The 115,343-nt window shown below is 59.7% G+C and carries 94 protein-coding genes, 14 pseudogenes and 2 riboswitches (2 of these 110 only partly in view); of the genes and pseudogenes, 68 read left to right on the top strand and 40 right to left on the bottom strand.

Annotated elements, in window-relative coordinates; genetic code table 11:
* From OKW26_RS18535 to OKW26_RS18520, 4 genes are all read right to left on the bottom strand, one after another.
* Positions 1 to 464, bottom strand: partial view of an EscU/YscU/HrcU family type III secretion system export apparatus switch protein gene (locus OKW26_RS18535; protein WP_429354691.1) — the 5' portion only. It extends 607 nt beyond the left edge of the window; only the first 464 of its 1,071 coding nucleotides appear in the window; its start codon is at positions 462 to 464; its stop codon lies off the left edge, out of view.
* Positions 465 to 466: 2 nt separating this feature from the next.
* Positions 467 to 1,219 (bottom strand): flagellar biosynthetic protein FliR, encoded by a 753-nt coding sequence (locus OKW26_RS18530; RefSeq protein ID WP_429354690.1) that lies wholly within the window; start codon positions 1,217 to 1,219, stop codon positions 467 to 469.
* 4 nt (positions 1,220 to 1,223) lie between these two features.
* Positions 1,224 to 1,466, bottom strand: a complete 243-nt coding sequence (locus OKW26_RS18525; RefSeq protein WP_260321071.1) for a flagellar biosynthetic protein FliQ — start codon at positions 1,464 to 1,466, stop codon at positions 1,224 to 1,226.
* Positions 1,467 to 1,737: 271 nt separating this feature from the next.
* Complete coding sequence (locus tag OKW26_RS18520; RefSeq protein ID WP_429354689.1) at positions 1,738 to 2,916, bottom strand: tetratricopeptide repeat protein; 1,179 nt, start codon at positions 2,914 to 2,916, stop codon at positions 1,738 to 1,740.
* A gap of 284 nt (positions 2,917 to 3,200) precedes the next feature.
* Here OKW26_RS18520 and OKW26_RS18515 point away from each other — a divergent pair, with 284 nt between their 5' ends.
* Together OKW26_RS18515 and OKW26_RS18510 are read left to right on the top strand one after the other, a co-directional pair.
* Positions 3,201 to 5,888 carry a hypothetical protein gene (locus tag OKW26_RS18515; RefSeq protein ID WP_429354688.1) on the top strand — a complete coding sequence of 896 codons (2,688 nt, stop codon included), beginning with the start codon at positions 3,201 to 3,203 and terminating at the stop codon, positions 5,886 to 5,888.
* Between the two features lie 19 nt (positions 5,889 to 5,907).
* The gene (locus OKW26_RS18510) at positions 5,908 to 6,639 is read left to right on the top strand and encodes an IS6 family transposase (RefSeq protein WP_429354294.1); all 732 of its coding nucleotides are present in this window, start codon (positions 5,908 to 5,910) and stop codon (positions 6,637 to 6,639) included.
* A gap of 56 nt (positions 6,640 to 6,695) precedes the next feature.
* On the opposite strand, the gene OKW26_RS18505 is transcribed toward OKW26_RS18510, so the two are convergent.
* From OKW26_RS18505 to OKW26_RS18490, 4 genes are all read right to left on the bottom strand, one after another.
* A complete protein-coding gene (locus OKW26_RS18505; RefSeq protein ID WP_429354687.1) occupies positions 6,696 to 8,168 on the bottom strand; it encodes an MmgE/PrpD family protein in 1,473 nt (490 codons plus the stop codon).
* On the bottom strand, positions 8,165 to 9,151 hold the full coding sequence (locus tag OKW26_RS18500; RefSeq protein WP_429354686.1) for an electron transfer flavoprotein subunit alpha/FixB family protein: 987 nt from the start codon (positions 9,149 to 9,151) through the stop codon (positions 8,165 to 8,167). Before OKW26_RS18500 ends, OKW26_RS18505 begins: the two co-directional genes overlap by 4 nt.
* Positions 9,151 to 9,900, bottom strand: a complete 750-nt coding sequence (locus OKW26_RS18495) for an electron transfer flavoprotein subunit beta/FixA family protein (RefSeq protein ID WP_429354685.1) — start codon at positions 9,898 to 9,900, stop codon at positions 9,151 to 9,153. Before OKW26_RS18495 ends, OKW26_RS18500 begins: the two co-directional genes overlap by 1 nt.
* 147 nt (positions 9,901 to 10,047) lie before the next feature.
* A complete protein-coding gene (locus OKW26_RS18490) occupies positions 10,048 to 10,761 on the bottom strand; it encodes a TetR/AcrR family transcriptional regulator (protein WP_429354684.1) in 714 nt (237 codons plus the stop codon).
* 505 nt (positions 10,762 to 11,266) lie between these two features.
* Between OKW26_RS18490 and OKW26_RS18485 the strand changes: the two genes are divergently transcribed.
* The 7 genes and pseudogenes from OKW26_RS18485 to OKW26_RS18455 all read left to right on the top strand — a co-directional run.
* Complete coding sequence (locus OKW26_RS18485) at positions 11,267 to 11,446, top strand: hypothetical protein (RefSeq protein ID WP_429354683.1); 180 nt, start codon at positions 11,267 to 11,269, stop codon at positions 11,444 to 11,446.
* Positions 11,447 to 11,538: 92 nt separating this feature from the next.
* A complete protein-coding gene (locus tag OKW26_RS18480) occupies positions 11,539 to 12,462 on the top strand; it encodes an AraC family transcriptional regulator (protein ID WP_429354682.1) in 924 nt (307 codons plus the stop codon).
* Between the two features lie 364 nt (positions 12,463 to 12,826).
* Complete coding sequence (locus OKW26_RS18475; RefSeq protein WP_429354681.1) at positions 12,827 to 14,044, top strand: porin; 1,218 nt, start codon at positions 12,827 to 12,829, stop codon at positions 14,042 to 14,044.
* A 114-nt stretch (positions 14,045 to 14,158) separates the two neighbouring features.
* Complete coding sequence (locus OKW26_RS18470; protein WP_429354680.1) at positions 14,159 to 15,400, top strand: cytochrome P450; 1,242 nt, start codon at positions 14,159 to 14,161, stop codon at positions 15,398 to 15,400.
* Between the two features lie 308 nt (positions 15,401 to 15,708).
* Complete coding sequence (locus tag OKW26_RS18465; RefSeq protein ID WP_429354679.1) at positions 15,709 to 16,467, top strand: glucose 1-dehydrogenase; 759 nt, start codon at positions 15,709 to 15,711, stop codon at positions 16,465 to 16,467.
* Positions 16,468 to 16,667: 200 nt separating this feature from the next.
* Positions 16,668 to 16,760, top strand: a riboswitch (glycine riboswitch).
* Between the two features lies 1 nt (position 16,761).
* A riboswitch (glycine riboswitch) is annotated at positions 16,762 to 16,866 on the top strand.
* Positions 16,864 to 17,106: pseudogene (locus tag OKW26_RS18460) on the top strand (FAD-dependent oxidoreductase); the annotation flags it as partial. Its footprint overlaps the riboswitch before it by 3 nt.
* 5 nt (positions 17,107 to 17,111) lie before the next feature.
* Positions 17,112 to 17,396, top strand: a pseudogene (locus OKW26_RS18455) (hypothetical protein); the annotation flags it as partial.
* On the opposite strand, the gene OKW26_RS18450 reads toward OKW26_RS18455, so the two are convergent.
* A protein-coding gene (locus OKW26_RS18450; RefSeq protein ID WP_429354678.1) for an IS3 family transposase occupies positions 17,326 to 18,893 on the bottom strand; the annotation gives its coding sequence in 2 pieces (ribosomal slippage) (positions 17,326 to 18,455 and positions 18,455 to 18,893; 1,569 coding nt in all). The pseudogene OKW26_RS18455 and the gene OKW26_RS18450 sit on opposite strands and share 71 nt — an antisense overlap.
* 68 nt (positions 18,894 to 18,961) lie before the next feature.
* Between OKW26_RS18450 and OKW26_RS18445 the strand changes: the two are divergent.
* The 3 genes and pseudogenes from OKW26_RS18445 to OKW26_RS18435 form a co-directional block, all read left to right on the top strand.
* Positions 18,962 to 19,243: pseudogene (locus OKW26_RS18445) on the top strand (DDE-type integrase/transposase/recombinase); the annotation flags it as partial.
* Between the two features lie 1,048 nt (positions 19,244 to 20,291).
* Positions 20,292 to 21,542, top strand: a complete 1,251-nt coding sequence (locus OKW26_RS18440; protein ID WP_429354677.1) for an MFS transporter — start codon at positions 20,292 to 20,294, stop codon at positions 21,540 to 21,542.
* A 76-nt stretch (positions 21,543 to 21,618) separates the two neighbouring features.
* Positions 21,619 to 22,785: a porin gene (locus OKW26_RS18435; RefSeq protein ID WP_429354676.1), complete on the top strand. Its 1,167-nt coding sequence runs from the start codon at positions 21,619 to 21,621 to the stop codon at positions 22,783 to 22,785.
* 226 nt (positions 22,786 to 23,011) lie between these two features.
* Here the strand turns inward: OKW26_RS18435 and OKW26_RS18430 are convergent, their stop codons facing one another.
* Positions 23,012 to 23,668: a TetR/AcrR family transcriptional regulator gene (locus OKW26_RS18430; protein WP_429354675.1), complete on the bottom strand. Its 657-nt coding sequence runs from the start codon at positions 23,666 to 23,668 to the stop codon at positions 23,012 to 23,014.
* Between the two features lie 288 nt (positions 23,669 to 23,956).
* On the opposite strand from OKW26_RS18430, the gene OKW26_RS18425 reads away from it, so the two are divergent.
* The 10 genes and pseudogenes from OKW26_RS18425 to OKW26_RS18380 all read left to right on the top strand — a co-directional run bounded on the left by OKW26_RS18425 (position 23,957) and on the right by OKW26_RS18380 (position 35,702).
* Complete coding sequence (locus OKW26_RS18425; protein ID WP_429354674.1) at positions 23,957 to 25,039, top strand: acyl-CoA dehydrogenase family protein; 1,083 nt, start codon at positions 23,957 to 23,959, stop codon at positions 25,037 to 25,039.
* Positions 25,040 to 25,074: 35 nt separating this feature from the next.
* On the top strand, positions 25,075 to 26,220 hold the full coding sequence (locus tag OKW26_RS18420; RefSeq protein ID WP_429354673.1) for an acyl-CoA dehydrogenase family protein: 1,146 nt from the start codon (positions 25,075 to 25,077) through the stop codon (positions 26,218 to 26,220).
* 74 nt (positions 26,221 to 26,294) lie between these two features.
* On the top strand, positions 26,295 to 27,905 hold the full coding sequence (locus OKW26_RS18415) for a long-chain-fatty-acid--CoA ligase (RefSeq protein WP_429354672.1): 1,611 nt from the start codon (positions 26,295 to 26,297) through the stop codon (positions 27,903 to 27,905).
* Between the two features lie 54 nt (positions 27,906 to 27,959).
* Positions 27,960 to 28,709, top strand: a complete 750-nt coding sequence (locus OKW26_RS18410) for an electron transfer flavoprotein subunit beta/FixA family protein (protein WP_429354671.1) — start codon at positions 27,960 to 27,962, stop codon at positions 28,707 to 28,709.
* Positions 28,710 to 28,722: 13 nt separating this feature from the next.
* The gene (locus OKW26_RS18405; protein WP_429354670.1) at positions 28,723 to 29,664 is read left to right on the top strand and encodes an electron transfer flavoprotein subunit alpha/FixB family protein; all 942 of its coding nucleotides are present in this window, start codon (positions 28,723 to 28,725) and stop codon (positions 29,662 to 29,664) included.
* A gap of 100 nt (positions 29,665 to 29,764) precedes the next feature.
* Positions 29,765 to 30,187, top strand: a complete 423-nt coding sequence (locus OKW26_RS18400; protein ID WP_429354669.1) for an acyl-CoA thioesterase — start codon at positions 29,765 to 29,767, stop codon at positions 30,185 to 30,187.
* An 86-nt stretch (positions 30,188 to 30,273) separates the two neighbouring features.
* On the top strand, positions 30,274 to 31,941 hold the full coding sequence (locus OKW26_RS18395) for an electron transfer flavoprotein-ubiquinone oxidoreductase (RefSeq protein ID WP_429354668.1): 1,668 nt from the start codon (positions 30,274 to 30,276) through the stop codon (positions 31,939 to 31,941).
* A 186-nt stretch (positions 31,942 to 32,127) separates the two neighbouring features.
* On the top strand, positions 32,128 to 33,276 hold the full coding sequence (locus OKW26_RS18390; protein ID WP_429354667.1) for a CaiB/BaiF CoA transferase family protein: 1,149 nt from the start codon (positions 32,128 to 32,130) through the stop codon (positions 33,274 to 33,276).
* Between the two features lie 258 nt (positions 33,277 to 33,534).
* Positions 33,535 to 34,137 (top strand): annotated as a pseudogene (locus tag OKW26_RS18385) (dioxygenase); the annotation flags it as partial.
* Positions 34,138 to 34,496: 359 nt separating this feature from the next.
* Positions 34,497 to 35,702 carry an IS110 family transposase gene (locus OKW26_RS18380; RefSeq protein WP_429353388.1) on the top strand — a complete coding sequence of 402 codons (1,206 nt, stop codon included), beginning with the start codon at positions 34,497 to 34,499 and terminating at the stop codon, positions 35,700 to 35,702.
* Positions 35,703 to 35,732: 30 nt separating this feature from the next.
* Here the strand turns inward: OKW26_RS18380 and OKW26_RS18375 are convergent, their stop codons facing one another.
* The 17 genes and pseudogenes from OKW26_RS18375 to OKW26_RS18295 all read right to left on the bottom strand — a co-directional run bounded on the left by OKW26_RS18375 (position 35,733) and on the right by OKW26_RS18295 (position 51,487).
* Complete coding sequence (locus OKW26_RS18375; RefSeq protein WP_429354666.1) at positions 35,733 to 36,242, bottom strand: hypothetical protein; 510 nt, start codon at positions 36,240 to 36,242, stop codon at positions 35,733 to 35,735.
* Positions 36,212 to 36,337 (bottom strand): annotated as a pseudogene (locus OKW26_RS18370) (transposase); the annotation flags it as partial. The pseudogene OKW26_RS18370 and the gene OKW26_RS18375, both read right to left, overlap by 31 nt.
* 79 nt (positions 36,338 to 36,416) lie before the next feature.
* Entirely contained in the window at positions 36,417 to 37,373 is a 957-nt protein-coding gene (locus OKW26_RS18365) for a PDR/VanB family oxidoreductase (protein ID WP_429354665.1), read from the bottom strand.
* A gap of 20 nt (positions 37,374 to 37,393) precedes the next feature.
* Positions 37,394 to 38,230 carry an ABC transporter ATP-binding protein gene (locus OKW26_RS18360; protein ID WP_429354664.1) on the bottom strand — a complete coding sequence of 279 codons (837 nt, stop codon included), beginning with the start codon at positions 38,228 to 38,230 and terminating at the stop codon, positions 37,394 to 37,396.
* Positions 38,227 to 39,084 carry an ABC transporter permease gene (locus OKW26_RS18355; protein ID WP_429354663.1) on the bottom strand — a complete coding sequence of 286 codons (858 nt, stop codon included), beginning with the start codon at positions 39,082 to 39,084 and terminating at the stop codon, positions 38,227 to 38,229. Before OKW26_RS18355 ends, OKW26_RS18360 begins: the two co-directional genes overlap by 4 nt.
* Before the next feature lie 42 nt (positions 39,085 to 39,126).
* Positions 39,127 to 40,107, bottom strand: coding sequence for an ABC transporter substrate-binding protein (locus tag OKW26_RS18350; RefSeq protein WP_429354662.1), 981 nt, complete (start codon positions 40,105 to 40,107; stop codon positions 39,127 to 39,129).
* 147 nt (positions 40,108 to 40,254) lie between these two features.
* The gene (locus tag OKW26_RS18345; RefSeq protein WP_429355253.1) at positions 40,255 to 41,310 is read right to left on the bottom strand and encodes a porin; all 1,056 of its coding nucleotides are present in this window, start codon (positions 41,308 to 41,310) and stop codon (positions 40,255 to 40,257) included.
* Positions 41,311 to 41,716: 406 nt separating this feature from the next.
* Positions 41,717 to 42,388, bottom strand: a complete 672-nt coding sequence (locus OKW26_RS18340) for a TetR family transcriptional regulator C-terminal domain-containing protein (protein WP_429354661.1) — start codon at positions 42,386 to 42,388, stop codon at positions 41,717 to 41,719.
* An 84-nt stretch (positions 42,389 to 42,472) separates the two neighbouring features.
* Positions 42,473 to 44,112: pseudogene (locus OKW26_RS18335) on the bottom strand (gamma-glutamyltransferase family protein).
* The gene (locus OKW26_RS18330) at positions 44,109 to 45,140 is read right to left on the bottom strand and encodes a Rieske 2Fe-2S domain-containing protein (protein ID WP_429354660.1); all 1,032 of its coding nucleotides are present in this window, start codon (positions 45,138 to 45,140) and stop codon (positions 44,109 to 44,111) included. The pseudogene OKW26_RS18335 and the gene OKW26_RS18330 overlap by 4 nt, the downstream one beginning before the upstream one ends.
* Before the next feature lie 45 nt (positions 45,141 to 45,185).
* On the bottom strand, positions 45,186 to 45,575 hold the full coding sequence (gene hpxZ, locus OKW26_RS18325) for an oxalurate catabolism protein HpxZ (RefSeq protein ID WP_429354659.1): 390 nt from the start codon (positions 45,573 to 45,575) through the stop codon (positions 45,186 to 45,188).
* Complete coding sequence (locus OKW26_RS18320) at positions 45,502 to 47,001, bottom strand: AtzE family amidohydrolase (protein ID WP_429354658.1); 1,500 nt, start codon at positions 46,999 to 47,001, stop codon at positions 45,502 to 45,504. Before OKW26_RS18320 ends, hpxZ begins: the two co-directional genes overlap by 74 nt.
* Positions 46,998 to 47,180, bottom strand: coding sequence for a DUF4089 domain-containing protein (locus OKW26_RS18315; RefSeq protein ID WP_429354657.1), 183 nt, complete (start codon positions 47,178 to 47,180; stop codon positions 46,998 to 47,000). The genes OKW26_RS18320 and OKW26_RS18315 overlap by 4 nt, the downstream gene beginning before the upstream one ends.
* A complete protein-coding gene (locus OKW26_RS18310; protein ID WP_429354656.1) occupies positions 47,177 to 47,608 on the bottom strand; it encodes a cupin domain-containing protein in 432 nt (143 codons plus the stop codon). Before OKW26_RS18310 ends, OKW26_RS18315 begins: the two co-directional genes overlap by 4 nt.
* Positions 47,605 to 48,405, bottom strand: coding sequence for a cysteine hydrolase family protein (locus tag OKW26_RS18305; RefSeq protein ID WP_429354655.1), 801 nt, complete (start codon positions 48,403 to 48,405; stop codon positions 47,605 to 47,607). The genes OKW26_RS18310 and OKW26_RS18305 overlap by 4 nt, the downstream gene beginning before the upstream one ends.
* Entirely contained in the window at positions 48,402 to 50,114 is a 1,713-nt protein-coding gene (locus OKW26_RS18300) for a CocE/NonD family hydrolase (RefSeq protein WP_429354654.1), read from the bottom strand. Before OKW26_RS18300 ends, OKW26_RS18305 begins: the two co-directional genes overlap by 4 nt.
* Positions 50,111 to 51,487 (bottom strand): FAD-binding oxidoreductase, encoded by a 1,377-nt coding sequence (locus OKW26_RS18295; RefSeq protein ID WP_429354653.1) that lies wholly within the window; start codon positions 51,485 to 51,487, stop codon positions 50,111 to 50,113. The genes OKW26_RS18300 and OKW26_RS18295 overlap by 4 nt, the downstream gene beginning before the upstream one ends.
* Positions 51,488 to 51,815: 328 nt before the next feature.
* Here OKW26_RS18295 and OKW26_RS18290 point away from each other — a divergent pair.
* Positions 51,816 to 53,383 (top strand): IS3 family transposase gene (locus OKW26_RS18290; RefSeq protein WP_429353101.1). Its coding sequence is split into 2 segments (ribosomal slippage): positions 51,816 to 52,254 and positions 52,254 to 53,383, totalling 1,569 coding nucleotides; the frame shifts between segments, so codons are not numbered across the junction.
* 52 nt (positions 53,384 to 53,435) lie between these two features.
* Here the strand turns inward: OKW26_RS18290 and OKW26_RS18285 are convergent.
* Positions 53,436 to 53,964 (bottom strand): annotated as a pseudogene (locus tag OKW26_RS18285) (IS630 family transposase); the annotation flags it as partial.
* Positions 53,965 to 54,082: 118 nt separating this feature from the next.
* Here OKW26_RS18285 and OKW26_RS18280 point away from each other — a divergent pair.
* Positions 54,083 to 55,348: an IS256 family transposase gene (locus OKW26_RS18280; protein WP_429352297.1), complete on the top strand. Its 1,266-nt coding sequence runs from the start codon at positions 54,083 to 54,085 to the stop codon at positions 55,346 to 55,348.
* 5 nt (positions 55,349 to 55,353) lie between these two features.
* Here OKW26_RS18280 and OKW26_RS18275 read toward each other — a convergent pair.
* Both OKW26_RS18275 and OKW26_RS18270 read right to left on the bottom strand, forming a co-directional pair.
* A pseudogene (locus tag OKW26_RS18275) lies at positions 55,354 to 55,957 on the bottom strand (IS630 family transposase); the annotation flags it as partial.
* Positions 55,958 to 56,508: 551 nt separating this feature from the next.
* Entirely contained in the window at positions 56,509 to 57,456 is a 948-nt protein-coding gene (locus tag OKW26_RS18270) for a LysR family transcriptional regulator (protein WP_429354652.1), read from the bottom strand.
* Positions 57,457 to 57,552: 96 nt separating this feature from the next.
* Between OKW26_RS18270 and OKW26_RS18265 the strand changes: the two genes are divergently transcribed.
* From OKW26_RS18265 to OKW26_RS18200, 14 genes and pseudogenes are all read left to right on the top strand, one after another.
* Positions 57,553 to 59,172, top strand: coding sequence for an ATP-dependent acyl-CoA ligase (locus tag OKW26_RS18265; RefSeq protein WP_429355252.1), 1,620 nt, complete (start codon positions 57,553 to 57,555; stop codon positions 59,170 to 59,172).
* 99 nt (positions 59,173 to 59,271) lie between these two features.
* Positions 59,272 to 60,627, top strand: coding sequence for an MFS transporter (locus tag OKW26_RS18260; protein WP_429354651.1), 1,356 nt, complete (start codon positions 59,272 to 59,274; stop codon positions 60,625 to 60,627).
* 10 nt (positions 60,628 to 60,637) lie between these two features.
* Positions 60,638 to 61,804: a thiolase family protein gene (locus OKW26_RS18255; RefSeq protein WP_429354650.1), complete on the top strand. Its 1,167-nt coding sequence runs from the start codon at positions 60,638 to 60,640 to the stop codon at positions 61,802 to 61,804.
* On the top strand, positions 61,801 to 62,103 hold the full coding sequence (locus tag OKW26_RS18250) for a zinc ribbon domain-containing protein (protein WP_429354649.1): 303 nt from the start codon (positions 61,801 to 61,803) through the stop codon (positions 62,101 to 62,103). The genes OKW26_RS18255 and OKW26_RS18250 overlap by 4 nt, the downstream gene beginning before the upstream one ends.
* Positions 62,104 to 62,160: 57 nt before the next feature.
* A complete protein-coding gene (locus tag OKW26_RS18245; protein WP_429354648.1) occupies positions 62,161 to 62,874 on the top strand; it encodes an SDR family oxidoreductase in 714 nt (237 codons plus the stop codon).
* A gap of 50 nt (positions 62,875 to 62,924) precedes the next feature.
* Positions 62,925 to 64,163 carry a dienelactone hydrolase family protein gene (locus tag OKW26_RS18240; RefSeq protein ID WP_429354647.1) on the top strand — a complete coding sequence of 413 codons (1,239 nt, stop codon included), beginning with the start codon at positions 62,925 to 62,927 and terminating at the stop codon, positions 64,161 to 64,163.
* A gap of 209 nt (positions 64,164 to 64,372) precedes the next feature.
* Positions 64,373 to 65,494, top strand: coding sequence for a porin (locus OKW26_RS18235; protein ID WP_429354646.1), 1,122 nt, complete (start codon positions 64,373 to 64,375; stop codon positions 65,492 to 65,494).
* 78 nt (positions 65,495 to 65,572) lie between these two features.
* Entirely contained in the window at positions 65,573 to 66,844 is a 1,272-nt protein-coding gene (andAc, locus tag OKW26_RS18230) for an anthranilate 1,2-dioxygenase large subunit AndAc (protein ID WP_429354645.1), read from the top strand.
* 20 nt (positions 66,845 to 66,864) lie between these two features.
* Positions 66,865 to 67,338 carry an anthranilate 1,2-dioxygenase small subunit AndAd gene (gene andAd, locus OKW26_RS18225; protein ID WP_429354644.1) on the top strand — a complete coding sequence of 158 codons (474 nt, stop codon included), beginning with the start codon at positions 66,865 to 66,867 and terminating at the stop codon, positions 67,336 to 67,338.
* A 10-nt stretch (positions 67,339 to 67,348) separates the two neighbouring features.
* A complete protein-coding gene (andAb, locus tag OKW26_RS18220) occupies positions 67,349 to 67,672 on the top strand; it encodes an anthranilate 1,2-dioxygenase ferredoxin subunit AndAb (RefSeq protein ID WP_429354643.1) in 324 nt (107 codons plus the stop codon).
* Positions 67,662 to 68,885 (top strand): anthranilate 1,2-dioxygenase system ferredoxin--NAD(+) reductase, encoded by a 1,224-nt coding sequence (andAa, locus tag OKW26_RS18215; RefSeq protein WP_429354642.1) that lies wholly within the window; start codon positions 67,662 to 67,664, stop codon positions 68,883 to 68,885. The genes andAb and andAa overlap by 11 nt, the downstream gene beginning before the upstream one ends.
* Positions 68,886 to 69,047: 162 nt before the next feature.
* Positions 69,048 to 69,200 (top strand): annotated as a pseudogene (locus OKW26_RS18210) (phospholipase effector Tle1 domain-containing protein); the annotation flags it as partial.
* Positions 69,201 to 69,591: 391 nt separating this feature from the next.
* A pseudogene (locus OKW26_RS18205) lies at positions 69,592 to 70,573 on the top strand (AAA family ATPase).
* Positions 70,539 to 71,123 (top strand): hypothetical protein, encoded by a 585-nt coding sequence (locus OKW26_RS18200; RefSeq protein WP_429354641.1) that lies wholly within the window; start codon positions 70,539 to 70,541, stop codon positions 71,121 to 71,123. The pseudogene OKW26_RS18205 and the gene OKW26_RS18200 overlap by 35 nt, the downstream one beginning before the upstream one ends.
* A gap of 39 nt (positions 71,124 to 71,162) precedes the next feature.
* Here the strand turns inward: OKW26_RS18200 and OKW26_RS18195 are convergent.
* Positions 71,163 to 71,895 (bottom strand): annotated as a pseudogene (locus OKW26_RS18195) (IS6 family transposase).
* A gap of 51 nt (positions 71,896 to 71,946) precedes the next feature.
* Between OKW26_RS18195 and OKW26_RS18190 the strand changes: the two are divergent.
* Positions 71,947 to 72,537, top strand: a pseudogene (locus tag OKW26_RS18190) (TetR/AcrR family transcriptional regulator).
* An 18-nt stretch (positions 72,538 to 72,555) separates the two neighbouring features.
* On the opposite strand, the gene OKW26_RS18185 reads toward OKW26_RS18190, so the two are convergent.
* Genes OKW26_RS18185 through OKW26_RS18175 form a run of 3 tightly spaced genes read right to left on the bottom strand, consistent with a single transcriptional unit; the run spans position 72,556 to position 75,554 of the window.
* Entirely contained in the window at positions 72,556 to 73,335 is a 780-nt protein-coding gene (locus OKW26_RS18185; RefSeq protein ID WP_429354640.1) for a class II aldolase/adducin family protein, read from the bottom strand.
* Between the two features lie 31 nt (positions 73,336 to 73,366).
* Positions 73,367 to 74,236 (bottom strand): amidohydrolase family protein, encoded by an 870-nt coding sequence (locus tag OKW26_RS18180; RefSeq protein ID WP_429354639.1) that lies wholly within the window; start codon positions 74,234 to 74,236, stop codon positions 73,367 to 73,369.
* Between the two features lie 31 nt (positions 74,237 to 74,267).
* Positions 74,268 to 75,554, bottom strand: coding sequence for an MFS transporter (locus OKW26_RS18175; protein WP_429354638.1), 1,287 nt, complete (start codon positions 75,552 to 75,554; stop codon positions 74,268 to 74,270).
* Positions 75,555 to 75,847: 293 nt separating this feature from the next.
* Here OKW26_RS18175 and OKW26_RS18170 point away from each other — a divergent pair, with 293 nt between their 5' ends.
* The 11 genes and pseudogenes from OKW26_RS18170 (at position 75,848) to OKW26_RS18120 (ending at position 86,207) form a co-directional block, all read left to right on the top strand.
* Positions 75,848 to 76,579 carry an IclR family transcriptional regulator gene (locus OKW26_RS18170; RefSeq protein WP_429354637.1) on the top strand — a complete coding sequence of 244 codons (732 nt, stop codon included), beginning with the start codon at positions 75,848 to 75,850 and terminating at the stop codon, positions 76,577 to 76,579.
* A gap of 11 nt (positions 76,580 to 76,590) precedes the next feature.
* On the top strand, positions 76,591 to 77,409 hold the full coding sequence (locus OKW26_RS18165; protein ID WP_429354636.1) for an enoyl-CoA hydratase/isomerase family protein: 819 nt from the start codon (positions 76,591 to 76,593) through the stop codon (positions 77,407 to 77,409).
* 45 nt (positions 77,410 to 77,454) lie between these two features.
* Positions 77,455 to 79,080 (top strand): acyl-CoA mutase large subunit family protein, encoded by a 1,626-nt coding sequence (locus tag OKW26_RS18160; protein ID WP_429354635.1) that lies wholly within the window; start codon positions 77,455 to 77,457, stop codon positions 79,078 to 79,080.
* The gene (locus OKW26_RS18155; RefSeq protein ID WP_429354634.1) at positions 79,077 to 79,541 is read left to right on the top strand and encodes a cobalamin B12-binding domain-containing protein; all 465 of its coding nucleotides are present in this window, start codon (positions 79,077 to 79,079) and stop codon (positions 79,539 to 79,541) included. The genes OKW26_RS18160 and OKW26_RS18155 overlap by 4 nt, the downstream gene beginning before the upstream one ends.
* Positions 79,538 to 80,716: a CaiB/BaiF CoA transferase family protein gene (locus OKW26_RS18150; protein ID WP_429354633.1), complete on the top strand. Its 1,179-nt coding sequence runs from the start codon at positions 79,538 to 79,540 to the stop codon at positions 80,714 to 80,716. The genes OKW26_RS18155 and OKW26_RS18150 overlap by 4 nt, the downstream gene beginning before the upstream one ends.
* A complete protein-coding gene (locus OKW26_RS18145) occupies positions 80,713 to 81,621 on the top strand; it encodes a GTP-binding protein (protein ID WP_429354632.1) in 909 nt (302 codons plus the stop codon). Before OKW26_RS18150 ends, OKW26_RS18145 begins: the two co-directional genes overlap by 4 nt.
* Positions 81,622 to 81,678: 57 nt before the next feature.
* Positions 81,679 to 82,698, top strand: a complete 1,020-nt coding sequence (gene dctP, locus OKW26_RS18140) for a TRAP transporter substrate-binding protein DctP (protein ID WP_429354631.1) — start codon at positions 81,679 to 81,681, stop codon at positions 82,696 to 82,698.
* A gap of 9 nt (positions 82,699 to 82,707) precedes the next feature.
* Positions 82,708 to 83,256: a TRAP transporter small permease gene (locus tag OKW26_RS18135; protein WP_429354630.1), complete on the top strand. Its 549-nt coding sequence runs from the start codon at positions 82,708 to 82,710 to the stop codon at positions 83,254 to 83,256.
* Positions 83,253 to 84,566, top strand: coding sequence for a TRAP transporter large permease (locus OKW26_RS18130; RefSeq protein ID WP_429354629.1), 1,314 nt, complete (start codon positions 83,253 to 83,255; stop codon positions 84,564 to 84,566). Before OKW26_RS18135 ends, OKW26_RS18130 begins: the two co-directional genes overlap by 4 nt.
* Positions 84,567 to 84,660: 94 nt before the next feature.
* Positions 84,661 to 85,086, top strand: coding sequence for a CopG family transcriptional regulator (locus OKW26_RS18125; protein WP_429354628.1), 426 nt, complete (start codon positions 84,661 to 84,663; stop codon positions 85,084 to 85,086).
* A gap of 44 nt (positions 85,087 to 85,130) precedes the next feature.
* A pseudogene (locus tag OKW26_RS18120) lies at positions 85,131 to 86,207 on the top strand (extracellular catalytic domain type 1 short-chain-length polyhydroxyalkanoate depolymerase).
* A 65-nt stretch (positions 86,208 to 86,272) separates the two neighbouring features.
* On the opposite strand, the gene OKW26_RS18115 reads toward OKW26_RS18120, so the two are convergent.
* On the bottom strand, positions 86,273 to 86,527 hold the full coding sequence (locus tag OKW26_RS18115; protein WP_429354627.1) for a hypothetical protein: 255 nt from the start codon (positions 86,525 to 86,527) through the stop codon (positions 86,273 to 86,275).
* Positions 86,528 to 86,708: 181 nt separating this feature from the next.
* Here OKW26_RS18115 and OKW26_RS18110 point away from each other — a divergent pair, with 181 nt between their 5' ends.
* From OKW26_RS18110 to OKW26_RS18100, 3 genes and pseudogenes are all read left to right on the top strand, one after another.
* Positions 86,709 to 87,341 (top strand): TetR/AcrR family transcriptional regulator, encoded by a 633-nt coding sequence (locus tag OKW26_RS18110; RefSeq protein WP_429354626.1) that lies wholly within the window; start codon positions 86,709 to 86,711, stop codon positions 87,339 to 87,341.
* A gap of 83 nt (positions 87,342 to 87,424) precedes the next feature.
* The gene (locus OKW26_RS18105; protein ID WP_429354625.1) at positions 87,425 to 88,336 is read left to right on the top strand and encodes a LysR family transcriptional regulator; all 912 of its coding nucleotides are present in this window, start codon (positions 87,425 to 87,427) and stop codon (positions 88,334 to 88,336) included.
* Positions 88,337 to 88,559: 223 nt separating this feature from the next.
* Positions 88,560 to 89,645: pseudogene (locus OKW26_RS18100) on the top strand (enoyl-CoA hydratase-related protein); the annotation flags it as partial.
* A 577-nt stretch (positions 89,646 to 90,222) separates the two neighbouring features.
* Here the strand turns inward: OKW26_RS18100 and OKW26_RS18095 are convergent.
* The 5 genes from OKW26_RS18095 to OKW26_RS18075 form a co-directional block, all read right to left on the bottom strand.
* The gene (locus OKW26_RS18095) at positions 90,223 to 91,227 is read right to left on the bottom strand and encodes a tyrosine-type recombinase/integrase (protein ID WP_429354624.1); all 1,005 of its coding nucleotides are present in this window, start codon (positions 91,225 to 91,227) and stop codon (positions 90,223 to 90,225) included.
* Entirely contained in the window at positions 91,224 to 92,165 is a 942-nt protein-coding gene (locus OKW26_RS18090; RefSeq protein WP_429354623.1) for a tyrosine-type recombinase/integrase, read from the bottom strand. Before OKW26_RS18090 ends, OKW26_RS18095 begins: the two co-directional genes overlap by 4 nt.
* Positions 92,162 to 93,127 carry a tyrosine-type recombinase/integrase gene (locus tag OKW26_RS18085; RefSeq protein WP_429354622.1) on the bottom strand — a complete coding sequence of 322 codons (966 nt, stop codon included), beginning with the start codon at positions 93,125 to 93,127 and terminating at the stop codon, positions 92,162 to 92,164. Before OKW26_RS18085 ends, OKW26_RS18090 begins: the two co-directional genes overlap by 4 nt.
* Before the next feature lie 500 nt (positions 93,128 to 93,627).
* Positions 93,628 to 94,002 carry an SDR family NAD(P)-dependent oxidoreductase gene (locus tag OKW26_RS18080; protein ID WP_429354621.1) on the bottom strand — a complete coding sequence of 125 codons (375 nt, stop codon included), beginning with the start codon at positions 94,000 to 94,002 and terminating at the stop codon, positions 93,628 to 93,630.
* A gap of 103 nt (positions 94,003 to 94,105) precedes the next feature.
* Positions 94,106 to 94,852, bottom strand: coding sequence for a TetR/AcrR family transcriptional regulator (locus OKW26_RS18075; RefSeq protein ID WP_429354620.1), 747 nt, complete (start codon positions 94,850 to 94,852; stop codon positions 94,106 to 94,108).
* A 1,005-nt stretch (positions 94,853 to 95,857) separates the two neighbouring features.
* Here OKW26_RS18075 and OKW26_RS18070 point away from each other — a divergent pair.
* The 15 genes from OKW26_RS18070 to OKW26_RS18000 all read left to right on the top strand — a co-directional run.
* Positions 95,858 to 97,300: an APC family permease gene (locus OKW26_RS18070; RefSeq protein WP_429354619.1), complete on the top strand. Its 1,443-nt coding sequence runs from the start codon at positions 95,858 to 95,860 to the stop codon at positions 97,298 to 97,300.
* Positions 97,290 to 98,030 (top strand): response regulator transcription factor, encoded by a 741-nt coding sequence (locus OKW26_RS18065; protein WP_429354618.1) that lies wholly within the window; start codon positions 97,290 to 97,292, stop codon positions 98,028 to 98,030. The genes OKW26_RS18070 and OKW26_RS18065 overlap by 11 nt, the downstream gene beginning before the upstream one ends.
* A 453-nt stretch (positions 98,031 to 98,483) precedes the next feature.
* Positions 98,484 to 99,845 carry a DUF1329 domain-containing protein gene (locus tag OKW26_RS18060; RefSeq protein ID WP_187638457.1) on the top strand — a complete coding sequence of 454 codons (1,362 nt, stop codon included), beginning with the start codon at positions 98,484 to 98,486 and terminating at the stop codon, positions 99,843 to 99,845.
* Positions 99,846 to 99,918: 73 nt separating this feature from the next.
* Entirely contained in the window at positions 99,919 to 101,742 is a 1,824-nt protein-coding gene (locus OKW26_RS18055) for a DUF1302 domain-containing protein (RefSeq protein ID WP_429354617.1), read from the top strand.
* Positions 101,743 to 101,804: 62 nt separating this feature from the next.
* On the top strand, positions 101,805 to 104,165 hold the full coding sequence (locus OKW26_RS18050) for an efflux RND transporter permease subunit (protein ID WP_429354616.1): 2,361 nt from the start codon (positions 101,805 to 101,807) through the stop codon (positions 104,163 to 104,165).
* A 29-nt stretch (positions 104,166 to 104,194) separates the two neighbouring features.
* Positions 104,195 to 105,166, top strand: a complete 972-nt coding sequence (locus tag OKW26_RS18045) for a WD40/YVTN/BNR-like repeat-containing protein (protein WP_246530358.1) — start codon at positions 104,195 to 104,197, stop codon at positions 105,164 to 105,166.
* 39 nt (positions 105,167 to 105,205) lie between these two features.
* Positions 105,206 to 105,958, top strand: a complete 753-nt coding sequence (locus OKW26_RS18040) for a PAS domain-containing protein (protein WP_429354615.1) — start codon at positions 105,206 to 105,208, stop codon at positions 105,956 to 105,958.
* An 83-nt stretch (positions 105,959 to 106,041) separates the two neighbouring features.
* Positions 106,042 to 107,481 carry an NAD-dependent succinate-semialdehyde dehydrogenase gene (locus OKW26_RS18035; RefSeq protein WP_429354614.1) on the top strand — a complete coding sequence of 480 codons (1,440 nt, stop codon included), beginning with the start codon at positions 106,042 to 106,044 and terminating at the stop codon, positions 107,479 to 107,481.
* Positions 107,478 to 108,209 (top strand): HAD-IA family hydrolase, encoded by a 732-nt coding sequence (locus tag OKW26_RS18030; protein WP_429354613.1) that lies wholly within the window; start codon positions 107,478 to 107,480, stop codon positions 108,207 to 108,209. The genes OKW26_RS18035 and OKW26_RS18030 overlap by 4 nt, the downstream gene beginning before the upstream one ends.
* Before the next feature lie 5 nt (positions 108,210 to 108,214).
* A complete protein-coding gene (locus OKW26_RS18025; RefSeq protein WP_429355251.1) occupies positions 108,215 to 109,573 on the top strand; it encodes an aminotransferase class III-fold pyridoxal phosphate-dependent enzyme in 1,359 nt (452 codons plus the stop codon).
* Entirely contained in the window at positions 109,570 to 110,973 is a 1,404-nt protein-coding gene (locus tag OKW26_RS18020) for a transaminase (RefSeq protein WP_187638451.1), read from the top strand. The genes OKW26_RS18025 and OKW26_RS18020 overlap by 4 nt, the downstream gene beginning before the upstream one ends.
* Positions 110,970 to 111,791: an SDR family oxidoreductase gene (locus OKW26_RS18015; RefSeq protein WP_429354612.1), complete on the top strand. Its 822-nt coding sequence runs from the start codon at positions 110,970 to 110,972 to the stop codon at positions 111,789 to 111,791. Before OKW26_RS18020 ends, OKW26_RS18015 begins: the two co-directional genes overlap by 4 nt.
* Positions 111,788 to 113,047 carry a Tm-1-like ATP-binding domain-containing protein gene (locus OKW26_RS18010; protein ID WP_429354611.1) on the top strand — a complete coding sequence of 420 codons (1,260 nt, stop codon included), beginning with the start codon at positions 111,788 to 111,790 and terminating at the stop codon, positions 113,045 to 113,047. Before OKW26_RS18015 ends, OKW26_RS18010 begins: the two co-directional genes overlap by 4 nt.
* A 2-nt stretch (positions 113,048 to 113,049) precedes the next feature.
* Complete coding sequence (locus OKW26_RS18005) at positions 113,050 to 113,832, top strand: SDR family NAD(P)-dependent oxidoreductase (protein WP_429354610.1); 783 nt, start codon at positions 113,050 to 113,052, stop codon at positions 113,830 to 113,832.
* Between the two features lie 34 nt (positions 113,833 to 113,866).
* Positions 113,867 to 115,343 carry the 5' portion of a GcvT family protein gene (locus tag OKW26_RS18000; RefSeq protein WP_429354609.1) on the top strand. Its footprint extends 992 nt past the window's final position, so 1,477 of the gene's 2,469 nt are visible here — the first part of the coding sequence; its start codon is at positions 113,867 to 113,869; the stop codon falls past the right edge of the window.

Raw genomic sequence — 115,343 nt, 5'->3', positions numbered from 1 at the left:
TAGACGACCATCTTGAAGCATGCCTTGGCGGCTTCGATCAGCGTCTGTATCGAGAAAACACGCCTGAGACCTTGCACCGGATTCAGCTTGCTGGTGTCCAGCCTGAGTGCGCCGGGGGCGAACAGGAAGCCGGTCTGCATCAGCGCTGACAGTAGCGCGCTACCCATCGCAATCGCAATCAGTGGCGCAACCGCGTGCGCGCCCTGCAGCAGCAGCGCCGCGCACGCGACCGGCAGCGCACGGCCGCTTGCGTCGAGTGACGCGGCTTCGCTCAGCGCATGAGCGCCGAGCGAAGCGAGACGTGCCGCCATTTCTCCGCCCCACACTGACAGGTAGCCGGTACTCGCAAGCAGGCCGAGCACCATGCCGAATTCCTGGCTGCGCGGCACCATACCCTTCTTGCGCGCCTGCTCGAGCTTGTAAGCGGTGGCCTGTTCCGATTTGTTCTGTTCCGTATCCGACATGACTAGTCCAGGGACGGTACGAAAGCCAAGGCGTGCGTCAGCAAACGCAATGTCGCAGGTGCGAGTAGACCCGCTGATAGCGCCATCATGACGGGCGTCGCGATGACTTTGATTTGCAGACCCAACATCAGTGCGTTCATTTGCGGCAACGCGCGGGAGAGAAAGGCGATCGATACATCGATTAGAAACAGTGTGACCATTGCGGCCGCGATGACCGACAGACCCATGCCGAGCGCAATGCCGAAATAGCCGATCAGCGCATCGGGAGTGACGGCAACTCGCGCGTAGCCGACTGGTATGACGCTCGTTAGCGCAATCAAAAGCCGTACCAGCTCGAGATGACCGCCCGAAGCAAAAAACAGCAGGCCCGCGACGAGCGTGAGTATCGTGCCGAACAGCGGCGCCTGTGCACGCGAACCCGGATCGATCACCATCGCGAGACCGTAACCGGCCTGGACGTCGAGCACGCGGCCAGCAAACGTTAGCGCGGCAAACGCGGCCTGGAACGCGAAGCAGATCGCGAGGCCCAGCATCAATTCGGCTGCAGCGGCGATGAGTAGCGCTGCGCCGTCCATGTAGACGTCGGGTGCAGCGCTATGTGCCAGACATGCGGCCAGCGCCAGCACGAAGCACACGCGGACCCGCGCGGGCACCTGCGTTTGTGAGAACGGCGGCGCAAGAACGAACACCGGGCCGATTCGCAACGAAAGAAGAAGAACGCCGAGCGTCCAGCTCGTGCTGGCTTCGATTGTCATTGCGTTAGCCCAGATCAGGAATGCTGCGGAAAAGCGATGCTGCGAAACCGGTCAGACGCGCGAGCATCCACGGGGCGAGCGAAACCGTCACGATGACGGCGACCGCGAGCTTCGGCACATAGCTCAGGCTCATTTCCTGCAGCTGCGTGACGACCTGAAAGACACTGATCAGCAGACCGACCACGAGCGTGGCAATAACAATTGGCCCCGCAATGAGGAAGCTGTTCCAGAACAGCTGCGTCATCATTTGGAGTGCCTGGTCTGCCGACATGGATGAGGTCCCGTGTTTAAGTGGGCCGCATTATGGGGAGTTTTCTTTCGAATTGGAAGTGGTGAAATTGAAAATAGTAAGGCGAACGGATGAAAATAGTGAGGCAAACGAATCAAAAACGAATGCAATCAGATTAATCAGAGAGGTAGGTGCTTATATCAAAATCAAAATAGTCGATCGTCACGTATTTTTAGGACAGGTTCTATTTCGCAGATGATCGACCATTCGCGAAAAATCAGGCGTTTGCCTATTCCAGTTCTTGTGACGATTTGTTAAGGGGAGGGGTCTTATTGCTCCGGGTCACCTTTCTCGCGATCGCTTTTGCAAATGTATTGCCTTGTGGGTCCAAGGGCCGATTCAATGCCGCATCAAGGACTTGACTCGCTGTATTTTGATCGCCTGCGGAGGTGCTGAGCAGACTCTTCGCAAGCGCGGCGGACAGACACTCGGGGTCCAGCCGCAACGCCACCTTCATATGCGCACGCGCCTCGTCGAGTCTGCCTTCCCGCAGCGCCACGATGGCCAGTGCGCCAGGGGCTTCGGCAAAACCGCGATCTAGGTGAGCGCCTTGTTCGAAGCGCGACCGCGCCAGTTGCAGATCGCCATTGAGCAAATGGGCCCAGCCGGCCGCAATCCAGGAGCCCGCATGGGTGCCGAACGATTCGGATGCGGCGTCGATGTGTTGCGCGGCCTGCGCGAACCGGTGTTGTTCGAGTAGCACGAGCCCTGTGCCGAGAAGCGCGCGGCTGTGTGCCGGCTGGCTGCGCAGCGCCTGCTCGAACAGCGCCATAGCGTCGAACTCGCGGCCTTCGCCGAGTGCCAGCAAACCAGCTATGGCGAGACCGTCGGGAGAGCTCTTTGCAAGAGACGCGAACTGTTGCGCGCTGTCGGGATGTCCGGCATCGAACAAAGCAGCGGCGAGGAGTCCGCAGACTTCGATGCCGGTCTCTGGATGATCCGCATACCGCTTGCCAACTTCGATGACCTCGTCGAGGCGGCCTTGATGGTGAAGCGAACGCATTTGGAGCGTGATGGCTTGCGGAATCGTTGTCAGCACGCCTTCATCCAGCAGCGCTAGCGTTTCGTCGAAAGCGCCGAGCATGGCGTGCGCATAAGCTTTGTTATAGCGAATCGCGGGATGGCTTTCACCGTCCGGTAACGCGGCGAATGCCCGGAGCGCGTCCTCGAATCTGCCACGAGCCATGGCACACAGTCCACGCAGATGCATCGACTCCGGCGGCACCGCACCGAGCGCTTGCTGACGTGCGAGCAGTTCATCGCAACGTTCGAATTGCTGTGCGTCGAATGCGCACGCGGTGGCGTCTCCTAGCAGCGACAGGTTGTTGGGGTCGGACTCAAGGAACGCAAGCAGCCGGGTCAGTCGGGCAGATGCCAAAGCAACGGCGTGTTCGGAAGTGGAGTTCATTTGGCGTCGGGTGTTCGCTGCGTCGGTGGACAAAGCCGAAAGTGAGGGATCGGAAGTGAGTAGCCCTTTTCTAGCATAGCAGTCTGGAATTGCTGCGGGATCCTTATTGCGAGATCAGGCCGGCAATCGCCGCCACAATTTATGCTTCATCGCACGCAAGGAGGCACGAGATCCTGAGGGCCTGAGATTTTCGCTAAACAGTTCTGAAAATCTTCGGACAACTTGTTCGGAAGCGGTTCGGGAAACCAATCGCGCAAGGCTTAACGAACAGGTACGGGGCATAGATGGTAGCGATCGTCACGGGCAATGGTTTGGGTTTGCAGTCGTCGTCGGCATTGGGGCTTGGAGCCCATGGCCAGGTCGGCAATGCGGCATTCGGGCAGACCGGAGAGCAGCTCTATGTGAACGCGGCGAACGGCAATCTGGTGATTCAGGATCGTGACCAGTTGCTGCTCGGCCAGGGGGTGAACAGTTCGATCTACCGCGCCTATAACAGCCTCGGACAGTTTGCTGGAGACAACTGGCGCCCAGGCGGATCGCGCACGGTGGATGGCCTCACTGGGACGCTGAATAGCATAGGCAGTACGGTAACCCTGACAGACTGGGATGGTTCGAGTACGGTGTACGAGTACGATGCGTCGCGCCAGTTGTATGTGTCGACCGCGTGGCTTGGCGCCAGCGTTGCCCAAGGCGACTTTGAGCCCGGCTATGCCGATGCTACTGGCACAGGGGCGTACGCGACGCTGTCCTTTGATGAGGCGACCCGCAACTGGCAGTGGAACGACGGAAACAACGGGCTGAGCGAGCTTTACGATGCCACGCGAGGCGGCAGGCTCGTGTCAACCCGCGACAGGGACGGCAATACGGTCGGCTACGCCTACAACGCCGCAGGGCAGCTCGCGCAGGTAACGACTGCAGGGGGCGACGTCACCTATCTCGACTACAACGCAGCCGGTCAACTGACGGATCTGCGCTCGGTCTACCGGGGGATGGGTAACAGTCTGGTCACGTCGACCACGATCCGTTACGCGTACGACACACAGGGTCGACTGTCGCGGGTGACAGTCGACCTGAGTCCGGAAGACAACAGCATCGCCGACGCTCACGTCTATACGACGACCTATACGTACGACGGCACGAGCAACCGGATCGCCTCGATCACCCAGTCGGATGGATCCCAGGTGATGTTCACCTATCTTCAGGTGAACGGCGAGTACCGGGTGGCGACGATTGCCGAAAAGGCCGACGACGGGGTGTTTCGGATCACCACGCTTAGCTATGACACCGCGAACAGGCAGACGACGGTGACCGATCCGCTTGGCTACAGGAAGGTCTTGACGTATGACGATGCCGGCAGGTTGATCAGCATCCGGTCGACTTCGTCTCTGGACGGACAGTGGGTAAACCTGAACTTTACGTATACCGTCAACGGCGACAGCGACCTGCGGATTCTGAATGATGGTAAGGGCAAACCGATCTACTTTATTTACGATGCCGCGGGCAATCTGATCAGCCAATCGGACAGCTCAGCCGACGTTACCCGTACGTACGGGTCGAACAATGAACTGTTGACCGAGACGGTCTTTGACAAGACCAGCAATTTTGCTAATGGTTACGCGAACCAGTACCTGACGACGCGCTATGTCTATGACGCAGCCGGGCATCTGCGATACGTGGTGAGTGCGGCGGGCCGCGTCACGGAGTTCAGGTACAACGCGGCGGGCCAGAAGGTCAGCGAGATCCAGTACACATCGGCGGCATTCGACGTCAGCGCCTTGAGCAACACCGATGCAGTGTCGGAGGCGACGTTGAATGCATGGGCGGCGGGCCTTGTGAATCCCAGCGAGGCGATCCGTATCGATTCGACGTATGACTACCGTGGGAACCTCGCGACGGTCACGCGCTATGAGAAGCTGCTGGCCGACGGCACAGGCGATGTGACGGGAGCAATCATCCAGACACGGTACGTCTATGATGCTGCCGGTCGTCTCCTACAGCGTTTTTCGGGCAGTCCGGGCAACGAGAAGGCTGAATCTTTCACGTACGACGGGCTCGGCCGCTTCCTCTGCGCGATTCAGTTCGACGGCGTCACGACGCTGTATCAGTACGACGATGCGCACCACACGGTTTCAGTCACCTTCAGCAACGGGCTGACGCGTACCTCTACGTATAACGCCGCGGGGGAACTGGTCGCCGTGGTCGATTCGGTGCAGGGCAAAGTGCAGTCGCAGATCAGGAACTACTACGACACCAACGGCCGGTTGCAGATGACGACCGATGCCAATGGACTGAATACGCACTACCTGTACAACGGGCGTGGCCAGTGTGTCGCACAGATCGCCCCTGATGGAACATTGACGGAGTATGTCTACGACACCACATTCGCGAGGCCGCTGCGCACGCTCACCTATGCAACCAGGCTTACGGCCGCGCAACTCGCCTCGTTGACCAACGCCGACGGGACACCCGCCGAAAGGCTGAAATCGGGGGCGTTGCTGACGCTCGACTCCTCGAAGCTGCGCCCGCCTGCATCGGTGGACGACCGGACGGTATGGGCTTTTTATCTCAACAACTTCATCGACCATACCGTTGACGCGGACGGAACCGTCACCCAGGTTCAGTACGACGGCAGCGGACGTCCCGTGGTGAAGACGGTCTTTGCGAACCGGGTCGACACCAGCGTGGCGCCGACACAGGTCTTACCAGATGCCGATCCGGCCAACGATCGCGTCACGCGCTACTTCTACGATCAGGATGGTTTGTTGCGCGGGGAACTTGACCCGGAAGGTTTCCTGACCGAATACCGGTACAACGGCGCAGGGGAGCGTGTTGAGACGGTTCGTTATGCCACGGCAACGGACGCCTCGTTGCGCAGTCAGGGCATGTTTGCGCAGCTGGTTCCCGGTAGCAGCGACGCAGACGCTCACCTGAGCTACTTCTATGGGTTTTGTCGCATTAACGCGGTCAAGTAAAATCCGTGGACCGCAACGCATGATAAGCATCATGGCAAAGACGCAAACGCCGCGCAAGACGCTGCCCGCTGGCATTGGCAAGGTACTGAAGCGGCTGCACTACCCGTTGGACGTGATCCTGCTGTGCGTGCGGTGGTACGTGGCGTACTCACTGAGCCTACGTAACCTCGAGGAAATGATGGCCGAGCGGGGTATCGAGGTGGATCATTCGAGCGTGCACCGGTGGGTTATTAAGCTGCTGCCGGTGCTTGAAAAAGCATTCCGCAAACGCAAACGGCCTGTGGGCAAGAGCTGGCGGGTCGATGAGACCTACGTCAAGGTCAAAGGCCAATGGAAATACTTGTACCGTGCCGTCGACAAGACAGGTAATACGGTGGATTTCCTGCTGCGCGCCCATCGGGACAAGGCCGCGGCGCGCCGCTACTTCGAGAAGGCGATTGAACAGAACGGCGAGCCCGAGACAATCACCGTGGACAGGAGTGGCGCGAATCTGGCTGCGCTTGAAGCGCTCAATGCCGAGCGTTTAACACCGATCAAGGTCCGTCAAAACAAATACCTGAACAACGTCGTCGAGCAGGATCACCGTGCCATCAAACGCATCATCAAACCGATGCTGGGGTTCAAGGATTTCCGCTGTGCGCGCATCATCCTGTCTGGCATAGAAATCGCACACATGATCCGCAAGGGGCAGATGTGTGACGATGGCGTCGCCCCGACTGCAGCCGAACAATTCTACTCGTTGGTAGCGTGAGTAGTACTACCGATATCACGCTTTGCTCAAGCTGTAATCGTTAGCGCGACAGAACCCTAGCGGGCCCCGTCGGACAGCGACTGGGCGAGAGTCGTCAAGCTGTCCGTTAGCCGGCTGACCGGACCTTCATCGAGCGTCATGATGACTTCGATGATTTCCTTCGCCGCCTTGGCGAGCGCCGGTGCTCCGTTGCCGTGCTCGTCCAGTCCGATCATCACGTTGAACTTGCCGTGGATCTGTTCATCGGAGAACAGCGTTGCCGCCGTCCACGGATCGCCCACAGAGTGATCGGCCGTGGCGCTGAAAATCTGCCCGCGCGCATGAATGTCCACGCCACCAGGCACGCCTCGCCATTGGCCACCCGTCATCCATTCCCCAATGTTCGACGATGTCGGCTCCGGCACGACTTCGACGCGCTTGCGGAAAGCGGTAATGTGCTCGTCGCTCATCGTTTTTTCGTCATACCAGCGGGGACCGGCCGGCACGTCGTACGCGACCGCGGCGACTGCATGAGCGTGGCTGAATTCCGCGCTAAGAGGATCGCGCGGCTGCTGCTCGCGGAAGATGGAGGTCAGCGCAAAAGGATTGGCCCGCACGACGACCCGTTCGATTTCGTCTGGCCTGAGTTCGTGCCGCGCGCGCAACTGGGTGAACGCGGTGAGCGGATGATGAATCCAGCGACAGCATGGCCAGGGCTTGTAGGTGGTGTTCAGAATCTGCCAGTCGCTGCCGAGGCCAACCATCAGCGCTTCGTCGTCGTGCGTCGGAGAGCCGTAGAACTTCCAGAAGGCGTTGGGTCCGTCGAGGATGTCCTTGAAGCCCGTGCTGCCCAATCGCGCGAGCAATGCCGCGGACACACCGGTCTCGGCACACCAGCCGGCGTCGGCATACTTGTACATGGGTTGCTCGACGGATTCTGCCCATTTTCGCAGCGTCGGCTGAGGGGAGTTGCTTCCTCCGATGCCAAACGCGTGATTGGCCTCGTTGTCATTCAGGCCGGCAATGCTCGTCGACGCACCGATCGCGGACCACGTGATGGTCGCGGCCGGACCGCCCAGTTCGTTCCAGCCGATCACCTTGCCGTTCTCGATCTGCATCGGGGCGCCCATCCAGCTGCCGATCCGTGCGCCGACATCGAAGCCGACCGTGATGGCTGTCAGCAACTCGCGTCCACTGCGTCTATACAGTTCGGCGAGCGCCAATGCGGAAAAGACCGTGGCATTTCCAAAATGCGTCGAGGTCGGAAAGGTATCGTCCGCATCCAGTACATTGGCCAGCCGTGCATTGGCGTAGGCGGCGGCGGTGACCGAACTGCGCTGTGTTCTGCCGAGTACGGTTGCATCCTGATTGCCCCCGAGAGTATCGACATATTCGAGAGCGATCCGTCCGCTACCGGTGCCAATCGCTCCGAGCGCACAGCCCAACGTGTCGAGAAGAAGGCGCTTGCTCTCGGCGACGACGGGCTGTGGCAGATCGTCAAAACGCGTCTTTACCACGAAGTCGGCAAGTCCCTGGGTGAGGCTCGTCATGTCTCGCTCCTTGCTGTATCAGGTAGTTGTGTGCTGGAACAACGGTTTTTCGTCTGGATGGCGCTGTTCAGTTCGGGCAGGACCTCAAAGAGGTCTGCAACAAGACCATAGTCCGCCACCTGAAAGATCGGGGCGTCCGCGTCTTTATTGATTGCAACAATGATCCGGGAGTCTTTCATGCCCGCCAGATGCTGAATGGCCCCTGAAATGCCGACGGCAATATAAAGCTGCGGTGCGACGATCTTTCCGGTTTGGCCGACTTGCATATCGTTGGGTGCGAAGCCCGCGTCGACCGCCGCTCGCGATGCACCGACCGCCGCGCCTAGTGTGTCCGCGAGCGGGTAGAGCAAACCGAAGTTCTCGCCACTTTGCATACCGCGACCGCCGGACACGACGATCTTCGCGGCGGTCAGATCAGGACGATCGCTGGCAGCCAGTTGTTCGTCGACCAGGGCCGACAGGCCCGAGTCTCCCGGACCCGAAAGTTGCTCGACAGGGGCAGGTTCCTGGGTGGTGTCCGATGCGTCGAAAGCCGTGCCGCGAACGGTAATCAGTTTGATTGCGGCAGAGGACTGAACCGTCGCGATCGCATTGCCGGCGTAGATGGGACGCCTGAACGTGTCCGCACTGATCACCTCGATGATCTCGGAGATCTGATCGGTATCGAGCAACGCTGCAACGCGTGGCAAGACGTTCTTGCCATGCGTTGTGGCGGCCGCGAGCACATGGGTGTACGCGGATGCGATTCCCGCAATCAAAGGCGCGATGTTCTCCGGCAATTGATGCGCGTAGGCGTCCTCATCGGCGGCTAGTATTTTGGATACGCCTTCGATTTTCGCCGCGGTCTGCGCAAGCGCTGCGACGTTCCGACCCGCCACCAGCATCGCGATATCGCCGCCGATCCTTTGCGCGGCGGAAACTGCGCTCAGGGTGGCGGTGGCCAGAATGCCGTGGTTGTGTTCGGCAATCACGAGAATGGCCATCAGATCACCCTCGCTTCGTGTTTGAGCTTTTCGACCAGCGCGGTGACGGAGGCGACTGTGACGCCAGCGCTGCGCACGGCCGGTGCTTCCACTTTGAGCGTCTTCACGCTCGACGCGGTGGATACGCCAAGCGAGCTTGCGCTGCGCACGTCGAGTGGCTTCTTTTTAGCCTTCATGATGCTGGGTAAGGTCGTGTAGCGAGGTTCATTCAGCCGCAGATCGGCGGTGACGATGGCCGGGAGATTGAGCGCAACCGTCTGCAGTCCGCCGTCGATCTCACGAGTGACCTGGATCTTTTCGCCCACAATCTCGACTTGCGATGCGAACGTGCCCTGCGCGTAGCCGGTGAGTGCGGCCAGCATCTGGCCGGTCTGGTTGTTGTCGCTGTCGATAGCCTGCTTTCCAAGCAGTGTGATGCGTGGCTGTTCCTTGTCGACCAGGGCCTTGAGAAGCTTCGCGACCGCAAGTGAACCCAGCGCCTCATCGCTTTCAATCAGAATGGCGCGATCGGCGCCAAGTGCGAGTGCCGTGCGTAATTGCTCCTGCGCTTCGCTCGGGCCCACGCAGACCACGACAACTTCGGTGGCGATTCCTTTTTCCTTGAGTCGTACGGCCTCTTCTACCGCGATCTCGCAGAAGGGGTTCATCGACATCTTGACGTTCGCGAGGTCTACGCCGCTCTTGTCCGCCTTGACGCGAACCTTGACGTTATAGTCGACCACCCGCTTGATAGCGACCAGAACTTTCATGCCTTCAGCCTCATCTCTATTACTCCGTTTTCAACCTGGGATCTAGCCGAAGTTGACCACTTTTTTTCGAGGCGCGCCAATAGCTTTAAATGTTCAAATGATCGAATAAACGTATCGAAGGAACTGCGAGGTCTGGCAGGAGGGAGCTTATTGCGGAGCGACGCTCATTGCTTTCCATACGACTTTGGTTGCCGTTCGGAATGCCGCATCGTCGACGCCGCCGGGACCGGAGCGCCGCAAAAAGACGATCAAGCCTTGCCAGTGCGAATAGAGCAAGGCGCCCCGCAGACGGCATTCGTCGGCAGGCAAGACCTTATTGATCTGCGCGACCAGTCCGCTGAACAAGGCCTGAAACTCCTTGCTTACCTTGACCATCAATTCACGCACAGCGGGTTGATGCTCCGCGAGACACCAGCATTCGAATGCAAACGGGCTGACGACATTGTTGGCTTCGGCCAATGCGTCGAATACGTCGTCCAGCACGGCGTCGAGGCGCGCTTCGGGCGATAGTGCCGGATCGCTGGAGAGCGAACGGTATTGCTCCAGATAGCGTCGGGCCACTTCTTCTATGGTGGCGAGCAGCAACGCGTCCCGGCTCCCGAAGTAGTGCTGGAGAGTACCGAGGCGAATCTGCGCTTCGGCTGCCACGCGTCGCTGGGTGAACCCCACGTTTCCCTCGGACGCAAACACGCGAATCGCAGCCTCGAGAATTTCAGGGATACGTGTCGACCGATTGCCGCGCTGCCGCGCAGGTGAGCGCGGATCGTGTCCGCCAAGTTCCGCCGAGCTGAGAGAGAGGTCTTTCATCTTTGACACTCGAGGGATGGAATCCGGCTGGCTGCGAGCGGCTGTGCGTTGCACGCTGCTATCGAACAGGGCGGCCGCAGCCGTTCAGTCAGGGTATTGGTCAAGTGTATAACACACGGCCGGTGCTCCAACGAAAAGGTACGAGAAATTCGCGTGAATACAGGGTAAACGCCAGCTTTATCTTTCTTGATAATAGGTCTGGTGACCACTAGTATTTGGTCAACGGACTAAATATCTGCTTTTCGTTCGCGAGTCTAGGTCCTGATCGCGGCAATCGAGCAGTGCGGAGTTTTTGCATGGACAGCGGCAGCACATCATTGCGTTGGCTGGTTGAGAAGTGGCTTCAACCAACCGCGGCGTCACCGGCTCGGGTCGTTCGGGTGAAAACCGGACGGATGCGCTCCACGCGCTGTGTTCGCCTCGAGGTCAGGCGTTCATCGGACGTATTGTCGGTGTTCTTTTTCCGGCATGGCGACGGTTCGTGGTGCGTATTTCCACCTCACGTCGAGCGTCCCGCAATGGCCATACAACAGTATGTCAGTTGATTGGAGGAAGCGTCATGGACGTGATCGAATTGGCGCGAGCATCGGGTTTGCAGGTGGTTCTCGATGGGCGGATAGGGCGCGAGGAGTATCAGATCGTGTGTGGATCAGTCGATGCGTTGCAGCGGTTCGCGGACGCCGTCAGTATGTCGATCGAGATGTCAGTGCGTGTGGCAATGCAAGTCGCGCGGTCATGATGTACTGACGCGGCCGGCTTCACGTGGGCGCTGGTAGGGCGCTAACAGACGATCATAATGAAAAATCAGCAATTATTAATGGGTTGTCCTAAGTGGACCTGCTGACCGATATCGTCAGACTGATGCGCCCTCAATCGGTGTTATGGCGCACGCTCGAAGAGCACGGACGTTGGGGAATGAGCGTTCCTCGGCGAGACGAGCCGGTCTTCTGCCTCGTCGTGACGGGACACTGCTGCTTTGTCCCGCCCAATGGCCCTCCATTGCTAATGAAGCAAGGTGACTACGTGATGTTGAACGCGTCATCTCGCTATAGCCTCGGCAGCGGATTGGATGTTATCCCAGCCGTGACTGCGCTCGCCGCCGACGCCGGGCAAACGGACTATGCCCGATGGAACGACGGCAAGGGTGGCGATGAAGTCAGACTCGTGGGCGGCTATTTCCAGGTCGAACCTGAGCACACTGCGCTCCTTGCGAGTTTGCTGCCGGATCTTCTTTACGTCCGATCCTCGGATGAAGAAGCCGGACGTCTGAGCCGTATCGTCGAATTGATCGGCGAGGAGTCGCTTTGTCAGTTGGCGGGTCGTGAACTGGTCATGGGCCGGCTGGTGGAAATCATGCTGGTGGAGGTGTTGCGTCGTCCGATGTTGCAAATAGAAGGACAACGAACCGGGTGGCTAAGCGGTATGGCCGACCCGCAGATCGCCATGTCGCTGCAAAAAATGCATGCCGACGTTGCGAACCACTGGACGGTGGACATCCTTGCGAAGCAGGTCGGCATGTCACGCGCGGTGTTTGCACGCCGCTTCTCCGAATGCGTGGGCCAGGCCCCCGCTACCTATCTTTCCAATTGGCGCATTGCGCTTGCCAAGGATGCGTTGCTGAACAGCAATCGCTCCGTCAACGATATCGGTCTTTCGATCGGTTATCTGTCCGACAGCGCGTTTAGCACGGCGTTCAGCCGGATCGTCGGATGTTCTCCGGCATCGTTCCGCCGAGAGGGCCGGAAGGTGTCCTGAACGAGCTATTGGTGGATCTGCTCGATCCATCGTTTTTTAGTATTGTCCCTTCTTTTCGACACGCCTTATCTTTTGCACATCATCAGGTCTCGCGAGCACTCCTGATACACAACCAGGAGCGAGCTCGCGGCGCGGTTTATCTACGCGCGCTGCTACACCAATTCAGAATCTTGAGTTTTGTAAAACGAAATTCCTGACAGATTGCAGGTGCAGTTAAAAGCGGGAACGCTATCGGAGTCCTTTCATGCACGCATGGCAGCGATTGACGAGAGACGTCCGAAAGCCTCGGGTTGACGATAAAAATTAAAAATCTTGCGCAATCCGAGAGCTTTACAAATCTATTAAATTATATTTGGAGACAGAAATGAAATGCCCGAAATTGATGCTGATGTCGACTGCTTTACTTTTTACCCAGGCGGCCTCCGCGCAAAGCAGCGTCACGCTTTACGGCGTGATCGACTTTGGTCTGAACTTCGTCAACAATGCGCAGACCATCGAGAATGGCCATAGAACGGGCCGCCAACAATATACGATGAGCAGCAGCATCATGCAGGGTAACCGGTGGGGTCTGCGAGGCGTGGAGGATCTCGGCGGTGGCTATAAGGCCATCTTCGTCCTGGAAAGCGGTTTCGATATCGGGACCGGGAATTTCCAGCAGGGCGGTGACCTGTTCGGCCGGCAGGCTTATGTCGGCATTGCTACTCCATACGGAACGGTTACGCTTGGGCGTCAGTACGATTCAGTCGTGGACTTTATCGGACCGCTAACCGGTGCCGTAGGGAACGGAACGTATTCGTTACATGGCAATGACGTCAACAATTTCGGGAATACCTATCGCGTCAATAACTCGATCAAATTTACGTCGGACACGTACGGCGGTTTCAAGTTTGGCGGACTCTACAGTTTCGGCGGAGTGGCGGGATCGTTTGGAACCAACAGCGTCTTTTCTCTGGGCGGTTCTTATCGATTCAACGGGCTCACGGTCGCCGCGGCGTATCTCCGGGCGCGTGATCCGAACCGGTCGTTTTGGGGCAACAATGCGAATAGTTCGGCGACTGCCAGTAATCTGGGTTCGATATCGGGAGTGCAGGTCAATCCTGTCTACGGCGGCTTCGCCTCCGCATCCGCGTATCAGGTTGCGGGAGCGGCTCTGCAATACGCGTTTTCCCGCGTTATCGTTGGAGCGAACTATTCCAATATCAGCTTTCGCGGGCTGAACGACCCGGCATCGGGGAACCTTGCGGTTATGAACCCCCGTGGCTATACCGGCAACGCTACGTTCAACAGCTATTCTGCCTTTGTGCGCTATAGCCTTACGCCATTCCTGTGGCTCAACGGCTCTTACGACTACCTGACCGGCGGTGCCATCGATGGCAAGGAGGGCGCGAAATACCATCTGATCAACGCCACCGTCGACTACTTCCTGTCGAAGCGCACCGACGTGTACTTCATGGCGAACTATCAGATCGCGTCCGGAACCGATTCGACCGGTCAATCCGCGGTGGCGTCCTATCTGACGATCACGCCTTCCAGCAACTCCCGCCAGGTTGTTCTGCGTGTTGGTATGAGACATCTCTTCTAGCGCGTCACGCCGGATCTGCTGACCGGCAGCACGCGTCGCGGAAATTGCCTGCTTCCAATCTCAAGCAAGACCGGGTTTTGCCAATTGCTCAACTTAAAGAGAGAGTGCCGAAACATGTCGACTCAAGATGCTGAAATCACGTGCCCATTTGCCCGGCAGACATTCCCCTGGCCGCGCGATACGGAAGCACCGTTGAACCCTCCGCCGCAATACGCCGCTTTGCGGGAAAAAGGGCCGATGGCGAAAGTCCAGCTTTGGGACGGCAGTGCCGCATGGATCGTGACCGACATGGAACATTTCCGCGAGGTGCTGACAAATCCCCATTTCAGCGCATCGCCACTTGTCGCGGGTTTTCCGTTCGTGGCGCCGGCGCGCGCTGCTCAGTCGAAGTCGTATCAGACATTCATTACCATGGACCCGCCTGAGCATGGCCATTATCGCCGCATGCTCACCAAGGAATTCATGGCAAAGCGTATGCAGGATTTGCGGCCGTTGGTTCAGCGTTCACTCGACACGCTTCTCGATGCTATGGAGAAGAAAGGCGCGCCAGCCGATTTCATCGCGGACCTCGCATTGCCGCTGCCGTCGCTGGTGATCTCGATCATGCTGGGAGTGCCGTATGAAGATCACGCGAAACTGCAGAAGTGGAGCGCGGATCGGATGAATCTCTCCATTGCTCCGGAAGCTTTGACGCGATCGGCGCAGGAGATGACGGCCTATATCGATCAACTGTTGCGCCAGAAAGAACAAGACCCGGGCGATGGAAGCGATCTGCTGAGCAGATTGGCGGTGGAATGGGTCATCCCGGGAAAGCTGCCGCATTCAGAAGCGGTTCAGATGGCGACGTTGCTGTATTTGGCCGGACACGAGACGACGGCCAACCAGATCGGACTCGGGCTGCTCAGTCTGTTTCAACATCCGCGGCAGAAGGCGGACCTGATCGCGAATCCTTCTCTGGTGCGCGGAGCAGTCGAAGAAATGCTCCGGTTCCATTCCATCACGCATATGAATTCCAACCGTGTTGCGACCGAGGACGTCACGATTGGCGGGCAACTGATTCGTAAGGGAGAGGGTGTTCTCGCACTGCTGCATGCAGCGAATCACGATCCGGTTGCGTTTCCGAGTCCCGAGAGTTTCGATATCCATCGTGAGACCGGCGGACAGTCTCATGTGGCGTTCTCATTTGGAATTCACCAGTGCCTGGGCCAGCCGTTGGCTCGACTTGAACTCCAGGTGGTGTTCGAGACATTGTTCAAACGGTTTCCCAATCTGCAATTGGCGGTTGAATTCGATGCCTTGCCATTCAAGAGCCAATCTTTTGTTTACGGCCTTAGGGAACTACCGGTGAGTTGGTGAGCGTTCCGGTTCGAACGACCGGCCGGTCTCGAACCCGAGCGGAGAACCTGTTTTCGCCCCCTTCGTGGCCGGTGCTGCAAACGTGTAGCGCCGATCACTCATCCACCTTCGACAGATGGAGTCGGTCGTTATGAACTGGAAGTTTGTTGCCGTGACTCATTTGCGCGAGGGCGTGGGTATCTTCGTAGCCTTGCTCGCGGATCTGGTGATGGTGGCCTGACGTTCTGGACAGGTCGGCCGGTCCCGCGACCGGAGAGAAAGGCCGCTCTACATTGCAGCGTGATCTCAACCCATGAAGGAAATGGTAAATGAGCAGGTTATTCGACAGGAAGGTAGCCCTCGTGACCGGTGCGGCATCCGGCATTGGGCGCGCGACGGCCATTGCGTTCGCCAGAGTAGGCGCCGCGGTGGTTGTCGCGGACGCCGATGCGCAACGCGGCGCCGAGGTTGTTCATTACATTACCGAAAGCCTTGGCGAGCAATCGCTTTTCGTCGCCGTGGATGTGACAGATCCAGATTCCGTGGAGCGTATGGTCCGGACGACCGTGAGCCACTATGGCGCGTTGGATTGTGCATTCAACAACGCCGGTGTTTCCGACAAATCGAGCAGCTTGCGGGTGTCGACTCAGGACAACTGGGACCGTGTGATGTCCGTCAATCTGGAAGGCGTTTGGCACTGTATGCGGGCAGAGCTCGACCACATGTTGGCCGCCGGCAAAGGTGCGATCGTCAACAATGCCTCGCGCTCAGGTCTGGTCGGTGTACCGAGTGACGGAATCTACGGCGCGGCCAAGCACGGGGTCATAGGGTTGACGAAGGCCGCGGCGGTCGAGTTTGCGTCTAAACAGATCAGAGTGAACGCGGTGTGTCCGGGTCTTGTTGAAACCGCTTTGACGCAGGCGCGATTCGGCGATGACCTCGTCCCGCGTTCACGGCTTGCGAATCCGCTGGGACGAATGGCTCAACCTGAGGAGATTGCCGAAGCCGTCGTCTGGTTGTGCTCAGACGCGGCTTCCTTCGTGGTTGGCGTCGCGTTGCCGGTGGACGGTGGGGCCACTGCCCGGTGAGATCCACGCCGGCGCAGCGCCTGGTCCCAGGTCACATTATGCTGTCGGAGTGCGGTCGCACCGTCGTAGACACGCATGGTAATGATCGACATCCCTGTTGCCAGATCGAAGCGCCTCTTCAAATCGCAAAGGCTTTCGAAAAACACTTTCAACTAGTACTTGCAGCCAGCAATTTGGACAGGTAACGTCGAATCGTTCTGCAATGCAGCGCCGGAGAGATCGTCAGAAGGTGTGACGACGCCGACGGAGCAACCGCCCCGGAAACTCTCAGGCAAAAGGACCGCGTAGCAGGGACATCTGGCGAGCGGCGTCACGCACGCCCACCGAAGGGGATTTTCCGCGCACGGCCGCACGAGCCCGCGCCGCTGGAGAAGAAACTCTCAGGTACATGGACAGATGGGACATCGACGCCGGTTTCGAAATGAAATCGACACCGGTGATGCTCAATTTACTCTGGACCATGTCATGTCACGAATCGCCATCATTGGCGCCGGCATTACCGGCGTCACGACTGCTCACGCCTTCGCTCAGCGCGGCCACCACGTCACCGTGTTCGAGCGCCATCGTTACGCGGCGATGGAAACCTCGTTCGCCAATGGCGGGCAACTGTCCGTCAGCAATGCGGAAGTCTGGAACAGCGCGGCCATCGCCACAGCAGCATCCGCTACGTGAGCCCGGCGCAGCGCCATGACGGCGACGACCACGTGATCCTCGCGGCGCGTCACGAGGTGTATGTGCAGGCGCGGGAACGCAACCCGGCCCGCTGGTCACGCTGCACGCGAGACTGGACACCAATCGGCGCCGTCACCCTCAATCCGGAGCGCGAGTCAGTCGTCACGATAGCCTCGCACGCCTCACTCATGCAGCCAGAGGCTGTTTATTCGCGCCGATCGACGCCATCTCAACGACTGAGTCACGTTCGGGATTGAGCGTCACGGCACCCACCGGTGTCCAGTTACGCGTGTGACGCGACCAGCGGGTCGGATTGCATGCACGCGCCTTCGCGTACAGTGCATGACGTGCCGCGAGAAGCGCGCGATCGTCGCCGGCATGGCGCTGCGCAGGCGTCACGTAGCGGATGCCGCTATGACGATGCTCGAAGTTGTACCACTGCACGAAACCGGCAGCCCAAATGCGAGCAGCGTTCAGGTCCTCGAAGCCTGTGGCCGGAAACTCCGGCCGATACTTCGCGGTTCGGAAGAGCGCCTCGGCGTAGGCGTTGTCGTCGCTGACACGGGGGCGTGAGTACGACGGCTTGACACCCAGCCAGTGGAGCATCGCCAGCACGGTAGTTGCCTTGAGCGTTGCGCCGTTGTCACCGTGCAGCACCGGTCGGGTCTCAAGGGCGGCAATGCCTTCAGCGAGTGCCGTGCGCCGCACCAGATGCGCTGCATGTTCGGCAGCGTCGCTGTCGTGCACCTCCCAGCCGACAATCTTGCGGCTGTACAGGTCCAGGATCAGGTACAGGTGGAACCATCGACCTGTTACCGTTGCCGGCAAATAGGTCATGTCCCAGCACCAGACCTGGCGCGGTGCGGTCGCGACGTGTGTGGTTGGCGGCCGGGCGCTCGAAGGCGTTCTGGCGCGGCCACGGCGCGTCATCTGCCCATGCTCTCGCAGCACGCGGGCGAAGGTCGATTCGCTGGCGATGTATACGCCTTCGTCGGCCAGCATCGGCACGATACGCGCGGGCGGCATGTCGGCAAAGCGCGGCTCATTGGCTACGCGCAGCACGTTTGCCCGTTCCTCCGGGCTCAGGGTGTGCGCGGGCAGCGGTCGCGTCGCGCCTGGCCTCGCATCGCCCCTGACGAGCCCCTGATGGGCCTTCCAGCGCTGCAGGGTACGCACGTCGATTCCAGCCACCTCGCAGGCCAGGCGCAACCGTGCGCCAGCCAGTCTTGCCGAATCAATTTCCCGGGCCAGGAGCTGGCGATCTTCGAGGCCGATCATTCGTCCTCGCCCTTGTCCGTGTTGAAGATCGCCCCGAGTTTTTTTGAAAGAACCAGCAATGCGGCCGCCTCGGCCAGTGCCTTTTCCTTGCGCCGCAGTTCGCGTTCCAGTTCCTTTATGCGTCGCTGGTCCTGCTTCGTCTGCTGTGGACTCGCACGCACCTCTTCGGGCTCGGCCAATGCCTGCGTGGCCGCTTGCCGCCACTGCGCCAGCTCCTGCGGATATACGCCATGCCCGCGACACCACGCATTGCGTGCCGTCTCGTCCATCGCTGCCGTGTTCAACACCGCCTCGAAGCGGGCGGCCGCTGTCCATGTCCGCTCGCGAGCGGGCATGGACAGAGCATCACTGCGCCAGCGCTCAAGCGTTTCCATACCAACACCGATCTCTCGCGCAACCTCTTCCACTGATGCGCTCTCCGGCGGCAGCAACCGTGCCACCGCTCTGTCCTTGAATGTCTTTCCGTAACGCGCCAACTTGTTCTCTCTTTATCGCCCCCAGATTCCAATTTTATCCAGGCGACAACCATTGTGACGCGGGGGGAATCACCGTGGACTGCAGCGGTGCGAATCTGGCTGCGCTTGAAGCGCTCAATGCCGAGCGTTTTACATCGATCAAGGTCCGTCAAAACAAATACCTGAACAACGTCGTCGAACAGGATCACCGTGCCATCAAACGCATCATCAAACCGATGCTGGGGTTCAAGGCTTTCCGCTGTGCGCGCATCATCCTGTCTGGCATAGAGATCGCACACATGATCCGCAAGGGGCAGTTGTGTGACGATGGCGTCGCCTCGACTACAGCCGAACAATTCTACTCGTTGGCAGTGTACGTAGTCCTACTGATATCACGCTTTACTCAAGCTGTAATCGTTAGCGCGACAGAACCCGCGATCCCGCAGTGATCAGCGCGTCAAGGGTCTTTCGGATATTGATGTTGCTCATTTGCTTGCTCCGTTTTCTTCGGGGCGGTCATCGCCGCCGACGAAACGAATATTGTCGAGATGGAAAATAAAAGTACATGCCGTTGCTCAGTGCAATCTCTGTAATATTGGCGATTGCGAATTGAGCAGAAGAACCCGGCTCGAAAGCGCAGTAGGTCTCTAGAACAACACGAGGCACGATGCCGTGCTCTCATACAAGGCTCTAGATGCGAGGCCTTTCGGACGTCAATGCGTCGGACGAACCCAAGTGTAGGTTTAGCCCGACGCGCCGCTCAATGATCCCCTCAGACGCATAGAAGGTCGGATCGAACTGAGAGGAATCTCTTCGAGATCTCAGGGCCTTTGCCTTTAGCCCGTCGTGGTCACTCGGCATGCCTAATCACCAGCCATCGTGATCAGCGAGCGAACCTAGGCTCAAATAATGTGCACTCAAACCAATGCAGTCGGCAAGCGTCAACATCTCCACACGCTACATGGCCTTCACAAGGCATTTGGAAGATCAGATCCGCCTTTCGCGGGGCGAATGCGCGAGCCTCCGGCGGCTGCGCTGCATCGCCAGTGGCCTATCGGGGTCAGATATCGGCAATCCGACACCGTTATCTGAACGCGACCAACGACCCTAGGGGTAAACACTTGTCTAATACAACTGTTCTTGACAACTGTTTTAGGGATAACTAAATTGAAGCCAACGAAAAAGAAGATTTACCAAAAAAGCTGGAGACGCCCTCGCAACGAGAGCCTGTCGCTAATTCGCGCAACCCATTGGCTCATCGCATCTCAAGGTTCACAGATGAATTCGGAAGGCGAAAGCGAACGGTCGTTTGTGTTTTGAATTTGGTCGGTGACGATCTTAAAAAAATTCAAAAAAGGCGACGCTGTTCGTAGGAAATCCTACTTCGAGATCAAGAAATTCTAATCGTTTGGAGACGACATGTTTAACAACAGGCTAAGCGGGTGGTGGACAGTTTTAGCCGGAACCCTCGCGACGACAGTGGGGGCCGGCACAATCGGTACGTTTATGTTCGGAATCTTTGCCAAATCCATCGGAGAAGAATTTGACTGGCCACGAACTTCAGTATCGCTCGGACTTACGGCTTTCGTCATCGGGAACGGTATTGGCGTTTATTTGATCGGTGCTGCGATTGACCGGTGGGGCGCACGTCGGACAACAGGAGTGATGATCACAGTCTTCGGTTTGACTATTTCTTCGATAGGAATTCTCCCGCCAAGTCTACCGCTATTCATAACGGCCTTTGCCATCATCGGCTTTTCGGGCGCAGCAGCGACCTTGATTCCTTATGCCGTTGCAGTATGTGCGCACTTTGATCAGCGCCGCGGCCTTGCCCTTGGTCTAGTAAATGCGGGAAACGGGCTCGGGGGCATCCTGCTGCCGCTTTTTGCATTTCCTTTGTTGCACACGTTTGGCTGGAGAGTCGGTTATATCGCAATGGGGTTGATTTGCACACTCATCCCTCTGCTTGGAATAGCATTCTTGGTTCGCATGCCGCGGAAGTTCGAGGAAGAGCGTAAGGCGCAGCGCACGTCGAGCGGCAGCGTCGATTCGGTGAGCTTTTTGCGTCAAAAGCATTTCTGGCTTATTGCAGTGTCAATTTGTCTCATTTCATTTTCGACCTTCGGCTTAATGTCTCAAATGGTCCCCATTCTGACGGACCGAGGATATGCTGCAGGCGTGGCAGCTGGCGTCCTCGCAGCGGCAGGCACCAGCTCACTTTGCGCGCGGCTAGGTGTCGGACTTGTCATTGACCGAATCTTTGCACCCTATGTGACCTCTGCAATTTTCGTTGCGGCGATGAGTGGAATCTGGCTTATCGTACACGGCGATAGCATTACCACCATCACCGTCGGCGCGATCTTGCTTGGAGTTGGGCTTGGCGCTGAGGGAGATCTCATAACGTTTCTAGTAAGCAGGTATTTTCCGATCCATTCTTTTGGGAAAGTTACTGGCGCGGTATGGATGACGTTCGCATGGGGCGGCGCAGGCGGAACACTGCTTATTAGTAAGGGGTATGACAGTTTCAAGTCCTATTCGCTCGTCGCCAACCTCTACATTGTGATGATCGGAGTTGCTGTGGTTTGCGTTTTGAGTTTGGGTGAATACATCTTTCCGCCCGTTCATCGCGTGTCGAAGCGCGACATACGCTTTGTCAGCGATCAGAACTGACATAACAAGAAATTTTCGGAGCGAAACAAGCGTTGACCGAAGTGAGGTCGACTGGACGATGCGCGGATACCAAATCATGAAACGAAATACTGCATTAGCTGGCGTAGTTTTAGGAACTGTTTGCGCCACGACATACGCACAAGGAAGCGTAACCCTTTATGGATTGATCGACGAGGGGCTTCAATATCAAAGCAATGTAAATGGCGGAAAAAGGGTTTTCTTCGATTCCCTCAGTGGTCTCGCAGGGAGTCGTTGGGGTCTGACTGGAACCGAGGACCTTGGTGGCGGTTTCCGCGCCGTGTTCACCCTCGAGTCAGGGATCAACCTGAATAATGGGCAGTTTGGACAGGGGGGGACCGCGTTCGGCCGCCAAGCTTTCGTTGGACTGAGCAGCGATCAGTTGGGGACGATCACGTTTGGGCGCCAGTACGACATGATATGGTATTTCCCGGAACCTTTGACTGCCGCAGCTGTAGTCGGGGCGTCACCAGCAGCTCATCCGGGTGATTTCGATAATGCCGGAAACACTGTCCGATTCAATAATGCAGTGCGCTACATGAGCCGCAATTATAGCGGGCTGACCTTTGGCTTAGAGTATAGCCTAGGCGGAGTTGCTGGGGACTTTACGTCGAAAAGTGGGTATTCGTTGGGGATGGGATATACGAACGGGCCGCTTAAAATCGCTGCGGCGTTCGATTATTTTAAAAATCCAACATCGACTCCAGGAACGGGATTCTTCACTGCGTTCGCCAATGGTGCCTCTCCGCTCGCGTTCTCACTGAACAAGGCTTATACGACAGCGCAAGCATACCAATCCGCTGTCGTCGGTTTGAATTACGCAATCGGAGCGCTCACCCTCGCGACGTCGTACTCAAACGTGCAATACGCGAACCTCGGTCCGACGCTCTCAAACGGAACCGCAATCTTCAATAATTTCGACGTCGGCGCGAGCTACCGATTTACTCCGGCACTGAGCGTTGGAATCGGCTACAACTACCTGACGTCTGGAGGGGTGACCACAGCTGAAGGAAAGGCCGTTGGAAATCAACATTATCATCAAGTTTCAGTGCTTGGCGACTACTTTCTATCGAAGCGAACTGACCTTTATTTAGGCGCAGGATGGCAGCGAGCTTCTGGAATTTCGTCGACTGGACAACCGGCGGTTGCCAATATCGACAATTTCGGTGATTCTTCAAATAATCAACAGTATCTGATTCGCGCGGGCATACGACACAAATTCTGACCCCACCGAACGCACCGTGGCTGTTCATAGATCGCGACGGTGAAACCACGCGGCTATTTGGCTAAACAATCAGCCATGCACGCTCCCTAGGACTGCACGATGGGTCCGAAAGGAGCGTGATTTGAAGGTTCCATTCCGCTATACCAGGCGAAGCGCTGCACGCTTCTCAGCGGCCGTTGTCGCCTGCGATCATCCCAGCCGGGGTAGCCATCATATTGTCCCTATGCTATGCCGTTCGTTTTGCCTTTGGCATAGTCGCGACTTGTTTGCTCACCGGTGCCGTGAGCATGCCGACCATAGAATCCACGAAGTTCGCGAAGGGGTCGATATTGTGCCAGACTGAATCATCGCGAGCCTCTGAGTCGACGTACGCCTCATAGGCAGTGAGAAAACCGGTCAGTGACCAAAAGAAGAAAATCACTCGCTGAGCGACTACGTCCTGCGGCAGGTCGCTAAGAAAGTTGCGCATGTGGCCGATCGCGCGATCATACGCCGTGTAGTTCATCTCGCGCGTCAATGATCGAACCGTCTGGCCGCGTGTTTGCAACGCCATCGCCAGAAATCGCGCTGTATGTGAAACGCTGCCGTCTAGCGGCTCGGACAGCGGCCACGTAACGAGAACTTCGACCACCTCTCTCAGTGAACCGGGTCCTCCTTCTTCTTCGATCGCCTCAAGGCGTCGCCGCCACAGTTCATTGGCGTGACCCATCGACTCGACAATCACCTGCCGTATGAGTTCGTCCTTTGAACGAAAGTAGTAGTTCAACGAGCCAGGGTTTTTCAGTTCTGCAGCCGCAACGATGTCGCGGACGGTCACCGCTTCAACCCCAAGCTTCGCAAAGAGCCTGATGGCTGCAAGTTTTATACGGTCGCTGGTATCCATAAATTCGTCGGAAAGATTGTGGCGATAGTCGCCAACTGGAGGTTGTCCACGCCGACGTTCACGCTGTGATCACTAAGCAAATCCCCGCGCTAGCGGAACTTTGATTCTACTGCAGTGCAATCGACAGGCCGACAGTAATAGAGAGCGAAGGCCGAATGATAGATGTATACCATATAAACACATGTTTTATACAAACGTTCTTGACAGTTGTTTCATGCATGCCTATAGTGAACTTCAGTTTCGGCGTTGTAAAGACCAGTTTCACCACGAAGACACGGATGACAAACCATGATCTCTTTTGAACTTACCGAAGAGCAGACGATCGCGCAGTCAGCGGCTCGCGAGTTTGCGACTGAGGTGCTTGCTCCAAAGGCTCGCCAGGTAGACGATGCAGCAAAATTCGACCGCGGGACGTTAGACTTGCTGTGGTCTCTGGGCGTTGTCCAAACGCGCCTCGAAAGCGATACCGGCGATGGCGGTGCACTCATGAGTGCGCTCTTTCTGGAGGAGCTGGCGCGCGGCGACGCCTCCGCCGCGGTTGCGCTCGCATCGTCCCTGGGCTTCGCTGCCGCGATCCGGGATTTTGGCAGCCCCGAGCAGCTCCAGCGTTTCCGCCCGATATTCGACGATGATAAGTTTCATGCGGCCAGCGTCGCGCTCGTTGAGCCAACGCCGGCGTTTGATCGCACGAAGCTGCGCACGAAGGCCGAGAAGGCGGACAACGGGTACCTTCTGACGGGAGTCAAAAGTTTTGTTCCGTTCGTCGACGAATGTGAGCATTTCCTGGTGATTGCGAAGCTGGGCGAGTCGGAACAGGCATTCATCGTCGACGCAGGTTGCGCAGGACTTGAACTGCAGCCGCGTCACGCGACGCTAGGACTTCGGGGGCTCTCGGCAGGAGATATCAAGTTCAATAACGTCTTCGTCCCTGAGAGCAACCGCTTGGTGTCCGCCGACGGTGCGGTTGTAGACCGGGTAGTCGATTCCGCGCGTGCTTCGCTCGCCGCGATCCTCACCGGGGTGAGCGCATCAATCCTTGAGTACGTGATTCCGTACACCAAACAACGCATTGCACACGGTTCAGAGCTTGCGAAGAAGCAAGTCATCGCTTTCCGAATCGCTGACATGCACATGAAAACCGAAGCGATGCGATGGATGTATTGGAGGGCTGCATCAGCGATAGAGCGCTATCGTTCGTCGACCCGCTTGTCGCGCTTGACGCAGATCTATGCGAACAAGAACGCAATGTGGGTAGCCGATGAAGGATTGCAGATGCTCGGTGGCCACGGATACACCCGAGATTTCCCACTTGAGATGTGGTATCGCAACGTTCGAACGCTCTCGGTCCTAGATGGACTGGTGGGAATCTAACTCGCGAATCAGCAACCTTTTATGGATGGACGGAGATGATCGATTTCGAATTGTCGGACGGGGACAAAACTCTCGTCGATGAAGCACGAGAGCAAGCGACGTTAGCTCGAAAGTACGCACGGTATTACGACCAAAATGAGAACGTTGTTCCGCCGCGAGAACTGGAAGAGGCGATTGGCCGCCCCGATCCCTTCCAGCAGCGTCTCGAAATGGGTGACAAGATCAGCGGGAAAGCCATCGTCGAAGCACTTCTTCACATGGAGTTTTTCCGTGGCGATGTGGTGCCGCTGCGCGTTCCGAAGATCAGCCTGGGCAATTACGTACTTGAGAGCGTGGGCACCGCTGAGCAAATCGAACGCTGGGGCAAAACGCGTATTGCAATTGGCATCACAGAGCCTGGTGCGGGTTCCGATCCTTCTCGCATCTCGACGACCGCTGTCTACGATGCAGCTAAGGACGAATGGGTCATCAACGGCGAAAAAATCTTCATCACGTACGCCGAAGACGCAGATGCCGTTATGCTCTTCGCGCGCGCAAAAGGGCCGGACGGCGACGTCAACCTAACCACGTTCTTGATCGAGAAAGGTACTCCCGGGTTCGAGGTGGGTCCCCAGGTGAAGAAAATGGGGATCCGCGCGGAAGATACGGCCGGACTCGTATTTCAAGATTGCCGAATCCCCGCCGCCAATCACGTAAAAGCCAATTTCAAAACGGTATTCGAGGTCTTTAACTTCTCTCGCCCCATTGTCGCCGCATTCGGCTTGGGCACCTCGAAGGCTTTGCTTGACTTCACGACCGAGAAACTTGCGGAAGTAGGCTTCGTACCGGAATATGGTTCCGGGACTGCAGCTCAGACTGCCGTCGTGGACCGCCTCCTGGACCTCGAGGCAGAGTATGAGGCAGCATGGCTTAGCGTCGTACGTGCTAAATGGATGGAAGACACCACGGGTGGAGTGAAAGTCGAGGCATCATCCGCAAAGGCGATGGGTGGTATGGCGGCACGTCGCATCACCCAGGGCTGTCTCGAGTTGCTGGGCAATATCTCGCTCACTGAAGGAGAGCTCGCCGAGAAGTGGTTCCGGGATGCTCGGATTTCCGATATCTACGAAGGCCCCGGCGAGGTTCAACGCTTGATTATCGCGCGTCACCTGCTCGGATATTCGCAGAAAGACTTGCGATAAATGAAGCCCTGCGCGCGGTGGTTCACCGCGCGCCACAGCGAACATAAAAACGGATGCGGCAGAGGAGATAGTTGATGAGCGGTGTTCCCTTTGAAGAGCAATTGCTCCTATCGAGCCTGCTCGCATTCGCCTCTCGATGCCACGGTGATATCGAAGTCGTTGCTCGGGACCTGTCGGGTGACATTCGCCGGCAGACCTATTCACAAACAGAGGTGCGCGCACGTCGCCTGGCATCGGCACTATCGGCTCGCGGTTACGGGCAGGGTTCTAGGTTGGCAGCGCTTGCCTGGAACACACTCGAGTACTTCGAACTATTCTATGCAGTACCGGGAACGGGCGCAGCGCTGCATACAGTCAATCCGCGCCTTTTTACCGGGCAGATCGAACACGTCGTCAACGACGCAGGCGATGTAGTCCTCTTTCTCGACCGGGAAACACTGCCTGTCGTACAAACAGTCGCATCTCATTTGAACAGTGTGCGATTGTACGTGGCGATGGGAGCCAAAGACGGTTGGACGGACGTTCATCTGCCCAACCTGGTCTTTTATGAGGACCTCGTTGAAGAAGGCGACTTTTCTTACACCTGGCCGGACCTTGACGAAAAGGCTCCTGCCGTAATTTGCTATACCTCCGGGACAACAGATGCACCCAAAGGGGTCACGTACAGTCACCGCGCGCTACTACTGTCTTCTCTTATCGGTACATCAGCGAACCTTCCGGGCGTAGCGAACGGCGAGCAGCAGGTACTTCTTTCGCTTGCCCCCATGTTTCACGCGAACGCATGGAACTTCCCTTTCATGGGCCCGCTGACCGGGGCGAAGCTTGTATTTCCGGGACGCGACATGCGCCCCGAGAGTCTCTATGAGCTGATCGAAGCGGAGCGCGTAACGTGCGTCGCCGGCGTTCCCTCCATATTGCAGATCATCGCTGGCTGGCTCGAAGAAAATGGAAAAACCTTCTCGACGCTACGCAACGCGCTTTCTGCAGGAGCGCCCCTGCCGACGAAGCTGCTGCATGCATTAGAAAAAAGCTATGGTCTAAACGTTACGCAGTCTTGGGGCATGACCGAGACACCTAGCGCAAGTAGTGGAAAGCTCAAGCCCGGGCACGGGGCGCTCCCAGATGACGTCAAACTTGCCTTCCAGCAAAAAACCGGACGCGAGCTTTTTGGGATGCACTTACGTATCGTTAATGACGAAGGGAAAGAGGTCGCTCGCGACGGAAAATCTGTTGGACATCTACGCGTTCGCGGGCTCTGGGCGCCGCATAGTTACATCAATCGTCCAGATGGCGAAGCGCTGGACGCAGAGGGCTGGTTGGTCACGGGCGATCTAGCGACGTTGGACTGCCACGGTTATATACAAATCGTTGATCGCGCCAAGGATGTCATCAAGTCCGGCGGGGAGTGGATCAGCTGCGTCGAGCTGGAACGGGTAGCGATGATGCATCCAGACGTGGAGCGTGCCGCAGTGATAGCAATCGGAGACGAAAAATTCGGTGAGAGGCCGATGCTTCTTGTTACGGCGAATCCAGCAAAGACTGTTGAAGCCCAGCAAATCATTGATTTTATGCGCCCTCACATGGCAAGTTGGTGGCTTCCAGATGTCGTAAAGATAGTAGAGACGCTCCCTACTACGGCGTCAGGAAAAATAAACAAGGTTGCCTTGAGGAAGTTGTTCGTTTAGACCGATTGCTTTACCCCAAGAGCCAAAGCTAATACTGTTGATGAGGAATACCAAGTGAAAGTTCTAGTTGCAGTCAAGCGTGTTGTAGATTCGAACGTGAAAGTGCAGGTCCGATCAGACCGTAATTCTGTCGACCTCAGCAACGTGAAGATGTCGATCAATCCTTTCGACGAAATTGCCATCGAAGAGGCAGTTCGTCTGAAGGAAAAGGGGCTCGCGACGGAAGTCATCGCCGTATCGGCGGGCGTCGTGCAGGCGCAAGAGACGCTCCGCACGGCCTTGGCCATCGGAGCTGATCGCGCGATCTTGATTGAATCCAATGAGGAACTGCAGCCCCTAGCGGTCGCGAAGATGCTGAAAGCGATCATCGATAAGGAACGTCCGGAACTTGTCATTCTCGGCAAACAGGCAATCGACGACGACGCAAATCAGACGGGGCAAATGCTGGCTGCGTTGGCGGCACTACCGCAAGCAACGTTTGCCTCCAGGATCACCATTGAAGAAGGCAGGGCAACAGTCGTGCGCGAAGTCGATGGCGGTGCAGAGACGCTGTCGCTTAGCCTTCCTGCAGTGATCACAACGGACTTGCGTTTGAACGAGCCGCGCTACGTGACGTTGCCAAACATCATGAAGGCCAAGAAAAAGCCGCTGGAGACGATTAAGCCGGAAGATCTCGGCGTAGACGTTACGCCTCGCTTGAAGACCCTGAAGGTGGCCGAACCGGCAGCCCGCAGCGCTGGCGTGAAGGTCGGCGACGTGAAGACGCTAGTCGAGAAGTTGAGAGCTGAAGCCAGGGTCATTTAAGGGAGAGAACGAAATGACGATCCTCATTATTGCAGAGCACGACAACGTGTCGGTCAAAGTCGCGACCCGTAATACGGTGGCGGCCGCTCGACTGATCGGTGGCGAAATCCATGTCTTTATCGCAGGCCATGGCGCACAAAATGCCGCCGACGCCGTGGCGAAGATCGAAGGCGTGTCGAAGGTGCTTCTCGCTGATGCGCCGCATCTCGAGGCAGGCCTCGCAGAAAACGTTGAGGCGACTATTCTCCAGATCGCGAAGGACTATACACACATCCTCGCACCGACGACAGCGGCAGGCAAGAACGTTGCCCCACGTTTAGCCGCGAAGCTCGACGTCGCGCAGATCAGCGACATCACAGCCATCGTCGGCGCCGACACGTTTGAGCGTCCGATCTACGCCGGAAACGCGATTGCGACTGTCCAATCGGCCGATCCTATTAAGGTCATCACCGTCCGCACCACTTCCTTCGACGCTGTTGCCGCCGAAGGGGGTACAGCGGCTGTACAGAAGATCGATGCTGCCGCAGACAGCGGCGCTTCGCGACTGGTCGGACGAGAGGTAACAAAGCTGGATCGCCCAGAACTCACCAGCGCAAAAGTTGTTGTCTCCGGGGGCCGCGGTCTCGGCAGCGGGGAAAACTACACGAAGGTTCTCGAGCCGTTAGCCGACAAACTGAACGCCGCTCTGGGAGCTTCCCGCGCGGCAGTCGATGCGGGTTACGTCCCGAATGACTTTCAAGTTGGCCAGACAGGAAAGATCGTTGCTCCGCAACTTTACATAGCGGTGGGTATCTCCGGTGCAATTCAGCACCTGGCCGGAATGAAGGACTCGAAGGTAATCGTTGCGATAAACAAAGATGAGGAAGCGCCCATCTTCAGCGTCGCAGATTATGGTCTTGTGGGGGACCTTTTCTCTGCCGTACCAGAGTTGGTCGCAGCACTCTCGGCTGACTGAGCCCAACGAGAAGAGTGCCGCTCTCGTGGCCTATTCCTTTCCCTCAAGCATCGGAATAGGGATGGTACCCGTTAGAGTAACTGTTCAATGAAAGGGCGATATGCGTAGCTTCTCCTCACGTCAAATCGAAGAGACCGCTTACGGGCATTGGTCCACCGACACCGTGCGCTGGTCTGACACTGATCGGATCGGCCACGTCAACCATCTCGCTCTTGGTGCGTATTTCGAGACGGGTCGATCGCGGTTCATTGGAGAGATTCAAGAGCCAGACCAGATGTTTGTCACGGCGGCGCTGACGATCGACTTTATTAGGGAACTGCATTGGCCCGATCCGGTTCGCATTGGGACTGCAGTGATGAGCGTAGGCCAAAGCTCGTGCAAGGTAACACAAGGGTTGTTCTCGAACGGTCGTTGTATTGCTGTCGCTGCGGTTGTTCTCGTCCTTATCGACGCGAGCACCCGCCAACCGGTAGCAATACCTGACCTGCAACGTTCGAAGTTGAAAATGTGCGAAATGAAGTAGTTGCGGATAGCGGTAAGGAGCACCCGCGAGGCGCGAAATTGGATTCTCGGTGCTCAGACTGGTGTTCAAGGAAACTGGGACGAAAAATGGAACCTCAAGTCGCTCTCGCGGATGCCCGCGAGTGTATGGAATACGATGTAGTGATAGTTGGCGGTGGCCCAGCGGGCCTATCTGCAGCGATTCGTTTGAAACAAAAAGCCAAAGAGAGCGGCACTGACATCGAGGTCTGTGTGCTTGAAAAGGGCTCGGAGGTAGGCGCTCATATCCTTTCCGGCGCCGTAATGGATCCGCGGGCGCTAGACGAGTTGATTCCGGATTGGAAGGAGAAAGGTGCACCGCTGAACGTCGAGGTGACCGAAGATCGCTTTCTTTTTTTGTCGAAGAATGGCGCGAAGGCGGTGCCCAATTGGGCATTGCCTGACAACTTCAAGAACCACGGAAACTACGTCGTTAGTCTGGCCAACTTCACGCGATGGTTGGGGCAGCAAGCTGAGGCAATTGGGGTCGAGATTTTTGCCGGATTTTCGGCGTCAGAGATTCTCTATGATGCCAATGGTGCCGTGGAAGGTGTCGCAACCGGCGATGTGGGAGTCGGAAAGAACGGGGAGCGCACCGAAAACTTCCAGCGAGGGATGGAGCTCCGCGCGAAGTACACGCTCTTCTGCGAGGGCGCGAGAGGTCACTTGGGCCGCCAGTTGCACGAAAGACTCAAACTCAACAAGGATTCGGATCCGCAGGTCTATGGCCTCGGCATCAAGGAGCTTTGGGAGATCGACCCTTCGAAGCACCAGCCGGGTCTCGTGATTCATACGGCCGGCTGGCCTCTAGGTTCTGACACCTACGGCGGTTCTTTCCTCTACCACATCGACAATAACCAAGTAATGGTCGGGTTTGTCGTTGGTCTCGGATACACGAACCCATACCTGTCGCCGTTCGAAGAGTTCCAACGTTACAAGACTCATCCGGAGATTCGCAGATATCTTGAAGGTGGCAAGCGCGTTTCGTATGGCGCCCGTGCTATTACAGCCGGGGGGCTCATGTCGTTGCCGAGACTTACATTCCCCGGGGGGGCATTAGCCGGAGACAATGCGGGTTTTCTTAATGCCTCACGGATCAAGGGAAGCCATGCTGCAATCAAGACGGGGATGATGGCTGCCGAGAATGCTTTCGATGCAATTCAATCGGGTCGCCGCAACGATGAACTGACCTCCTACCCGGACGCCTTTCGAAAGTCGTGGCTGTACAGTGAGCTTTACAGAGCGCGTAACTTCAAGCAATGGATGAGCAAGGGCTTGTACGTCGGCACATTGATGATTGGTATCGAACAGAAGCTGTTGGCTGGCAGAGTACCTTGGACCCTTCATCACCGCCACAGCGATCACGAGATGTTACGTCGTGCCTCGCAATGCAAGCGTATTGATTATCCGAAACCGGACGGGAAACTCACGTTCGATCGGCTGTCCTCCGTGTACATTTCGAACACTAACCACGAAGAGAACCAGCCTGCCCATCTCACTTTGAAGGACCCTTCAGTGCCGGTTGGGGTGAATCTCGAAATTTATGCGGGTCCGGAGGCGCGCTTTTGCCCAGCGGGCGTCTATGAGTATGTAAAGGATGACGAGGGCGCGGATCGACTGCAGATCAACGCACAGAACTGCGTGCACTGTAAGACCTGCGACATCAAAGATCCAACTCAAAATATCGTTTGGGTTGCGCCTGAAGGTGGAGGCGGACCTAACTACACGTCTATGTAGGGAGCGATAAGGCTCGTGACAGAAAGCTTTACATTGTCATGTCAGTCTTAGCGCTACTGGAGCGCACCGCGGCGAAAACGGATGGGCGCTGAAATGCCCGGTCGATGAAACGTTGGCTTCGAATGCGGGTGAATCGAATCAAGGTCTGTGAAGAGTTAGGCAGACAACAAGGAAGGGGAAGGTAACATGGGAAATGCATCTGCCACGAGCGGGCCGTGTTCGGGTCTACGCGTGATTGAACTAGGCTCTCTTTTTTCCGCGCCTATCGCAGGACAGATTCTAAGTGACATGGGCGCAGAAGTAATCAAGATCGAACCGCCCGCCGGAGATCCGCTGCGCAAGATTGGCCCTTTTCATAAGGAGATGGGCGCACTCTTTATGATGGTCAATCGACGTAAGAAGAGTGTTGTCCTAGACTTGAAGTCGGCCGAGGATCGGGAAGTTGCCAAGCAACTCATCGCCTCGGCCGACGTAGCCATCCACAACAATCGTCCGGGCGTCATGGAACGCCTCGGCTTGGGGTACGACCAGCTTAGAGAGATCAACAAAGGGCTGATCTACGCTGCAATTTCAGGCTTTGGTTCTACGGGTCCGTACGCGGCAAACGCTGCGTACGACCATTTGTTGCAGGGGATGACTGGGATAATGTATCTCCAAGGTCGCGGTGACGATCCAGAGCCAATCCGGAATTTGATCGTAGATAAATCAGCGGCCGCGATCGTGACCGGGTCAATTCTTGCAGCTCTCCTCCAGCGTGAACGCTGCGGCGGCGAAGGGCAACGGATAGATGCGTCCCTGCTCAACATGTTCTCGTGGATTGGCTTGACGGACAACATCGACACTTTTCGGTCTCCGGAAGCGCCGAAAGCGAAACCACTCGACATTCATCATCCAGTTCGGACGCGAAACGGGTGGGTGATTGGTCACATACAAAGCGACGAGCACTTTTCGGTTGCGTGTCGAATCTTTGGACGCGAAGACATGATCGGACACAGTGATTGGAATACGGTCGCCAAACGCGTCGAGCGCAATGGAGATATGTGGCGGGAGTTTGGGCGCCGGGCGGCTGAAATGAGTCGGGAGGAGGTTTTAGCTCGGGCAGCGGAGGGAGGTATCGCAATTGGTCCCGTCTATACGCTCGAGGAGTTTTTCCAGGACCCCCAGGTTCAACACAGCCACGCGTATGTCGATTTCGAAGACCCGACTTACGGTGAAGTCCGCTACATGAACTTCCCCGTTGACTTTAGCGCAGCCTCGATTGACGTACGGTCGCGGGCGCCACTCTTGGGTGAGCATACTAAAGATGTTCTAGGGACCGCGTCGTCCCCGTCCTGATGAACAACTATTGGCGATCGCGTCGAACGCGCTCGCCATAGATGCGCTCAGGAAGAACGCCCGATCCAATCAAAAATGCCACGAAATGATCATCTACCCCGGCGCTTTTATGTGGAACATGCAACGACACGGTCATCGAGATTATGACGCTGTGTGAGAGCTTCGTGCTGAACGTGCCGTCGGATTGAAACTCGTCAGGAGTGGAATCGGGTCACCACTACCATCTACTGAAAGCAGACTCGGGAATAAGGAGCAGACGTGAGTATCAACGTGTTCGAGACGAAGGAAGTGCGGGACCTGTTGAAGGCCGCTGCTAACCTCGGAGGCCAGGACGGCAGTGCTCGCGCCAAGCAGATCTCGCATCGCCTGTTGAGCGATCTGTTCAAGGCGATCGACGACCTCGACATGACGCCCGATGAAATCTGGGCCGGCGTCCATTACTTCAACAAGTTGGGCAAGGATGGCGAAGCCGCTTTGCTCGCCGCCGGCCTCGGACTGGAAAAGTATCTCGACATCCGCATGGATGCTGCCGATCGCGAAGCCAATATCCACGGCGGCACGCCGCGCACGATCGAAGGCCCGCTGTATGTCGCCGGTGCGCCGATTCGCGATGGCGTCTCGAAGATCGACATCAATCCCGACGAAGACGCTGGTTCGCTGATCATCCGCGGCTTGGTCACGGGTTCCGATGGAAAGCCGGTTGCGAATGCGGTCGTCGAGTGCTGGCACGCGAATTCGGAGGGCTTCTACTCGCACTTCGATCCGACCCGCGCGCAAACCGATTTCAATCTGCGCGGTGCAGTTAAAACGGGCGCCGACGGAAAGTACGAATTCGGCACGCTCATGCCGGTCGGCGGCTGTGGTGCAAACAGGCGTTACGGTCGATTATTTCCCAGAGGTCAGGATGCTTTATTGAATTGACAGGACCGCATTTCGGTGTTTTGATTTTGGATTAGTATCCCGATGGATTTGGAGGTCTTGGGTCTCGCCCCCGTTACTATCTTCACTCCTCGACAATCGAGGATTTGGCCAGCTAGGCCCGGCATGATTCTCGCCCCCAGTCGCAGTCATGATCCGGGGGGTGTTGTCACCGGGCCTGGTGGGTGGCTGGTGATCGCTAATAGGGGCTCGGCCAGGATATCTTGAGGCCGTCCGTAACGTGGATGCCGAGACTTGCCACCGATGTTGCAGGCCAAACCGTTCAACCTGCAAAGCCTTCGATGCAAGAAAACCAACAACATAGCTCTGTCGATGTATTCGTCGGCGTCGATGTCGGCAAAGGCCACCATCACGCCGTCGCCCTCGATCGGACCGGAAAGCGCCTGTACAACAAGGCACTGCCCAACGATGAGGCCAAGCTGCGCGCCGTCATCACCGAACTCAAGACGCACGGCCAGCTCCTGTTCGTCGTCGATCAGCCCGCCACCGTCGGTGCATTGCCCCTGGCAGTCGCCCGTGATGAAGGAGTCCTGGTCGCGTATCTACCGGGTCTGGCTATGCGCCGCATCGCTGACCTGCACGCAGGGGAAGCCAAGACCGATGCTCGCGATGCCGCCATCATTGCTGAAGCCGCGCGCTCGATGCCACATGCGCTGCGCTCACTTCGACTGGTTGACGAACCGCTCGCCGAACTCACCATGCTGTGCGGCTTCGACGACGATCTCGCGGCACAGATCACGCAGACCAGCAACCGCATTCGAGGTTTGCTCACCCAGATCCATCCAGCGCTGGAACGCGTTCTGGGGCCGCGCCTCGACCATCCGGCCGTGCTCGATCTGCTTGAGCGGTATCCATCGCCCGCAGAACTTGCCGCGACCAGCGAGAAAACGCTTGCCAACCGCCTCACCAAACTCGCGCCTCGCATGGGCAAGAGCCTCGCGGCCGAGATCGTTCAGGCGCTCCGCGAACAGGCTGTGATCGTGCCCGGTACTCAGGCAGCAACCATCGTCATGCCGCGTCTTGCACAGCAACTCGCGTCCTTGCGCAAGCAGCGCGATGAGGTTGCCAGCGAAGTCGAGCGTCTGGTGCAAGCACACCCTCTTTGGCCGGTCCTGACCAGCATGCCGGGAGTCGGCGTCAGGACTGCCGCCAGACTCCTCACTGAAGTCGCTCACAAGGCGTTCGCCTCAGCCGCGCATCTGGCTGCCTACGCCGGCCTCGCCCCGGTCACCCGGCGCTCGGGCTCGTCGATACGGGGCGAACATCCATCCCGGCGGGGCAACAAGGTGCTCAAGAGAGCGCTCTTCCTCTCCGCCTTCGCAGCTCTGCGCGATCCAATCTCAAGAGACTATTACTCGCGCAAGGTCCAGCAGGGTAAGCGCCACAATCAGGCGCTCATCGCTCTGGCCCGACGACGCTGTGACGTGCTGTTCGCCATGCTGCGGGACGGCACCCTATATCAACCTAAATCCGCCCCTAATGCTTGACGAATCACATAGGGGCACCCCCCCCCGCGCTCAGGCTTGCCGCGGTTGAAGCGATCCGAGTCCCAGCATCGTGAGCCAGCGCGGGTGGTCCCGCCCCGTCATCAACTCACACGGACTTTTGCCTTGACGCTCGGCCCGGCGGCTGCGCACGAAGCGCCGATGATTTAGGAAGAAGCGCAGTAGGTCGAGGTAAGGGGCGCCCAGATGGCGACGCAGGGTGAAATAGTTGCGCAAGCGCGAGTTCAGATTTTCGACGAGCGCACTGCTGCGCGGCGTGTGGGCCATGGCCTCGGACACCGCGGCAAACACGGCGTGGAACTGGCCGCCCAGTCTGGCGCGTAGCCGGCCCCATCCCTGCCAGTACGCGGGTGAGGTGCGCGGCCTGCGATGCAGCACACACGCGGCGCGCACGAGCTCATCCGAGACGTTGGCGCGCTGCGCGATCGCGGCGAGCTTCTCATCGAGCACGCCGGCGAACGCGAGCAGGTCATCGCGCTGGTTCTGCAGCGCGATGTATTTTCGTTCGAGCCGCGCTGCCATGGATGCTGGGGATCGCAGAAGTACACCTGGATATCAGTAGCCACGGTAAAGCGTTTGTGCCCGGCCATCTCCGTTCCGCGATCCCATGTCAGCGAAGTGCTTTGGCGTGAAAGACGATGTGTTCGCCCATAAAGCTAGTTCAAGAAATCTACGGAAGTACGAACGAGCATCGTATCAGACGAGAACGGTCACGATCCGTGAATTCAGGCGTGAGACACAAGGCGTAAACAGGGTTGCCCGCTCGGTCTTCGAGAGACAGAAATCCTGGTGATCGATTTCGCCTCCCTCGTAGCCGACGACACAGGTGCCGCACGAGCCGGTTTCGCACAGGGAGGGTATGTCGGCATGATGCGCATGCAGTATCTCGAGAACCGTCCGGTTCGCCGGCACTTCCAGAAGCTCGCCCGTCGAATTCAGCCTGATGAAGCACGGACTCTTTTGCACGTCGACGACCGGATCAGTACCGAATGCCTCGAAGTGTACATTGGTGTTCGCCAGATGGGCCGTGGCGTCACGCACGGCATGCATCAGACCCGTCGGCCCGCAACAATATACGTGAGTCTGCGCATCCAGATGAGCTAAAGCGACGGAGAAATCGAGACGTCCTTCTGGACCGCTGCTGAAATGCACGCTGAATCGATCGGGACCGAGGCGTTCGAGCAGATTCAGGAACGGCGCCTCTTGGCGCGAGCGGGCACAGAAAATCAGCTTGAACGGCGCCGCGGTCGTCTCGAGGTATTCCACCATGGCCGTAAACGGCGTGATGCCGATGCCGCCGGCGATCAGGAGGTGGTACTTGGCCGATGAGTTGACGGGAAATGCATCGATCGGCCGCGATATTTCGAGCGTTTGACCGGGGCGGAGCTCTTCGTGGATCCAGCGAGACCCGCCATTTCCCGCGCGAACGTAGCCGACAGCGAGCTTGTACGAGGCCGGTCCCGAGCCGGCGCACAGCGAGTAGCTGCGTTCGAGCCCATTGGGCAGATGAACGCGCACGTGCGAACCCGCTGCGGGAATCTCGAGTGCACGCCCCTGGAGCGGAACCAGGGTCAGCGCAAGCACGTCCCGAGCTTCTACGGCTACGGACCCTACCTTGACGACGATGCGATCCGGATGGTCTGGTATTGCCATATTTTCCATATTCAGTGTGCTCAGCCGGCCGAGCGGCTTTCCTCGAAGGACGTCCGAATGATCTGCATGAATTCCTGGAAAAGCGGATCGTTATGCAAGCCGGCCCAGGTACGCGGTCTCGGTAACGTGATCTCGAGGGTCTGGACGATGCGTCCGGGCCGGGGAGACATGACGATGACCCGGTCGGCAAGGAAGATGGCCTCCTCGATCCCGTGCGTGATGAAAAGGACCGAATTGCCGCGCTTGAGCCACAACGCTTGCAGATCGGAGATCATCTGCTCGCGGGTCAGCGCGTCGAGGGCGCCGAATGGCTCGTCCATGAGCAGGAGATTCGGATCCTGGATCAGTGCCCGTGTGATCGACGCGCGTTGCCTCATTCCTCCAGATAATTGATGAGGATAACTATTCTGAAAGCGCTCCAAACCCACTTGGCGCAACAGTTCGGCCGCTTTCTCACGATGCTTGTTTTCGATGCGGCCCTTGAGTTCGATCGGCAGCAGCACGTTGTCGATGATGGTGCGCCACGGCAGCAGGTGATCGTTCTGGAACACGTTGGCGACGTGCCGCCGCGGGCCGGTCAATGGCGTGCCGTCGACCGACACCTCGCCGGCCGTCGGCGCATCCAGTCCGGCGGCCATGGAGAGCAGAGTGCTCTTGCCGCAGCCGCTTGGGCCCACGATCGCGACGAATTCGCCGACGCGTACCGCCAGATTCACATCCTGCAAGGCCACAACTTCGCTGCCGTCGGGGCCTTCGAAATAACGGGTGACACGCCGGAAGTTCAGCGCAGGAGGCCGCCTGTCATCGATGCCGGGGGCGGCGCCGTTGACGGTATGGTCGACTGTTGCAACGGTCATGCTCGATCCTTTCGCGTAGTGGTGGCCAGCGTTTCCAATGCGGCGAGTGCGCCGTAGAAGACAATGCCGATCAGGGCGATGACGACGACGACGGCCATGTTCAGGGTGGTGTCGAAGTTGGCGTTCGCTTGCAGTTGCAGATAGCCGAGGCCCTTCTGTGCGGCGACGTATTCGCCGAGAATGGCACCGATGACGGCCAGGCCGATGCCGACTTTCAGGCCGGCGAAAATATTGGGCAGTGCGACCGGGAGCCTGACCTTAAAGAAAATCTGGGGGCCGCTCGCTCCCATGGAGCTGATCATCCGGATCAGGCCCGCATCGACGCTTTCGAGGCCGACGACAGTAGAGACCACGATCGGGAAGAACGCCAGCAGAGCCGCAAGGAACAGCTTGGGGGACCATCCATATCCGAGGTATAGGACGAGCAGCGGGGCCAGGGCGACCTTGGGCACGGTCTGGAGTCCGACTAGTAGCGGGTACACGGCATGCCGAAAGAACTTCGAATAGAAGACCGCGATCGCAGTGCCGATGCCTGCCGCGGCGGCGATCGCAAAGCCGAGTAGGACCTCGCTGGCGGTGATCCAGGCATGTTGCACGATCAGCGGGAAATCCGTGCATGCGCGCAGGAAGATGCTGGCCGGCGACGGGAGCAGCATGGCGGAAATCAGGCCCGCGTCGACGGCGACTTGCCAGAGGACGATCAGGATGGCTGCGAGCATGGGCGCGGCGAAGCGGCGCGAGCGATCGCGGCGCTGGCGACGTTTCAGCCGCTCGATGCGCTCCCGTTCGACGACTGCTTCGAGGGAGCTCTGGGGCCGCAGGGGCGAGACTTGCCCGATGTGTTGGTCGATCATTTTTTCCTTCCGGGGAGCGGTCTCGGACCGCGCCTGTTGCGTTTACTTGAGCAGGCTGTTCGAGTAATAAGCGGTGACCGGCATCGGCGCGGCGATGTCTCCGCTCGAGGCCAACAGGTCGAGCGTCTGGCGCAGGATGCTCTCGTCGATCCAGCCGGCCTGATGTGCCGCGGGCTGTGGGATCGATGCCAGCGTGGCCTCGATCTGCCCGCGTATGACCTTCTGCTCGGGGCTGGTCGGCCATGCGAGCCGGGTCATGTCGGTGGCTTTGCCGGGGTCGGCCCTGGCCACCTTGATGGCCTCGCTGGTCGCCAGCAGGAATTTGCTCAGTTCAGCCTTCCTGGCCACCACATCCGACGCCTTGACGACCACAGCCATGCCGGGCAGCGACAGCCCGTAAGGCGCGAGCGGCATGACGACTAGACCGTGCTCGGGGAGCCTGCTTTGAATCACCGGCACGTCGACGGTGGTATACGAGCTTAGGGCATCGACATGGCCGGTCAGAAATTGCGAGGCACGCACCTGAGGATCCATCGTGACCGTCTCGATCTTTGAGCAGTCGAGCCGGTTCTTTTTGCACAAGACGTTCAGGTACTGCGCGACCGTGTCTCCCACGGTGACGCCGATCGTCTTCCCGAGCATGTCCTTGGGCGATCGAATAGGCTTGCCGGCCATCGATACGACGGCCAAAGGCGCCGTGGGCTGGTAAATTGCGACTATCCTGACCGGCGCGCCCTTCGTGATGGCGGTCAGGGCGAAGGGTGCGGGAATGATCGCGACGTCGTCGTTGCCGCGCACTAGGCCTGCGAGCACCGCCTGCGCGCCGGCGCCTTCGCCGAGGGAGACGTCCAGATGTTGCCCGGCATAGAGGTGATCTTCCTGGGCCACAAAAAACGGGACGTATTCGCCTTTGAATTTCCAGGAAAACCGGACGCTCAAAGCCTGGGCTGCGGCCAGCGTCGGGCTGACGACGGCAACCAGGGCAAGACAGAGGACAAGTACTCTTGATAACCGGGACTTCATGCTGGCGTCCTTTCGATAGAACCGATGGGAAGGAATGGGGACGATAACCCTCTAAAAATAGAGATGCACCGCGTCCAGAAGAGCGCGGACCCGTGTGCCAGCACCCTGGCAGCATGATGGGCCCGAACATCGGCCGGGTCCCCCGGCCTAGAAGCGATGACGGATGCCGATCTGGGTCATGGTGGCCCAGCTAAGCGAGCTGGCCGTCTGATAGATGAACTGCGCCTTCTGGCCGTCCTCGGCTTTCTGGTACGCGAACGACGCGTAGAGATCGGTCCGCTTCGACAGGAAATAGTCCGCTTCGCATCCAGCCGTGTGGCGTTTTCCCTTCATTAATCGGTTGGCGCTACCGTGATTAGGATCACTGAATGTGTAGGCAAAAAGAAGGGTGAAGGACGGACTGAAGGCATAGCGCGCGTTGACGTCAATGCCGTTGACGACGTCCTGATGGGCCGTCCACCGGTCCTGCGTCAACAGCATATCGAACACGAATTGACGGTACGTATACGAGCCGCCGAGCCCCAGGACCGTGTAGTGCGAGTCGGAGGTCTGGTCCTGCTTGTTCGTGTACGTCAGGCCCAGGCTGATCGGGCCGCCGGCATAACCGGTATATACGCTGTAGGTAGAGCCGTTGGTCAGACTACCGGCAGTGCCGCCGAGACCGTACATCGAGCCGAACGACAGGCCCACGCCATTGAAGTTGGAGCTCGTGTATTTGACGGCGTTGTCTACGCGTGCGCCACCGAGACGGTCCAGGTCGGCATTGCTGCCGTTGCCGCCGAGCAGCGTGGAGATGGTGGCCGTGGTGGTCGCGGCGCGGTCGAACGGCGCACCAAGCAGACAGCCGCTCGCATACCTGCACATGCCGCTGAGCATGAAGTCGTACTGGCGGCCGAACGTCAGCGTGCCGAAGCGGTCGTTGGTAAAGCCGAGCCAGGCCTGGCGTCCGAACATGCGCGCGGTGGACCCCGAGGCGGCAAACGCGCCGTTTGGTGTGGAAAAGCCGTTTTCGATCTGGAAAATAGCTTTTGTTCCGCCACCGATATCCTCGACGCCGCGCAGGCCGAATCCCGAGCCGATGTGATTCCCGTCGGCCATCTCGAACGTCGACTTGCCCGGTCCGCCCTGGACATAGGCCAGGGAATTGTCAAAGTGACCGAACAGCGTCACGGACGACTGCGCGTGCGCGATTGAAGCTCCCATCAAGCTGGCCACGCCAAATACGATTGCTTTCTTTGGAGACATACCGTTCATTCCCGCCGAGTAACGGACCGGGCATCCTGCAATGCCGGAGCGGTCCCGAAATTTATAGATCTATCAGATACATCTATCGGGATTAATGCATGATCCATGCCAAGCCGATGTCGGTAGTGTCGACTCGGCAGGAGCCTTGATGGATGGAGCGCCCAGCCGATCGCCGGGGCGTGATGTCGGCGAGGCAAGAATGCGGCGAGGAAAAACCGCACCAAATTCGCGAGAGCCGCACAACCTTGATGCGTTACGCACGATTCAATTCACGGGAGTGCAGCAGCAGCGGGGATGAAGAGGGATGACGGGCGCCTGGGCTACCGCGGGGGAGGCGCGCCATAACGGCGCGCAGCGATGAAAATTACGGAGTGGCTGTCAAACCGCAAGCACCGAGGAACAGGCTTGTGACCTCGTTGATGATGTGTTCCTGGTCGTAGCCCGGACCGCCGAGTCCCTTGAACATCGCGCGCACCTGGATATCAGCATCGGCGTAATGCTGGGTCACGGCCCAGATATTCATCAGCAACAGCCGCGCATCCATCCGGCGGATCAGGCCCTGGTCCATCCAGCCTTCCATCAGCTTCACCTTGGTGCTCGCGGATTGGGAGGCCTTCGGCCAGTGCTTGTCGAGCAGGTCACTGCCGCTCAGCATCTCGCGTGTATAGATGCGCGACAGTTCCGGTTTCTCGAATGCATACTCGAGCTTCTTTCTGATGTAGCGGGACAGCACCGCCGCGGGGTCGTGCAGCGATTCGTCGAAGACGAACAGCACGGCCCACTCCTCGAGCACGGTCCGCAGCAGATCCTCGTACAGATCTTCCTTGCTGGCGATGTAGTAATAGAGTTGCGGCTGGGTGAGACCGGCCCGCTTCGCGATGCTGCTCGTGGAGGTGCCCTTGAGACCATGGGCGCTGAACTCCGCGATGGCGGCTTCCCAGATCCGCTCCAGCGCATTGCGCTGGGTCGGCTTCGGCTTTTTTGTCTTCACTTTCGGGCCGGGTGATGGGGTTGTGCTCGCCTGTGTGGTCTTCATCGCGTTCGTCGTAGGAAATCAACGTGGAAGTGTACCGCCAGCGCACGCGTGCGTCGTGCCGGCCAGGCGAGAAACCCGTTATCGTCAGAACCCGGCCGCCAGGCCGTCGCGCCGGCTGTCGCTGGCCGCGACGTAGCCACGTTCTAACTCGTTGCGATCAAGACGCCAGACGAACTGGCCGGAGCCGAAATCCATATACGGATCGTCGATCGACTTGATGGTGTGCCCGTGCGCGGCCAGCGCATTCCCGCAGACCGGATCGAAGGTGCCTTCGAGGTCGAGCGTGAAGTCGGAGTTCACTTTCCAGCGCGGGGCGTCGCAGGCGGCCTGCGGCTGCTGGACGTAGTCGAGCATCCGCACGACGGTCTGCAGATGGTCTTGCGGCTGCATGTCGCCGCCCATTACGCCGAAGCCCATCACCGGCTCGGTCCGGCCGTCGACCTGCTGCGTGAGGAACGCCGGGATGATCGTATGGAACGGCCGCTCGCCGCCCGCGACGACGTTGGGCGATTGCGGGTCCATCGAGAAGCCGTTGCCGCGATTCTGCAGCGCGATGCCGTAGTCGGGCACCACGACGCCTGAGCCGAAGCCCATGAAGTTCCACTGGATAAAGCTGATCATCATGCCGCTTTCATCGGCGGCGGACAGGTAGATCGTGCCGCCCGACTTCGGCATGCCGAAGTCGAAATGCGTCGCGCGCTGCGGATCGATCAAGTTGGCGCGCGTTTTCAGATAGGCCGGGTCGAGCATCTGTTCCGGCGTGATGTCCGTCGCGCGAGGGTCCGCCACATAACGGTAGACGTCGGCAAACGCAAGTTTCATCGCCTCGATCTGCAGATGCTGCGACTGCAGGCTGTCGACCGGCAGAGCGCCGAGGTCGAAGTGCTCGAGTATCCCGAGCGCGATCAGCGCCGCGATGCCCTGGCCGTTCGGTGGAATCTCGTGCACGGTGTAGCCGCGATAGTCCTTGCCGATCGGCTCAACCCAGTCGGCGCGGTAGTTGCGCAGATCGTCGGTGGTCATTGTGCCGCCGCCCTCGCGTGCGAAGGCCGCAATGCGCTCGGCGATCTCGCCCTCGTAATAGGCGCGCGGCCCTTGTTCAGCGAGAAGGCGCAGCGCCTTCGCATGCCCCGGCAGACGCACGAGTTCGCTGATCTCCGGCGCGCGGCCGTGCGGCATGAACGTCTCGGCGAAACCTGGTTGGTTCTTCAGGTCCGGAATCGCGGCGGCCCATTTGCGGGCGACGATCGACGCGAGCGCATAGCCGCGTTCGGCGATCTCGATGGCCGGTTCCAGCAGATCCGCCAACGGCACCTTGCCGAACTTGAGGTGCAGCGCTTCCCAGCCGGCAATCACGCCCGGCACCGTCACGGTATCCCAGCCGCGCACCGGCTGAACGGTGATGCAGTGCCTTGTTCGCCGTAGCGCCGGCGGAAGTAGTCCACGCTCCAGGCGGCCGGCGCGGTGCCCGACGCGTTCAGGCCATGCAGCCTGGCGCCGTCCCAGACGAGCGCGAACGCGTCGCCGCCGAGGCCGCATGAGACCGGCTCGACCAGCGTGATGACGGCGGCCGCGGCAATCGCGGCGTCGACCGCGTTGCCGCCTTTCCAGAGCATCCGCAGGCCGGCTTGCGAGGCGAGCGGATGCGAGGTCGACACCACGTTGCGCGCGAACACGGGCGTGCGAACGGTCGGATAGGGGTTCTTCCAGTCGAAGGCGTTCATGACGAGCGACTTTCCTTGTCGATCAGTTCGGCCAGGATCCGCCGCGCACGAACGGAGGGCCCATCGGTCGACAACAGGGCCGGACGTTGGCCTAGCAGATCTGAGGTCGGCCCCATGGCCTTCTGCTGCGCCTCGATGACCGGCTTGTCCTCGTTATTGAAGATGTCCACGCCGGTCTTCAGCAATTGCGCGCCCAGTGCTTCGTCGTCGAACCTGAAGTCGCGTGCCATACCCCAGAAATAGTGGGTCGTGAACTCGGTCTCCGGCGTCAGCAGGTGCGCGGTCGGAATGGAGATGCCTTCGTGATGGGGTCGGTCCACGCCGGTCATGCCGACGTCCAGCAGCAGACTGCCCGGCGCGTTCCAGCGCATGTAATTGCGATGGTCGCCAAGGCAGTCCGCTGGATAGCCGAGCATCTGGAAGTATTTGTTCGGATATTGGCCGCGCCGAATGAACTTCGCCCAAATGGTGCCGTCGTCCTGCGAATCATCGGGTTCCATCGCGGCGGGGCCTGCGGGGTTCGCAAACAGCGGATGCAGATATTGCCCGTGCGTCAGGTCGAGCAGGTTGTCGCTGATCAACTGGTAGTTCGCCTCGACGTAGAGGTAACCCTGCACGCTGGCAAAGCGGCAGCTGTCGCCGAACTGGCTGAAGTCGCGTATCGAGGACGCGTCGGCGAGCGCCGGATCGCCCATCCAGATCCATACGATGCCGTCGCGTTCGGCGAGCGCGTAGCGGTTGACCTGCGCTAGTTTAGGGATGGCGCCGTTGCCGTGCGGGTTTTTTGAGCAGGTTCCGTCGGCTTCGAAGCACAGGCCGTGGTAGCCACATTCGAGCGTGTCGCCCGTGAGCCTGCCGAAGTGAAGCGGCACGAAGCGGTGCGGACAACGGTCAGCCAGCGCGACTGGGGTACCGTCTTCCTTACGGTACATGACGACGGGCTCGCCGAGGATCGTCCGCGAGAAAAGCTCGCGGCTGACTTCGGTGGACCAGGCCGCCGCATACCATGCATTCCTAAGAAATGTCATGTTCAATTCCTTGCAAACCTTGAGGGTGATCGCTGAGCGGCGCGATTAGCCGATATTGCTGACGTGGGCTGCCACGATGCGCCACCCTTCGGGAAACCGCACCCAGCTCTGGCTCTGGCGGCCAATGCCCGGGTGGGCCGGCCGGCTGTATTCGATATTGGTGGTCGCGAAATCGCGTCCATAGGTCGTGACCACGCGGCGCGTCACCGTGCGTCCGAGGTTGATGGCCGGACGGCTCGCGCGAAACGCGGCGATGGCTTCGTAGCCGTAGTGCTGTTCCCCTGCGCCGTAGCGGAGCGTATGCGTGCTGATATGAAACAGCTCGTCCAGCACGGCAATGTCGTTGGTGACCAGGGCCGTTTCATAACGGTCGAAAGCCCGTTCGACTTCTGCCAGCGGTTCCGGCAGGTTGATTTCCACACCCTTGAAAGTCATGGCCGATCTCATCGTCAAATGTGAAATGGAAGGGTTGCGTGAGCGTCAATGCGGCTGGCATCGCGCAATGCCCAGGGATTCGAGGTGGCTGGCCGCGGCGAGGCAATCTGTCTCGCGCCACGGCGCCGCGATCAGCTGCACGCCGATCGGCAGCGCATCGCCGGCCTGGCCGCTCGGCCATAGCGGTACGACGCAGGTCGGCAGGCCGGCGAAGGAGATCGGCTGGGTGAGGATGCCCAGTGCTGCCCTGGCGGGAACTTGCCGGCCATTGATCCCGATCAGGGCAATCGCTCGGCCGTGGCGCGACGACTGGCGTCGCGGCGGCGAGAACGAGATCGTATTGCTCGAACAGCCGCGCCATCTCCAGGCGGAATTGCTGCCGGATCCGATGCGCCTGAACGACCCAGGAAGCCGGAATCAGGCTGCCGGCCACCAGACGGTCGCGGTTCAGCGGTTCGTATTCATCGTAGTGCGACTGGAGCCGGGCCCGGTGCAGCGCGCCGCCTTCGGCCGCGGTGATGATGAAGGCCGCCGCGCGAGCGCGCTCGGCGCCCGGGAGCTCGACGACGTCTGTGGCGCCGAGTCCCGCCGCGGCGGCTTGCACTGCGGCGCGCGCGGTCGGATCGGCCCAGGCTTCGAAGTAGCCGCCGAGTATCGCGATGCGCGTACCCGGCACGACCTGCGATAACTTGCCGGCAGCGGCCTCGACCGGCCGTTGCGCACAGGCGACATCGTCGGTGTCCGGGCCTTGCATGACATCGTAGGCCTTGGTGAGATCGGCGACGTCGCGCGCGATCGGGCCGAGATGGTCCAGGCTGTTGACGAACGGAAACGTGCCGCCTCTCGGCAGCCGGCCGAAGGTCGGCTTCAGTCCGAATACGCCGCACAGCGAGGATGGGACACGGATCGAGCCGTTGGTATCGGACCCGAGCGCCAGCGGCACGAGCCCGCTCGCCACCGCGGCGGCGCTGCCGCCCGACGAGCCGCCCGCCAGACGGGACGGATCGTGAGGATTGACGCACGCGCCGAAGTGGGTGTTTTCGGTCGTGAAGCCATAGGCGTGCTCGTCCATGTTCAGCGTGCCGACGAGCACCGCGCCTGCCTGGGTGAGCCGCTCGATCAGCGGCGCGTCCCGCGTGGCCGGCGGGTTCGTACGGTTGACCTTCCCGCCTGCAAGCGTCGTGATGCCTGCGACGTCGAAGAGATTCTTGACGCCGAAGGTCATGCCCGTAAGCGCACCGGGCGCTTCTCCGGCCGCTATCCGGCGATCGATCTCGGCGGCCTCCCGGCGGGCCCGATCTGCAGTCACGCAAGTGAACGCGTTATACAGAGGGTTGCGCGCGGCAATGTCCGCGAGGGTCTGCTCGACGCGGGCAGACACCGTCGCCGGAGGCTGACTGGCGGAATTTGAGGAACGAGTGGTCATGGCGTAAAGATGGCGGGGGATTCGATTTCGACGGGCAGCACGTGCTCCGTGAACACAGCGGCTATTTCGCAGACGCGCGCGAACTCGCGCCGGACATTGGCCGTCACCGTTGCATCGACGGCATAGCCTTGCAGGCGCAGTGCGCTGTCGACGTAAGAGTTGATTTCGTCGCTGGTCATCCAAGGCCTCCAAGCACTCGGCGGTCGTCGTCGTTGATCTCGACTGGCTGTCCGGCGCGGATCAGCGCGGCAAATTGCTCGTCCGGCGTCATGACGGTCAGGCAGTACAGCTTGCCGGGGCCGGTGTTTTCGACTTCATGCGTCGAGCCGGGGCGGACCAGCAATGCATCGCCCTTCTTCAAGGAAGTGACCCGGCCATCCACATAGGCCTTGCCGCTACCCTCGAGCACGAAGAACATCTCGTGAGCGACCTGGTGCACGTTGGGCGGCGTCTTCCCGCCTGGCTGGAATATCTCGACGACGGCCACGAAGTCGCAGTTTTCCGCGGTCTGATCGAAAACCAGGGCGAAATAGTTGGTGTCGGACGGCGAGATCCGGAAGGCCGGACAATCGCCGGTGGTCTTCTTGACCGCTGGCAGAGAGATCATTTCTCAAGCTCCGTGGTGAGACGTTCGGAATGGACAACAAAGCCGAAACATTGTTTGACGTTGTAGAGAACCGCCTCCATGCAATACGATGGAGACGTCGTCGCCACGCAGTCTTCGAGCAGAATGCAGTCGTATCCCGCGAAGTTCGCGTCCTGCAGCGTGCACATGACGCACTGGTCCGCATTGACGCCGGCGAACAGCAAGGTCGTGACCTGCAGGTTGTGCAGGATCGAGTCAAGCGGCGTGTCCCAGAAGCCGCTCATCCGGTACTTGTCGACCATGATGTCGTTCGGCGCCGTCTTCAGTTCATCGACCACGGCGGCGTTCCACGACGAAGCCTCGAGCACGTTGCCGGTTTCGCCCGACAGACGGTCGCCGAGGCCGATCCCGTCGCCATGCGGCTTGTAGACATGGAGCAGCGAGGGGCTGAGATTGAGCAGGTCGGGACGATTGCCCCAGTTCAGCCAGACGACGGGCACGCCGGCATTCCGCAATGGAGGGAGCAGTGCCTTCAGCGGCTCGATCGGCGTGCGCGCCGGGGCGATATCGACGCCGATCGAGGCAAGCCATCCCTGCTCGTGGCAGAAGTCGTTCTGCATGTCGATGACGATCAGAGCCGTGCGGTTCAGATCGAGCGTGACGTGCTGCGGTTGCGCGTCGACCGGGAGCGGTCTCGCGGCGAACGGCGCGCGGACCATATCGACAGACTGCTTCGATACCTGCCATCGGTTCCGCGCGGACGAGCCGAGCGGACGGGATGCATGGTGCTGATCGGGGCACATGGAAGATTCCTTCATGAGATCGCCTCGGTTGCCGGGATACCTTCCTCTGGTTGCGCCGTGCCGATCAGCAGCGAGGACTCGGCGCCGATCTCGATGCCAATGGTCGTGATCTGCGCGCTGACCGCGGTGGCCCGCGTGGGGTCTTCGGCCGTGCCCGGATTGACCGGGTAGGCGGGAAAGGCGGCGCCCGCAATCGACAGGCGCAGCGCCTCTCCGGGCTGCAGTGTGACGCAGATGCCCTGCATGGGGACGTCCAGCGCACTCGCTGCTTCGCCGGGCGCGAGGCAACGGTAGCCGTCCGTCAGTTGGATAATGCTGCCGGCCGCACTGACTCTCGAGAGCACGCAGGAAACGTCGAAGGACGGCCTGTCGCTGGACAGGCAGAGCCTGGCCACGACGCTCCCCGCCAACGTCAGCGGGGCCGTTTGCGCGGCGGTGGTAAACGTGATCACGTCGGCCCGCGCGTCGATATTGCTGCGGTCCCATGGGCCCACCGGCGTGCCGAACGCGCCCCCGAAGGATGGAGCGGGGCGCCACGGGTCGTGAACGATGAATTCGGTGTGGGCGCTCGGAGCCGGTTCCGTCTCGGGAGTGAGTCGGCCGCTCGTTTGATCGAGCGCCGCATTACCGCCGGCCTGTAGCTGGAATTGCGTCTGCTCTGCCGGCCACGCCGGATAGTCACGCCAATCCTTGAGGCCGAGGTCGAACAGGCTGACGGGCGGCTCGTCCATGATGCCGTTGGCCGTTCCTTTGAGCCAGTGATCGAACCAGCGGATATGCAACTCGTCCATGCCGCCGTCCGCGGCAGGGCCGAGATCGAGCGAACCGACCTTGCGTGTCCATGGGAAGTGGGCCCAGGGGCCGACCACCAGCTTCGCATTGCTTTGAAACCGGCTGATCTCGCGGTACGCGGCGAGCGTGGGTTCCAGGAACGTGTCGTACCAGCCGGCGATAAACAACATCGGAACGTCTCTGTCCACGATATCCGCGCGTAACGATGCCGCCGAAATGCGCTGCCAGTAATCGTCGCTGGCCGGCGTATCGACCCATTTGTGATAGTGCGTCCACTCGCGGTTTCTTTCGATGAACGCGGGGCGGGCCGGGACCGGTTCGTAGAACGGCAGGGCTTTCGCGGCCGACAGCAATTCCGCGTAAGCGATCACCTCGCCGTCGCGGCGCGCGCTTTCCGCGCCAAGCTGGGTCGCCCAGTTCAACGTGCTCTGGAGCCGCAAGGCGCCGTTCACGTAGCTCCAGCCTTCGCGGGCATCCCACGGCGTCATGGCCGGAGCGATCGCACGCAGGGCCGTGCCCGTGGCGCTCGCGGCAAGGAGCTGGTTGTATCCCTGGTAGGAAAAACCGTACATGCCAACCAGACCCGTCGTGCCCGGGAGTCTGGAGGCCCACTCGATCGTTTCCGCGCCGTCCCTGACGTCGTCTTCGCAGACGCGGAACTCGCCCTCAGACGTGCCGCGTCCACGGATATCCTGGACCACCACCACGTAGCCGTGGGCAGCATACCAGGCCGGGTGGGCATAACAGATGGTACAGGCGATGCGCCTGCCGTAGGCCTGCCTCATCAGTAGGACCGGATAGGATTCCTCATCGTCTGGTCTATAGATGTCAGCATCGAGTCTCACGCCGTCACTGGTGACCATGAAAGTGCTTTCTACTGGCTTCACGGGAAGCATCGGATTCTCCGGGCTAAGCGTTTGCGAATCGATCATGCGAGGACGGTTCGTTGATCCCAGCCCCGCAGCTTGCCCGGATTGAGCAAGCCCATCGGATCCAGGCGCTCCTTCATCCGCACGGCGGCGGCATTGACTTGGCCTTGTTTGCCGTCTTCCACAACAAACGCATGGGGGTTGTTGATGCGTACGCCATGGTCGCGGTGAATTTGCATGATTTCGTTCAGGCGCTCCTCGGTCGAGTACTTGACGATCTGCAGCCCGCTGCAGGTGAGCGCCCCCGCGGCATTGCGCAGGAACTCGAGATGCATGAAGACTTCGTCCGACAGGCTTTCCTGCAAGGTCGTGGCCTGCTGGATGTACTCGCCGGGATCGAAATTGCTCTGGATATACGTGAGCGATTTGTCGCACTTCAGCGCATTGAGCGTCGTATGGTTCCAGCAATATTCGATCAAAGTCTTCTTGGTGGCGCGGACTTCCTCCGACGTGCGGCGGTACGTCACCGTGCCGCCCGCTTCCTTGGCCAGCGCGAGCATGCCGGGTTCGGACGCTTCGCTGAGGAGAAACAGCACCGCATGGCAGCCGCGCGGCAGATATTCAGCGAGCGGTTGCAGATAGCCCGGCACCGGGTCGGCGAGAAAGCACACCTCTTTTTTGACGAGCCCCGGCGCGCGCGCGAGCGCGTCCGCGAAGCTCAGCCCCGCAGCGAATGAATCGAACGTCGTAATGCATTCGAGCCATGCCTGAGCCGGGGCCAGCGCAATTTCCAGCTCGGTGACAATGCCGTTGGTGCCGTAGGCATGGTGCAGCAGCATGGCTTCGGCGCCGCGCAGTTCCAGCGCCTGCGGCTCAGGTTCGACGGTCAGCACGCGCGCGCCGAGGACGTTACCTATCGCCGCGACCGGGCCGTAATTGATCGAGCCGGCGCCGCCGAAGCCGCCGCCGAACAGGCCCCCGAGAGTGGCGCTGCGAAAGGTCGACGGCAGCCAGCGGAGCTCGGCGCCGTTGTCATGGGCGAGCGCATCGAAGTCGGCCAGGCGGATGCCGGTCTGCGCCCGGCCGATGCCGTCGCGAAACCAGAGCGACTGATTCAGCGCGCTCATGTCGACCACGACGCCGCCGTGCAGCGGCGTCGACTGGCCGTAGTTGCCAGTGCCGGCGCCGCGGATGGTAAGCGGAATCCCGGCGCGGGCGCAGCGGGAGACGACCCGGCTGAGTTCCTCGTGACTGCGCGGTTTGACCGCGATATTGGCGCGTTTTCCCGCGAGTTCCCGTCGCAGGACCGGGCTGAACCACGAAAAATCGGAGGAGAGGCGGTTGACGCGGACGTCATCCGTGATCCATTCCAGGTCAGGAAGATCTTGCGGAAGCCGTACGCATTGTTCAGCGACGCTGGCAGCGTTGAACGTCATGTCGAAGTACCTGCTTGCAGTGAGGCAAAGCCGTTGATGAGAGGCGAGCACACAAGAGGCTCTCCGGTATCTGATATAACTATCTGATAGATCTATAAGCAAGAACGATGCCATTGAAAAATCGGGCTTACAACTGGATTGAATCCCCAAATTCGTGCGAATGACGAAGATCAATGCACCGCCAACAACACTTTTTGCGTCATTAGAGGGGCAGAGTTGCCAATATCCGCCATTCACTAGCGGACAGGTTCCGGGCCGAGACCCCCCGCGTCACAATGGTTGTCGCCTGGATAAAATTGGAATCTGGGGGCGATAAAGAGAGAACAAGTTGGCGCGTTACGGAAAGACATTCAAGGACAGAGCAGTGGCGCGGTTGCTGCCGCCGGAGAGCGCATCAGTGGAAGAGGTTGCGCGAGAGATCGGTGTGGGCGCGCAGACGCTGGAGCGCTGGCGCAGTGATGCGCTGTCCAGGCCCGCTCGCGAGCGGGCATGGACAGCGGCCGCGCGTTTCGAAGCGGTGTTGAGCACGGCAGCGATGGACGAGACGGCCCGCAATGCGTGGTGCCGCGAGCATGGCGTGTATCCGCAGGAACTGGCGCAGTGGCGGCAAGCGGCCACGCAGGCGCTGGCCGAGCCCGAAGAGGCCCGTGCGAGTCCACAGCAGACGAAGCAGGACCAGCGTCGCATCAAGGAACTGGAACGCGAACTGCGGCGCAAGGAGAAAGCACTGGCCGAGGCAGCCGCATTGCTGGTTCTTTCAAAAAAACTCGGGGCGATCTTCAACACGGACAAGGGCGAGGACGAATGATCGGCCTCGAAGATCGCCAGTTCCTGGCCCGGGAAATCGATTCGGCAAGACTGGCTGGCGCACGGTTGCGCCTGGCCTGCGAGGTGGCCGGAATCGACGTGCGTACCCTGCAGCGCTGGAGGGCCAATCAAGGGCTCGTCACTGGCGACGCCAGGCCCGGCGCGATGCGCCTGCTGCCCGCGCACACCTTGAGCCCGCAGGAGCGGGAAAACGTGCTGCGCGTAGCCAGCGAGCCGCGCTTTGCCGACATGCCACCGGCGCGCATCGTGCCGATGCTGGCTGACGAAGGCGTGTATATCGCCAGCGAATCGACCTTTGCACGCGTGCTGCGCGAGCATGGGCAGATGAGGCGCCGTGGCCGTGCCAGAACTCCTTCGAGCGGCCGGCCGCCGACCACGCACGTTGCAACCGCGCCGCGCCAGGTGTGGTGCTGGGACATGACCTATTTGCCGGCAACGGTCACAGGGCGATGGTTCCACCTGTACCTGATTCTGGACCTGTACAGCCGCAAGATTGTCGGCTGGGAGGTGCACGACAGCGACGCGGCCGAACACGCTGCTCATCTCGTACGTCGTACGGCGCTCTCCGAAGGCATTGCCGCCCTTGAGGCCCGGCCGGTGCTGCACGGCGATAACGGGGCGACGCTGAAGGCCACTACCGTGCTGGCGATGCTGCACTGGCTGGGCATCAAGCCGTCGTACTCGCGCCCCCGGGTCAGCGACGACAACGCCTATGCCGAGGCGCTGTTCCGAACCGCGAAGTACCGGCCGGAGTTTCCGGTCACAGGCTTCGAGGACCTGAACGCTGCTCGCACCTGGGCTGCCGGCTTCGTGCAGTGGTACAACTTCGAGCATCGTCATAGTGGCATCCGCTACGTGACGCCTGCGCAGCGTCACGCCGGTGACGATCGTGCGCTTCTCGCCGCTCGGCATGCACTGTACGAGAGGGCCCGCGAGCGCAATCCGGCCCGCTGGTCGCGCCACACGCGCAACTGGACACCGGTTGGTGCCGTGACGCTTAACCCCGAACGCGACTCAGTCGTCGAGATGGCGTCGATCAGCGCAAATAAACAGCCTCTGGCTGCATGAGTGAGGCGACAACTTGCTTGACGCGCGCCGGAGATATGGCAGCGGTGGCTAGTGTTCCGCTGATTCGCGAACAAAGTCTGTGTAGCTTTTCGAGGATTGAATCGGCGGCAGCGGTCCACATGAATGATTTGCAGTTTGCGTTGTAGTGGGAAACGAACTGATCGATACGCGTGACTAGTTGTTTGTCCGAGCCAAACGAGCCCCTGCGGATGGCCTTGTCGGTGATCAGCGCAAAGAAGCGTTCGACCTGGTTAAGCCATGAACTGTAGGTAGGAATGAAATGCATGTGCCAGCGCGGCTTTGCTGCCAGCCACGCCTTGACCTTGGAATGCTTGTGACTGCCATAGTTGTCCACGATGCAGTGCACGTCGAGTTCAGCCGGCACAGCCTTGGTCGATTTCGCGCAGAAACGGCAGGAATTCCTGATGTCGATGACGCGGCTTGCAGGTGGCAAGTAGTGCGCCGTTGAGCACATTCAGGGCGGCGAACAGTGTCGTGGTGCCGTGGCGAACGTAGTCGTGGGTAACGCCTTCGACGTAGCCGAAGCCCATCGGCAGCATGGGCTGCGTGCGTTCGAGCGCGAGCTAAGCTCGAATCTGGTGTATGGGGGATTTGAGGCGGGAGATTGAAGGCGGTGGAGGTTTCAGCTGAGAATCTGATTGTCGAAGTCGGAAACCAGCAAACAACAAACCATCCACCATGAGCAAGTTTACGGAAAAAGAAGTCGTCGGTCTATCGGAAGTCGGTCTGGGCTTGGACGATCTGGTGCGCCAGGGCGCGCGGCAGGTGATCCAGCAGGCAATCGAAGCAGAGCTGTCGGCGCTGCTGGAGCGGTTCGAGAACGTTAAAACCCTGCACGGACAGCGTGCCGTGGTGCGCAATGGCTATCTGCCGGAGCGCGAGGTGCTGACGGCGGCCGGCCCCATTGCGGTGAAGGTGCCGAAGGTTCGCGATCGATCAGGATCAGGTGTGAAGTTCAATTCATCGATTGTGCCGCCGTATGTGCGGAAGTCGCCGCGCGTGAGTGCGGCGCTGCCGTGGCTGTATCTGAAGGGCATTTCGACGGGCGATATGAGCGAAGCGCTGGGCGTGCTGCTGGGCGAGGACGCCAAGGGGTTGTCGGCGAACGTGGTAAGTCGCCTGAAGGCGCAATGGGGCGATGAGCACGCCAGCTGGAGCCGGCGTGATCTGTCGAACTCGCGCTACGTGTACTGGTGGGTCGACGGCATTCATACCGGCCTGCGCAGCGAGAACTCGGATGGTCAATGCCTGCTGGTGATCATCGGCGTGAGGCCGGATGGGCGCAAGGAGCGTGTGGCAATCGGCGACGGGTATCGGGAGTCGAAGGCGTCCTGGCAGGAACTGCTGCTCGATCTGAAATCGCGAGGCTTGCAGGGTGGTCCGCTGCTGGCCGTCGGTGATGGCGCAATGGGCTTCTGGGCCGCACTGGAGGAAGTGTTTCCTGCAACGCGCGGCCAGCGCTGCTGGTTTCACAAGATGGGCAACGTGCTCAACGCGCTGCCGAAGTCGCAACAGGGGCGCGCGAAGGCCGACCTGCAGGCGATCTGGATGGCGGCGACGCGCGCCGACGCGTACGCCGCGTTCGATCGTTTCGTGACGGTCTACGCCGCGAAATATCCGAAGGCAACCGAAACGCTGAAGAAGGACCGGGAGAGCCTGCTGGCGTTTTACGACTTCCCCGCCGAGCACTGGCAGCATTTGCGCACGACGAATGCGATTGAGTCGACATTCGCGACCGTGCGCCACCGGACGACTCGCACCCGCAACTGCGTGTCGCGACCAACCTTCCTCGGTCTGGCATTCAAGCTGATCGAGGAAGCCGAGAAAACCTGGCGCCGTATCAACGGCCCTGAGCAGATCAAGCTGTTGCTGGAGGGCATTGCCTTCAGGGACGGCGAACCGGTGCAAGGCGATCAACCGGTTCAGCAGAAACTCGCCGCCTGAAGCCGAACGCTATCAAGCTGCCCATACCCCACTCTTGACGTTAGCTCTTCGAGCGCCTGGCATTGGCTCTTCTGGTCCACGCACAGGACCAATGCATTCTCAGGCGGACTCAGGTACAGGCCGACCACGTCGCGCAGTTTCTCGATGAAGAACTGATCGGTCGAGAGCCTGAAGCTTTCGCTGCGATGCGGTTGCAGCCCCAGCAACTTGAAGTAACGGTGCCACTCGTGGGCGAGATAGTCGTTTCGGCGGCGATCGTGCGCACGCTCCAGTGCGCGGAGCCATCCGCTGGCTTGGTGTGCAGGGTCTTGTGAATCAGTTGAGCCAGTCGCTCATCGTCAATCGTGCGCGGCTTGCCGGGGCGTACTTCGTCATACAGCCCGTTGATGCGATGCTCCAGGAACCGGATACGCCACTTGCCCACCGTTGCACCGTAAGTTGAAGACGCTGGGCAACGGCGCTGTTGGGCTCCCCGGCAGCAGCAGCCAGCACGATGCGCGCACGCGTGACCAGCGCCGCCGAAATCGAGCGCGAACGCGCTATCGAAGTCAGTTGCGAGCGCTCATCTTCACTCAACACCAGTTCGGCCTTCGGTCGTCCCATGGGCATGCCCATATGCCAGTCGCCAGTGTTCCATCGTCGTCCGCTCCGGAACCGAAAGAGGGACCGACCAGCCTAGCCGGAAAAAATTGGCAGATCAACAGACAATTGACACGCCGGTACGCGACCGAGAGCGAACCACAAACAGTAATTTGCTCTATATAAACATAATATTGGGGGCGGACCGCCAACCATTGGCGCGCCTAGATCGCGCTACCGTCGTAATGTGTATGGAAATCACGGGGCGCCTTTAGGTCGAGATGTGGCGAATTTTTCACGATTACCGGCCTTACCTCCAAAGGACCTTCAGATTAACGCACCTGTCGTTTGGTGCGGGCCGAATTGCCACTTGGTGCACTACCCACTCCGCGGCGGTCAGCAATACAACGAGCTAACGTCAAGAGTAATGGGATGGACGTCCCCACCCGAAGCGGCATCAATTTGCCAAAACGGACCCGAAATACGCGTGCCGCAGATTAAGGGGGGCGGCGTGACCGCCGGATCGCTCCCGGTCGCGTTATTGACAGCATTTGTTGAAGGAGACTTCGTCCTTCATCGGCTCACTGCTTCGGCCTCGTCAAATGGGTCGTTGACGACGGAGGAATCCAAGGCAACGTCTCGATCAAAAATTCGCGAAACCAACGATTGGCCTCGTCCTTCTCGAAGGCCGCGTGCCAGTACACCCTTGACGTGATTTCCGGAAGGTCGACTGGTAGAGGATATATCCTGAATTGCCCAGATTGATTCAGCGCTCGTGCGACGCCGCGCGGCAATGTCACGATCCAGTCCGTATGTTGAAGAATTTGGGGAATCACGGTGAAGTGCGGCACGCGCAAAGCGATGGTCCGGTGCAAGCCATGGGCGTGCAACGAGTCGTTAATTTCGACGTGGCTCCTGTCGGTCGAATCGACAGCGACATGTGATAGCTCAAGAAATTTTTCTCGTGAAAGTTGGCGAGCGGGCAACCCAGGGCGCTTGCGCGTCATGCATACGTACTGTTCGCGAAATAGCACTGCCGAATTCGCGACGGGCTTCAGCGCAGACAGGTTCCCAATAGCAAAGTCAAGGTGACCTAGCCGCAGACGTTCTTCGACCTCATCCACCGGGACCAATTGCGCCGCGATCCTGAGTCTGGGCGCCACAACCTGCAACTTCTCACAGATAGGCGGCACGAAGACCTGCACGCCAATATCCGACATTGCCAGCCGGAATTCGCGCGAACTCGTTAGTGGATCGAATTGCTCCCTTTGACTGAGCGTCTCCCGTATTGCCGCGATTGCGTCCCCAAGGGGGAGCGCGAGTCGCGACGCTTTGGCCGTAGGCATCATGCCACCGGGTGTCCGGACAAATAGTGGATCGTCGAAGAGCGCTCGCAAGCGCCCCAATGAGTAGCTGACTGAGGGTTGCGACAAACCGAGTTTCTCCCCGGCGCGCGTCAGACTGCGCTCTTCGAGTATCACGCTGAACACCCTGAGCAGATTTAGATCGATTCTTTCAAAATCATTCATATCTATGGGGGACTGCAAATTGATCAATTTGACCGATATTTTACCCACTCCTAGACTGCGTTACATGCATAGGAGACAGTTGTGGAAACGGCAATTATTGATACGACAGATGCCCAGCAAAGCTTTCAGGAGTCGGCGTTTGCGACAGACCGTACCCTCCCGGCGCTGCTCGCCGCGAGGGTGGCGCGGGACGGAAGTCGCGCCCTCTTTTCCGACCGGAGAACAACGTGGACCGGTGACGATGCCCTAACCATTGCCGCGCGCCGAGCCGGATCGCTTGCGGCGCATGGTGTCAAACGTGGCGCCCACGTTGCACTGCTCTGCGGCAATCGCACGGAGTTCATGGAGATCGTCCTTGGCTGCGGCTGGCTTGGGGCTGTCGTGGTTCCAATTAACACGGCTTCTCGAGGGTTTCAACTCGAACACGTTCTGCGCAATTGTGGTGCGCGGCTCTTGGTGGCGGAGGCGAGTCTGGTCGACGCCGTTCAAGCCCTCGACCCGCAGGACCTTCCTTTGGAAGCAATTTGGCTGGTTGGAGATACGGAGCCAGCCGAATCCGTGCCAGCACGAATCAGTGCGATCCCGATGCCACCGGCTGGCGAACCCGTCGATGCTGCGGACCTTTCAGATGGCGATCCTTTTGCCGTGCTCTATACATCCGGTACCTCCGGATTATCGAAAGGTGTGATCTGTCCGCATGCGCAGTTCTACTGGTGGGGACGGTATACGGCGCGCGACCTTGGCGTTGCTTCGGGCGATGTCTTATACACGTGCCTTCCACTGTTCCACACGAATGCATTGAACAGCTTTTTCCAGGCGTTGATCCACGACGCCGAGCTTGTCGTCGACCGTCGCTTCTCCGCAAGTGGATTCTTCGACGCGCTGGTTGAGACACGGGCGACCGTCACATTCGTTCTCGGCGCGATGGTGCCAATTCTTCTCGGGCGTACCGCAACGACGAACGAGCAGGCACATCGGGTACGTGTCGCGTTAGCTCCCGGCGTTCCGGCGCACTTCCAGTCGGAATTCACCACGCGCTGCGGAATTGGCCTGGTCGACGGATACGGATCGACAGAGACGAACTGCGTGATCAGTGGAGGTATGGGAAACCAAAGGCCCGGTTATATGGGCAAACTCGCGGCGGGCTTTGATGCGCGGGTGGTCGACGAGAACGACCAACAGGTTCCAGATGGAGAGGCTGGCGAACTGATTCTGCGAGCCGACGCTCCATTTGCGTTTGCGAGCGGTTACCTCGGCATGGCTGAAAAAACCGTTGAAGCCTGGCGAAACCTCTGGTTCCACACGGGTGATCGCGTCGTGCGCGACGCTGAGGGTTACTACCGGTTCGTTGATCGTCAAAAGGATGCCATCCGTAGACGCGGTGAAAACGTGTCTTCGTTCGAAGTCGAGCAGGTTTTGCTCAGCCATCCATCTGTCGAAACGGCGGCAGTCTTTGCCGTGGCGTCTCCGCTTGCGGAGGACGACGTGATGGCGGTGGTCGTCCTGAGGGCAGGCGCAGCGCTGGAGCCGCTTGATCTGATTCGGTATTGCGAGCCGCGCTTGCCGTATTTCGCAGTGCCGCGTTTTCTCGCGTTTGTGGAGGACATGCCGAAGACTGAGAACGGCAAGATTCAAAAATTCAAGCTTCGGGAAATAGGTGTGACCGAAACGACATGGGATCTTGAGACATCGGGATACCGCTTGAAACGTCCTTGATCCGAACCGGCTTCTCATCAACTGTCTTCGGTGTGGTTTCGATATCGCTGCAGCATTTGCGAGTCTCAACGCACTAACGATGTACATCTGGAGAATTAGATGGCAACCCCGCATACGTTTTCCGCAGCGACCACTCACCCCGCCAATGCTGCCGATGCGCTCCCTGATCAGGTCGACGCCAAGTCGCTGAAGCGCATCGTTTTTGCGTCCGTGATGGGCAATGCTCTCGAATGGTACGACTTCTTTTTGTATAGCACGGCCGCGGCGTTGGTATTTGGATCGCTATTTTTCCCGAAGGGTACTGATCCACTGCTCGGCACCCTTGCCGCGTTCGCGGGCTTTGCCGTGGGGTTCGCCGCACGGCCGTTCGGAGGCGCGCTGTTTGGTCATATCGGGGACCGGTACGGTCGTAAGACGGCGTTGGTATGGACATTGTCCATAATGGGCGGTGCAACGTTCATGATCGGCTTTTTGCCGACGTACGCACAGGTCGGACTTTGGTCACCTGCGCTGCTGCTTGTCTTGCGTTTGTTGCAAGGCGTAGCCGCAGGCGGCGAATGGGGCGGCGGCGTGCTGATGATCAGCGAATCGGCACCCCAAGAGAAACGAGGCTTTTACGCAGCCTGGAGCCAAATTGGTGTCGGCGGTGGTTTCGTGTTGTCGGCGGCTGTGTTCTTTCTCGTGCAGTTGCTGCCGAAAGATGCCTTCATGAGTTGGGGATGGCGCATCCCTTTCCTGCTGTCGATCATGATATTTGGTGTCGGCGTGTATGTCCGCTCCAGGCTGCCAGAGAGCGCCGAATTCGCGAAGGCCGAAGCCGCAGGCAGAAAGGCTCGTATGCCCGTGTTCGAGGTCATTCGCAAGCACCCGAAGGAAATCCTCATGGCCATGGGCCTGCGGGTCGCGGAGAACGGGGGGTCGTACATCGTGCTCGCATTCTCGCTCGTGTACGGCAAGTTCATCGGCATATCCAACAAGGTCATGCTCGCTGGCGTCATCGTGTCCATGAGCCTCGAACTGGTGACGATGCTCCTGTGGGGACGCCTGTCGGACCGGATTGGCCGCAAGCCGGTCTACATGATCGGTGCTGCTGGATTTGTGGTTATCGCATTTCCTTTCTTCTGGCTCATCGACACGCAAATTCCAGCGCTGATCTGGCTTGCGTTTCTGCTCGGCAACGCGGTCTGCCACGGCGCGATGATAGGCACCCAGCCCAGTCTGATGGGTGAACTTTTCAGCACTGAAGTCCGGTACTCGGGTATGGCATTAGGGCACGAAATCGCTTCGGTCTTTGCCGGTGGGTTGTCTCCGCTGGTAGCGACTGCGTTGCTTGCGCACTACCACGCTGCTTGGCCGGTCGCGCTGCTGATGATAGGGCTGTCCATGGTGACTGTGGTCTCGCTGCTTTTCACTCGGGAAACACGGCCCAGCGTGTCTGGCAAAAAGCGACCTTAAGGATACCTCCATGCAACCCAGTGATTTTGACGACGTTTTGCTCACGGCTGGCGTGGAGATCCAGTACCAGCGTCACGCGACCACAGAGTCGACCGCGGATCTGCTTGCACAGGCGTTTGCTGCGGCGCTCGGACAGTCGGGATTCTCGGCGAAAGACGTCGATGGTTTGGGCGTGGCGTCTTTCACCCTTGGGCCGGATCATGCCATTGACATGGCATGGCGGCTGGGATTGAGCCCACGCTGGTGCATGGACGACTGCCATGGTGGTGCGAGCGCCATTAACCTGCTTCAGCATGCGATTCGGGCGATACAGCATGGCGACGCGAACGTCGTTGCGCTGGTTTCTGGCGATCGCTTCGAGCCGGCCGACTTCAAGCAACTTGTGGAGCATTACAACCTGACGACGCGCAACCTGTTGCGGCCGCTCCAGAATGGAGGTCCAAACAGTCTTTTCTCGATGCTGACGCAGCGCCACGCGAAGCAACACGGTTTGACTCGACGGGACTACGGCGCCCTATGTGTAGCACAGCGCGAGTGGGCGACATTGAATCCCCTGGCTGTCTATCGCTGCCGGTTAACGATCGACGATTACCTCGAAGCGCCAATGGTCGCCGATCCCCTATGCCGGTTCGATTGCGTTCCGGTTGTGTGCGGCGCTAATGCAGTGATCGTCTCGCGGGCCGATCTTGTACGTCAATCGGTGAACGTGCGAGTGCGGGGTCTGCAATGCCTCTACAACGCGGACCATCAGGCGGGCGATGGATGCGAGACATCACTTAAAGCGATCGCCGAACGGCTGTGGCAGCAATCGCACGCAGCGCCCGAAAAGATGGATTTGGTGTCGGTCTATGACGACTACCCCGTCATGGTCCTTGCGCAGCTTGCGGATCTCGGTTTCGCTCCAGACGGGGATCTGCGCGCGTTGATCTCCCGCATCGCGTCGCGCGAGCTTGCTGTCAATACCTCGGGCGGCCAGTTATCAGCGGGTCAAGCTGGCGCCGCGGGCGGCATGCACGGTCTCGTCGAGGCTATCGGGCAGCTACGTGGCGCCGCGGGATCACGGCAGATTCCAGATGCCAGATTGGCGGTCGTGAGCGGGTACGGAATGGTCGAATACCGTTATGGCATGTGTGCCAACGCGGTCGTACTTGAGCGCGAGCTACGAGGTGTGCAATGACACTTAAAGTATTTCAGTGCGAGACGTGTGGATCGACGCTGTTCCCTTCGCGATATTTCTGCCCTACGTGTGGCGGCAGTGACTGGTCTGAACGCGTGGTCCTCGACGGCACCGTAGGAGAGTCGACCGTTGTGCGTCACCGCGTCGGAGCAGACGATGTTCGTGAAGTCTATCTCGCCAGCGTTATAACGAGCGCCGGTCCGGTCGTTGTGGCTCGCCTGGAGCATCCGCTGGAATCTGGCAATTCGGTGCGGCTTGAAATGGACGGCGAGAATCGGATTCTGGCGCATGCGTCGTGAGGTTGGCCGCTATCCGTCTCAAGCGCTGGAACGTGAAGACAAGGTTTGGAGATAGACATGAAGGTTGAGGGATCGGTGGCATTCGTTACTGGCGCGAATCGGGGTCTAGGAGCGTGCTTTGTAAAAAGCCTGCTCCACAAAGGCGCGAGCAAGGTCTACGCAGCAGCCAGAGACATTTCGATGGTCACGCTGCAGGACGCGCGTGTTGTGCCGGTCACGCTCGATATTACGAATCTGGTGCAGGTGGAGCAAGCGGCAACTCTTGCCAGCGATGTCACGTTGCTTGTCAACAACGCGGGCATTAATCACGTCGAGCCGCTACTTGGCGCGCGCGATTTGAATGCCGCGCGGCGAGAGATGGAAGTCAACTATTTTGGAACGCTCAACATGATCCGGGCGTTTGCACCGGCCATGAAGCACGAGCGAGGCGCGATTATCAATGTGTCGTCAATCCTCGCTCGGGTTGCATTGCCGTCCATGGCGTCACTGTGTGCATCTAAGGCTGCCGTACTGCGCATGACGGAAGGCGTGCGAGCTGAGCTGGCGCCTTATGGTGTGCGCGTGCTCGCGCTTTTGCCGGGTGCGATTGACACTGATATGAGTCGAGATTTTCCGCCTCCGAAGATTCCGGCCGAGCAGGCTATCGAAGAGGCCCTGGCTGCGTTGCGGGACGGTCCCGACGAAGTCTACATTGGGACCATGGCGCAGCAAGTAGCAGCTGGTTTGGCGGCGGACCGCCGAGCCTTGCAGGAAAGCCTGTCAGGATTTTGAATCCCCACAAATATGGACGTAAAAATACCCCAGACCGAAAGGAAAGCATCATGAACGGCGAATATATCCAGATTAGCGCAGAGGATGGGCAAGCGTTTTCCGCTTACCTTGCAAAGCCCAAAAATGGCTCCGGGCCCGGATTGATCCTGCTGCAGGAAATCTTCGGCATCAACGGCTATATGAAGTCCATGGCCGACCGATTCGCCGAAGAAGGGTATGTAGTCGTGGTGCCCGACCTGTTCTGGCGGATGAAACCCGGTGTCGTGCTCGGCTACAGCGACGAGGACTTTGCAGCAGCGCTCGACTACAACGAGCGACTATCCATTGACCTCGCGGTCGCCGATATCCAGTCCACCGCCAAGGCGTTGCGCGCACTATCCCAACATGCCTGCAAGATTGGTGCTCTAGGCTACTGTCTCGGAGGAAAACTGGCGATGCTTGCGGCGTCAAGAACAGATGTGGACTGTGCCGTCAGCTACTACGGCGTAGGGCTGGACGCCTACCTGCACGAGGTGCCGTCGATCCGCTGTCCGATGGTGTTTCACTTTGCTGGCGAGGACGCCTTTTGTCCCCCGGAAACCCGCGAGAAGATTCAGGCCGCGCTTAGTTCAAACGCTGCGATCGAACAATATGTCTATCCCGGTTGCGATCACGCGTTTGCGACTTCTGAGCGCGAGCATTTCGACAAGCCCGCCGCAATGATGGCGTACTCGCGCAGCCTCTCAATGTTGCGCAAGATACTAGGGCCTATATATGACCTGGATTCGCTATGGGAATCGCACTGTCACTACGAATTTGCCACTCGTAACGTGAACGCCATCATGCCAACGATGATCGCCTCGCCCTACGTCAACCACATTCCGACCATGACGGGTGGCGTAGGCCATGACCAACTGAAGCGGTTTTATAAATACCACTTCGTCGATGCTAACCCGGCTGACACGCGACTCATTCCGGTCTCGCGAACGATCGGTGCCGATCGGATCGTGGATGAGTTCGTATTCTGCGCGACGCATGATCGCGAAATCGACTGGTTGCTCCCGGGGCTGTCGCCTACCGGAAAATACTTCGAAATTCCAATGCTTGCGGTTGTGCACTTCCGGGGCGACAAACTCTACAACGAGCATATCTATTGGGATCAGGCATCCGTGCTCGTGCAGATCGGGTTGCTTGACCCCACGGGGCTCCCGGTTGCCGGCATTGCAACGGCGAAGAAATTGATCGACGAGAGTCTGCCGAGCAATTCGCTGATGCGAAATTGGGAAACCAGCGCAAATAAGCCGATTTAATACCGGGCAAGTATCCGCGCACAAGAATCCAAAAAATTCGATCAGAGAGTCTCCTGGACGATTGCGGTTTTGGCCGATCAAGGTTCGTTCAGCCTCAGTGATTTCCAGACTCACGGTTGAGAAATGGAGGCCTATCTGTTTTCCAAAATCTATTAAATGCATTTCGGTATCCGAACCGTATTTTGGAAAAATTGAAAAAAGGAATAGTCGTGAACAAACGGCTCGTTGTTCTTCTAGGTATGTCGCTTGTAAGCAGCGCGGCTTTCGCTCAGAGTAGTGTGACTCTGTACGGGATTATCGACGACGGGCTCACGTGGACGAGCAATCAGGGTGGCAAGAGCGCTGTCCAGATGCAAGGCAGCATTTCCCAAGGCAATCGCTGGGGCCTTAAGGGGGCTGAGGATCTGGGTGGCGGGACGTCGGCCATTTTTCGCCTGGAGAACGGATTCAACGTCAATACCGGTACGCTCAGTCAAGGCGGACGCCTGTTTGGTCGGCTGGCCTATGTTGGGCTGTCGAACGATCATTACGGTACGTTCACATTAGGCCGGCAGGGCGAAGCGGTGGGCGATTATATCGGAGCACTGTCCGCAAATGGAACGTTGCCGGGCGGCATTCTGTTTCCTCATCCGGGCGACCTGGACAATAACGGCATCGACTTTCGCCTCAACAATGCGGTCAAGTATGTGTCGCCGACGATTGCTGGTTTGACCGGTGTTGCGATGTATAGCTTCGGCGGTGTTCCAGGTGACTTTAACAAGAACAGCGCGAAATCCTTTGCTCTTCAATACGTAGGCGGGAGTCTGCAACTGGTCGGAGCCTACACGTCGATCGACCATCCAGCAACGGCCGTACCCGAAGGCGTATGGACGCCAAATAACACAGTCAATGGCAATTACGGTCTCGCGGCTAGTAGCTACAAGGTGCTTGCTCTTGCGGCCGCCTATACGATCGGCTCTGCACGATTTACCGCTGATTGGACGCACACGCAATTCGGCGGCCTTGATCCCACACTCGGAGCCAAGATCAATGGCCACGTGACATTCAATATTGCTGAGTTGGTGGCCAGCTATATGGTCACACCAACGCTTCAATTGGGCGCTGCGTACAGTTACACACAAGGCAATGTATCGGCAACAGGGAAGTCGCCGCACTATAACGAGGTCGATGCCAGCGTCGATTACCTTCTTTCGAGAGCAACGGACGTCTACGCGTCCGCAACATACATGCGCGCGGGTGGCGGCGCCGTAGCCGATCTCGCCCCGGTTCTTTCCCCTTCGAGTTCGCAGAATCAGCTCGCTCTGCGGCTTGGCATCCGGAAAAGATTCTAGCCGAGCCGATAGCCTGCGCTCGTCGCTTGATCAAGAACTTCTGGGGAACCCCACCCCCCTCAAACTGGAGAATCCACCATGGAAATGGTTGAATCACCCCTGCTTCCGCTGGGCATGCCTGAGTCTGACTTTGTCAAGTTTCCGCGCGAAGATGGTTCCCGGGTACCTTACAAGGTATTTAGCTCGCGAGCCGTCTACGACCGCGAGCAGGAACGCGTCTATCGAGGCCCGACGTGGAATTTCGTTGCACTCGAAGCTGAAATCCCGAACCCAGGTGACTACAAGAGCACCTTCGTCGGCGACACACCGGTGGTCGTCACCCGCCTCGAAGAGGGCAGCCTGTCGGCATGGGTGAACCGCTGCGCACATCGCGGCGCATCCGTGTGCCGCAAGGCGCGCGGCAACGCTACGTCGCACACTTGCGTCTATCACCAATGGAGTTTCGACAACAGCGGTTACCTGCTCGGTGTGCCGTTCCGGCGCGGACAGAAGGGGATGACCGGCATGCCGGCGGATTTCGATCCGAAGAATCATAGCCTTAGAAAGCTGCGTGTCGACAGCTATCGCGGCCTCGTATTCGCCTCGTTCAGCGACGAGGTCGCGCCGCTGCCGGAATATCTCGGTGCGGAGATGCGCCCGTGGATCGACCGTATTTTTCATAAGCCGATCGAGTATCTCGGCTGCACGCGTCAATTCTCGAAATCGAACTGGAAGCTGTATTTCGAGAACGTGAAGGACCCGTATCACGCGAGCATGTTGCATCTGTTCCACACGACCTTCAATATTTTCCGGGTCGGCATGAAGGCACGGTCGATTCCCGATGCAACGCACGGCCTTCACAGCATTATCACGGTGACGAAGACCGGTGAAGATACATCGGCCGCATACAAGCAGCAGAACATTCGATCATTTGACGAAGGATTCGCGCTCGAAGACGACTCGATTCTCGGTCTTGTGTCCGAATACGAAGAAGACACGACGAATCACATCCAACCGATCTTCCCGCAACTGGTGATCCAGCAGATTCACAACACGCTGGTCGCCCGTCAGTTGCTGCCGAAAGGCCCGAACAACTTCGAACTGATTTTCCATTTCTTCGGCTACACCGACGACACCCCCGGGTTGCGCGAGTTGCGGCTCAAGCAGGCGAACCTTGTCGGCCCCGCGGGCTATATCTCAATGGAAGACACGGAAGCCACCGAACTCGTTCAGCGAGGCACGATTCGCGACGCGGACGCCACGTCGGTGATCGAAATGTCGCGCGGCAATCCCGACCAGCATGACACGATGATTACAGAGAGCCTGATCCGCAAGTTCTGGGTCGGTTACCAGAAGCTGATGGGCTATTGAATGTCGACGGAGAACGCATCATGGATGCAATGAAGCTGTGGTTCGAACTGCACAGGCTGCAGGACCAGTACATCAACAACCTCGACAACGACCGTCTCGAAGCATGGCCGGCGCTGTTTACCGAGGACTGCCTGTACGAGATCGTTCCGAAGGAAAACGCGGACATGGGTCTGCCAGTTGGCATCATCTATTGCACAAACCAACGCATGCTGCGGGACCGTGTGGTGTCGCTGCGCAATGCGAACATCTATGAAGAACATAGCTACCGCCACATGACATCGGGTCTCACGGTGACCGGTGAGAAAGACGGTGTGATCGAAACGGAAAGCAACTACGTGGTAATCCAGACGCTTTCCAACGGCGAGTCGGGTGTGTATCAGGCGGGCAAATATTACGACCGCGTGGTGCATACACCCGACGGTTTGCGCTACAAGGCGAAGCGCGCGATTTACGATACGTCGCGTGTGCAGACCTTGCTCGCGACGCCGATCTGAGGGGGTTGCAATGGATCAGTTGGTCAACGTTTGGCAGACCCTCGGCGCGCTCGACGACTATACGGAAGGTGAGCCCGTTGCGATTGTCTCTGGTTCGAGGCAGATCGCAATTTTCAGGCTCGGCGAAGAAGTGTTCGCGCTGAACGATCTGTGCACGCACGGTCATGCGCGTTTGTCGGAAGGCTATGTGGAAGACGGTTGTGTCGAATGTCCGCTGCATCAAGGGCTAATCGACATTCGCAGCGGGGCGCCGCGTTGTGCGCCGGTGACGGAAGCCGTGCGCAGTTTCCCAATCCGGATAGTCGACGGCCAGGTGGAAATTCATGTCGAATAAACCTTATGTGATCGTCGGCGGTGGGCAAGCGGCGCGGCGTGCAGCGGAATCGCTGCGAGAGCGTAACGCCGACGTGCGGATCGTGATGATCGGTGCAGAGCCAGAGTTGCCGTACGACCGGCCAGTATTGTCGAAAGACGTCCTTACCAGTGGCGAAGGTGAGCGTCGTGCTTTTATCCGCGACGAAGCGTTTTATAGAGATCATCGAATCGAATTGCGACTAGGATTGAGGGTCGAGTCGATCAATCGCGCGCGAAAAAAAGTGACTCTGGCTGAGGGAACCACGCTCGAGTACGAGTGCCTACTGCTTGCAACAGGCTCTCGCGTACGACGCTTCAGCGGGCCAGTCGAGGAGGGCGTAACGCTACACTACGTTCGCACTGTGGCCGATGCTCGCGCGTTGCGTGCAGATCTGGGGCCGCGCCGGCGCGTCGTGGTTTTGGGCGGCGGCTTTATTGGTCTCGAAGTCGCAGCGTCGGCGGCAACGCTTGGATGTACGGTTGTCGTTATCGAGCCGGCTGGCGCGCTGTTGCAGCGATCGATGCCGGCTGCAATAGGGGAAATTGTACTGTCGATGCATCGGGAAAAGGGTGCCGATATCCGGCTGAACGTAAAGCCTCTCGGGATTCGACGTAGTGCGAATGGTGATGGTGCGGTCATCGAAACCGACAACGGCGATATTGAGGCAGATGTGGTGGTGATCGGCATTGGCGTTGTGCCGAATGTGGAACTTGCTGCGCAAGCGGAGTTGGACGTCGAAAACGGCATTGTCGTCGATGCGCAATGCAGAACGAGCGACCCGGCGATTTTCGCGGCTGGCGAAGTAACAATGCATTTTAATCCGCTGATGGCGCGGCACGTGCGCATCGAGTCGTGGCAGGTCGCTGAGAATCAACCGGCGATTGCGGCTGCAAACATGCTTGGCGGTGCGGAAAGCTATGCGGAAATACCGTGGCTGTGGTCCGATCAGCACGATTGTAATCTGCAAACGCTAGGCGTTTTTACTGACAGTCAGAGGCTGGTGACGCGAGGCACAGCGGGTGATCGCGCGTTCAGCCTGATGGCGTTGGGCGAGTCTGGGGAGTTACAGGCGGTGGCCGCGGTGAACTCCGGTCGCGACATCAGCGCATGCAAACGACTGATAACCACGCGTAAGCCGCTAGACCCAACAAAACTGGCTGACCCGACTGTTCCCTTGCGCTCATTGCTTTAGGCTATTTCGACGACCCGAAAAGTCTAATTGTGCAAATCATCACGCGTGTGATTCACAGACATCATCCTCGTTGGTCTCAGTCTCGTACGTGTCTGCACCTTATTCGCGGTGCGTCGATAAAGATGGACAACGGTGCTGGGTCGGGAAGGATCTGCAGCGTATCCGCTGCGCATCACCTTCATGGGCCTGTTCGATACGGTAGCGTCGGTCGGCGGCCCGGCCCTGCATCTGGACTGGGCGTCCGAACTGGCGATTCCACCAGAGGTCGAGCGGTGCGTGCATTACGTGGCCGCCCACGAGGTCCGGTACGCGTTCCAGCCCTTCGCATTGCCCTTCACCATCGAGTCGACAATGTTCTGCAAAGCGGAGTACGCGATCTTGTCCTTGATGTTGACCGTCGTGCTCGATGCTCAAGGGGCGTGGCGCGTGGTGCCGCACAACCTCAAACTGCGCCAGGAGATCCGCAAGCACGGGGGCAAACGGCGTGGGCATGTCGGGGGCGAGGCCAATCCGATCGGAACGTACGTACAGGAAAAGCTCGCGCAGGCGAAAAAGACACGTAAGGCTGCCACACAGCTTGCCCATGCCATGCGGCTGCTGGGTTCTGCCCCAACTGTGCGTGCGCCCCGCGCCCCGGTGCGTCCAAAGAAACTTTCCATCGGTACCGGCCAGGTCTTTTAACCCTGTCGTTTGCATGGGAGGCATCATGTCGCTTCAGAAACCACGCCCCATTGATCCGTCGCTGCAGCCACTGGCGTCTGGCAACTACCGCATCGCCACGCCCGCGATCGAGGCGCTCTACGAGCTGGTCGTCCGGTGTCTACGCTACCGGATCAATGGGGGCACTGATCTACGGGCCAGCGCGGATCGGCATGACCCGCGCGATTGAGTATGTGCGTCTGCTGCTCGCGCGCAATTATCCGAAGATGACAAGCTATCACGCGCAGTGCGAACACAAGCCGCGGCACGCCGAAGGCCCATTCTTCGCAAACCTGCTCGAGGCCGTCGGCGACCCGGACCCGAACGCCGGATCGAATCCCTCGAAACGCATGCGTCTGTCGCTGAGAATCCGCGAGGCGGCGGCCCGGGCCGGCAGCGGCACCGTGCTCCTCTTTTGCGACGAAGCACAGCGTTACAACGAGAACGAATACGAGTGGCTGCGTGACGTTCACGACGCACTCGACCGGCAGAATATCAAGCTATTCACGTTTCTGGTGGGCCAGCAGGAGCTCCTCGCGCAGAAGACCGCGATGCAGGTCGCCGGCAAGACACAGATCGTCGCGCGACTGATGGTCGAGGAGCTGGCGTTTTACGGCATCCGCAACGCCGAGGACGTGGCGACGTGTCTGAACAGGTACGACCAGACCGGTTACCCGGAAGGCAGCGATTGGAGTTTTACGCGCTTTTATATTCCGCAGGGTTTCGATGCAGGGTATCGGCTGGTCAGTGACGCGGACGCGCTGTGGCGCGCGTTCGAGGCTGCGCACAACAAGGCGAACCTGCCGGGCCGGCTGGAAATCGCCATGGAATCATTTGCGCGCGTTGTCGAGATCGTGCTGAAGGAAAGCGAAGTCAAGGACAGTCTGCAATACTGTCCGGAACCCGCGCTGTGGACTCACGCCGTACAGCACTGCGGCTATGTGCAGTCACGTCATGCAACCGGACGCGTGCTCGTCGCCACCGTGTAACGGTCCGGTGCTGCGAGCGCCGAGCTTTCCGATCCTCACGCTCGACGAACGCAGGCTGACGCCCTCGCTGGGTTACGTCTTCAACAGGAAGTGGCTCCATCCCTGCGAATCGCTCATCTCGATCGTCTGGAACTTCGAGAAGGCGGATGCGCTGCCCGGGCACGTCGTCGCGCGTCTGATGGGACCGGATATCGATCCGCACGAAGGCATCGTTCCGCAATTGGGTACGGTCGATATCCAGCGACTACGCGACACGCTTGCCGTGCCGATGAAAACGCTGCGGACATCTCTGTTGCTGCCGTCACATCGACGCCGTTACAGTGGACTGTTTCGCTACTGTCACCGCTGCGTAGCGCGTGGCTACCATAGCGTACTCCATCAGATGGAAGGCGTAGGCATGTGCCCGGCGCATCGCCAGCCGCTGGAAACGGCATGTCGCCGCTGTGGTTACGAGGCGCAGTGTCTCGCCAGCGTCCAGCTTCTGGAGGCGCCGTATCGCTGCGCATACTGCCGCGCAAGTTACGGGGTCAGGGGGGCGTTGTCACGTTGACTTGCTGATGGCGCAAAACAGCAGAGCACGCGTGTTGGCTCAGACAGCTGACGGATTTTGGGCGAGCTCGGTGAAACGATGCCATGCGGCAAAGCGTTGGGCGAGTTGCTTGCGAAAGAGCGAAGCGCGCAGCAGATGTCGCTTGAGCGCGAAGTGCTGCCGGATCGGACCGAAGCTTGACAGGAACGCCTGAGTCCGTTTCGGCTCGCGGAAGCCACGGATGCGGCGCTCGCGTTCGCGCGTGGGTTGGTGACTGTTTTCGGCCCGATTATTTACGCGTGCGGCAGCCTTGACGAACACGTGTTTCACGTGCGCCAGTTCGGGGATGTCGGCCTTGGCGGCCGGATAGCTGCGTAATTGATCGGTAACGATCTTGCGCGGGCACAGGACATGAAAGAAGCACTCGCCTGAAGAACCGTTTGGCGGCCGCCTTGTCCCGCCGTTTCTGCAATAGGACGTCGAGTTCTGCGCCGTGCTCGTCAACCGCACGCCATAGCAGGTAAGGCTCGCCGCGCAAGGTCACAAACACTTCGTCCAGATGCCACGTGGTGCCGGGCTTGCGGCGAGCAGCCTTGACGCGAGATGCGAAGTCCGCGCCAAATTTGTCGCACCAGCGGCGAATAGTCTCGTAGCTGACGACAACACCACGCTCGAACAGCAGTTCTTCGATGTCGCGTAGGCTCAGCTGGAACCGGAAGTACCAGCGCACGGCGCAACTGATGACGACCGCCGGAAAGCGATGACCGTAATATAGCGATTTCGTCTTGTTCATCACGGTATCTTACTCGAGCGCGTCGCCAATGTGACAGTGCCTTATTGATCAATGGACAATCAGACCCGTTCCGAGACGACCCGCAAGAAGGCTATTGAGGCCGCATTCACAATCCTTGCGCGAGAAGGCGTGGGTGGCCTTACATTCGATTCGCTGTGCGCGAGAGTGGCGTGAGCAAGGGGGGGCGGCTGCATCCGCACCAAGCATGGTGTGCTTACAGCGCTGCTTGATTATCAGCGGCAACAGTTTGAACAGATCCGGCTCGACTACCTGGCGAAGGAAGCAGGCAAGAAAGCCGAACCGGATCTCGCGGCGCATATAGCCGTCTATCGGGAGTCCATCAAGCAGCCGCATTCGGTCGCGCGAGCCGTGCTGGCAGCGTTGGTCGAGAGTCCGGACTTGCTCGACGACTCGAAAGCGGCGGATGCAGACAGGATGAAAGCACTCCAGCGCGAGTCGGGCGACCTCGAGCTTTCATTGCTTCGCTATTTCGCTGCAAGCGGCATAGCGTTCAATTCATTGCTTGGACTGGCGCCATTGCCCCAAACGATGATCAATCGCCTGTTTGACCGGTTGCTCGACGACGACAGCTGGCAGTCCCAGAAGCAGCAGCCGAAAACGCCAAAGCGGGCTGCGCGATAAGGGGTGACCGCCCTGCGTCTAGTTTCGATACGACGGGTCCCGTCGATCGAGAAACCGCAGCATCGCGGGCCACTCCATTTCGCCATAGGGGCGTCGCGTTTCCGGCTTGTACAGATGCGCGGTCTTGTCGATCACATGCTGAGGCGGCAAATGCAGCTCGGTATTGCATGCCATCGCGTCGACTTGCGCGCGGCATGCGTTCTCGAGCCAGTAGATCGCATTGAAGGCTTGCGGAATCGATGCACTCGCAACCAGCAGCCCATGATTGCGCAGGATCATCGCCTCGGCATGGCCCAGGTCTTCCTCGAGCGTCTTGCGTTCTTTGAGGTCGATCGCGACGCCCTGATAGTCGTGATACGCGACGGGGCCAAAGCGCATCGCTGTTTGCGTGAGCGGCAACAACCCACACGAAAGCGCCGAAACAGCGAGTCCGCCACGACTGTGCGTGTGGATCACGCAGTTCACGTCGTGCCGCGCGCTATGCACGGCGCTATGAATCACGTAACCGGCAGCGTTGACACCGTATGTGCCTTCGTTCGGATTGAAAAGAACGTTGCCGTCGATATCGATCGTGATCAGACTCGACGCCGTGATCTCCTCGTACATGTAGCCATACGGATTGATCAGCAGCCGCGTCTCGTCGCCAGGGATGCGCGCCGTGATGTGGTTGTATACGAGATCGCTCAATCCGAAATACGGCATCAGCCGATAACACGCGGCAAGATCGACACGCGTGTTCCACTCGGCTTCGGAAACCATCGACTTCGCATTCGACGGCATCTGTTGTTCCATCAGCATGTTCGTCTCCAGTACTCAACGGATCGCGCGCTCATTGCGGGTCGAACCCGTAGAGCGCGGCAGGGTTGTCCACGAGAATGCGTTGTTGCGCCTGTGCTGAAGGCGCCCATCGCATCAATGCATCGAGCAGCTCGCCGTCGTCGGGCATCGTGCCTTCGAAATTCGGATGCGGCCAGTCCGTGCCCCACACGCACCGTTCCGTCGCGACGCGCGCCAGCAGCGTCGCGAGTGCGTCGACATCGCGAAACGGATAGCCTACGCTCGAACAGCGATAGCCGCACAGCTTCAACCACGCGCGTCCGCCGTCGAGCAGCGCGCGCAACGCCGTGATCGCGGGATGCGCGATGCCCCACGCGGCGGGTATCTGTCCCATGTGATCGATGACGACATCGGTGGGCAGGCGGCGCAGGATCGGCAGCAAATCGGGCAGATCTTCGCCGTTCGCGTAGATCTGCGCGTGCCAGCCGAACGGCGCGATCTTGTCGGCGAGTTGCATCAGATGATCGACGGGCGGGCCGCCCGGCGTCACCAGATTGACGCGCACGCCGCGCGCGCCCGTTTCGTGCATTTGCCGCAGTTGCGCATCGCCGATCTGCGGAGCGACCACCACAACGGCACGGCTGCGTTGCACGCCGAAGTGCGCGACGGCATCCAGCGTGCAGCCGTTGTCGGTGGCGTAGAAACTGGGCTGCACGATCACTACGCGTTGCGTTCCGAGGACGTCCTGCACGTGTTCGTACTGGGCCAGCGTTGCCTCGGGCGGCGTATAGGCGCGGCGCTCGCTCAGCGGGAAACGCTCGAACGGACCGGTGACATGAATATGGCAATCGCACGCGCCGGGCGGTGCCTTCTGGTCGGGCGTCTTGATGGCCGTGCGTGGAGCCTGGCAAGTTGCGGACATGTGTCGGTGGCGTTGGCGGAACGTGTCGGTATCAGGATGGCGTATAGCTGTTTGCAGCGCCGCCCTCGGTCTGCAGCGGCGTTTCGGCATCGTCGGGCAACGGTCGGCCGAGCGTTTCGGGCAACAGCAGCACGGCGAGCAGCATGACGGCGTAAGCCGCGATACCGAACGCCGCAATCGCATTGCCCAGTCCCATCACGCTCGTCAGCTTGCCCACCAGCGCGGGAAAGAGTGCGCCGATACCGCGGCCGAAGTTGTAGCAAAAGCCCTGGCCCGCCGCGCGCATGCGCGTCGGGAACAGCTCGGTCATGTACGGGCCCATCGGCGAAAACATCATGAATGCGCAGAGGCCGAGCGGAAAACCGAGCACGAGCATCGCGCCGTTGCTGATCGGCATCAACATGTAGGCGGCGAGAATCACGGCTGAACCGATTGCGCTGACCATGAACGTTCGTTTGCGCCCTATCGAGTCGGCCAGATACGCACCGAGGATAAAGCCGACAAACGCGCCGAGAATCATCACGGTCGTATAGCCCGTGGTGCCGATGATCGACAGGCCGCGTGTCGTCTTGAGGTAGGTCGGCAGCCAGATCAGGAATGTGTAAGAGCCGCCGATCGATCCTGTCGCCAGCGCCGAGACCCTGAGCGTCGTCGCCAGATAGTCGAGGCGGAAGATCGCGAGCAACTGGCGCAGCATGCCGCGGTTGCGCCGCTCGCGTCGGCCCTTCGTGAAGACAGCTGATTCAGGCACGTGCCGGCGCACCCAGAACACCAGCAGCGCGGGTGCGAGGCCGACCCAGAACAGCGCGCGCCACGCGAGTTGCTCCGGCATGATCGAAAAGAACAGGCCGAACAGCAGCGCGGCCATGCCCCAGCCCACGGCCCAGCCGCTCTGCACGATACCGACGGCGCGGCCCCGGTACGCGCCGCGCACCGTCTCGCCGATCAGCACCGCGCCCGCCGCCCATTCGCCGCCGAAGCCGAAGCCTTGCAGCGCGCGGCAGAGAAAGAGCTGCTCGTAATTCTGCGTGAAGCCGCACGCGAACGTGAAGACCGCGTACCAGAGAATCGTCGCCTGCAAGACGGCGACGCGCCCGAAGCGGTCGGCGGCCAGCCCGCTCAACCATCCGCCGACCGCCGACGCCAGCAGCGTCACCGTGCCGAGCACGCCTGCTTCGGCAGCCGTGATGTGCCAGCCGACCATCAGCGCCGGAATCACGAAGCTGTAGACCTGCACGTCGAGCGCGTCGAGTGTCCAGCCAAGGAAGCAGCCGGCCATGGTGCGCCGCTCAGTCTTGTCGAGCTCCGTCATCCACATGTCTGTCTCCTTGCCGATACGGGTCGTGTCTGATCCGCCGACCTTTACTTTTCGCTATTTCGAAAGTAATTTCTAATATATGGATTGACTATAGAAGTCAGTTTTTGCGGTGTCAAGAAAGGGTCGAGCAGCGAATAACGTCGTCGAAAGCGCGTCAAGAGCTTGTACAGCAAGGCTTCGCAGCTTTCCGAAGCATGCACCAGGGCTTTCCATGAGCAGCCAGTGCTGGCGCAACCCAGCGTTTGGCCTATACTGAATTTCGAAATGACAAATTATTTTTCGAACATACGAAAATGAAGCCAACCGATCGAGCACTGGGCATCTTCGAAGCATTCGAGGCGGAAGGGCGTCCGATGACGCTCAGCGAACTTGCCGAGGCGGCCGGTTTGCCTGTCAGCACGAGTCACGGCATCGTGCGCGTGCTGCTCGAACGCGGCTATCTGTACCTGACGAGCCGCAGAAAGGACCTCTTCCCGACGCGCCGCCTGTACGACATGGCCGCGAAAATCATCGCCAACGATCCCTACCTCGAACGCATCGAGCCGCAGCTTCAGACGTTGCGCGACGCGACGCAGGAAACCGTGATCGTCGGCAAACGGCAGCATGACGAGATCGTCTATCTGAGCGTGCTCGAAGGGCCGCAGACGATCCGCTACAGCTCGGCGGCGGGCGCGTTGAAGCCGCTGCATTCGACTTCGATCGGCAAGGCGATGCTGAGCCGTGTCAATGCAAGCGAACTTCGACGCTTTCTCGCGCAGGCCGCGCTGACGAGCGTCACTGACAACACCTTGACCTCCGCCGACGACCTGTTCGACGACATCGCGCAATCGCGCGAGAAGGGCTATTTCGTGACGCGCGGCGAGAGCGTCAGCGACGTGTTCGCGATCGCGGTGCCCGTCGATGTGAATCGCGACGTGCTGGGCATTGCCGTCGCCGGCCCGCGCCACCGGATGGAAGACCAGATCGAGCGGATCGGCGCGGTGCTGCTAGAGGCGAAACGTTCGATCGAAGCGGGGGGTCATTGATGAGCGGCGAAATGTCGAGCGAGCGACAGGACGCGACTGAATCGGCTGTCCTGACGAGCGTGCGCGGCGGTGTGCTGCACGTGACCATCAACCGTCCGGACAAGCGCAATGCGCTGAATCGCGCGACGCTCGACGCCTTACGCGAAACCTTCGCCGATGCTGCACATGCCGCGGAGTTACACGCCGTCGTGCTGTCGGCGGCGGGCGATCGCAGCTTCGCGGCGGGCGGCGATCTGCGCGAATTTGACGCGCTGCGCAGCGACGCCGATGCTGGTGCGCTGTTCGATCACGCGGCCGCCGCGCTCGATGCGATCCGCGCGACGCCTGTGCCCGTGATTGCCGCATTGAACGGCACGGCGTTGGGCGGCGGCGCGGAACTGGCGATCGCGTGCGACTACCGCATCGCGGCAGCACATGCATGCATCGGCTTCGTGCAGGCGACGCTCGCCATCACCACAGGCTTCAGCGGCGCCGCCGATCTGTTCGCGCTGCTTGGCCCGGCGCGCGCAATGCGCGTGCTTGCCGAAGCGCGTGTGCTCGAAGCGAGTGAAGCGCTGACGCTAGGTCTACTCGACGACGTGTGCGCGCAAGGTCAATCGGTCGACGAATGTGTCGCGCAATTCGTGAAGCCGTTCGTTGGCCGCCCGCCGCACGTCATTCGCGCGATGAAGCAGATTGCCGCTGCGCATCGAAGCGCGTTGTCGCAAGCCACGCGCGCTGCCGAACGCGCGGCTTTCGTCGCGACATGGACGGCGCCCGCGCATTGGGAGCAGGCGCAGAAGTTTCTCGACCGGCAGCGCACATCGGCGGCAGGCGGTTCGAAAACCTAGTCCGAGTCGTGCCGTTCAGCCACCGCAAGAAAGGAGCGTCACAGCATGAAGTCAAGCGCAGCCGAACTCGACGAAGCGATAGCGATGCCGCATCCCGACCGCACGCCGTCGGGACTGCATGTGCCCGTCGTGGTCGGTCCCAGCGAAGCGAACGGCACGGACGGCATCGGCGCGCCGGGACAGTTTCCATTCACACGCGGCATCTTCCCTGACGGCTATCGCGGACGACTCTGGACGATGCGCCAGTACTCGGGCTTCGGCACGGCAGAGGAATCGAACGAACGCTACCGCTTTCTGTTGCAGCAGGGGCAGACGGGGCTTTCTGTCGCGCTCGATCTGCCGACACAGTGCGGCCTCGATCCCGACGATGCGATGGCGCGCTCGGAGATCGGCAAGGTCGGCGTCTCGCTGTCGAACCTGTCCGAGATGGAACTGCTGTTCCAGGGAATCGATCTGAGCCGCATCTCGACGTCTTTCACGATCAACGGCACGGCGGCGATGATCTACGCGATGTACGTCGCGTGCGCGGACAAGCAGGGCGTGCCGCGCGACAAGCTGACGGGCACGATCCAGAACGACATCCTCAAGGAGTACGTGGCGCGCGGCACCTGGATTTTTCCGGTGCGTCCATCGATGCACCTGATCGCCGATTCGATCCTGTACTCGAACGAGGTGTCGCCGCGTTTCAACCCGATTTCGATTGCGGGTGCGCATATGCGCGACGCGGGGTGCACCGCTGTCGAGGAAATGGCGTACACGCTTGCCAACGGGCTGGCCTATGTCGATACCGTCGTCGCGCGCGGCGGCGATGTCGCGAAGTTCGCGCGCCGTCTGAGCTTCTTCTTCTACGTGCACATGGACCTCTTCGAAGAGGTCGCGAAGTTTCGCGCGGGGCGGCGCGTGTGGGCACGGCTCATCCGGGAGCGCTACGGTGTCGACGACGAGAAGGCGCAGATGTTCCGCTTTGGCGTCGTGTGCGGCGGCTCATCGCTGACGTCGGCGCAGCCGTACAACAACGTCGTGCGGGTCGCGATCGAAACGTGTGCAGCCGTGATGGGCGGCGCGCAGTCGGTGTTCACCTGCGCATACGACGAAGCGTTTCAGATTCCGACCGAATTCTCCGCCGAGCTTGCGTTGCGCACGCAACAGATCATTGGCTACGAAAGCGGCATTGCGCGCACGGTCGATCCGCTAGGCGGCTCGTACTTCGTCGAGGAACTGACCGATCGCACGGAGGCGCGCATCCGCGAACTGATGGACGAAATCGACGCGTACGGCGGCGCGGTGAAAGCGATCGAAGACGGCTGGCTGCAATTGCGCATCGCAAAGAGCGCGCTGCAGCGCAAGCGCGAAACGGACGATCAGGAGCGGCTCGTCGTCGGGCAGAACTGCTTCCGGCGCGAGAACCAGGTCGAGCAGCCGGGCGAATTGTTCCATCTGAATCCGCAGGCGAGCGCGACTGTCGTCGAACGTTTCGAGCGGCTGCGCGACACGCGCAACCAGATGGAAGCGCAAAAGTCGCTGGATGCGCTGAGCACGGCGGCCGCGCGCGAAGACGGCAACCTGATGCCGTATCTCGTCGATTGCTGTCATGCGTACGCGACCGTCGGCGAAATGGTGGCGCGGTTGAAAGAGCAATGGGGCGAATTCGAGGAGCCGGTCCATCTATGAACAGCACGAGCAGCAAGTCCGCCGATCCGTCTGCCGCTGCCGGCGCAACAGTCCGCAGCCTGCACGCGCCGCTCAAGGGTAAGCGCATTCTCGTGGCCAAGCCCGGACTCGACGGCCACGATATCGGCGCGAAAGTGATCGCGCTCGCGTTGCGTGACGCGGGCGCAAGCGTGATCTACACCGGCTTGCGCAAGAGCCCAGAGTACATCGCGCGGATTGCCGTCGATGAAGACGTCGATGCCGTCGGACTGTCGATACTCTCGGGCAGTCATAACGAACTCGTCGCGCGCACGGTCGAACTGCTCGCCGACCAGGGCGCGGGCGCGATTCCCGTGTTCGTCGGCGGCACGATTCCCGCCGACGATCGCGCGGCGTTCCTGAAAGCGGGCATACGCGGCGTATTCACGAGCGACATGCCGCTCGACGACGTGATCGATGCCGTCGCGAAGGTGCTCGGATGAACGCGCCCGGTTTCGCCGCACCCGACGAAGCGCCGCAGAGCCGCGCGTCCGGCGGACCGCTCGCGGGGATTCGCGTGATCGAGATCGGGCACATGCTGATGGGCCCGTACTGCGGAATGCTGCTGGCCGACCTCGGCGCCGAGGTGATCAAGATCGAGCCGCCCGAGGGCGACATCGGGCGTTCGATCAGTCCGCATGCGATCGGCCCGCACAACGCGTATTTCGCCAGCCTGAACCGCAACAAGCAGAGCGTCGTGCTGGATCTGGCGAGCGAGACGGGCAAGCATGCGCTCGCGGCGATGGTGCGCGACGCGCACGCGCTCGTGACGAACCTGCGGCCGTCCGCGATCCGCAAACTCGGCCTCACGTACGACCGGCTGCGCGAGCATAACGAGCGGATCGTCTGCGTCGCGCTGACGGGCTTCGGTCTCGACAGTCCGCATGCGGAATTGCCCGCCTACGATTACGTGATCCAGGCGCTGACGGGCATCATGCATCTGACGGGCGACCCCGATGGACCGCCGACCAAGGCCGGCTTCTCGACCGTCGACAACTCGACGGGCATCATGGGTGCCGTCGGCTTGCTGGCGAAGATCGTCGAAGGGCGCGGCGGCCAGGTCGACATCGCGATGTTCGACGTGATGGTGTCGCAGCTCAACTACGTGGCAGGCGCCGCGCTCAACGGCGGCGAGCGGCCTTCACGGCATGCGCTGTCGTCGCATCCCTATATCGTGCCGGCGCAACTGTTCCGCACGCGCGACGACTGGCTGATGCTGTTCATCACGCACGACAACTTCTGGCGCATCTTCGCGCAACGCGTCGGGCATCCCGAGTGGATCACGCAGACAGGCTTCGCGACGATGGCGGAACGGCGCGCACATCGCGACGCGGTGATCGGCGCGCTGTCCGCACTGTTCGCGGGCGAGACCACGCAGTATTGGCTCGATGCGCTGGCTTCGTCGGGCGTGGTGGTATCGCGGCTCGCATCGATTGCCGAGGCGCTTGGGAGCGCGCAGGCGCAGGCGCGCGGGCTTGTTGTCGAGATCGAATCGGAAGCGGGGCCGTTGAAGGTGGTCGGCAATCCGATTCATATCGACGGCGTTCACACTCGGTACGGCGTGCCGCCGCTTTTGGGCGAGCACACGGCGGCGTGGTGCGGCGAGGTGTCGACATGAGTGGCGCAACGGATGCCACTGCCGGCGTTGCGCGCCGTCAGTTGGCGCGCGATCTGTCGAAGCTCGCGCGCGCGAGCGTCGCCGAGTCGTTGCACGTGTTGCGCGACAGTGACATCAAGCCCGCGCGTCGCATCGGCTTCACAGGGCCGCCGGGTGCGGGCAAGAGCACATTGATCGGCCGCGTGGCGAAGGCGCGCGCGGCGCGCGGCGAACCGATCGCGATCATCGCCATCGACCCGAGCAGCCCCACGACATCGGGCGCGCTGCTCGGCGACCGCGTGAGGATGGACGCCGTGCTCGCCGACACGGATGTCTTCATCCGCTCGCTGCCGAGCGGCTGGTCCGCCGATGGCCTCTCGGACAATCTCGCCGACGTGCTCGCCGCCGTCGAAGCCGACGGCTTCGCGGAAATCCTGCTCGAAACGGTTGGCGTGGGCCAAGTCGAAAACGGCGCACGCGCACTCGTCGACACGCTCGTGCTGACGATGGGCCCGCACTCGGGCGACCAGATCCAGGCGATGAAAGCAGGCGTGCTGGAGACAGCCGATATCGTCGTTATCAACAAATGCGATTTGCCGGGCGCCGAGCGCGTCGCGCAGGACATCGGCAACGTGCTCGAACGCAATCGCGCGAACGGGCGGCGCGTTGTGCCCGTCGTGTTGACGCGTGCAAACGATCAAGCATCGATTGCGCAACTCTCTTCCGCAATTGACGCCCACACGCACTGGCGTGCCGAGAATGTGGACACGGCGCGCGCAGAAGAGCTGCGCAAGCGCTTTCACGTGCGCAGTCTGCTGACGCGCCGCGTGGCCGAACTCATCGATACGTTGCCTGCCGACGCGCGCACCGCGTCGGTTGCCGAGCTATATGCGTGCATCGCGAAGCAGATAGGCGGTTCGGGATGACGCCAGTGTAGCGACACCATCCCGCACAACGACAAACCAAGACGGAAGGAGACGCGGATGAAACAACTTCGTTTTTTGATGACGACGCTGGTAGCGGCTGCCGCGTGCACATTCGCCGCGTTGCCCGCCGCGCACGCCGACGACACGATCACGCTGAAGATGGCGCATCAATGGCCCGACGATCCGAACGACTACGTCGTGCAGACAGGCAAGAAGTTCGCGCAGGAAGTGATGCAGCGCTCGGGCGGCAAGATTCATATCGACATCTTTCCCGCCGAATCGCTGGTGAAGGCGCTCAACATGCACACGGCGTTGCGCAGCGGCAGCGTCGATCTGGCGATTTACCCGTACATCTATGCAGCGGGCGCGGTGCCGCAGATGAACCTGATCCTGTTGCCCGGCCTCTGGAAGACACCCGACGACGTCTATCGCTTCCGTACCTCGGCGCCATGGCGCGAACTGGAAGCGAAGCTGGAAGCGTACGGCTTCAAGACCTTGTGCTGGATACAGATATCGGGCGGCATGGCGTCGAAAGGAAAACCTGTCAACGTACCCGCCGATCTCGAGAAAACCAAGGTGCGCGGCGCAGGCAAGATGATGGAAGCGGCGCTGCAGAGCGCGGGTGCGAGCACGGTGTCGATGGCGTCGTCGGAAACCTATAACGCGATGCAACTCGGTCTGCTGGACGGCTTGTGGACCTCGTCGGGCACCTTCGGCTCATACCGTCTCTACGAAGTGGCCAAATACTACGACTCACCCGAGCAGTACAGCATCTACTACACGATCGAGCCGATCGCGATCAGCATGAAAACCTGGAACAAGCTGACGCCCGCGCAACAGAAAATCATGACGGACGTCGGGCAGAGCCTCGAACAGAGCGCGTTCGAAGGCGCGAAGGCCGACGACCGCCGCGTCGCGCAACTCTTTGCCAGCCACGGCGTGCAGATCCACAAGATGACGCTCGACGAATGGACGCAGTGGCAGAAGCTGTTCCAGCAGGTCAGCTTCACGAAGTTCCGCAACGAAGTGCCCGACGGCGCGCGGCTGCTCGATCAGAGCGTCGCGCTCTACAAGTAGGAGGACGGCATGCGCGGGCCGCTCGATCGTTTGATTCATCTGCTCGACGTCTTTTTCAAAGGCGTCGCGTTGTCGGCGGGCGTTGCGGTGATCGCGACAGTCGCGGTGATCTCGTACGGCGTACTGGCGCGCGAGGCATTGCATCTGTCGGACGTCTGGGTGACGGAAGTCACGACCTATCTGATGGCGTACATGACTTTCGTCGGTACGGCGGCGCTCGCGTGGCAGTCGCGGCATCTGAAGATCGATGTGCTCGGCCATCATTTGAATGACGGCGGCAGGCGCGTGCTTGCGGCGTTTTCGACGGTGGTGATGTCGGCCGTTGCCGTCGTGATCGCGGTGCTGGCCGCGCAGTTCTGGTGGGACGCGTACACGAGCGGCGAGCGTTCATGGGGCATGTTCTCGTTGCCGCTGTGGATTCCGTATCTGAGTCTCGTCGCCGGCGCGCTGCTGCTGTCAGTCGTGCAACTGGTGCGGCTCGCGACGATCGTCTTCGCGCGCCGCGAACTCACGCACGATCTGTCCGTCGACGAACTCGTGCTCGGGAGAGACAAGTGACCCAGCTATTCATCGGCGCCGGGATGTTCGGCGGGCTGCTAGCGGTATTGTCGTTCGGCGTGCCGATTGCGTTCGCGTTGCTGTTCGTCGCGCTGGTCTCGCTGTTCGTCACGGGCGGCGGCTGGGACGCGTTGAACCTGATTCCGAGCACTTACTGGGGCTCGGTCGCGACGTTCACGCTGACGTCCGTGCCGATGTTCATGTTCATGGGCGCGATCGTGTCGGCGTCGGGCATGGGCGCGCGGCTGTACAGCGCGCTCGCGACGATACTCGATGGCGTGCCGGGTGGTCTCGCCGTCGCGACCACGCTGGCATGTGGCGTGATGGCGGCCGTGTCGGGATCGAGCGTCGCGACGGCGGCGGCGATCGGCGGGTTCGCGGTCTCCGAGATGCGCCGGCATGGTTTGCCCGCCGGGCAGGCGTGCGGCTCGGTCGCGGCGGGCGGAACGCTGGGCATTTTGTTGCCGCCGAGCATTCCTCTCATCGTCTATAGCGTGATTGCCGAGCAGTCGATCGGCCGCTTGTTCGTCGCGACGCTCGTGCCTGGCGCGATCATGGCGACAGCCTTCGCGCTCTATCAGATGGCGCTCGCGCTGCGGCGCAAAGCGCGCGGCGAAGCACGCACGCGTCCACTCGCGCCGCTTCGCGCGCGCATCGTCGCGCTGAAGGATATCGGCCCGTTCGCGCTGCTGATCCTGATCATCCTCGGCTCGCTGTATCGCGGACTCGCGACGCCGCAGGAGGCGGCATCGCTCGGCATCATCGCGAGCCTGATTCTCGCGGGCGCTGTGTATCGCGAGTTGAGCTGGCGCAAGTTTCACGAGATTCTCGTGAGCGCGGCGCAAAGCAGCGTGATGATTCTCGCCGTGATTTCATCGGCGATCGTGTTCGGCTATGTGATGACGACGAGCCAGGTCGCGTCGTCGCTCACGCAGGCAGTGGCGGGCGCGCATGTCGCGCCGTGGGTGCTGTTCGTCAGCATCAACCTGCTGTTGATTTTTCTCGGCTGCTTCATGGAGACCATTGCGATCATCGTCGTGACGATGCCCGTGCTCGTGCCAGTGGTGCAGGCGTATCACTGGAACCTGATCTGGTTTGGCGTGGTCGTTGTCATCAACATGGAAATGGCGCTGATCCATCCGCCCGTCGGGCTCAATCTCTTTGTCGTGCAAAGCGTGGCGCCGGATGTGCCGCTCAGACGCATCGTGCTCGGCACGCTGCCGTATGTGTTCATCATGGCCGGGGTGCTGGCGCTGATCGGTGTATTTCCACAACTCACGAGCCTGCTGTTCAGCGCATCTTCTTCGTGAACCCATAAGAAAGCGTATTGGCCCTGAATGTTGTGTTGCGGTGCGACAAGAACCAGCCTGTAACCATCCACATGGATGGTGATAGGACGGAAAAATGAAAAAGCCCGCCGCGCTTGAGCCGATTCGCCCCAAAGGCGGCGAATCGGAAAAAATCACGATCAACCTCGGCCCCGTCGATCTCGGACAAATCGATCTGCTGGTCGAGGAAGGTTTTTATTCGAACCGGACCGACCTGATCCGAACGGCGATTCGCAACCAGCTTGCCCTTCATGCGCAGGTCGTGCAGGACACGGTGACGCGCCGTGCGCTTGTGCTCGGACTGCAGCACTTTTCCAGGCAGGATCTCGAGGCGGTTCGTGCTGCGCGGCAGCGCCTCACCATTCAGGTGCTGGGACTCGCCAGCTTTGCCACAGACGTCACGCCTGAGCTTGCCCTCGCCACGATCGAAAGCATCACGGTGCTGGGAGCCTTTCACGCTTCGCCCGCCGTCAAGGCGGCGCTCGCGGACCGCATCCACTAGCCACGCGACGCCCAAGGCCTACTTCCGCTAACCGGACACATACGATGAAACTCGATGAAGGTTTCCTGAATTCAATGCACGAAGCGATGACCTTGCTGCGTACCCGCGGTCCCGTCGAAGCGACAGAAGCCATACAACGCGCGCTGCGAGGAGGCGCCGTTGATGGAATGCGGGACAAGGCGTAAGTTTTCCCGTTCGCCGAGACACAAATAAGCGAAGTCACACCGCACACGTCACGAGAAGACAGCAAGGATGTCGAAGACCGGGGGCACTTCAGCACGCATGCGTATTCGAACGCCGCCGGCGCCCGGCAGTATCGGCTGAATGTGCCGGCGGGCGCAGTCGGCGAACCGATGCCACTGATAGTGATGCTGCACGGCTGCACGCAGAACGCCGACGATTTTGCAGCAGGTACGCAGATGAATGCGCTTGCGAAGCAGCAACGATGTCTTGTCGCGTATCCCGTGCAGCCGCAACAGGCCAATCCGTCGAAGTGCTGGAACTGGTTCAGACCAGACGACCAACGTCGCGAGAATGGCGAGCCGTCATTGATCGCAGGCATCACGCGCGAAATCATCGCGGCCCACAACGTCGATCCTGCGCGCGTGTACGTCGCGGGACTGTCTGCGGGCGGCGCGATGGCGGCGATCATGATCGCCACGTATTCTGACCTGTACGCTGCAGCGGGTGTGCATTCCGGTCTGCCCGTGGGCAGCGCACACGATTTACCGTCTGCGCTCGCGGCAATGAAAGGCGGCAAACGCCGCAGCACGACAGCGCACGCGAAGCGCGCCAAAGACTCGCCGAATCGGCCCATGATCGTCTTTCACGGCGACGCGGACGCCACGGTTCACGTCGCGAATGCTGCGCAGTTGGTTCAGGGCTTCGACGCGCGAGTCGATAACTGCAGTGTAGGGCGTCGGACCGATACGGGGCAGCGCAGTTGTACCGTTTCGAAGCTGGCTTCCCCCGATGGTATCGCCGCGGAGTTGTGGACCATTCATGGCGCGCCGCACGCGTGGTCAGGTGGTAACGCACGCGGCAGTTACACGGACCCAAGCGGCCCGGACGCGAGTGCTGAAATGCTGCGATTCTTTCTTGACCATCCCAAACAGGGATGAGGCACGACCAACGCTGCTCTTCGCAGGAAGAGCAGCGTCTACCTTCCGCGTACTTTCAACCTCTGTTAGCTCGACTGTTTTGCCGATGACTGTGCTTTCGGCACAGACCCGGCCTGGACGAGGCGTGCGTCTTCCTGCGTCACAGCGCCGACGTATTTCCAGCCGTCCGGCAACTTCACGAACGTGTAACCCGTGGGCGCATCGACGAACACCGTGAAAACGGGCGAGTCAGCCTTCGCCTCGGAAACTGCTTGCGCGTGCGACACAATCGGCGCGGCCAGCAGCGTGACAGCGAAAAGTGACGAGGAAATCAGCTTCATTGCACAATCCTTGAGATGTTGAACCGCTCGACCATCGAACCTGACAGATGGCCACGATATTTCTGTGACGACCATTACAGATGTTGAAGCACAGGCGAAGCGTATGCGTCCATAATTTTGTTATGATCGACATAGAATTCAGTTTTCGTGGGTTCGCGACAATCGCTTGCCAGGAGGAGACATGGAGCCGGCCAGTTACGGCGAAACCAAAGGACGCGGCAGACCAAGAGCATTCGAGCGCGAGGTGGCGCTCAGGCGCGCGATGGACCTTTTCTGGGAAAAGGGCTTCGATATGTGCTCGATGTCGGATCTCGTCGATGCAATGGGCGTCAACTCGCCGAGCATCTACGCGGCGTTCGGCAACAAGGAAAGCCTGTATCGAGAGGCGATCGAGCTATACGTCCGGGCCGAAGGCGGCGCGGCGTTGAGGAACTTCGAATCGCACGCGACGTTGCGCGAAAGCCTCGAAGCCATGTTCGACGCGAGCATCGAGCTTTTCACGGGCGGACAGCGTTCTCGTGGATGCATGATTTTTCTCGGCGGCGCGGGGATTGGCGCCGAGCACGTCGAACTGCGAAACTTCCTTCAGGCATTGCGGCTAAAGGTGGCTCGAACCGTCGAAAAGCGCTTGAAGAAAGCCGTCGAACAAGGGGAACTCGTGCCTGAGGCGGACGCCGCGGCGCTTGCCACATTGTGCATGTCGGTTTTTTCCGGCCTGTCCGTCCAGGCCGCCGACGGCGCCAGCAAACGGAAGCTGCACGCCGGGGTTGCTCAGTTGCTGGCGATGATTCCTTTTCGTCCCGCGTCGCATTGAGCTAAAACCAGTTTGCAGTCGATGAGCGAACGGGTGAGCGCTATCCTGACGGATCGCCAGGTAATCACACGCACTATCGAACCATGGACCTGAACCTGATCGGCCTGTTCGTCGAGATCGTCGAATCGCGCAGTCTTAGCGCCGCGGCGCGCAAGCTCGGCATGACGCACGCGAACATCAGTCAGCGGCTCAAGCTGCTGGAACGCGAAACGGGCGCGCAATTGCTGCGCCGCTCGACCCGAAGCCTCGAACTGGCGCAAGCGGGACATACGCTATACGACTGCGGCCAGCGCATGCTGGAAGACCTGAGCCCGGCCCGCGCATCGATCGACAGCCTCGGGCAGACCTTGAGCGGCCGTGTTCGCATCAGCGTGCCGACTGGCTTCGGCAGAATGTTTCTCGGAGAAAGACTGCTCGAGTTCGCACGCATGCATCCGGGCATCTCGCTCAATGTCACGTTCAACAACCGGATCGAAGACCTGATCGCCGCTGAAGTCGACGTCGCGTTGAGGATCACGGCGACGCCGCCGCTGGATTACGTGGCGCGCAACATCTGTTCGATTGACTGGAACCTGTATGCGTCGGCCGAATATGTCGAAAAGCACGGTCCAATCAACTGCCCCGGCGACCTCGAAAAGCAGACGCTGGTCGCGTCACCCTATCCGGCACGGCGGGTCACGATGACGCTCACGCATCGACAGGACGAGTCGGACGTCCACGTGATCGCGATTCAGCCTGCGCTCCAGTCTTCGGACTATCCGTTTCTGACCGAGGCGGTGTGTCAGGGTATGGGCATCGGACTGTTGCCGGCCTATGTGCCGCACGCGCCGATGAGCCGCGGATTGCTGCGGATCCTGCCGGATTTCCGTGTGGCCGGCTTGCACAACACGTTGTACATCGTGACGCTTCCGAACCGCTATCCGTCGCCAGCGACGCAAGCCCTGATCGATTATCTTCGAGCCGAAATCCTGTCGCTCGCGCAAGCCTGGAACTAGGGCGGACGTTTTTTTCGCGCCGCCCGCGCCGCGCAAGGCCCTCTGCTTCACACCAACTCTCCATCCCGGCATCGAACTTCCGTGACGAATGATGTCGTCCCGTATTGCGTTGTCGCGGCCAGTGTCAATTTTCAGTTAACAGTTCGTCAACTGCCAGTTGGATTGTCAACGCGTCTCCCGCATTTAACAATCAACCAACACGAAATACATGGAGACGCGGGCAATGACACCCGAACCGACCGGATACGCCGTCGGGCGTGAGCTGTGCAACCGCATTCTCGTCATCACCGTCGATAACCCACCCGTCAACGCGCTTGGCGCGAACGTGCGGCGCCAGCTACGCGACGCTATCGAAGCCGCCGAAAAAGACCCTGACGTCGACGCCGTATTGCTGGTTGGCGCGGGACGCAACTTCATCGGTGGCGCGGATATCAGGGAGTTCGGCAAGCCGCCGCTGCCGCCGTCGCTGCCCGACGTTTGCAACACGATCGAAGCATGCCGCAAGCCCGTTGTAGCGGCCATTCACGGCGCTGCACTTGGCGGCGGCCTCGAGGTCGCAGTCGCTGCGCATTACCGGATCGCACTGGGAGCCGCCAAACTCGGCCTGCCCGAGGTGACGCTCGGCTTGCTGCCGGGCGCAGGCGGCACACAGCGCGCGCCACGTCTAGACGGCGCGAAGGCCACATTGGATCTGATGTTGAGCGGCCGTCATGTCGGCGCAAAAGAGGCTCACGCGTTTGGCCTCGTCGACCGCATATGCGAAACCGACGACGTGCTGGCCGAGGGTCTCGCCTATGTGCAGGCCTTGCTCGACGCGCAGGCTCCTGTCCGCCTCACCCGCGACGCCGACGGGCTGGCGGACCTCACGGCCAGCCGAGCTGCCATCGAAGCCGCGCGCGCCGAAACGTCGAAGAAATCCCACGGGCTGTTCTCGCCGCTGAAGATCGTCGATGCGGTGCAAGCGGCGCTCGAACTGCCCTTCGACGATGGCCTGCGCCACGAACGGCAACTGTTCCTGCAGTGCCTCGACAGCCCGCAGCGAGCGGGTTTGATTCACGCGTTCCTCGCCGAGCGCGAGGTGCTGAAAGCGCCCGAAACGCGCAACGCGAAGCCGCGCAAGATCGCGAGCGTCGGCGTGGTGGGCGGCGGCACGATGGGCGCGGGGATCGCGGTGGCGGTACTCGATGCGGGCCTGCCCGTGACGATGATCGAACGTGACGCTGTATCGCTTGCGCGCGGCCTCGCGCATATCGAGAAGGTCTACGACAACCTGATCGCGAAGGGTCGGATGACGCCGGAGGCCAAGTCGCGTACTGGGACGGGGACGCCGTCGTGTTTGCCTTCTTGTGTGAGCGTGGGACTGGAGCTATCGACGAAGAATTCGACATGGAAGACTACGTGTGGGAGGAATGGCAGCCAACGTTTGAAAACTGGCTTTCTGCTCCCGCGTTCAGCAGCCGTCCCGAACTTATCGAGTGGCTCAGAGACGCGCCACCGCGCGAGGCGGGCGTGTGACATGGGGCGCTGGAGCCGGCTCCTCAGCCTTCTCAGCCCGCTTGACGGTCTTGCGCGGCTTGGCGGGGAGTTCCGCGACGGGCGCCGCTGGCCGCGCACGCGAAGGCGCGGGGGTGCGTTTCGCGTTCCATGCAACTGGCCCACGGGCAGTGGAAGCGACACAGGCTATAACTCCGCAGGGGATGCGTGCATTGCGGCCCGTGGCAGAATGATTGTCCCGCATCTCAACTGGGTCCTACCGGAGGGTCGGCCGGAATTCATTAATATCTGAAGCTTCAGATATTCGCGATTACCCACACCGGGAAATTAGGCGAAGCGACGGCCAGGGGGCCGTCTGGAGCACGGGACCCCGGCCGTTGCAGTGCGCATAATCAGAGGGTTTCGAGGAATGCCATGATCTTGTCGGTTGCATGAAAACGCGGCGTCCGCTGTCCAGCGGGCCGCAGGCGGCCTAACGCTTCTTCCTTGTGTGCAAGATTGGACTCCATGTAGATGTGCGTCGTGTCGATGCTTTCATGGCCCAGCCACAATGCGATGACGCTGATGTCGACGCCAGCTTGTAACAGATGCGTCGCCGTCGCGTGCCTTATGACGTGAGGCGAGATGTGCTTTTTTGACAGACTCGGACAGGCATGCACCGCGCCGGCAATCGCCTTCTTCAGGATGCAATCGACGCCATTGCGGGTCAGATGTTCGCCGCGGTAGTTGGTGAACAACAGCGACGTCGGCACCGCATCACGCTCGCGCATCCATTTCCTGATCGCATCAGACGTCCTGGCCCAGAGTGGCACACATCGCTCCTTCCGCCCTTTGCCGTGCAGATGCACGAAGCTGCTGCGACTGCCGAGTTCCACCTGGCTGCACGCCATTGTCGTAATCTCCGCAACTCGTGCACCGGTGTTATACATCGTCAGCAGCATCGCGTGATCACGTCGTCCGCACGGGGTCGAGAGGTCAGGAGCACCAAGAATCGCTTGAATTTCGGGGCGCGACAACCCGCAGATCAGACGACGATCGGCACGTTTGGTCGGGATCGCCAGCACGGACGTGGCCAGGCCGGCAAAATCCGGCCTAGATATGGCAACCCAGCGAAAGAACGAGCGAACGGCCGCCAATCTGGCGTTGCGAGATCGGACCGTATTGTTGCGCTCCATTTCAAGGCTGTCGAGGAAGGCCAGAATAACCGAGGGACTGAGGTGAGTGAGATTGAGTGCCACCGGTTCGATATGCATCTTCTCGGCAACGAACCGAAGCAGCAGGCGAAACGCATCGCGGTAACTCCAGAGCGTTTGGGGACTGACGTTTCGGTGCGTCATCAGATGCTTGACGAAGAATTCCTGGAGCAGTGGCCCAACAAGGGCATCGGTGCGCTTCATGATTGATCTCCCACGCCAGCAAATGCGGCGAAACGGTTCGATGCACTGCCCAGTAGCCCGGGAGTCGACGAGACGTACCAGTAGCTCTCTTTGGGGCTGACGTGACCGAGATAGACGGAGAGAGTCGGAGCCAGTTCTGCTGCCGACGCCCCGTCTTCATACCATCGCGTTAGCCGATGAACAGCGAACGAATGACGGAGAGAATGTAAGGTCGGTCCTCGTCCATCCGGCAAATGCAATCCGAGTTTCCCTGTTGCACACGAAAACCACCGCCAAAGCGAGTTCTGGTCGAGGGGTTGTCCGAAATCTGTGACGAAGAACATGGTTGCCCGCCTTGCGTGACACTTATGCTCGCGCCGCTCGGCGTACTGCTTCAGATGAGCCGCGGTCGTCGGGTGCAAGGGCACGATGCGTGACTTCTTGAATTTCGTTTCACGAATGACGACATGGGGTGGCTCATCCCGCAGGTGCACGTCGGTATCCTTGAGGTGTAATGCTTCGCTGACGCGTAGCCCAGAACTCGCAAGCAGCCCCAGCACCCCGACATAGGCATCGGCGCGCAAGCCGCCTCGCGGTCGCGCCGTCGCTGCTGCGTGCAGGATCGATTGCAATTGTTCTACGCTCAGGATGTACGGGGGATTGCGACGCGGGGATGGCAGCAGATGGTTGTCGGGAACTGAGGTTGCCGGATCGACAGCCTTTACGAAGCGCAGAAATCCACGCAGCGCACTGAGGATAGCGGACTGGGTTGGCGGTGCACGGCGAACCCGCGTGACCCATTCGAGTACGTCGTTGGTCTTGATCGATTCGCCAGGATGCTCGATGGCATAGTCTTGAACGAAACGTGCGAGGATTCCGCGATGGGTCTGCCGGTAACCCAGCAATTCGCGGTGTTCGACGTAGCGGCTCAGCAGTTCCTGAAGTTCCTCACCGCTCATGATCTGTCTCCCGGCCACGGCATGGCGATGCGCGACAGCGAAGGCAAGTCGAGCTTCGCATAGATGGCGGTAGACTGAAGAGACTGATGGCCGAGCACATCGGCGATGTTCTTGAAGCTCGTGCCGCCTGTCAGCATGGTTGTTGCCGCGGCATGGCGTAAGAGATGTGCCGCACCGCGTGCCGGCGCGATATCTGCACGATTCAAGGCGCGCCGGACGATCTTGGAAATTGCGCCCGAGTCGCTGAATGGTCGCGCCGGCGCTACCGCTTGCAGGAAGATCGTCCTGTACGACGATGAAGGACGCTCCCGTTTGATGTATGCGAGCAATGCGCGTCCGACGTCGCGGAAGAGCGGCAGGTCGCGATCACGGCGATTCTTGGCTCCACGGATATGAATGATGCCGCTGGCCCAGTCCACGTCATCCAGACTGAGGTGCACGACTTCAGCGGCCCGCATCCCGGTCCTCGCGAGCAGCAGCATGATCGCCGTGTTCCGCAGCGGCTGAAACGTAGCAGCGTCGGCCACGCATCTGACGAGCCGATCCACATCGTCGCTCGACAGGCTCGCTGGAAGCGTCGCATGACGCCATCGCCGGATTCGAGGCAGCGTTTCCTCGAGACCGGGCGGCACCAGCCCCCTGACCACGAGAAAACGCAGCATCGCGCGCAGCGCGACGATCGGCGAGTTCGATGGTCGACGCCTCTTGCTTGAGCGTTCGTGACGCACGTATGTGCGGAGATCTTCGATTGACAGATCTTGCCAATTCGGCGGACTGTCGCCACACCACCCGTCCAGGAAGCGTTGGACGAATCGACCGTACTTCCTCCGGGTGCCCTCCGCGAGGCCCTTGACGGCGCCGAGATATGCGTCAAATTCGCTCAGAAATTGAGCTGCGGTCTTGTTTGAAGGAAAGAGCGTTGCGGGGCATTCCTTGCCGCGCAACGGTTCCGACTGCGTCATCATCTTCTCCTTGCCGGCCACCATGGTCGGTAGGAAAAGTTCAGGACATTATGCGAACCATTGCCAACAACTCGTCTCGCGCAATCCCGCCTGAATACGGCGGTGTCGCCATCGTCTACATGGTGCTTCGCCTAATCTCCCGGTGTGGGTAATCGTGTGATTTTCGCCAAAGTGCCATCAAGCAGCTGATTCGAAAGAAAAATGAGTGTCATCTCGCCACTTCCTGCCGTCGCGCCCGAAAGGTACGGCTACTTCTGGCCCCTTGGAAAACAAGCCCAGGGGGCGGTACACGCTGGACTTCTTGCACAGTCCGGACAGCGGACAGCGCAAAGCGGATAGATGAAATCTACTTACGGATTGGTCATCACTCTGCGAGCAAAACAGAAGGGGCTTGCCGCATGGCATGACGAAGCGTCTGCGTTGACATACCCTTGCCGCGTCGGGCACGGCTGCGAGACTCGCGAACGAACTCACGACGACGATCGCGCCGCAGCTGTCGATCAGCATCGGCGGCGCTTCACGCATGATGAGGAACGCGAGGGCGAGATTGACGCGGCACGTGCTGCGCCGCAGTCGTCGCCTGGTCGCCGAGCGCGGCGACGCCTAGGCCGGCGGCTTTGGGCTATCGCGGCGTCGAGCCGGTTGTGACGCTGCAAGATCCGCCCGAGCGCCGAGCGGACCTGCACCGCGTCGGCTGCATCGGCGACTACTGCGATGGCGCCAGTCACAGTCGCCATCACCTCGAGCGGCGCCTCGCGCCGGCCGAGCATGTAGACGTGCGCGCCTTCGCTGCGCATAGGTGCTGCCGTGGCCGCGCCGGTTGCGGTTCCAGCGCTTGTGACGAGCGCGACGCGACCGTCGAAGCGCGGCCTCATTTACGGCACCGTCGTCGTTACAAAGGTCGCCGAAGAACTCCGGTTTATTCCGTCCCTCGAAAGTAGCCTTGTGACGAGGTTAGCTGGCAACCGCCGCGAAGCGTCAAGGCCTTATTGGTCGGGCCTTTTGAACATTGCTGCGCGCACTCTCCGCCCGAGCGAGAGCCAGAATAGCTCGGACCGCCTCGTCCTCGATTCCTCTAACATCAGAGGGAAAGCGGTTCCTCTGGGGAATCAAGATGAGCAGGCCTTCAATTTGGCAGGTTATTAGCGCTGCGCGGCACGAAAGCTCCGATGGCAGCAAGTCCGGGTTTACGGCTTCGACGAAGGTACGAATCATCCGTCGTTGTACAGCGTAAGCCTCGTCCATAATCTCGCGGGCAAAATCCTGGGTTTGGGCGAGCGCCCACATGTTGATGAACAGGCTCTGCGTGCGAGGTTGTTTGTCGTCCTCGATAAGCAGTCGGACAATCTTTTCCAATCGTTCCTCGGCGGTGAGCGAGGTATCCTGGCTAATGCTGTCGTTCGTTTCAGCGTATTCTGTTATCGTCTGCCTCATGAGTGCGGCGAACAAAGCCTCCCGGGTTGGAAAGTAGTGTTGCAAGTTGGAGAGGGCTATGCCCGCGTTCAATGCAACCTTCCGCATAGTTAGTCCGCCATAACCCTCCGCGATGAAAATATCGGTCGCGCATTTCAAGATGCGCACTACGGCATTGCGCCCCCGCTCGGTCAATGCTCGTTTTCCGTTTTCGGCACCCGAGTCAATGCGCGCCCGTGCTTGAGTCACTGTATCGAATGGCGCTCGTCGCGTCTGTAACGGACCCTCGCCAGGAAACGTTTTGTTGGCCATGGTTTAATTGCGGCACACTCAAATAGGTTTGTTGCCGACTAGTTGGTCTCAAAAACCCATTGTCGGTCATGCGACCGCGTCTGTGCAAGACCCACTCCATGGCGTCAGGCTCATCGCGGGCTGTTCCAGGCGTGGCGGGTATATGCACCAGTTGCCATCATCGTGACGGAAGAAAAACATGGCTACTGGCCCTGCTGGCTTCGATGCCTCAATGCATACATACCGCTCCCGGGTTGACCGCCTGTTTCTGAACTTCGCAACCTTGACGCGTTCGCCCTCGTAGGGGGCGAGCCAGTGGTCGACCATCTGACGCAATGACTTTCCGGTGCTAGCCATGAACTTCTCCTTCGCTCTTCACTGTACTTCCGCAGCGGCCTGACGCCGATTGACGCCGTCTGGCCGGCACGCCGTCACTCCTTCCTGCAGTGTCTTCGCGGCGCCACATCGGTTCGAATGCATATCATCGGAAAAGCGACTACTCGTTCGCAGCATCCACTCCAGCACGAGCCGCCCATCCGCCAAATTAGTATATGTCACATGACCTAGTTTGCAAAGCAGACCGGCTATAAGGAGGTGCAAAACGGGCAGTCTGGCCGCTCTCATGCGCTTCCCCCAATCGCCTCCGCAGAGAGGAACGAAACCCGGAACGGCCCTCCCATTGCTTGCGCAGCCGATGGGGGAGCCGGATGCAGTGCGCTCGGCTAGGTGCTTCCACTTACTTGCTGTTGGTTTATTGCCGGGCTATAAAAGGTAACTAGGTCGGATGACATGATTTAGGGCGGTGCAGTTGAGACATCATCGATGGCATCTGTGTCGTCGTTGAACCGGCCCATTGTGTTTCTGGCGTACTACGCTGTCTATCGGACCGCCGCTGAAGGAGCGATCCAGAAGTAGAGGCCAACCGGAACCATGGCTGTGTCGCGTATTTCGGCCAAAGAACCGTCTTGCATTCACAGATACGCATTCCGAAAGTCAAGACTAATAGGGATGTAGAAGAGGAACGCTATGAAGACTGAGGCTGGCGAGGAGCATGCGCTGCGCAAGGACGCACTGGGATTGACGTCGATCGTGTTTTTAGTGATTGCAACAAATGGCCCGTTGACGGCCCTCGTCGGTGCGGTGCCGGTGAGCATTGCTATGGGCAATGGTGCGGGTGTCCCTGGCTCGTTCATTATTGCCGGAGCCGTCTATCTGCTTTTCAGTGTCGGCTACGCCGCAATGAGCCGTCATGTCAGGAACGCGGGTGCCTTTTACGCCTATATCGCTGCGGGTCTAGGCAGACCGGCGGGGGTAGGCGGCGCGTTCCTCGCTTTGCTCGCATACAACGCTATTCAGCTCGCCTGTTACGCGATGGTGGGGTTCTTTCTGAGTCAATGGCTTCATGACCATGTAGGCGCAGCCGTGCCATGGTGGCTCAGTGCGGCCGGTACAGCGCTCGTGGTCCACTATTTTGGCTATCGCAATGTAGAGTTCAGCGGGCGATTTTTGTGCCTCCTGATGCTGTGCGAGATCGCCATCATCCTGATCTTTGATGCTGCGGTAGTGCTGAATGGCGGCGGCCCGAAGGGTTTTCCGCTTGCGTCGTTTGCTCCGTCCACCGTGTTGACCAGCGGTTTTGGGCCTTCGTTGGTGTTTGTCGTCGGCTCGTACATGGGCTTTGAGACCACCGCTATCTATTCGGAAGAGGCGAAGAATCCTCTAAAGACGATTCCGAGAGCTACCTACGCTGCGATCACGTTGATCATGGTCCTCTACGCAGTTTCGGTCTGGATGATCATCGCCGCATATGGTCCCGAAGCCGCGCTGGTTCAAGCTGAAAAAGATCCCGGCAATATGTGGTTCGCGATGACGTCCAGACTGGTCGGGGCGTGGGCTGCTGACGCGATGGGCATGCTGATGATAACGAGTCTTCTCGCGGCCCTCATCAGTTTTCATAACACGATCTCGCGATATTTCTTTTCACTGGCGCGTGAGGGCATTATCTGGAGCGGGTTGGCGACGACCCATGCCGTGCAGCAGACGCCTTTCGTGGCGAGCATCGTACAGACCGTAAGCGGGCTGGTTTTTATCGTTGCCTGCGGTCTTGGCGGAGTTGATCCATTGCAGGGGCTCTTGCCGTGGTCGAGCGTCGTGGCATCCGTCGGCATCGTCGCTGTGCAGGGCTTCGCCTCGTTATCCGTCGTGGGTTTCTTCTGGAAGAACGGGCGTGGTGTTTCCCTTTGGCAGCGTACCATTGCCCCGGCGATGGCATCCGTCGGGCTGTTCCTGTGCCTGTGGCAAATCATGGTCCATGTGGACTTGCTGAGCGGCAGCAAATCGATTTGGTCGGAACTGGTGCCGTGGGCGACGCTTGGCGTGGGAGCCGCTGGTGCGGGCTTCGCCGTCTGGCTCAGAAGTGCACGCCCGACCCTGTATAACAGACTTGGACGACTGCTAAATGAAGTGTGATCAGAACTTGGAGTGTCGCCCCACGGATCGCTTTCGCTCGGAACGTCCCCTGGTCGGTGCGCGTTTTGTCGACGAGACGATGGAGTTTGTGGCAACGATGACGCGTGTCCGAGCGCTGGCGTTCTACGTCGTCGAGGAACGGACGGAAAGCTGCAAATTTCGCCGCCTGGATGTCCCGGAAGCATTTCATCGCGAATACAAGGCTGGCATGTGCGAGTTCGACCCTTTCGAATATCATCGGCTGCAGAGTGAGACGGCTCGTGCTGCGTTGTTGAGTGAGACCGTCGCACAAATCACTACGCCAGAAAATCAGCACTACGTACGTTTTTTGAAGGCACACGGTTTCGAAGACGTCGTTGAGACTGCCTTCCGGAGCGACACGCGACTTCTTGGAGGGATCAGTCTGTTGCTCGGTCGCGACCAGGACTGCTCGCAGGTTGCCGCCGTTGTGGACTCAATGCACCAGTATATTGAGTACAACCTGCGCGGTTTCACTGGGCGGAGCAGGTCGGAATTGCGACAGGACTTGTCCAAGGAGTTTGCACTGTCTCGCCGGGAACTCGACGTCGTAGAGCTCCTGATATCAGGCCAGACAAACTGTAGCATCGCCGATTCGCTTCACATCAGTGTTGCGACCGTGAAATCGCATGTTCTCAAGATATACGAGAAAGTGGGCGTGCCGAATCGCGCCAGCCTCGTATCGATGATCGCAGAGTACGAAGGGCATTGATCTCAGTGCCAGGACGCCTGGGTGTGCCGGCAGATATTCTGCCGACACACCCAGGCTGTTTTTATCCTCGAGAATATGAAATAGGGAGCACTGGCTGCTGGGCCGGGCTTATGCAGCCCAGGTTGGCCTCGGGAAACTAAGCACGCGACGAACGCGACAGTTATGTGGCAACAATTGTAGCCATTAGCGATTCGTCAGTTAATAAGTACAACTAACCGAGCGCCAGCGTGGCGCCGGCGACTTCATTTTCTACTGCGACGCATACCGCACACGCCCAAAGTGATCAATGGCCCATATCGGGGTTATCCATAGGACCAGGAGTTCGTCAAATCATCCCTTCGGTTGATCGCGGCGACAATTTAGGCTGCTGAGAATTGCCTCAACTGGTCATGAATCAACGGGTCGCCCGATTGTCATGCCCAGCATCAAGTTTCTCTTGGATAGGGGTCGGCGATGCACTTCTATATCAAACCCGCGCTGGCAATCGTATGCAGCGCTGTCATTGTGGCGGCTTGGGCGCAGGGTGCCGGAAGCCAGACCGTAACCGGGGCGGAACGGGGGGCCAGCAAGGATGGCCAGATCCCTGTTTATGGGGGCGTTCAGGCAACGCCGACGGGCTGGTCGCCGGGCAAACCGCGGGGCGACTACTCGCCGTACAAGTCGGAAAAGCCACTGTTCTCAATCACGGCTGACAACGTTGCGCAGTATGCAGACAAGCTGTCGCCGGGGCAGCTCGCTCTGTTCAAGCAGATCAAGGGCTACCGCATGGAGGTCTACCCAACGCATCGCGACTGCGGATACCCCGACTGGGTTCAGGACAACATCAAAAAGAATGCTGGTGAGGCAAAGCTCGATGCGAGCGGTAATCATCTTCAAAATGCCGTACTGCCAGGAGTGCCTTTTCCGGCGGCAAAGACCGGCCAGCAGGCAATCTGGAATTACCTGACGCGTTATCGAGGTGTGGGCATCCAGTGGAACAAACTTAATACGCTTGTTTCGCCGCGCCCCGGAAGCTCCGACTGGATCGATGTGGTCAGCCACCAGACCCTGTACTTCCCTTGGGGCAAGAAGGGGTCAAATGCGGTGCAGGCCGATGGAGCGCTGTTCTCGATCTACTTCGCCTACGAGTCGCCAGCCGCACTCGCGGGGCAGGGTCTCGTGCAGACTTTCAATTTTGCCAACAATGAAGCTCCGACCTACTACTACTTCTCCGGACAGCGCCGTGTGCGCCGTATGCCGTCATACGACTACGACGCCCCGCAAATCGGGTTCGAAAATCAGTACACGGTTGACGAACCATGGCTCTTTAACGGTGATATCGACCGTTTCGACTGGAAGCTCGCAGGAAAGAAAGAGATGTACGTCCCGTACAACGACTTTGGGATGTATGACTTCAAGAAGAGTGTGGGTGATGTGTACAAGCAGGACTCGGTCGACCCGTCGGCCCGCCGCTATGAGTTGCATCGCGTGTACGTCCTCGAGGCCGTGCTCAAGCCGAATATGCGGCACGTGTCGCAGAAGAAGGTCGTTTACCTTGACGAAGATACCTATCTGGCGCTCGCGGGGGAAGACTATGACGGACAGGGCAAGCTTTGGAAGGCAAAGGAAGGCTATCCCATTCCCGTCTGGGAGTTGGGTGGAACGTGCGATGTCGAACCTTTCGTCCAGTACAACGTGACGTCTGGACGATATGTCGCCGATCAGGGTGTCATCGGTGCGGGAAGTGACGTGCGTTACGTCGAGCAGTCGACCGATCCAAAGTTCAGTTCCGATTTCTACACAGCAGAGAACCTGCGGTCTATTAGCGAACGGTAGGCCGCAAGCGTTGAGATGAGCGTGCGCCTGACAGACGCACGCCCTCCGCAAAAACCACAAATGGGGATCAGGGATGAAAAGGGTAGGGGTAGGCGCGTCAATATCACTGGCGATGCTCGGTACAGTAACGGGTAATGCGTACGGCTACGACTTTACTACCGGTTTTGGGGACCTTACGGGTTCGTGGGTAACCAACCTGACCGCCGGTGCTGCCATTCGTACAAAAAGTCCAAGCTGTTCGCTGACGGGCGATCCGAATGCGTACGGGTGCGGTGCTGCAGCCAACGTTGATCAATGGTCTTTTGGTGACAATGGCAACCTGAACTACCGGAAGGGCCAGCCATTCAGCACGTATATCAGCGCCACGAGCGAGTTGTTGCTGACGATGCCGAGCGAAGGCTACAAGTTCATGGTCCGTGGCACGGGAATGTACGACTTCATCGTACATGATACTGCGCGGACACCTCTATCGAGCACCGCATTGGCACAGGTCGAATATCCGGTACGCCTGCTTGACCTTTGGGTCGAAAAGGATTTCACAGTTGGTGGCCAAGCTGCCCACGTGCGCTTCGGTAATCAGGTGATTAACTGGGGCGAGAGCTATTTTGCACAAGGTGGCATCAACGCCACCAATGCTGTCGACATCCAGACGTTGCTGATACCTGGCGCGCAGATCAAGCAGGCGCTGATACCGGCTCCGATGTTGAGCTTTGCGACCGGGCTTGGACATGGATTCAGTACGGAAGGCTATTATCAGTTCCAGTGGAACGGAAACCGCTATCCTCCGGTCGGCTCGTATTGGTCTGTCGCCGATAACTTCGGACGTGGCGCGGAGCCGGCCACCGTTAATTCGAACAATTTTAACGTCGGGGGGCTCGATGCTGGTACGATCGCCGGGCCGCAGAGCGGAAACTCGACAACCCTTGCCGGGATCAATCAGGGGCTGGTTAACGGGCAGTTCGCGGGTCCGCCCTACAACTCGATCGGCATTCCCGTATCGACAGTGTTACCGACCAACACCAGGCCGCAGTTCGGTGTGAAGCTTGGCTACAAGCCGAAGAGCATTGACGTTAACTTTGGCTTTTACTACGAAAACTACACCGACAAGTCACCGGTACTTTCGACGCTGGCAAATGGTTCCAGCCAGTGGTCGTACCTTCACAGTCGCCAGCTTTTCGGCGTGAGCGCAAATTTTGCGCTCGGAGATTGGGCAATCGGCACCGAGCTGTCGTACCGCCCCCACGATGCTGTGGCACTTTCCGGCTGCTTCGGGGCGAACGGACCGCTCGATGCCAATACCAACGCTGTGAGCGGTGCTAATTGCGCGCAATGGGCCGACAGGAAGAAGCTTCAATATGACATCAACGGCCAGCTCAGTCTTACGCAAAGCGAGTATCCGTTCCTCAAGCTGATTCATGCCGACATGGCGGTGCTGACGGCTGAACTGACCTGGATCTATTACCCGGGTCTGAGCTCGAGCGGCGTGACGAGCACGATCAATGGCCAGAGCGTGACTCAGGTGCCGGCGGCCGGCTACTTCGCATGGCTGAATAACGGTTCGAGCCTTGGCTATCCGATCATCGCGGCACAGGGTACGGCGAGTTCAATCGGCGCGACCGTCGACTTCAACTGGACCTATGACGGCACGTTGATTCGTGGTTGGCAGGTGACTCCAGGCATCACATTCTCCGATGCTCTCTACGGTTATACGCCTACGTTTACCGCCAACTACATGCAGGGGGCGAAGTCAGTCAACGTCTACGTTCTGTTTAACCAGAACCCTGCCGTCTGGCAGGCTGGCATTAACTACACAGCCTTCTTCGGAGGACACAATACAGTGGGCCAACCATTTGCGGATCGCAATTTTGTCGGCGTGTTCGCCACTCGCAACTTCTGACATGTAGGGATTGTAATACGACGCGCCGTTGTGCGCGCCGCGAACTTTGAAGGGAAGATTCCGTGCTGAATCGTATCGTCCTCCGCCTTGAGCATTTCTTTTTCGGACATCGTGCAATCGTCATGCTGACGATTGCCCTGTTTACCACTGCGATGGCTTTCTTTGCGGCCCAACTGCGTATGGAGGCTGGTTTTGAGAAACAGATGCCGGTCGGTCATGAGTACATCCAGACTTTCCAGAAGTACCGCAAGGACCTTTTCGGAGCAAACCGCATTACGGTTGTCGTGCGCGCCCGGACTGGTTCTATCTGGACTCGAGAAGGATTGACCCGCCTATATCGTGTCACGCAGGCGGTCACCTTTTTGCCGAACGTCGACCGGCAGGGGGTGCTGTCGCTGTGGACACCGAACGCATTTGTCAACGAGATCGCCGAAGACGGGTTTCGTGCCAATCCGGTCATCGATGGTACGGTCACGCCGGATCAGTTGACCCCGGCGGTCGTGGCCAGGATTCGCCAGTCGGCAACCGGCGGCGGGTATATCGGCACACTTGTTTCGCATAACGAAGACAGCGCGATGATTACCGCCGAGCTGAACGAGCGAGATAGCGCGGGCAGGACTCTCGACTATGTCGAATTTAACCATCTGCTCGATACACGTATTCGTAAGCCATTCGAAGATGCTGGGTATGAGATACAGATCATCGGCTTCGCGAAGCAGATTGGCGACATTGCCGATGGTGCAAAAGCGGTCCTGAGCTTCTGCGGCATCGCGCTGTTATTGACGGCACTCGCAGTGTACTGGTATAGCCACTCGATACGGTTCACTGTCCTGCCCATCATCTGCTCGTTGACTTCTCTTGTGTGGCAATTCGGTACGCTCAGACTCCTCGGCTTCGGGCTGGATCCGCTCGCCGTCCTTGTGCCGTTTCTGGTGTTTGCGATCGGTGTCTCGCATGGCATACAACAGGTGAACTACATCGTGCGAGAACTCTCGCACGGGCGCGGAACCATGGAAGCGGCCCGCAGCAGTTTCAGCGGACTGCTGATTCCCGGCACGTTGGCATTGGTCACCGCATTTGTCTCATTTGTTACGCTTTTGCTGATCCCGATTCCAATGGTGCGCGAACTCGCAATTACGGCATCGCTCGGCGTCGGCTACAAAATCGTGACGAATCTCGTGATGCTCCCAGTGGCCGCATCATTTTTCAATTTCACTAAGGCATATGCTGACCGGGCACTCGACAAACGGGAGCGACGATCGGCCTGGTTGCGGAAGCTCGCGAAGGTAGCCGAGCCGCGCAATGCCTGGTTAGTCGTGGGTGTCACGGTGGCTGTCTTTGCACTGGCTGTATGGCAAAGCCGGGACCGGGTGATCGGTACGCTCCAGCCCGGCGCGCCGGAGCTTCGGGCGGATGCCCGTTTTAATCGCGACGCGGTATCGATTGCAAGCAATTACGATGTCGGACTCGACTGGTTGACCGTCGTTTTCGAGTCGTCGGGTTCAGCCTGCGATAACCCGGCCGTCGGACTGTTCGAAGATGACTTCGCTTCGACGATGAAGAGCGAGCCGGGCGTGGTCTCTGTCCAGTCCTATCCGGCAATGCTGCGGGCCTACAACGAGGGCTACAACGAGGGATATCCAAAGATGAACGTGGTGCCGATCGATCCGGGAAACTACGGCGGGCTATCCGCTGAAATTGGCAGGATCAAAGGATATATGAATAAAGATTGCAGCATGAGCGCCGTGCACCTTTTTTTGACGGACCATAAGGCGGCGACACTCAACCGCCTGCTCGAAGACGTCAAGCAGTACCGGACTACGCATGAAATGAAAGATGTCCGAATCCGTCTGGCGGCAGGAAACGCCGGTGTTATTGCGGCGACCAACGACGAAGTTCAGAAAAGCGAGCTGCCGATGATGTTATATGTCTACGCTGCCATATTGATCCTGGTATTTCTGGCTTATCGCGACGTGCGTGCGATCGTGGCCTGCTGTGTGCCTTTGACGGTGGCCACATTTATTGGTTACTGGTTCATGAAGGTACTGCAGATCGGTCTGACTGTCGCGACGCTGCCGGTCATGGTGCTGGCAGTGGGCATCGGGGTCGACTATGCCTTCTATATCTACAACCGTCTCCAACTGCACATGGCCAACGGCCAATCTATCGTGAAAGCAGTCGAGCACGCGATGCTCGAGGTTGGTGTCGCCACCATATTCACCGCAATTACGTTGGCGATCGGCGTCGCGACCTGGAGCTTTTCGGCACTCAAATTCCAGGCAGACATGGGCAAACTGCTGGCCTTCATGTTCATTGTCAATCTGGTGATGGCGATGACGGCATTGCCGGCGCTTGCTGTCGTTCTGGAGAGGCTGTTCCCCCGTCGCACGCCGGTGAGAGCGCCCGGCGTTCTCAATCACTGATTCGACGCATGTGTTAGGAAGGGCGCATCATGGGAATGAAACAAAAGGGTATCGCGATGTGGTTGTGCATTGCTGTCTGCGGCGCTGCACAGACAGCCTACGCCGCGCCGACTGAGATACAGGTTACGCCAGCACGTGTCTGGCGCGACGCAACCCACCACATGTTGCTCGACGCCGCCCGTGCTGGTTCGCGCATTGTTGCCGTCGGAGCGCACGGAATCGTGCTGCTGTCAGACGATAATGGCAGAACATACATCCAGGCGCGTTCGGTGCCCGCTACGTCGACGCTTACTGGCGTGTACTTTGCCGATGCCTCTCACGGCTGGGCGGTGGGTCAGCAGGGCGTTATCCTTGCTTCCGAAGACGGCGGCGAGACGTGGAGGTTGCAACGGTCAGACGCATCCACGGATCAGCCGCTATTTTCGGTGTATTTTGCCGACCGTCTCCACGGGTGGGCGGTGGGCTTGTGGTCACTGATGCTCCAGACCGAGGATGGAGGCGTGCACTGGACTACGGTGAAGTTGCCGCCGCCTCCCGGCGCGAGCAAAGCCGATCGAAATCTGTTCCGGATCTTCGCAGGCGGCAACGGGACATTGTATGTTGCAGCGGAGCAAGGTCTCGTGCTCCGCTCAAGGGATTACGGCGCAACCTGGGAATACCGTCAGACTGGTGGCAAGGGCAGCCTCTGGGCCGGTACAGTCGCATCGGGCGGCACGGTATTCGTTGGCGGGCTGCTCGGTCATCTGTACGTGAGCCGGGACGATGGAGACACGTGGAGCGCAGTCGACTCAGGGACGACTAGTTCGATCACCGATCTGGTTGCGAACGGCGAGAATTTCTATGGCGTCGGACTCGACGGTCTGCTGATCGAGGGCAGTGCAAAGGCGCAGCGATTGACGACAAAACACCGGCAAGATCGCGAGGCGCTCACAGCCGTCGTGCTCCTGCGCGCGTCGGCGCCGGCACTTTTCTCGAAAGACGGAGTCCTGACGAGTAATTGACTCCGGCACGACCGCTGCTCAGGTCCCGTCGAGCGCGCGATGCGCTCGACGCCAGACGATTGCCATGGGAAACATCAATTGAGACAGGGCGGCACCTTATTTTCCGCTTCCAGCAGCAATGCGCGGAACGGAATACCCGGACGGGAGCTTGAACTCGCCATCATGCAAAGCATCGCGGCGAGAATGAATGGTTTCCTGTATCGGTGTATGAATGACGACGAATATACGATTGTGTACGCGACGCCGGGTATTCATGCCCTTACCGGGTATCCGGCATCCGATTTCGTCGGCAACGCCGTGCGGACGCTGCCTTCGCTGACGGAACCGGAAGATGAGCCATACGTTTTGCAAACGGTGACCTCCGCATTGCGCCACAGGCAGACGTGGACCGTTGACTACCGCATCAGGAGGGCGGACCGGCAATCGGTATGGGTACGAGAAGTAGGTGGTGGCGTGTTCGACGATAGCGGAAAACTCCTGTTCATCGAAGGACTGGTCATAGAGGTACAAGGCGAGCGGGCGGCACAGATGGCCGCCGAGAAGCGCCTGGTGGCACTGACGGTATCCACGAACGCGATTCTTTCCGATGTGGACGACATTCTGAAAACAATACGGGCGCTGTCTATTCTCTCTTTCAATGCACGCGTCGAGGCCGCTCGCGCCGGAGAAAGCGGACGCGGGTTTGCTGTGGTGGCAGCGGAAATCAAAAAGCTGGCGGACGATTCGGACAAGCTGATCAAGCGCGTTTCAGCGAGTGTGAAGACCGTGCGTGAGGTAATGAGCAGAACCTGACCAGCAAAATCCACCCAAAGGTTGATTGTTGGGTAGCCAGGCGAGACAGAAAATGTTTCTAACAACTTTTTACGGCTCGCACCATGTCATACCCAAAACTCAGGCTGTTCATTGATGGCCAGTGGATAGATAAGACTGACGAAGGCGCTGTCCCGGTCGTCAATCCGGCAGATGGCGAAGTGCTCGGTCATCTCCCCATCGCTGGCCGCCGCGAGCTCGAACGAGCCGCTGATGCCGCGAGAAGAAGCTTTAGCCGCTGGGCAAGCATGCTGCCGCTCGAGCGGTTCCGGATCATCTCCACGGCGACGGCCCTGATGCGTGAGCGCTCCAGGGAAATAGCACATATTCTCACGCTCGAGCAGGGCAAACCGCTGGCTGAAGCGGTCCGCGAGGTGACGCTCTCGGCAGACATCATCGAATTCCTCGCCGAGGAAGCCAAACGATTGCCCATACGCGGTGTGCCCGCGCGGATTTCGAACGTGTTGAGCCAGACAGTCACGCGCGTTCCGGTCGGCCCCGTCGCGGCATTCACGCCATGGAATTTTCCCGCAAACCTCCCTTCCCGCAAGCTGGGTGGCGCACTCGCGGCCGGCTGCAGTGTGGTCATCAAGCCCGCCGAGGAGACGCCTGCAACTTGCATGGCGATCGTGGAGTGCCTTGTCGATGCGGGCATGCCGGAGGGCGTCGTCAACCTGGTAGCTGGCGACCCGGCATTCATTTCATCGTCGCTCATCTCAAGCCCACAGATCGCGAAGATCTCGTTCACGGGCTCTGTCCGTGTCGGCAGATTGCTCGGTGAGCAGGCGGCAAGACATGTCAAGCGCTACACGGCTGAACTGGGTGGCCACGCTCCGGTGATTGTCTGCAAGGATTACGAGGGTGCCAAGGCTGCCCGGCTCGCAGTGCCTGCAAAATTCCGCAACGCGGGTCAGGTATGCGCGTCGCCTATCCGGTTCATTGTTCATCGCGCGCAGTACGAAGCATTCCGCGATGAATTCGTGAAGGGGGCCTTGTCGCTGAAGATCGGATCGGGTTTTGAAGAAGGCGTTCAGTTCGGTCCGCTAATCGAGAGCCGGCGCGTGCAGGAAATGCAGGCGTTCGTTGACGATGCGGCCACCCGCGGCGCGACGATAGCCTGTGGCGGGAAACGGGTGAATCGCTCCGGTTACTTCTTTGAGCCTACCGTGATTGAGCATGCGTCCCTGGACTCCCGCGTCCAGAACGAAGAGCCGTTCGGTCCCATCGCGGTACTGGACGTGTTTGACGATCTTGATGACGCGATATCACGCGCAAACCGGCTTCCGGTTGGTCTGGCTGCCTATGCGTTCACCGGTAGCCTTGATTTTGCGCATCGGCTATCCAGCGACCTCCAGGCGGGAATGGTTGGCATCAACCACTTCGGCGTTTCGCAGCCGGAGACGCCCTTCGGCGGCGTCAAGGAGAGCGGACTCGGCCACGAGAGCGGCCTCGAGGGATTACTTGGCTACACGGACCTTAAACTCATTTCGGTTGCGCAATCGTGAACGACCTCCCAAGCATCACACCAGACGATTCGGCCGATCAGCGTCGCGCACGGTTTCCGCAAAAGATCCCCACGGCGTTGCTCCTGGACTTCGGTAGTGTCATCAGCGTTTCGGTATTTGAGCGCCATCGAGAGACAGAGCGCACGCTCGGCTTGCCTGCCGGAACGCTCACGTGGCTCGGGCCGGTCGATCCATCCACTGACTCGCTGTGGCAATCCATGCAGCGCGATGACATCAGCGAAAGGGATTACTGGGCGATCCGCGCACGGGAGATCGGTGCCGCAATTGGAGAGCCTGACTGGACAGTACGCGGAATGCTGACCAGGACCCGGCAGACTGACCCGGATGCGGTGGTGCGGCCGGGCATGGTCAGGCTGATCCGGCGTGCGAGAGCGAACGGCGTCGTGATCGGGATTCTTTCGAATGAACTCGAGCTCTTTTACGGACCGGAGTTTCTGGCGCAAATGTCGGTTCTCAAAGACATGGTTGCGATCGTCGATGCGACGCATACCGGCATCCTGAAGCCGGACCGCCGCGCATATCAGATGGCGGTCGATTCACTCAAGACGAATCCGGACGAAGTCCTCTTCGTAGACGACCAGATGAGGAACATCGTCGGTGCCGTGAAAGCAGGGTTGCAGGTTCAGTACTTCGACTTGCGGGACGTAAAAGGAAACATCGCCGCGATTACCGCGCGGCTCAATTTACCGGTGGAGGAACTGGCATGACGAGGATGACGCTTAATGAGCTCAAGGCCGCAAATGCGAAGTACTTGTGGCACCCAATGGCCCATCCGCAGGCAATGATCGACACACCACCTGACATCATTACCCGGGGCGAAGGAAGCTGGGTTTGGGATGCAGATGGCCACAAGCTACTCGATGGAGTCGCGGGGCTGTGGAGTGTCAACCTGGGGTTCGGCCGGACAGAGATCCGCGATGCAATCGTCGCTCAGCTCGACGAACTGGCGTACTACAACACGTTCCGTGGCACGTCGCATCCCCGGGCAATCGAGCTGTCGGCACGTATCGTCGGGATGATGAAAGACGATGGCGTGGCATCGGTCTTCTTCAGCAACGGCGGTTCCGATGCGGTGGAGGGCGCGCTGAAGCTCGCACGTCAGTATTGGAAGCTAAAAGGACAAGGTGATCGCACGAAGTTCATTTCGCTTAAGCAGGGCTATCACGGCGTGCATTTCGGCGGGATGAGCGTCAACGGAAACGCAAATTTTCGACGTCCGTACGAGCCGCTCCTGCCGGGCTGCTTTCACATCGACACGCCTTGGGTGTATCGCAACCCCTATACCGACGATCCGATCAAACTTGGTGAGATCTGTGCGCAGTTGCTTGAGCGCGAGTTCCAGTTCCAGGGACCGGACACGGTGGCCGCATTCATTGCGGAGCCGGTGCAGGGCGCGGGCGGGGTAATCGTTCCTCCGCCGAACTATTGGCCGCTGGTGCGGGAAATCTGTGACAGCTATGGCGTGCTTCTCATCGCCGACGAGGTGGTCACGGGCTTCGGCCGCACCGGCCAGCTGTTCGGTACACGCCTTTGGAACGTCAAGGCCGACATGTGGTGCCTCGCTAAAGGCATTTCGTCCGGTTACGTCCCGTTGGGGGCCACAGCGATCTCTCGCAAGGTCGCGGATGTGTTCATGTCCGGGGACGCGTCGGGCGCCGCCATTTCGCACGGCTACACGTACAGCGGCCATCCCGTCGCAGCAGCAGCTGCACTCGCCGCGCTGGAGATTGTGGAGCGCGAGAACGTGGCGGCAAATGCGGCAACGCAGGGCCAATATCTGATGGAGCGACTGACAGACCTTGGTCGAAAGTCCCGGTTGATCGGCGATGTCAGAGGGGCCGGTCTCATGGTCTGTCTGGAGATGGTGGCGGACAAGAAAACCAAGGCTGCGTTCGGTCGCGGGGCTAAGGAAGTGTCACGGGTGGCGCGGGAAGCATACGTGCGCGGCGCGATGGTCCGCACTTCGGGATCCAACATCATCTTGTCCCCGGCGCTAACGATAAACAAGGAAGAGGTCGATTTCCTGTGTGATGTCCTCGAGGGCGCCTTCAAGGCCGTGGAGGAACAGTGACGATTCGCCTTAGCTCACGGCGAGTCCGTGAAGCCCTCGAGCGCGAGCAGGAAGAGTTCGCGCGGCTGCATCCACTTTCGAGACAGCTGTTCGAAGAAGGTCATCGTCACTACCTTTACGGAGCTCCTTCGCACTGGTTTCGTCGCTGGGCCGGCAAGTTTCCTGTGTTTGCGAAAGAAGCATCCGGGGCGGAGCTACGCTGCGTCGACGGTATGCGCTACGTTGACTTCTGTCTGGGAGACACAGGCGCCATGTGCGGCCACGGACCGCGCGCCGTGGCGAAGGCCGCGTCCGAGCAGCTCGACCGCGGTGCGACGCTCATGCTGCCGACCGAGGATGCTTCGTGGGTCGGGGAGGAGTTGACGTGGCGGTTTGGCCTGCCGTATTGGGGATTTACGACCTCGGCCAGTGATGCGAATCGCGCGGCGATTCGCATGGCACGGATGATCACCGGTCGCGAAAAAGTACTGGTTTTTAACGGATGCTATCACGGGTCGGTTGAAGAGGCGCACGTTGCGCTGGACGCCGCGGGCACGATGGTCATGCGCAATGGTATCCACCCGAACGCTGTGGATCATGAACGCGTCTCGGTCGTGGTCGAATTCAACGACATTGAGGCGCTCGAAGAAAAGCTCGCGACAAAAGACGTTGCATGTGTATTGACCGAGCCATTCATGACGAACTACGGAATGGTCGCACCCGCGCCGGGATTCCACCAGGCGTTGCGTGAAGCGACCCGTCGCCATGGCACGCTTCTGCTGATCGACGAAACCCACACGTTTTCCAGCGGGCCTGGCGGTTATTCCCAACTCCATGGGCTCGAGCCAGACATGCTTGTCCTTGGTAAAGCAGTGGGAGGTGGCATTCCGGTTGGGCTTTATGGTGTCAACGCAGAGGTCGCGCGCCGGATGTGGAACGCGGTGCCCAAGGTGGATCCGACAAAGGTGCGTCAAAGCGCACATCTTGGTTTCGGTGGCACGCTGGCGGGCAGTGCCCTGCAGGTGGCGGCCGTGCGTGCCGTGCTTGCGGAGGTGCTGACTCCAGCGGCATTCGCCCACATGGTCGGCCTCGCTGAAAGTCTGGCCGCGCGCATGAGGCAGGTACTCGGCGAATTCGCGCTGCCGTGGTACGTGGAGCAATTGGGGGCACGCGTCGAGACCATGTTTGCGCCGGCGCCCCCGATGAATGCTGCCGACGTAAACGCTGGGCGCGACGGAGATCTCGAAGCCCTGCTGCACGTGTATTTCCTTAACCGTGGAGTGCTGATCACGCCATTCCACTGCATGCTCCTGATGTGCCCTGCCTCCGCGACAGCTGACGCCGACAGGTACGTCGAGGTTCTCAAGGAATTCTGCAAATTCGTTGTCACGGAGTGCAGCGAGAGCGAGGTGCGTGCATGAATCACTTTCGACTGACCGGGCGCGTCGCCCTGGTTACCGGTGCACGGCCAGGAATCGGTGGGGCGATCGCTCATGCACTGGGAAGCGCCGGCGCAGAGGTGGTGCTGGCCAATCGCACGCTCTCTGCTGCGCAGGCGGTGTCGCACGAGCTCGAAGCGGAAGGCATCCCCGCTCACGTCGTTCCCTTCAGCGTCGATCGCGCCGGGATTCGGGAAATGATCGATCAGGCACTGTCCGCGACCGGCGGCCGGCTGGACGTGGTTTGCCACAACGCAGGCGGGTGTCAGTGGCTCGGCCTCGACGCTTTGGATGAGCCTGTCCTGGACGAAACCCTCGCGCTTAATCTGACGAGCGGCTTCTGGCTCCTTCAGGCTGCCCTTCCTGCGCTTCGGCGCAGCGAGGCAGGGCGTTTTATCGTCACCTCATCGATCACCGGGCCACGGGTGGCAATGGTTGGTGCCTCCCACTACGCTGCGGCCAAAGCGGGCGTGAATGGCTTTATCAAGGCCGCGGCGCTGGAACTGGCAAGCAGTGGCATCACGGTAAATGGTGTCGAACCGGGGCTGGTGGCGAAGGATCGGGGCCGCCTGAGCCGACCGGAGGCTCTGGCGCGGCTCACCCGTTACATCCCCCTGGGGCGCCCGGGGGCGCCCGAAGACATTGCGTCCGCTGTGCTGTTCCTGGCCAGTCGGGAGGCTGGTTGGATTACCGGACAGACGATCGTGATCGACGGCGGCACTACGCTGCCCGAGTCGGGGTACGCAATGGAGGAGCTTTGGACTTCCTCGCACAAGGTATCTCCAGGAGGGCAGAAATGAAACCGGGATTGAATATCCTGATTATCGGCACTGCTGACACAAAGGCCGACGAGCTCCAGTTCATGAAGCAGTGCATCGAGCGCGAAGGTGCTCGTGCCGCCATCATGGACGTGGGTGTGCTCGGTACCCCTGCCTTCGACCCCGAAATCTCCAATGCCAGGGTCGCCGCAGCCGCCGGGATGGCATTGAAAGATGTAGCAACTCTGGGCGACGAAAATGCTGCAATGACCAAAATGGCCGAGGGGGCTGTGCGGCTCACTCTTGACCTCTACGCGAAAGGGAAGGTCCAGGGTGTGCTGGCCCTCGGCGGCACGATGGGCACAGATCTCGCCCTGGACGTCACAGCTTCGCTGCCGCTCGGCATGCCGAAGTTCATCGTGACTACAGTTGCCTATTCACATCTTGTCCCTCCGGATCGGCTGGCCCCCGACGTCATGATGATTCTCTGGGCCGGCGGCCTCTATGGCCTCAATTCAATCTGCAAGGCCACCCTCAGCCAGGCGGCGGGGGCCGTTCTCGGCGCGTGCAGCACGGTGGTGACGTCGAAATCCGCGCGGCCCCGCGTTGCTGTCGGGGGGCTGGGCAAATCCTGCCTTAGCTACATGGTGGAGCTTACGCCGCAGCTGGAAAAACGCGGCTACGAGCCCGTCGTCTTCCACTGCACAGGCATGGGCGGCCGTGCGATGGAATCGCTGATCGAGCAGGGCACATTCGTCGCAGTCTTCGATTTCGCGTTGTGTGAGCTCAGCAATGTCCTGCGCGGATCCGTCGTCAACGCCGGGACTTCGAGGCTGGAGACGGCGGGCAGACTCGGCGTCCCGCAAATTATCGCGCCCGGTGCCAGCGACATGGTGGACGTGCAGACGTGGGCACCGTTGCCCGAGGCCTATAAGGGCCGCCCATACCACGCTCACAACCGCCTGATCGCATCGGTCACGACTACGCACGAGGAGCGTCGTGAGCTCGCAGGCTTCGTCGCGAAAAAAGTGAACTCGGCGAAGGGGCCAACCGCGTTCCTGCTGCCGCTGAAAGGCATCCACGCGTGGGATGCCCCTGGCGAGGCGCTGCATGATCCGGAAGGCCATCAAGTGTTCATCGACGAGTACAGGAAGCTGATCAAGCTCCCTGTCGATCTTCGCGTGCTCGACATGCATATCAACGACTCTTCCTTCGTACAAGAGGCACTCGGCATTTTCGACCACTGGGTTGAAACTGGTTTGATTCAGTCGGGCGTTCCGACGACTACAGGAGTTTGAGGATGTCTCGTTTCAAGGACAAGACGGTGCTCGTCACGGGTGCAGCCTCCGGGATTGGTCTTGAGCTCGTATGTCAGCTACAGCGGGAAGGCGCGAATGTCATCGCTGCGGACATTGGGTTCGATGGAAAGCTACCGCTCAAAGCTCAACTCAATCTGGACGAGGTGTTGCTCGACGTTCGCGGTGACGAAGACGTTCAACGCGTCGTGAGCATGGCAATCGATCGTTGGGGTCAAATCGACGTCCTGGTCAACGCAGCGGGCGTGATGGTGGCAGACGATGTCGAGGAGATCCGCGACGAGACATGGAACACCATCCTCGATGTCAACCTCACCGGCACTATGCGCATGTGCCGCGCAGTGTTGCCTCACATGCGTCGCCGCAGGCGAGGTTCGATCGTCAACGTCTCATCGGTCGCCGCCTTCAATGCGTCGGCGGGCATGGCGTCTTATGCCGCCAGCAAGTCGGGCCTCGTTGCGCTGACGCGGGCCCTGGCGAACCGCTATGGCGCCGACGGCGTTCGCGCAAACTGCGTTTGCCCGGGATGGGTGCGCACGCGTATGAGCGAGGCCGAAATGGCAGAGTTTGCCGAGACGAATGGAACGACAGTCGAACAGGAGTTTGGGCGGGTGGCTCAGCGCATCGCGCTCGGCCGTGTGGCTGTTCCATCGGAAATAGCGACGTGCATCGCATTCCTCGCTTCCGACGACGCATCCTTTGTGACAGGCGCAGCCCTGGTGGCCGACGGTGGAGCGCGTACCGCAGCCCTCTCTCGTTTGCACTAGTGCGACCGGATTCAAGATACCGAAGGTGTTTACTATGACTCAATCTCTGCCTGAACGTGCCCGTGTCGTCGTGATCGGCGGCGGCATCATCGGCGCTTCAACCCTTTATCACCTGGCTCACAAGGGCATTTCCGACGCTGTGCTGCTAGAGCGGGACCGGTTTGCCAGCGGTACCACCTGGCATGCTGCGGGTATCGTTGGTCAGTTGCGTGACTCGAAGGCGCAAACGGAGCTTGCACAGTACACGACGCGTCTGTTCCAGTCTCTGGAAGAGGAAACCGGACAGGCCACGGGTTATAAGGAAAACGGGTCGATGACCGTTGCGCTCACGCCCCAACGTCTGGAACTGATTCGTCGCAATGTTTCAGCTGCCAAGCGGATGGGCGTGCCTTGTCTCTACCTCACCCCGGAGGAGATCAAGGAGCGGTGGCCGCTGCTGCGAGCGGACGACTTGCTGGGCGGCCAGTTCGTGCCTTCAAACGGTCAGGTGAACCCGCTCGACGTCACGGCCGCGCTCATCAAGGGCGCAAAGCAGAAAGGCGCGAAGGCCTTCGAGAACACGCCTGTGGTTGACGTCGTTGTCAAGGACGGGAAGGTCCAGGCGGTCAAGACTGCGCATGGCGATATTGCCTGCGAACGGGTGCTTCTGGCCGGCGGTATGTGGACGCACGCGTTCGCGAAGAGGCTCGGCATTTCCGTGCCCCTGCACGCGGCTGAGCACTATTACATCGTGACCGAAGCGTTGCCTGGGCTTGCGCGTACGACGCCGGTGCTCACGGTCGCCGACGAACGTGCCTACTACAAGGAAGACGCCGGCAAACTGCTCGTAGGCTTCTTTGAAGCAACGGGAAATGCGTGGCCGAAGCGGGGAATGGAGATTCCGTCGAGCTTCTCATTTTCGGAACTCCCGCCGGACATGGACCATATGGAGCCACAGCTCCTGTCAGCATTCGATCGAGTGCCGGTGCTGCAGAATACCGGAATCCAGTTATTCTTTTGCGGTCCCGAGAGCTTCACACCCGACGGCCGTGCCTACATGGGCCCGAGCGCCGAGGTCGGCGGTGTGTACGTGGCCGCCGGGTTCAACTCGAACGGCATCCTGTCATCTGGCGGTGCAGGAAAGGTGATGGCGGACTGGCTGGTCGACGGTCTGCCGCCCGTCAGCATGGGTGCGCTGCACGCGCAGCGAGCGTTGCCGTTCCAGGCCAACGACCGCTACTTGCGCGAACGGGTGGCAGAGTCGCTCGGCATGCACATGACGCTGCACTGGCCCGGCCACCATGTACATACCGCGCGAGGGGTGCGCCACTTCCCGCTTCACGACCGACTCATTGCCGCCGGCGCAGTAATGGGCGAGCGAATCGGCTGGGAGTTTCCGCTGTATTTTGACGAGCCCGGCGCACAGTTGCCCGACGAGCCCAGCCTCAAGCGACAGGCGTGGTTCCCGATGGTGGAGCGCGAATGCCTGGCCGCCCGCGATGCGGCACTGCTCGTCGATCAGAGCTGCTATG

It is taken from the genome of Paraburkholderia sp. 32 (assembly GCF_050435345.1).
GTDB classification, from domain to species: Bacteria; Pseudomonadota; Gammaproteobacteria; order Burkholderiales; family Burkholderiaceae; genus Paraburkholderia; species Paraburkholderia tuberum.
The sequence above is the reverse complement of the archived record's forward strand: the minus strand, read 5'-3'. Positions and strand labels throughout refer to the sequence as shown.

What these genes read in the sequence shown, in the direction of transcription:
- OKW26_RS18530 (WP_429354690.1), bottom strand. Translation starts at nt 1,219, where the DNA reads ATGACAATCGAAGCCAGCACGAGCTGGACGCTCGGCGTTCTTCTTCTT.
- OKW26_RS18525 (WP_260321071.1), bottom strand. Translation starts at nt 1,466, where the DNA reads ATGATGACGCAGCTGTTCTGGAACAGCTTCCTCATTGCGGGGCCAATT.
- OKW26_RS18520 (WP_429354689.1), bottom strand. Translation starts at nt 2,916, where the DNA reads ATGAACTCCACTTCCGAACACGCCGTTGCTTTGGCATCTGCCCGACTG.
- OKW26_RS18515 (WP_429354688.1), top strand. Translation starts at nt 3,201, where the DNA reads ATGGTAGCGATCGTCACGGGCAATGGTTTGGGTTTGCAGTCGTCGTCG.
- OKW26_RS18510 (WP_429354294.1), top strand. Translation starts at nt 5,908, where the DNA reads ATGATAAGCATCATGGCAAAGACGCAAACGCCGCGCAAGACGCTGCCC.
- OKW26_RS18505 (WP_429354687.1), bottom strand. Translation starts at nt 8,168, where the DNA reads ATGACGAGCCTCACCCAGGGACTTGCCGACTTCGTGGTAAAGACGCGT.
- OKW26_RS18500 (WP_429354686.1), bottom strand. Translation starts at nt 9,151, where the DNA reads ATGGCCATTCTCGTGATTGCCGAACACAACCACGGCATTCTGGCCACC.
- OKW26_RS18495 (WP_429354685.1), bottom strand. Translation starts at nt 9,900, where the DNA reads ATGAAAGTTCTGGTCGCTATCAAGCGGGTGGTCGACTATAACGTCAAG.
- OKW26_RS18485 (WP_429354683.1), top strand. Translation starts at nt 11,267, where the DNA reads ATGGACGTGATCGAATTGGCGCGAGCATCGGGTTTGCAGGTGGTTCTC.
- OKW26_RS18475 (WP_429354681.1), top strand. Translation starts at nt 12,827, where the DNA reads ATGAAATGCCCGAAATTGATGCTGATGTCGACTGCTTTACTTTTTACC.
- OKW26_RS18470 (WP_429354680.1), top strand. Translation starts at nt 14,159, where the DNA reads ATGTCGACTCAAGATGCTGAAATCACGTGCCCATTTGCCCGGCAGACA.
- OKW26_RS18465 (WP_429354679.1), top strand. Translation starts at nt 15,709, where the DNA reads ATGAGCAGGTTATTCGACAGGAAGGTAGCCCTCGTGACCGGTGCGGCA.
- OKW26_RS18440 (WP_429354677.1), top strand. Translation starts at nt 20,292, where the DNA reads ATGTTTAACAACAGGCTAAGCGGGTGGTGGACAGTTTTAGCCGGAACC.
- OKW26_RS18435 (WP_429354676.1), top strand. Translation starts at nt 21,619, where the DNA reads ATGAAACGAAATACTGCATTAGCTGGCGTAGTTTTAGGAACTGTTTGC.
- OKW26_RS18430 (WP_429354675.1), bottom strand. Translation starts at nt 23,668, where the DNA reads ATGGATACCAGCGACCGTATAAAACTTGCAGCCATCAGGCTCTTTGCG.
- OKW26_RS18425 (WP_429354674.1), top strand. Translation starts at nt 23,957, where the DNA reads ATGATCTCTTTTGAACTTACCGAAGAGCAGACGATCGCGCAGTCAGCG.
- OKW26_RS18420 (WP_429354673.1), top strand. Translation starts at nt 25,075, where the DNA reads ATGATCGATTTCGAATTGTCGGACGGGGACAAAACTCTCGTCGATGAA.
- OKW26_RS18415 (WP_429354672.1), top strand. Translation starts at nt 26,295, where the DNA reads ATGAGCGGTGTTCCCTTTGAAGAGCAATTGCTCCTATCGAGCCTGCTC.
- OKW26_RS18405 (WP_429354670.1), top strand. Translation starts at nt 28,723, where the DNA reads ATGACGATCCTCATTATTGCAGAGCACGACAACGTGTCGGTCAAAGTC.
- OKW26_RS18400 (WP_429354669.1), top strand. Translation starts at nt 29,765, where the DNA reads ATGCGTAGCTTCTCCTCACGTCAAATCGAAGAGACCGCTTACGGGCAT.
- OKW26_RS18395 (WP_429354668.1), top strand. Translation starts at nt 30,274, where the DNA reads ATGGAACCTCAAGTCGCTCTCGCGGATGCCCGCGAGTGTATGGAATAC.
- OKW26_RS18390 (WP_429354667.1), top strand. Translation starts at nt 32,128, where the DNA reads ATGGGAAATGCATCTGCCACGAGCGGGCCGTGTTCGGGTCTACGCGTG.
- OKW26_RS18380 (WP_429353388.1), top strand. Translation starts at nt 34,497, where the DNA reads ATGCAAGAAAACCAACAACATAGCTCTGTCGATGTATTCGTCGGCGTC.
- OKW26_RS18375 (WP_429354666.1), bottom strand. Translation starts at nt 36,242, where the DNA reads ATGGCAGCGCGGCTCGAACGAAAATACATCGCGCTGCAGAACCAGCGC.
- OKW26_RS18365 (WP_429354665.1), bottom strand. Translation starts at nt 37,373, where the DNA reads ATGGCAATACCAGACCATCCGGATCGCATCGTCGTCAAGGTAGGGTCC.
- OKW26_RS18360 (WP_429354664.1), bottom strand. Translation starts at nt 38,230, where the DNA reads ATGACCGTTGCAACAGTCGACCATACCGTCAACGGCGCCGCCCCCGGC.
- OKW26_RS18355 (WP_429354663.1), bottom strand. Translation starts at nt 39,084, where the DNA reads ATGATCGACCAACACATCGGGCAAGTCTCGCCCCTGCGGCCCCAGAGC.
- OKW26_RS18350 (WP_429354662.1), bottom strand. Translation starts at nt 40,107, where the DNA reads ATGAAGTCCCGGTTATCAAGAGTACTTGTCCTCTGTCTTGCCCTGGTT.
- OKW26_RS18345 (WP_429355253.1), bottom strand. Translation starts at nt 41,310, where the DNA reads ATGGGAGCTTCAATCGCGCACGCGCAGTCGTCCGTGACGCTGTTCGGT.
- OKW26_RS18340 (WP_429354661.1), bottom strand. Translation starts at nt 42,388, where the DNA reads ATGAAGACCACACAGGCGAGCACAACCCCATCACCCGGCCCGAAAGTG.
- OKW26_RS18330 (WP_429354660.1), bottom strand. Translation starts at nt 45,140, where the DNA reads ATGACATTTCTTAGGAATGCATGGTATGCGGCGGCCTGGTCCACCGAA.
- hpxZ (WP_429354659.1), bottom strand. Translation starts at nt 45,575, where the DNA reads ATGACTTTCAAGGGTGTGGAAATCAACCTGCCGGAACCGCTGGCAGAA.
- OKW26_RS18320 (WP_429354658.1), bottom strand. Translation starts at nt 47,001, where the DNA reads ATGACCACTCGTTCCTCAAATTCCGCCAGTCAGCCTCCGGCGACGGTG.
- OKW26_RS18315 (WP_429354657.1), bottom strand. Translation starts at nt 47,180, where the DNA reads ATGACCAGCGACGAAATCAACTCTTACGTCGACAGCGCACTGCGCCTG.
- OKW26_RS18310 (WP_429354656.1), bottom strand. Translation starts at nt 47,608, where the DNA reads ATGATCTCTCTGCCAGCGGTCAAGAAGACCACCGGCGATTGTCCGGCC.
- OKW26_RS18305 (WP_429354655.1), bottom strand. Translation starts at nt 48,405, where the DNA reads ATGAAGGAATCTTCCATGTGCCCCGATCAGCACCATGCATCCCGTCCG.
- OKW26_RS18300 (WP_429354654.1), bottom strand. Translation starts at nt 50,114, where the DNA reads ATGATCGATTCGCAAACGCTTAGCCCGGAGAATCCGATGCTTCCCGTG.
- OKW26_RS18295 (WP_429354653.1), bottom strand. Translation starts at nt 51,487, where the DNA reads ATGACGTTCAACGCTGCCAGCGTCGCTGAACAATGCGTACGGCTTCCG.
- OKW26_RS18280 (WP_429352297.1), top strand. Translation starts at nt 54,083, where the DNA reads ATGAGCAAGTTTACGGAAAAAGAAGTCGTCGGTCTATCGGAAGTCGGT.
- OKW26_RS18270 (WP_429354652.1), bottom strand. Translation starts at nt 57,456, where the DNA reads ATGAATGATTTTGAAAGAATCGATCTAAATCTGCTCAGGGTGTTCAGC.
- OKW26_RS18260 (WP_429354651.1), top strand. Translation starts at nt 59,272, where the DNA reads ATGGCAACCCCGCATACGTTTTCCGCAGCGACCACTCACCCCGCCAAT.
- OKW26_RS18255 (WP_429354650.1), top strand. Translation starts at nt 60,638, where the DNA reads ATGCAACCCAGTGATTTTGACGACGTTTTGCTCACGGCTGGCGTGGAG.
- OKW26_RS18250 (WP_429354649.1), top strand. Translation starts at nt 61,801, where the DNA reads ATGACACTTAAAGTATTTCAGTGCGAGACGTGTGGATCGACGCTGTTC.
- OKW26_RS18245 (WP_429354648.1), top strand. Translation starts at nt 62,161, where the DNA reads ATGAAGGTTGAGGGATCGGTGGCATTCGTTACTGGCGCGAATCGGGGT.
- OKW26_RS18240 (WP_429354647.1), top strand. Translation starts at nt 62,925, where the DNA reads ATGAACGGCGAATATATCCAGATTAGCGCAGAGGATGGGCAAGCGTTT.
- andAc (WP_429354645.1), top strand. Translation starts at nt 65,573, where the DNA reads ATGGAAATGGTTGAATCACCCCTGCTTCCGCTGGGCATGCCTGAGTCT.
- andAd (WP_429354644.1), top strand. Translation starts at nt 66,865, where the DNA reads ATGGATGCAATGAAGCTGTGGTTCGAACTGCACAGGCTGCAGGACCAG.
- andAb (WP_429354643.1), top strand. Translation starts at nt 67,349, where the DNA reads ATGGATCAGTTGGTCAACGTTTGGCAGACCCTCGGCGCGCTCGACGAC.
- andAa (WP_429354642.1), top strand. Translation starts at nt 67,662, where the DNA reads ATGTCGAATAAACCTTATGTGATCGTCGGCGGTGGGCAAGCGGCGCGG.
- OKW26_RS18200 (WP_429354641.1), top strand. Translation starts at nt 70,539, where the DNA reads ATGCAACCGGACGCGTGCTCGTCGCCACCGTGTAACGGTCCGGTGCTG.
- OKW26_RS18185 (WP_429354640.1), bottom strand. Translation starts at nt 73,335, where the DNA reads ATGCTGATGGAACAACAGATGCCGTCGAATGCGAAGTCGATGGTTTCC.
- OKW26_RS18180 (WP_429354639.1), bottom strand. Translation starts at nt 74,236, where the DNA reads ATGTCCGCAACTTGCCAGGCTCCACGCACGGCCATCAAGACGCCCGAC.
- OKW26_RS18175 (WP_429354638.1), bottom strand. Translation starts at nt 75,554, where the DNA reads ATGTGGATGACGGAGCTCGACAAGACTGAGCGGCGCACCATGGCCGGC.
- OKW26_RS18170 (WP_429354637.1), top strand. Translation starts at nt 75,848, where the DNA reads ATGAAGCCAACCGATCGAGCACTGGGCATCTTCGAAGCATTCGAGGCG.
- OKW26_RS18165 (WP_429354636.1), top strand. Translation starts at nt 76,591, where the DNA reads ATGTCGAGCGAGCGACAGGACGCGACTGAATCGGCTGTCCTGACGAGC.
- OKW26_RS18160 (WP_429354635.1), top strand. Translation starts at nt 77,455, where the DNA reads ATGAAGTCAAGCGCAGCCGAACTCGACGAAGCGATAGCGATGCCGCAT.
- OKW26_RS18155 (WP_429354634.1), top strand. Translation starts at nt 79,077, where the DNA reads ATGAACAGCACGAGCAGCAAGTCCGCCGATCCGTCTGCCGCTGCCGGC.
- OKW26_RS18150 (WP_429354633.1), top strand. Translation starts at nt 79,538, where the DNA reads ATGAACGCGCCCGGTTTCGCCGCACCCGACGAAGCGCCGCAGAGCCGC.
- OKW26_RS18145 (WP_429354632.1), top strand. Translation starts at nt 80,713, where the DNA reads ATGAGTGGCGCAACGGATGCCACTGCCGGCGTTGCGCGCCGTCAGTTG.
- dctP (WP_429354631.1), top strand. Translation starts at nt 81,679, where the DNA reads ATGAAACAACTTCGTTTTTTGATGACGACGCTGGTAGCGGCTGCCGCG.
- OKW26_RS18135 (WP_429354630.1), top strand. Translation starts at nt 82,708, where the DNA reads ATGCGCGGGCCGCTCGATCGTTTGATTCATCTGCTCGACGTCTTTTTC.
- OKW26_RS18125 (WP_429354628.1), top strand. Translation starts at nt 84,661, where the DNA reads ATGAAAAAGCCCGCCGCGCTTGAGCCGATTCGCCCCAAAGGCGGCGAA.
- OKW26_RS18115 (WP_429354627.1), bottom strand. Translation starts at nt 86,527, where the DNA reads ATGAAGCTGATTTCCTCGTCACTTTTCGCTGTCACGCTGCTGGCCGCG.
- OKW26_RS18110 (WP_429354626.1), top strand. Translation starts at nt 86,709, where the DNA reads ATGGAGCCGGCCAGTTACGGCGAAACCAAAGGACGCGGCAGACCAAGA.
- OKW26_RS18105 (WP_429354625.1), top strand. Translation starts at nt 87,425, where the DNA reads ATGGACCTGAACCTGATCGGCCTGTTCGTCGAGATCGTCGAATCGCGC.
- OKW26_RS18095 (WP_429354624.1), bottom strand. Translation starts at nt 91,227, where the DNA reads ATGAAGCGCACCGATGCCCTTGTTGGGCCACTGCTCCAGGAATTCTTC.
- OKW26_RS18090 (WP_429354623.1), bottom strand. Translation starts at nt 92,165, where the DNA reads ATGAGCGGTGAGGAACTTCAGGAACTGCTGAGCCGCTACGTCGAACAC.
- OKW26_RS18085 (WP_429354622.1), bottom strand. Translation starts at nt 93,127, where the DNA reads ATGACGCAGTCGGAACCGTTGCGCGGCAAGGAATGCCCCGCAACGCTC.
- OKW26_RS18080 (WP_429354621.1), bottom strand. Translation starts at nt 94,002, where the DNA reads ATGAGGCCGCGCTTCGACGGTCGCGTCGCGCTCGTCACAAGCGCTGGA.
- OKW26_RS18075 (WP_429354620.1), bottom strand. Translation starts at nt 94,852, where the DNA reads ATGGCCAACAAAACGTTTCCTGGCGAGGGTCCGTTACAGACGCGACGA.
- OKW26_RS18070 (WP_429354619.1), top strand. Translation starts at nt 95,858, where the DNA reads ATGAAGACTGAGGCTGGCGAGGAGCATGCGCTGCGCAAGGACGCACTG.
- OKW26_RS18065 (WP_429354618.1), top strand. Translation starts at nt 97,290, where the DNA reads ATGAAGTGTGATCAGAACTTGGAGTGTCGCCCCACGGATCGCTTTCGC.
- OKW26_RS18060 (WP_187638457.1), top strand. Translation starts at nt 98,484, where the DNA reads ATGCACTTCTATATCAAACCCGCGCTGGCAATCGTATGCAGCGCTGTC.
- OKW26_RS18055 (WP_429354617.1), top strand. Translation starts at nt 99,919, where the DNA reads ATGAAAAGGGTAGGGGTAGGCGCGTCAATATCACTGGCGATGCTCGGT.
- OKW26_RS18045 (WP_246530358.1), top strand. Translation starts at nt 104,195, where the DNA reads ATGGGAATGAAACAAAAGGGTATCGCGATGTGGTTGTGCATTGCTGTC.
- OKW26_RS18040 (WP_429354615.1), top strand. Translation starts at nt 105,206, where the DNA reads ATGCGCTCGACGCCAGACGATTGCCATGGGAAACATCAATTGAGACAG.
- OKW26_RS18035 (WP_429354614.1), top strand. Translation starts at nt 106,042, where the DNA reads ATGTCATACCCAAAACTCAGGCTGTTCATTGATGGCCAGTGGATAGAT.
- OKW26_RS18025 (WP_429355251.1), top strand. Translation starts at nt 108,215, where the DNA reads ATGACGCTTAATGAGCTCAAGGCCGCAAATGCGAAGTACTTGTGGCAC.
- OKW26_RS18015 (WP_429354612.1), top strand. Translation starts at nt 110,970, where the DNA reads ATGAATCACTTTCGACTGACCGGGCGCGTCGCCCTGGTTACCGGTGCA.
- OKW26_RS18010 (WP_429354611.1), top strand. Translation starts at nt 111,788, where the DNA reads ATGAAACCGGGATTGAATATCCTGATTATCGGCACTGCTGACACAAAG.
- OKW26_RS18005 (WP_429354610.1), top strand. Translation starts at nt 113,050, where the DNA reads ATGTCTCGTTTCAAGGACAAGACGGTGCTCGTCACGGGTGCAGCCTCC.